The 115,343-nt window shown below is 53.3% G+C and carries 117 protein-coding genes (1 of these 117 running past the window's edge); 83 read left to right on the forward strand and 34 right to left on the reverse strand.

Annotated elements, in window-relative coordinates:
- Positions 1–126: 126 nt before the first annotated feature.
- Positions 127–921: an SDR family NAD(P)-dependent oxidoreductase gene (locus tag KNP67_RS10170; protein WP_242678910.1), complete on the reverse strand. Its 795-nt coding sequence runs from the start codon at positions 919–921 to the stop codon at positions 127–129.
- 150 nt (positions 922–1,071) lie between these two features.
- On the opposite strand from KNP67_RS10170, the gene KNP67_RS10175 reads away from it, so the two are divergent.
- The 3 genes from KNP67_RS10175 (at position 1,072) to KNP67_RS10185 (ending at position 4,701) form a co-directional block, all read left to right on the forward strand.
- The gene (locus KNP67_RS10175) at positions 1,072–1,974 is read left to right on the forward strand and encodes a peptidase U32 family protein (RefSeq protein ID WP_082665705.1); all 903 of its coding nucleotides are present in this window, start codon (positions 1,072–1,074) and stop codon (positions 1,972–1,974) included.
- Between the two features lie 9 nt (positions 1,975–1,983).
- Entirely contained in the window at positions 1,984–3,237 is a 1,254-nt protein-coding gene (locus KNP67_RS10180) for a peptidase U32 family protein (protein WP_131471239.1), read from the forward strand.
- A gap of 81 nt (positions 3,238–3,318) precedes the next feature.
- Positions 3,319–4,701: an MATE family efflux transporter gene (locus KNP67_RS10185; RefSeq protein ID WP_131471238.1), complete on the forward strand. Its 1,383-nt coding sequence runs from the start codon at positions 3,319–3,321 to the stop codon at positions 4,699–4,701.
- Here the strand turns inward: KNP67_RS10185 and KNP67_RS10190 are convergent.
- Positions 4,696–5,565 (reverse strand): DMT family transporter, encoded by an 870-nt coding sequence (locus tag KNP67_RS10190; protein ID WP_029595301.1) that lies wholly within the window; start codon positions 5,563–5,565, stop codon positions 4,696–4,698. The two genes, KNP67_RS10185 and KNP67_RS10190, sit on opposite strands and share 6 nt — an antisense overlap.
- Before the next feature lie 124 nt (positions 5,566–5,689).
- On the opposite strand from KNP67_RS10190, the gene KNP67_RS10195 reads away from it, so the two are divergent.
- Positions 5,690–7,816 (forward strand): DNA topoisomerase III, encoded by a 2,127-nt coding sequence (locus KNP67_RS10195; protein ID WP_131471237.1) that lies wholly within the window; start codon positions 5,690–5,692, stop codon positions 7,814–7,816.
- Between the two features lie 25 nt (positions 7,817–7,841).
- Here KNP67_RS10195 and ytzI read toward each other — a convergent pair whose 3' ends face one another.
- A complete protein-coding gene (gene ytzI / locus KNP67_RS10200; RefSeq protein WP_021067657.1) occupies positions 7,842–8,009 on the reverse strand; it encodes a YtzI protein in 168 nt (55 codons plus the stop codon).
- Positions 8,010–8,170: 161 nt separating this feature from the next.
- On the opposite strand from ytzI, the gene KNP67_RS10205 reads away from it, so the two are divergent.
- A complete protein-coding gene (locus tag KNP67_RS10205) occupies positions 8,171–9,283 on the forward strand; it encodes a PP2C family protein-serine/threonine phosphatase (protein WP_021067656.1) in 1,113 nt (370 codons plus the stop codon).
- A gap of 38 nt (positions 9,284–9,321) precedes the next feature.
- On the opposite strand, the gene KNP67_RS10210 is transcribed toward KNP67_RS10205, so the two are convergent.
- Positions 9,322–10,257 (reverse strand): magnesium transporter CorA family protein, encoded by a 936-nt coding sequence (locus KNP67_RS10210; RefSeq protein ID WP_021067655.1) that lies wholly within the window; start codon positions 10,255–10,257, stop codon positions 9,322–9,324.
- 141 nt (positions 10,258–10,398) lie between these two features.
- On the opposite strand from KNP67_RS10210, the gene KNP67_RS10215 reads away from it, so the two are divergent.
- Positions 10,399–10,776, forward strand: a complete 378-nt coding sequence (locus tag KNP67_RS10215) for an Hpt domain-containing protein (RefSeq protein ID WP_058763867.1) — start codon at positions 10,399–10,401, stop codon at positions 10,774–10,776.
- 43 nt (positions 10,777–10,819) lie between these two features.
- Here KNP67_RS10215 and KNP67_RS10220 read toward each other — a convergent pair whose 3' ends face one another.
- Positions 10,820–11,695: a chemotaxis protein CheV gene (locus tag KNP67_RS10220; RefSeq protein ID WP_021067653.1), complete on the reverse strand. Its 876-nt coding sequence runs from the start codon at positions 11,693–11,695 to the stop codon at positions 10,820–10,822.
- 227 nt (positions 11,696–11,922) lie between these two features.
- Between KNP67_RS10220 and KNP67_RS10225 the strand changes: the two genes are divergently transcribed.
- From KNP67_RS10225 to KNP67_RS10265, 9 genes are all read left to right on the forward strand, one after another.
- Complete coding sequence (locus tag KNP67_RS10225) at positions 11,923–13,359, forward strand: NADP-dependent glyceraldehyde-3-phosphate dehydrogenase (protein ID WP_131471325.1); 1,437 nt, start codon at positions 11,923–11,925, stop codon at positions 13,357–13,359.
- Positions 13,360–13,460: 101 nt separating this feature from the next.
- Positions 13,461–14,438, forward strand: coding sequence for an MBL fold metallo-hydrolase (locus tag KNP67_RS10230; RefSeq protein WP_131471236.1), 978 nt, complete (start codon positions 13,461–13,463; stop codon positions 14,436–14,438).
- Positions 14,435–15,181 carry an SDR family NAD(P)-dependent oxidoreductase gene (locus KNP67_RS10235; RefSeq protein ID WP_131471235.1) on the forward strand — a complete coding sequence of 249 codons (747 nt, stop codon included), beginning with the start codon at positions 14,435–14,437 and terminating at the stop codon, positions 15,179–15,181. The genes KNP67_RS10230 and KNP67_RS10235 overlap by 4 nt, the downstream gene beginning before the upstream one ends.
- Before the next feature lie 34 nt (positions 15,182–15,215).
- A complete protein-coding gene (locus KNP67_RS10240) occupies positions 15,216–16,385 on the forward strand; it encodes an ABC transporter substrate-binding protein (protein ID WP_131471234.1) in 1,170 nt (389 codons plus the stop codon).
- A complete protein-coding gene (locus KNP67_RS10245) occupies positions 16,372–17,145 on the forward strand; it encodes an ABC transporter permease subunit (protein WP_214756563.1) in 774 nt (257 codons plus the stop codon). The genes KNP67_RS10240 and KNP67_RS10245 overlap by 14 nt, the downstream gene beginning before the upstream one ends.
- Positions 17,142–17,843, forward strand: a complete 702-nt coding sequence (locus tag KNP67_RS10250; protein WP_021067647.1) for an ABC transporter permease — start codon at positions 17,142–17,144, stop codon at positions 17,841–17,843. Before KNP67_RS10245 ends, KNP67_RS10250 begins: the two co-directional genes overlap by 4 nt.
- A complete protein-coding gene (locus KNP67_RS10255) occupies positions 17,840–18,727 on the forward strand; it encodes an ABC transporter ATP-binding protein (RefSeq protein WP_131471232.1) in 888 nt (295 codons plus the stop codon). The genes KNP67_RS10250 and KNP67_RS10255 overlap by 4 nt, the downstream gene beginning before the upstream one ends.
- Complete coding sequence (locus tag KNP67_RS10260) at positions 18,727–19,308, forward strand: CDP-alcohol phosphatidyltransferase family protein (protein WP_131471231.1); 582 nt, start codon at positions 18,727–18,729, stop codon at positions 19,306–19,308. The genes KNP67_RS10255 and KNP67_RS10260 overlap by 1 nt, the downstream gene beginning before the upstream one ends.
- Positions 19,305–20,234 carry an NAD(P)/FAD-dependent oxidoreductase gene (locus KNP67_RS10265; protein ID WP_131471230.1) on the forward strand — a complete coding sequence of 310 codons (930 nt, stop codon included), beginning with the start codon at positions 19,305–19,307 and terminating at the stop codon, positions 20,232–20,234. The genes KNP67_RS10260 and KNP67_RS10265 overlap by 4 nt, the downstream gene beginning before the upstream one ends.
- Before the next feature lie 39 nt (positions 20,235–20,273).
- Here KNP67_RS10265 and KNP67_RS10270 read toward each other — a convergent pair whose 3' ends face one another.
- Positions 20,274–20,588 (reverse strand): thioredoxin family protein, encoded by a 315-nt coding sequence (locus KNP67_RS10270; protein ID WP_029595313.1) that lies wholly within the window; start codon positions 20,586–20,588, stop codon positions 20,274–20,276.
- A 128-nt stretch (positions 20,589–20,716) separates the two neighbouring features.
- Here KNP67_RS10270 and KNP67_RS10275 point away from each other — a divergent pair, with 128 nt between their 5' ends.
- Complete coding sequence (locus tag KNP67_RS10275) at positions 20,717–21,256, forward strand: PadR family transcriptional regulator (protein ID WP_021067642.1); 540 nt, start codon at positions 20,717–20,719, stop codon at positions 21,254–21,256.
- 3 nt (positions 21,257–21,259) lie between these two features.
- Here KNP67_RS10275 and KNP67_RS10280 read toward each other — a convergent pair whose 3' ends face one another.
- On the reverse strand, positions 21,260–22,090 hold the full coding sequence (locus tag KNP67_RS10280; RefSeq protein WP_131471229.1) for an aldo/keto reductase: 831 nt from the start codon (positions 22,088–22,090) through the stop codon (positions 21,260–21,262).
- A gap of 76 nt (positions 22,091–22,166) precedes the next feature.
- On the opposite strand from KNP67_RS10280, the gene KNP67_RS10285 reads away from it, so the two are divergent.
- Both KNP67_RS10285 and fur read left to right on the forward strand, forming a co-directional pair.
- Positions 22,167–22,697: an NUDIX domain-containing protein gene (locus tag KNP67_RS10285; protein WP_021067640.1), complete on the forward strand. Its 531-nt coding sequence runs from the start codon at positions 22,167–22,169 to the stop codon at positions 22,695–22,697.
- 112 nt (positions 22,698–22,809) lie between these two features.
- Positions 22,810–23,289 carry a ferric iron uptake transcriptional regulator gene (gene fur, locus KNP67_RS10290; protein WP_016509373.1) on the forward strand — a complete coding sequence of 160 codons (480 nt, stop codon included), beginning with the start codon at positions 22,810–22,812 and terminating at the stop codon, positions 23,287–23,289.
- A gap of 46 nt (positions 23,290–23,335) precedes the next feature.
- On the opposite strand, the gene KNP67_RS10295 is transcribed toward fur, so the two are convergent.
- Genes KNP67_RS10295 through KNP67_RS10310 form a run of 4 tightly spaced genes read right to left on the reverse strand, consistent with a single transcriptional unit; the run spans position 23,336 to position 26,753 of the window.
- Entirely contained in the window at positions 23,336–24,172 is an 837-nt protein-coding gene (locus tag KNP67_RS10295) for a Cof-type HAD-IIB family hydrolase (RefSeq protein ID WP_214756564.1), read from the reverse strand.
- Positions 24,173–24,184: 12 nt separating this feature from the next.
- Positions 24,185–24,565, reverse strand: coding sequence for a VOC family protein (locus KNP67_RS10300; protein WP_021067638.1), 381 nt, complete (start codon positions 24,563–24,565; stop codon positions 24,185–24,187).
- On the reverse strand, positions 24,562–25,743 hold the full coding sequence (locus KNP67_RS10305) for an MFS transporter (protein ID WP_214756565.1): 1,182 nt from the start codon (positions 25,741–25,743) through the stop codon (positions 24,562–24,564). The genes KNP67_RS10300 and KNP67_RS10305 overlap by 4 nt, the downstream gene beginning before the upstream one ends.
- Positions 25,744–25,754: 11 nt before the next feature.
- Positions 25,755–26,753, reverse strand: a complete 999-nt coding sequence (locus tag KNP67_RS10310) for an ROK family transcriptional regulator (RefSeq protein ID WP_021067636.1) — start codon at positions 26,751–26,753, stop codon at positions 25,755–25,757.
- Positions 26,754–26,977: 224 nt separating this feature from the next.
- Between KNP67_RS10310 and xerD the strand changes: the two genes are divergently transcribed.
- The 6 genes from xerD (at position 26,978) to KNP67_RS10340 (ending at position 32,206) form a co-directional block, all read left to right on the forward strand.
- On the forward strand, positions 26,978–27,862 hold the full coding sequence (xerD, locus tag KNP67_RS10315) for a site-specific tyrosine recombinase XerD (protein WP_021067635.1): 885 nt from the start codon (positions 26,978–26,980) through the stop codon (positions 27,860–27,862).
- Positions 27,863–27,885: 23 nt separating this feature from the next.
- Entirely contained in the window at positions 27,886–29,052 is a 1,167-nt protein-coding gene (deoB, locus tag KNP67_RS10320) for a phosphopentomutase (protein WP_214756566.1), read from the forward strand.
- A gap of 13 nt (positions 29,053–29,065) precedes the next feature.
- Positions 29,066–29,875: a purine-nucleoside phosphorylase gene (locus KNP67_RS10325; protein ID WP_021067633.1), complete on the forward strand. Its 810-nt coding sequence runs from the start codon at positions 29,066–29,068 to the stop codon at positions 29,873–29,875.
- Between the two features lie 28 nt (positions 29,876–29,903).
- Positions 29,904–31,205: a pyrimidine-nucleoside phosphorylase gene (locus KNP67_RS10330; RefSeq protein WP_214756568.1), complete on the forward strand. Its 1,302-nt coding sequence runs from the start codon at positions 29,904–29,906 to the stop codon at positions 31,203–31,205.
- A 114-nt stretch (positions 31,206–31,319) separates the two neighbouring features.
- Positions 31,320–31,760 (forward strand): peptidylprolyl isomerase, encoded by a 441-nt coding sequence (locus KNP67_RS10335; protein ID WP_021067631.1) that lies wholly within the window; start codon positions 31,320–31,322, stop codon positions 31,758–31,760.
- 89 nt (positions 31,761–31,849) lie between these two features.
- Positions 31,850–32,206: a GNAT family N-acetyltransferase gene (locus KNP67_RS10340; protein WP_021067630.1), complete on the forward strand. Its 357-nt coding sequence runs from the start codon at positions 31,850–31,852 to the stop codon at positions 32,204–32,206.
- Between the two features lie 11 nt (positions 32,207–32,217).
- Here the strand turns inward: KNP67_RS10340 and KNP67_RS10345 are convergent, their stop codons facing one another.
- Positions 32,218–32,688: a DUF309 domain-containing protein gene (locus KNP67_RS10345; protein ID WP_021067629.1), complete on the reverse strand. Its 471-nt coding sequence runs from the start codon at positions 32,686–32,688 to the stop codon at positions 32,218–32,220.
- A 78-nt stretch (positions 32,689–32,766) separates the two neighbouring features.
- Between KNP67_RS10345 and KNP67_RS10350 the strand changes: the two genes are divergently transcribed.
- The 24 genes from KNP67_RS10350 to KNP67_RS10465 all read left to right on the forward strand — a co-directional run bounded on the left by KNP67_RS10350 (position 32,767) and on the right by KNP67_RS10465 (position 55,783).
- Positions 32,767–33,534 carry a segregation and condensation protein A gene (locus KNP67_RS10350; protein ID WP_058763846.1) on the forward strand — a complete coding sequence of 256 codons (768 nt, stop codon included), beginning with the start codon at positions 32,767–32,769 and terminating at the stop codon, positions 33,532–33,534.
- Positions 33,512–34,105, forward strand: a complete 594-nt coding sequence (gene scpB / locus KNP67_RS10355) for an SMC-Scp complex subunit ScpB (protein ID WP_021067627.1) — start codon at positions 33,512–33,514, stop codon at positions 34,103–34,105. Before KNP67_RS10350 ends, scpB begins: the two co-directional genes overlap by 23 nt.
- Positions 34,106–34,864, forward strand: coding sequence for a pseudouridine synthase (locus KNP67_RS10360; RefSeq protein ID WP_021067626.1), 759 nt, complete (start codon positions 34,106–34,108; stop codon positions 34,862–34,864).
- 136 nt (positions 34,865–35,000) lie between these two features.
- Entirely contained in the window at positions 35,001–35,582 is a 582-nt protein-coding gene (locus KNP67_RS10365; RefSeq protein ID WP_021067625.1) for a redoxin domain-containing protein, read from the forward strand.
- Between the two features lie 19 nt (positions 35,583–35,601).
- Complete coding sequence (resB, locus tag KNP67_RS10370; RefSeq protein WP_021067624.1) at positions 35,602–37,149, forward strand: cytochrome c biogenesis protein ResB; 1,548 nt, start codon at positions 35,602–35,604, stop codon at positions 37,147–37,149.
- Positions 37,149–38,333 (forward strand): c-type cytochrome biogenesis protein CcsB, encoded by a 1,185-nt coding sequence (gene ccsB / locus KNP67_RS10375; protein ID WP_214756570.1) that lies wholly within the window; start codon positions 37,149–37,151, stop codon positions 38,331–38,333. The genes resB and ccsB overlap by 1 nt, the downstream gene beginning before the upstream one ends.
- A 159-nt stretch (positions 38,334–38,492) precedes the next feature.
- Complete coding sequence (locus KNP67_RS10380; RefSeq protein ID WP_021067622.1) at positions 38,493–39,209, forward strand: response regulator transcription factor; 717 nt, start codon at positions 38,493–38,495, stop codon at positions 39,207–39,209.
- Positions 39,209–40,912, forward strand: coding sequence for a sensor histidine kinase (locus KNP67_RS10385; RefSeq protein ID WP_058763840.1), 1,704 nt, complete (start codon positions 39,209–39,211; stop codon positions 40,910–40,912). The genes KNP67_RS10380 and KNP67_RS10385 overlap by 1 nt, the downstream gene beginning before the upstream one ends.
- Positions 40,913–40,965: 53 nt before the next feature.
- On the forward strand, positions 40,966–41,517 hold the full coding sequence (locus KNP67_RS10390) for a cob(I)yrinic acid a,c-diamide adenosyltransferase (protein ID WP_021067620.1): 552 nt from the start codon (positions 40,966–40,968) through the stop codon (positions 41,515–41,517).
- Between the two features lie 8 nt (positions 41,518–41,525).
- Complete coding sequence (gene yfmF, locus KNP67_RS10395) at positions 41,526–42,764, forward strand: EF-P 5-aminopentanol modification-associated protein YfmF (protein WP_021067619.1); 1,239 nt, start codon at positions 41,526–41,528, stop codon at positions 42,762–42,764.
- Positions 42,761–44,020 (forward strand): EF-P 5-aminopentanol modification-associated protein YfmH, encoded by a 1,260-nt coding sequence (gene yfmH, locus KNP67_RS10400; protein WP_021067618.1) that lies wholly within the window; start codon positions 42,761–42,763, stop codon positions 44,018–44,020. The genes yfmF and yfmH overlap by 4 nt, the downstream gene beginning before the upstream one ends.
- Entirely contained in the window at positions 44,017–44,712 is a 696-nt protein-coding gene (ymfI, locus tag KNP67_RS10405) for an elongation factor P 5-aminopentanone reductase (protein ID WP_131471223.1), read from the forward strand. Before yfmH ends, ymfI begins: the two co-directional genes overlap by 4 nt.
- Before the next feature lie 97 nt (positions 44,713–44,809).
- Positions 44,810–45,586 carry a YmfK family protein gene (locus KNP67_RS10410; RefSeq protein ID WP_021067616.1) on the forward strand — a complete coding sequence of 259 codons (777 nt, stop codon included), beginning with the start codon at positions 44,810–44,812 and terminating at the stop codon, positions 45,584–45,586.
- A 48-nt stretch (positions 45,587–45,634) separates the two neighbouring features.
- The gene (locus KNP67_RS10415) at positions 45,635–46,486 is read left to right on the forward strand and encodes a helix-turn-helix domain-containing protein (protein ID WP_241764584.1); all 852 of its coding nucleotides are present in this window, start codon (positions 45,635–45,637) and stop codon (positions 46,484–46,486) included.
- A 31-nt stretch (positions 46,487–46,517) separates the two neighbouring features.
- Positions 46,518–47,096, forward strand: a complete 579-nt coding sequence (gene pgsA, locus KNP67_RS10420) for a CDP-diacylglycerol--glycerol-3-phosphate 3-phosphatidyltransferase (protein WP_021067614.1) — start codon at positions 46,518–46,520, stop codon at positions 47,094–47,096.
- A 68-nt stretch (positions 47,097–47,164) separates the two neighbouring features.
- Complete coding sequence (locus tag KNP67_RS10425; protein WP_131471222.1) at positions 47,165–48,391, forward strand: competence/damage-inducible protein A; 1,227 nt, start codon at positions 47,165–47,167, stop codon at positions 48,389–48,391.
- Positions 48,392–48,467: 76 nt separating this feature from the next.
- Complete coding sequence (gene recA / locus KNP67_RS10430; RefSeq protein ID WP_021067612.1) at positions 48,468–49,517, forward strand: recombinase RecA; 1,050 nt, start codon at positions 48,468–48,470, stop codon at positions 49,515–49,517.
- A 187-nt stretch (positions 49,518–49,704) separates the two neighbouring features.
- Positions 49,705–51,267, forward strand: a complete 1,563-nt coding sequence (rny, locus tag KNP67_RS10435) for a ribonuclease Y (RefSeq protein ID WP_029595337.1) — start codon at positions 49,705–49,707, stop codon at positions 51,265–51,267.
- Positions 51,268–51,315: 48 nt separating this feature from the next.
- Positions 51,316–52,110, forward strand: coding sequence for a TIGR00282 family metallophosphoesterase (locus KNP67_RS10440; RefSeq protein WP_131471221.1), 795 nt, complete (start codon positions 51,316–51,318; stop codon positions 52,108–52,110).
- Positions 52,111–52,136: 26 nt separating this feature from the next.
- Positions 52,137–52,397, forward strand: a complete 261-nt coding sequence (locus KNP67_RS10445) for a stage V sporulation protein S (protein ID WP_012726477.1) — start codon at positions 52,137–52,139, stop codon at positions 52,395–52,397.
- A 169-nt stretch (positions 52,398–52,566) separates the two neighbouring features.
- Positions 52,567–53,643, forward strand: a complete 1,077-nt coding sequence (gene tdh / locus KNP67_RS10450) for an L-threonine 3-dehydrogenase (protein ID WP_131471220.1) — start codon at positions 52,567–52,569, stop codon at positions 53,641–53,643.
- A 14-nt stretch (positions 53,644–53,657) separates the two neighbouring features.
- Complete coding sequence (locus KNP67_RS10455; RefSeq protein WP_131471219.1) at positions 53,658–54,839, forward strand: glycine C-acetyltransferase; 1,182 nt, start codon at positions 53,658–53,660, stop codon at positions 54,837–54,839.
- A 183-nt stretch (positions 54,840–55,022) separates the two neighbouring features.
- Positions 55,023–55,301, forward strand: coding sequence for a hypothetical protein (locus KNP67_RS10460; RefSeq protein WP_131471218.1), 279 nt, complete (start codon positions 55,023–55,025; stop codon positions 55,299–55,301).
- On the forward strand, positions 55,298–55,783 hold the full coding sequence (locus KNP67_RS10465; protein WP_214756571.1) for a hypothetical protein: 486 nt from the start codon (positions 55,298–55,300) through the stop codon (positions 55,781–55,783). Before KNP67_RS10460 ends, KNP67_RS10465 begins: the two co-directional genes overlap by 4 nt.
- A 23-nt stretch (positions 55,784–55,806) precedes the next feature.
- Here the strand turns inward: KNP67_RS10465 and KNP67_RS10470 are convergent, their stop codons facing one another.
- Entirely contained in the window at positions 55,807–56,355 is a 549-nt protein-coding gene (locus tag KNP67_RS10470; RefSeq protein WP_131471324.1) for a DUF4256 domain-containing protein, read from the reverse strand.
- Between the two features lie 89 nt (positions 56,356–56,444).
- On the opposite strand from KNP67_RS10470, the gene KNP67_RS10475 reads away from it, so the two are divergent.
- The gene (locus KNP67_RS10475; RefSeq protein ID WP_214756572.1) at positions 56,445–57,260 is read left to right on the forward strand and encodes a hypothetical protein; all 816 of its coding nucleotides are present in this window, start codon (positions 56,445–56,447) and stop codon (positions 57,258–57,260) included.
- 217 nt (positions 57,261–57,477) lie between these two features.
- On the opposite strand, the gene KNP67_RS10480 is transcribed toward KNP67_RS10475, so the two are convergent.
- Positions 57,478–58,638 carry an MFS transporter gene (locus tag KNP67_RS10480; RefSeq protein WP_131471216.1) on the reverse strand — a complete coding sequence of 387 codons (1,161 nt, stop codon included), beginning with the start codon at positions 58,636–58,638 and terminating at the stop codon, positions 57,478–57,480.
- 142 nt (positions 58,639–58,780) lie between these two features.
- On the opposite strand from KNP67_RS10480, the gene KNP67_RS10485 reads away from it, so the two are divergent.
- The gene (locus KNP67_RS10485; RefSeq protein ID WP_131471215.1) at positions 58,781–59,329 is read left to right on the forward strand and encodes a GNAT family N-acetyltransferase; all 549 of its coding nucleotides are present in this window, start codon (positions 58,781–58,783) and stop codon (positions 59,327–59,329) included.
- Here the strand turns inward: KNP67_RS10485 and KNP67_RS10490 are convergent, their stop codons facing one another.
- Both KNP67_RS10490 and KNP67_RS10495 read right to left on the reverse strand, forming a co-directional pair.
- A complete protein-coding gene (locus KNP67_RS10490) occupies positions 59,330–59,725 on the reverse strand; it encodes a hypothetical protein (protein WP_131471214.1) in 396 nt (131 codons plus the stop codon).
- Positions 59,726–59,787: 62 nt separating this feature from the next.
- Positions 59,788–60,786 carry a site-specific integrase gene (locus KNP67_RS10495; protein ID WP_131471213.1) on the reverse strand — a complete coding sequence of 333 codons (999 nt, stop codon included), beginning with the start codon at positions 60,784–60,786 and terminating at the stop codon, positions 59,788–59,790.
- Positions 60,787–60,888: 102 nt separating this feature from the next.
- Here KNP67_RS10495 and hflX point away from each other — a divergent pair, with 102 nt between their 5' ends.
- The 5 genes from hflX to KNP67_RS10520 all read left to right on the forward strand — a co-directional run bounded on the left by hflX (position 60,889) and on the right by KNP67_RS10520 (position 66,572).
- Positions 60,889–62,133 carry a GTPase HflX gene (gene hflX / locus KNP67_RS10500; RefSeq protein ID WP_131471212.1) on the forward strand — a complete coding sequence of 415 codons (1,245 nt, stop codon included), beginning with the start codon at positions 60,889–60,891 and terminating at the stop codon, positions 62,131–62,133.
- Positions 62,134–62,140: 7 nt separating this feature from the next.
- Entirely contained in the window at positions 62,141–63,436 is a 1,296-nt protein-coding gene (locus KNP67_RS10505) for a methionine gamma-lyase family protein (protein WP_058764531.1), read from the forward strand.
- 93 nt (positions 63,437–63,529) lie between these two features.
- Positions 63,530–63,928, forward strand: a complete 399-nt coding sequence (locus tag KNP67_RS10510; protein WP_029595347.1) for a MerR family transcriptional regulator — start codon at positions 63,530–63,532, stop codon at positions 63,926–63,928.
- Between the two features lie 46 nt (positions 63,929–63,974).
- On the forward strand, positions 63,975–65,315 hold the full coding sequence (glnA, locus tag KNP67_RS10515; RefSeq protein ID WP_021067592.1) for a type I glutamate--ammonia ligase: 1,341 nt from the start codon (positions 63,975–63,977) through the stop codon (positions 65,313–65,315).
- A gap of 156 nt (positions 65,316–65,471) precedes the next feature.
- A complete protein-coding gene (locus KNP67_RS10520; RefSeq protein WP_131471211.1) occupies positions 65,472–66,572 on the forward strand; it encodes a DNA alkylation repair protein in 1,101 nt (366 codons plus the stop codon).
- Between the two features lie 87 nt (positions 66,573–66,659).
- On the opposite strand, the gene KNP67_RS10525 is transcribed toward KNP67_RS10520, so the two are convergent.
- Positions 66,660–67,100 (reverse strand): metal-binding protein, encoded by a 441-nt coding sequence (locus tag KNP67_RS10525; protein ID WP_214714758.1) that lies wholly within the window; start codon positions 67,098–67,100, stop codon positions 66,660–66,662.
- Positions 67,100–67,720 carry a transcriptional repressor LexA gene (gene lexA / locus KNP67_RS10530; RefSeq protein WP_021067589.1) on the reverse strand — a complete coding sequence of 207 codons (621 nt, stop codon included), beginning with the start codon at positions 67,718–67,720 and terminating at the stop codon, positions 67,100–67,102. The genes KNP67_RS10525 and lexA overlap by 1 nt, the downstream gene beginning before the upstream one ends.
- A 205-nt stretch (positions 67,721–67,925) precedes the next feature.
- Here lexA and KNP67_RS10535 point away from each other — a divergent pair, with 205 nt between their 5' ends.
- From KNP67_RS10535 to KNP67_RS10565, 7 genes are all read left to right on the forward strand, one after another.
- The gene (locus tag KNP67_RS10535; RefSeq protein ID WP_214756573.1) at positions 67,926–68,162 is read left to right on the forward strand and encodes a hypothetical protein; all 237 of its coding nucleotides are present in this window, start codon (positions 67,926–67,928) and stop codon (positions 68,160–68,162) included.
- Between the two features lie 72 nt (positions 68,163–68,234).
- Positions 68,235–68,879 (forward strand): YneB family resolvase-like protein, encoded by a 645-nt coding sequence (locus KNP67_RS10540; protein WP_021067587.1) that lies wholly within the window; start codon positions 68,235–68,237, stop codon positions 68,877–68,879.
- A gap of 60 nt (positions 68,880–68,939) precedes the next feature.
- The gene (locus KNP67_RS10545; protein WP_021067586.1) at positions 68,940–69,173 is read left to right on the forward strand and encodes a DUF896 domain-containing protein; all 234 of its coding nucleotides are present in this window, start codon (positions 68,940–68,942) and stop codon (positions 69,171–69,173) included.
- 198 nt (positions 69,174–69,371) lie between these two features.
- Entirely contained in the window at positions 69,372–71,363 is a 1,992-nt protein-coding gene (gene tkt, locus KNP67_RS10550; RefSeq protein WP_029595351.1) for a transketolase, read from the forward strand.
- A 123-nt stretch (positions 71,364–71,486) separates the two neighbouring features.
- Positions 71,487–71,717 (forward strand): YneF family protein, encoded by a 231-nt coding sequence (locus tag KNP67_RS10555; RefSeq protein WP_021067584.1) that lies wholly within the window; start codon positions 71,487–71,489, stop codon positions 71,715–71,717.
- 129 nt (positions 71,718–71,846) lie between these two features.
- On the forward strand, positions 71,847–73,601 hold the full coding sequence (locus KNP67_RS10560) for an ABC transporter transmembrane domain-containing protein (protein ID WP_214756657.1): 1,755 nt from the start codon (positions 71,847–71,849) through the stop codon (positions 73,599–73,601).
- Entirely contained in the window at positions 73,591–75,354 is a 1,764-nt protein-coding gene (locus KNP67_RS10565) for an ABC transporter ATP-binding protein (protein ID WP_214756574.1), read from the forward strand. Before KNP67_RS10560 ends, KNP67_RS10565 begins: the two co-directional genes overlap by 11 nt.
- 81 nt (positions 75,355–75,435) lie before the next feature.
- Here the strand turns inward: KNP67_RS10565 and KNP67_RS10570 are convergent, their stop codons facing one another.
- The gene (locus tag KNP67_RS10570; RefSeq protein WP_214756575.1) at positions 75,436–75,618 is read right to left on the reverse strand and encodes an aspartyl-phosphate phosphatase Spo0E family protein; all 183 of its coding nucleotides are present in this window, start codon (positions 75,616–75,618) and stop codon (positions 75,436–75,438) included.
- A 192-nt stretch (positions 75,619–75,810) separates the two neighbouring features.
- On the opposite strand from KNP67_RS10570, the gene KNP67_RS10575 reads away from it, so the two are divergent.
- Positions 75,811–76,509: a cytochrome c biogenesis CcdA family protein gene (locus KNP67_RS10575; RefSeq protein WP_021067580.1), complete on the forward strand. Its 699-nt coding sequence runs from the start codon at positions 75,811–75,813 to the stop codon at positions 76,507–76,509.
- Between the two features lie 19 nt (positions 76,510–76,528).
- Positions 76,529–76,981, forward strand: a complete 453-nt coding sequence (locus KNP67_RS10580; protein WP_034797347.1) for a CcdC family protein — start codon at positions 76,529–76,531, stop codon at positions 76,979–76,981.
- 34 nt (positions 76,982–77,015) lie between these two features.
- Here KNP67_RS10580 and KNP67_RS10585 read toward each other — a convergent pair whose 3' ends face one another.
- The 3 genes from KNP67_RS10585 to KNP67_RS10595 form a co-directional block, all read right to left on the reverse strand.
- Positions 77,016–78,578 carry a solute symporter family protein gene (locus tag KNP67_RS10585; RefSeq protein WP_131471210.1) on the reverse strand — a complete coding sequence of 521 codons (1,563 nt, stop codon included), beginning with the start codon at positions 78,576–78,578 and terminating at the stop codon, positions 77,016–77,018.
- Positions 78,575–78,907, reverse strand: coding sequence for a DUF485 domain-containing protein (locus KNP67_RS10590; RefSeq protein WP_021067577.1), 333 nt, complete (start codon positions 78,905–78,907; stop codon positions 78,575–78,577). Before KNP67_RS10590 ends, KNP67_RS10585 begins: the two co-directional genes overlap by 4 nt.
- 311 nt (positions 78,908–79,218) lie before the next feature.
- On the reverse strand, positions 79,219–79,650 hold the full coding sequence (locus KNP67_RS10595; RefSeq protein WP_021067576.1) for a DUF2621 domain-containing protein: 432 nt from the start codon (positions 79,648–79,650) through the stop codon (positions 79,219–79,221).
- Between the two features lie 193 nt (positions 79,651–79,843).
- On the opposite strand from KNP67_RS10595, the gene KNP67_RS10600 reads away from it, so the two are divergent.
- The 12 genes from KNP67_RS10600 (at position 79,844) to KNP67_RS10655 (ending at position 94,211) form a co-directional block, all read left to right on the forward strand.
- Positions 79,844–81,439 (forward strand): peptide chain release factor 3, encoded by a 1,596-nt coding sequence (locus tag KNP67_RS10600; RefSeq protein ID WP_058763801.1) that lies wholly within the window; start codon positions 79,844–79,846, stop codon positions 81,437–81,439.
- 197 nt (positions 81,440–81,636) lie between these two features.
- Positions 81,637–84,351 (forward strand): aconitate hydratase AcnA, encoded by a 2,715-nt coding sequence (acnA, locus tag KNP67_RS10605; protein WP_214756576.1) that lies wholly within the window; start codon positions 81,637–81,639, stop codon positions 84,349–84,351.
- A gap of 106 nt (positions 84,352–84,457) precedes the next feature.
- Positions 84,458–84,946: a DUF3939 domain-containing protein gene (locus tag KNP67_RS10610; protein ID WP_214756578.1), complete on the forward strand. Its 489-nt coding sequence runs from the start codon at positions 84,458–84,460 to the stop codon at positions 84,944–84,946.
- A 126-nt stretch (positions 84,947–85,072) separates the two neighbouring features.
- Positions 85,073–86,641 (forward strand): BCCT family transporter, encoded by a 1,569-nt coding sequence (locus KNP67_RS10615; RefSeq protein WP_131471207.1) that lies wholly within the window; start codon positions 85,073–85,075, stop codon positions 86,639–86,641.
- Positions 86,642–86,743: 102 nt separating this feature from the next.
- Positions 86,744–87,427: a hypothetical protein gene (locus KNP67_RS10620; protein ID WP_029595361.1), complete on the forward strand. Its 684-nt coding sequence runs from the start codon at positions 86,744–86,746 to the stop codon at positions 87,425–87,427.
- Between the two features lie 57 nt (positions 87,428–87,484).
- Entirely contained in the window at positions 87,485–89,746 is a 2,262-nt protein-coding gene (locus KNP67_RS10625; RefSeq protein ID WP_214756579.1) for an AAA family ATPase, read from the forward strand.
- Positions 89,747–89,776: 30 nt separating this feature from the next.
- Positions 89,777–90,196 carry an acyl-CoA thioesterase gene (locus tag KNP67_RS10630; protein WP_021067569.1) on the forward strand — a complete coding sequence of 140 codons (420 nt, stop codon included), beginning with the start codon at positions 89,777–89,779 and terminating at the stop codon, positions 90,194–90,196.
- 75 nt (positions 90,197–90,271) lie between these two features.
- Positions 90,272–91,186: a M15 family metallopeptidase gene (locus KNP67_RS10635; RefSeq protein WP_131471204.1), complete on the forward strand. Its 915-nt coding sequence runs from the start codon at positions 90,272–90,274 to the stop codon at positions 91,184–91,186.
- An 11-nt stretch (positions 91,187–91,197) separates the two neighbouring features.
- Positions 91,198–91,812, forward strand: a complete 615-nt coding sequence (gene plsY, locus KNP67_RS10640; protein WP_021067567.1) for a glycerol-3-phosphate 1-O-acyltransferase PlsY — start codon at positions 91,198–91,200, stop codon at positions 91,810–91,812.
- A gap of 241 nt (positions 91,813–92,053) precedes the next feature.
- Positions 92,054–92,824 (forward strand): DeoR/GlpR family DNA-binding transcription regulator, encoded by a 771-nt coding sequence (locus KNP67_RS10645; protein WP_058763795.1) that lies wholly within the window; start codon positions 92,054–92,056, stop codon positions 92,822–92,824.
- A 14-nt stretch (positions 92,825–92,838) separates the two neighbouring features.
- The gene (locus KNP67_RS10650; protein WP_021067565.1) at positions 92,839–93,501 is read left to right on the forward strand and encodes a copper homeostasis protein CutC; all 663 of its coding nucleotides are present in this window, start codon (positions 92,839–92,841) and stop codon (positions 93,499–93,501) included.
- Between the two features lie 59 nt (positions 93,502–93,560).
- Positions 93,561–94,211, forward strand: coding sequence for a DUF975 family protein (locus KNP67_RS10655; RefSeq protein ID WP_021067564.1), 651 nt, complete (start codon positions 93,561–93,563; stop codon positions 94,209–94,211).
- 15 nt (positions 94,212–94,226) lie between these two features.
- Here KNP67_RS10655 and KNP67_RS10660 read toward each other — a convergent pair whose 3' ends face one another.
- From KNP67_RS10660 to KNP67_RS10670, 3 genes are read right to left on the reverse strand one after another with little or no spacing between them, the layout of a single operon-like run.
- Complete coding sequence (locus KNP67_RS10660; protein ID WP_021067563.1) at positions 94,227–94,460, reverse strand: DUF2188 domain-containing protein; 234 nt, start codon at positions 94,458–94,460, stop codon at positions 94,227–94,229.
- Between the two features lie 46 nt (positions 94,461–94,506).
- A complete protein-coding gene (locus tag KNP67_RS10665; protein ID WP_029595365.1) occupies positions 94,507–95,379 on the reverse strand; it encodes an NAD(P)-dependent oxidoreductase in 873 nt (290 codons plus the stop codon).
- Positions 95,376–97,109, reverse strand: coding sequence for an ABC transporter ATP-binding protein (locus tag KNP67_RS10670; RefSeq protein WP_131471203.1), 1,734 nt, complete (start codon positions 97,107–97,109; stop codon positions 95,376–95,378). The genes KNP67_RS10665 and KNP67_RS10670 overlap by 4 nt, the downstream gene beginning before the upstream one ends.
- A gap of 105 nt (positions 97,110–97,214) precedes the next feature.
- On the opposite strand from KNP67_RS10670, the gene KNP67_RS10675 reads away from it, so the two are divergent.
- The 5 genes from KNP67_RS10675 (at position 97,215) to KNP67_RS10695 (ending at position 103,964) form a co-directional block, all read left to right on the forward strand.
- On the forward strand, positions 97,215–98,321 hold the full coding sequence (locus KNP67_RS10675) for an exonuclease SbcCD subunit D (protein WP_131471202.1): 1,107 nt from the start codon (positions 97,215–97,217) through the stop codon (positions 98,319–98,321).
- Entirely contained in the window at positions 98,318–101,329 is a 3,012-nt protein-coding gene (locus KNP67_RS10680) for an AAA family ATPase (RefSeq protein WP_214756580.1), read from the forward strand. Before KNP67_RS10675 ends, KNP67_RS10680 begins: the two co-directional genes overlap by 4 nt.
- 5 nt (positions 101,330–101,334) lie before the next feature.
- Positions 101,335–102,117 carry an AAC(3) family N-acetyltransferase gene (locus tag KNP67_RS10685; RefSeq protein ID WP_035385663.1) on the forward strand — a complete coding sequence of 261 codons (783 nt, stop codon included), beginning with the start codon at positions 101,335–101,337 and terminating at the stop codon, positions 102,115–102,117.
- 40 nt (positions 102,118–102,157) lie between these two features.
- A complete protein-coding gene (locus tag KNP67_RS10690) occupies positions 102,158–103,045 on the forward strand; it encodes an alpha/beta hydrolase (RefSeq protein WP_021067557.1) in 888 nt (295 codons plus the stop codon).
- A 70-nt stretch (positions 103,046–103,115) separates the two neighbouring features.
- Positions 103,116–103,964: a sulfite exporter TauE/SafE family protein gene (locus KNP67_RS10695; RefSeq protein ID WP_214756581.1), complete on the forward strand. Its 849-nt coding sequence runs from the start codon at positions 103,116–103,118 to the stop codon at positions 103,962–103,964.
- Positions 103,965–104,091: 127 nt separating this feature from the next.
- Here the strand turns inward: KNP67_RS10695 and KNP67_RS10700 are convergent, their stop codons facing one another.
- The 3 genes from KNP67_RS10700 to KNP67_RS10710 all read right to left on the reverse strand — a co-directional run bounded on the left by KNP67_RS10700 (position 104,092) and on the right by KNP67_RS10710 (position 106,310).
- Positions 104,092–104,280 (reverse strand): hypothetical protein, encoded by a 189-nt coding sequence (locus KNP67_RS10700; protein ID WP_021067555.1) that lies wholly within the window; start codon positions 104,278–104,280, stop codon positions 104,092–104,094.
- Between the two features lie 63 nt (positions 104,281–104,343).
- Complete coding sequence (locus KNP67_RS10705) at positions 104,344–104,874, reverse strand: biotin transporter BioY (protein WP_214756582.1); 531 nt, start codon at positions 104,872–104,874, stop codon at positions 104,344–104,346.
- A 239-nt stretch (positions 104,875–105,113) separates the two neighbouring features.
- Positions 105,114–106,310, reverse strand: coding sequence for a helix-turn-helix domain-containing protein (locus KNP67_RS10710; protein ID WP_214756583.1), 1,197 nt, complete (start codon positions 106,308–106,310; stop codon positions 105,114–105,116).
- 195 nt (positions 106,311–106,505) lie between these two features.
- On the opposite strand from KNP67_RS10710, the gene KNP67_RS10715 reads away from it, so the two are divergent.
- On the forward strand, positions 106,506–107,960 hold the full coding sequence (locus tag KNP67_RS10715) for a glycoside hydrolase family 1 protein (protein ID WP_131471200.1): 1,455 nt from the start codon (positions 106,506–106,508) through the stop codon (positions 107,958–107,960).
- A gap of 68 nt (positions 107,961–108,028) precedes the next feature.
- Here KNP67_RS10715 and argH read toward each other — a convergent pair whose 3' ends face one another.
- The 5 genes from argH to KNP67_RS10740 form a co-directional block, all read right to left on the reverse strand.
- Positions 108,029–109,411, reverse strand: a complete 1,383-nt coding sequence (gene argH, locus KNP67_RS10720) for an argininosuccinate lyase (RefSeq protein ID WP_131471199.1) — start codon at positions 109,409–109,411, stop codon at positions 108,029–108,031.
- Entirely contained in the window at positions 109,404–110,615 is a 1,212-nt protein-coding gene (locus KNP67_RS10725; protein WP_029595378.1) for an argininosuccinate synthase, read from the reverse strand. Before KNP67_RS10725 ends, argH begins: the two co-directional genes overlap by 8 nt.
- Before the next feature lie 126 nt (positions 110,616–110,741).
- A complete protein-coding gene (locus KNP67_RS10730; protein ID WP_242678905.1) occupies positions 110,742–111,890 on the reverse strand; it encodes a CapA family protein in 1,149 nt (382 codons plus the stop codon).
- Between the two features lie 126 nt (positions 111,891–112,016).
- The gene (gene putP / locus KNP67_RS10735; RefSeq protein WP_131471198.1) at positions 112,017–113,504 is read right to left on the reverse strand and encodes a sodium/proline symporter PutP; all 1,488 of its coding nucleotides are present in this window, start codon (positions 113,502–113,504) and stop codon (positions 112,017–112,019) included.
- Between the two features lie 123 nt (positions 113,505–113,627).
- Complete coding sequence (locus KNP67_RS10740) at positions 113,628–114,185, reverse strand: DNA-3-methyladenine glycosylase I (RefSeq protein WP_198922696.1); 558 nt, start codon at positions 114,183–114,185, stop codon at positions 113,628–113,630.
- 101 nt (positions 114,186–114,286) lie between these two features.
- Here KNP67_RS10740 and KNP67_RS10745 point away from each other — a divergent pair, with 101 nt between their 5' ends.
- Positions 114,287–114,916: a DedA family protein gene (locus KNP67_RS10745; RefSeq protein WP_029595382.1), complete on the forward strand. Its 630-nt coding sequence runs from the start codon at positions 114,287–114,289 to the stop codon at positions 114,914–114,916.
- Between the two features lie 48 nt (positions 114,917–114,964).
- Here the strand turns inward: KNP67_RS10745 and KNP67_RS10750 are convergent, their stop codons facing one another.
- Positions 114,965–115,343, reverse strand: partial view of a cation:proton antiporter gene (locus KNP67_RS10750; protein ID WP_214756585.1) — the 3' end only. It continues 797 nt past the right edge of the window; only the last 379 of its 1,176 coding nucleotides appear in the window; its start codon lies off the right edge, out of view — the gene reads right to left on this strand; the stop codon is at positions 114,965–114,967.

Below are 115,343 nucleotides of genomic sequence, written 5' to 3' on the forward strand. Positions count from 1 at the left end.
AAAAAGATGACTCCCGTACAGTACAGGAATCATCTCCTTGAAGCAGCATAAGTTTTTTTATTAATGTCCTTTACATGGGGTACAGATTACGGGGGACCTCCTCCTTTTTTAACGTGCATACATGGGTTAAATCGTCGAGACGTCTTCCGATCCAGCATCTGATGGTTTTTGGAAGCGGCGCAAAATCTCAAGGCTGACTGCGCGTGGCATGAGCTTGGCCGCGGCGACAAGCAGTTGGTTCGACACACCCGGCACGATGACGCGTTTGTTGGTCATGACGCCTTTATAGCCGAAGAAAGCGACGAGATGAGACGGCATTTTTGACACCATCATCTCGCTGCCGGCCCGATTGAAGAATCCGGTATCGGTTGGACCTGGACAGAGGACACTCACGTGCACGCCTGTTCCTTTCACTTCGGCATGGAGCGCCTCGGTGAGCGATAACACGTAGGCCTTCGTCGCGTAGTAGACCGCCATATACGGACCAGGTTGGAAGGCGGCGACCGATGCGACGTTCAACACATAGCCATGATTCCGTTCCACCATGCCCGGCAAATAAGCTTTCGTCAATTCGGTCAAGGCGTTGACGTTCAAACGGACCTCTTCGGCCTCGGTCTCGGCATCGAGCTCGATAAACTCGCCGGCCGTTCCGAAACCGGCATTGTTGATTAAAAAGTCGACCGTCAGTCTGGCATCGGCGATTGCACTCGTCAATCGTTTTACGGCTTGGTGTTCAGACAAGTCGAGGGCGAAGACGTGTACGCTGACACGGTAACGTTTCTCGAGTACTTTTTTTAATTCGTGCAACCGCGGCTCGTTGCGAGACACGAGGATACAATCAAATCCATCCCGGGCCGCTAACACGGCAAGATCGAGTCCGATTCCTGTCGAGGCTCCAGTAATTAAGGCTGTTTTTGTCAAAATCGTCCACTCCTTCGATATAAAAAGTCATACATTGTTACTGATTTCTTCACGAGTTGTTAAATTCCTGCTCGGCCGCGACGTCAAAACGTATGCTAGAGTATAGCAAGAATATGTGATTAGACTCACAAAGTGAGGAGAAGAAACCAAATGATGATACAGCTAGTGACTACAGCACAGGGCGTCGAGCAAGCAGAAGCGCTGATTATGGCGGGCTCTGACCGCATCTATATCGGAGAAGCAACATACGGGTTACGCCATAAGGGAGACTGGTCGTTGGAGGCTGTGCGAGAAGTCACAGCGATTGCCCACCGTTATGGCAAAGAAGTGACCGTCGCCGTCAATAATTTGATGCACAATCATCAGATTGAGACGCTGCCTGACTATTTATCGGCTTTAAAAACAATCGGGGTTGACAGTGTGACGGCCGGTGACCCGGGCGCCATCCGCTTAATCCGTAATGCAAATATCCCCTATTGGTATGATGCTCAAACGCTCGTCACGTCGGCCCGACACATTCAATTTTGGGGCAAACGCGATGCAATCGGGGCAATCGCGGCCCGTGAAGTGACGTTGACTGAACTCGGGCTGATTCAACAGCAAATCGGATTGCCGGTCGAAGTCCAAGTGTACGGACCGACGTGTATCCATCATTCGAAACGTCCGCTCTTGACGAACTACTTCAATGAGATTGGCCGATCGAACACGTTGGCAAAAGCACGCGAATACTATGTGAGCGAACCATCGGATGCGGACAGCCGCTATCCGGTGTATGAAGACGAAAACGGGACGCATGTGTTCTCTGAGGATTTGACGCTTATGGGACAACTGCCCACTTTAATAACAGGCGGCCTACACACGTGGAAGCTCGAGGGTTGGCACGCGGGTGATGCATTCGTTGATATCGTCCGCTTGTTCGATAAGGCCCGCTCAGATTTATTGAACGGTCGATTCGACCGTCTCGTCATGGAACGGCGTCTCGCCGAACTGCAGCCGGAACAATTCCGGCTCGGGACGGGACTATTGTTACGAAATCCAGAAGAGATCAAGTGAGGGATTGAGATGAAAAAACGTCCAGAATTATTAGCACCGGCCGGCAACTTAGAAAAATTGAAGATGGCGATTTTGTATGGGGCCGATGCGGTCTTTATCGGGGGACAACAGTTCGGACTCCGCTCTCGGGCCGGCAATTTTGGGTATGACGAGATGGCCGAAGGCGTCGCGTTCGCCCATGCGCGCGGGGCAAAAGTGTATGTCGCCGCGAATATGGTGACCCATGAAGGCGATATCGATGGCGCGGGCGAGTTCTTTTGCAAGCTTCGCGATATCGGCATTGATGCCGTCATCGTGTCCGACCCGGCCATGATTGAGGTATGCCTCAAGGATGCGCCGGGACTTCCGGTCCATTTGTCGACGCAGGCGTCAGCGACGAACTATGAGACGCTCCGCTTTTGGCAAGAGGAAGGATTGGAGCGAATCGTTCTCGCCCGCGAAGTATCGATGGAAGAAATCAAAGAGATGAAACGGCAAGTCGATGTCGAAATCGAGACGTTCGTCCATGGGGCGATGTGCATCTCGTACTCGGGTCGTTGCACCTTATCGAACCATATGGCCCTCCGCGATGCGAACCGGGGTGGCTGTGCCCAGTCGTGCCGTTGGAAATACGGATTCTTTGAGGCGGACGAACTGTTGACTGACGAGATGGCAGCACGCGACGAGGAACCGTTCTCGATGAGCTCGGTCGACTTGGCGATGGTACGTCACATTCCGGACTTGGTCGACGCTGGCGTCGACAGCTTGAAAATTGAGGGACGGATGAAATCGATTCACTATGTGGCGACCGTTTGTAACGTCTATCGTCAAGTCATCGACGCGTACTGTGACGACCCTGAGGGCTTCGAGTTTAATCCGGCGTGGGAAGAAGAAATCTGGAAAGCGGCACAACGAGAACTCGCGACCGGATTCTATTACGGCGTCCCGACTGAGAACGAGCAACTATTCGGTAAGCCGCGCGCCATCCCGCAATATGCATTCGCGGCACGCGTCATCGCGTATGAACCGACGACAAAAATAGCGACACTCGAGCAACGAAACCATTTTCGGCGCGGGGAAGAAGTCGAGTTCTTCGGTCCCGGCTTCGTCCGTTTCTCGCAGCGCATCGATGAGCTGTACGATGAGTCGGGAGAAAGCCTCGAGACGGCGAACCAGGCGATGATGACGGTACGTGTCAAGGTCGAGCAACCGGTCGCGACCGATTTCATCATGCGCAAGCGAAAAGCCGGCGTCGTGAACACACCTGTGCCGAGCCCGGTCTGACACATCCGGCAAGACAACATAGTCGACCGTTCCATCCAATCTTGCTAACCTGTTAACATAGACGACAAAGGGGATGGAAGCATGAATCAGAATACGGAGCAGCTCCGGACCGATCCAATCGGACGCCTGCTGTTCAAACTGTCGCTACCGGCAATGATCGGGATGCTGGTGACGGCACTGTACAACATCATTGATACAATCTTCGTCGCCCGTGGCATCGGGTCGACTGCCGTGGCTGCCATCGGGATCGCCTTTCCGATTCAAATGATTCTTATGGCCGTCTCGAGCGCTGTCGGGTTGGGCGGGGCATCCATCAGTTCAAGGAAACTCGGCAAAGGCGACGATGCCGGTGCCGCCGTCACGTTTTTGAACGTGCTCGTCCTCGTCGGTGTGTTCGCCGCTTTTGCGGTCAGTTCCGCCTTTTTCATGTTGGACGACATCTTGAAAGTGTTCGGAGCGACGTCGGCGATCATGGAACTGAGCCGACAATACTTATCGGTCGTGCTCATTAGCTCTCCGTTCTTCATGTTCACACTCGCGGCGAGCGCGATGGTACGGGCTGAAGGACAGGCGCCTTATCAGATGAAAGTGATGCTCACGACCGTTGTCGTCAACTTGGTGACGACGCCGCTATTCATCTTCACGTTCGGCTGGGGCATTTACGGGGCGGCTTGGTCGACGGCGCTCGCTCAAGTCGTCGGGTCTGTGCTCATGCTCCGTTTCTTCTTCTCAAAAAATCGCCGCACCGATCTCGATTTCCAATGGCGGAAGTTTCGATTACGGTTCGGCGAATTGAAGGAGATTATGGCGATCGGCTCATCTTCGTTCATCATGATGGTCTCCCAGTCGATTTTATTCGTCGGGGTCAACGTCATGCTCGGAACGTACGGCGGGACCGAGGAACTTGCCATTTTTGCGATTATCAATAAATTCATGGCGCTCGTCGGGATGCCGATTATGGGTATCGTCCAAGGCATGCAGCCGATTGTCGGTTACAATTTCGGCGCCAAACAATTCGACCGGATGAGGGAAACGATTTGGACGGCAATGCGGGCTGGAATTGCCATCGCCGTCATCATCTGGTTGACGCTCCAGTTGATTCCGGAACAACTGATGCGCATGTTCACGACCGACGCCAACTTGATTGCCGGCGGCGTGACGGCGATTCATGTGTTGTTCGCCGTCTCATTCCTCCCGAGCGTCCAAATGCTCGTCAACGGCATCTATCAATCGCTCGGGAAGGCCCGGGTCGCGATGTTCTTGTCGCTGTCGCGGCAGACGCTCTATACGATTCCACTCGTCTTCATCCTGCCGAACTTCTTCGGCGTATTCGGTGTCTGGCTCGCATTCCCAATCGCTGATGCGATGACCTTCCTGACAGCGGTCGGGATGGCTGTTTGGGATCGCAAGCTCTTATTCCGCCCGTCAGAAGACGAAATCGAAGCGAAAGCAACCAATTTATGAAGCGACGTCCGTTCTTGTGGAACGGGCGTCTTCTTTTAGGAACAAGTAAATTCCGCCGAGCAGGACGGCCGCACCGACCCATTGCATCACGCCGAGACGCTCGTCGAAGAAGACGAACCCGAACAGCATGCCCCACAATGCCTCGCCAAGGATGGTGATGCTGACAACGGTCGCACTGACACGGGCGAGCGCATAGTTGAACAAGTTATGTCCTAAAATCGTCGGGAAGAAGGCGAGGGCGAGGAAATACCACCAGTTGACCGATTCGAACGCGGTGAACGTCGTCCCCCGGACGAGAAGCATGAAACAGAGGACGACCGCTGCGACGAGATAGACGCTGAACGAGTATGTATTCGTGTTCATCTCGGTCCGGACGTGTTGGCCGACGAGCCAATAGCCCGCGATGAGCAGAGCGGCGATTAAAGCGAGCAAGTCCCCGAACAGCGCTTCACGTCCGAGTTGAATGTCGCCTGCCGCGACAAGCATACCTCCGAAGACAGCGATGAGCGCGAAGGCTAACCCTTTCCGGGTCGGATTCTTTTTAAAAATCAAGGCGTTCCCGATTAAGACAAAAATCGGGCTCGAAGTGACGAACAGCGTCGAGCTGGCGACGGTTGTATAATCGAGCGATAAAAACCAGAGCCAAAAATGGAACGCGAGCAACGTCCCGCTGAGGAGCAAGGCATATCGCGTCATGAGTCGTGTCCCGAGGAGCGACTTGAAATCGACGAAGGGCAACAACATCAGGCACGTGATCAGCATACGGTAAAACGCGGCCGTCTCGGCCGGTGCGGACGTCCATTTGACGAACAAGACGCTCGTCGATAAGAAGAAGACGGCGGCGAATAAGATAAGATAAGACAAGAGACATCCCCCTTTATGTTGTACATACTCTTCTAATGATATTATAGAATAGATAAGAAAATACATTCTTTCTCGAAAGTGTCGTTCCGACGAGATTTCGGATGACTGTGAAAGTAGGGATCCTATGAGATTAATTATTGCGGAGAAACCGTCGCAGGCCCAAAAACTGGCTGCGCCGTATCCATCAAAAAAGAAAAAAGACGAGATTGAGATCGCTTCATGTGCCCGGTTCCCAGAAGGCGCCATCGTCGTCTGGGCGGTCGGTCACTTATGCGAGCTGCAAGAACCGTCCCATTATAAGCCGGAATGGAAGTCGTGGAAATATGAGTCGCTCCCAATCGTGCCGGACCGATTCGACTATCGCATCTCGAAAGGCAAGTCGAAACCGTTCCAGACGATTAAGAAATGGCTGCACGACCGGTCCATCACCGACGTCATCATCGCATCCGATGCCGAGCGGGAAGGAGAAGCCATCGTCCGTCTCATTTTACGGCTCGCCGGCAATCAAAAACCTTTGTCGCGCCTATGGATCTCGAGTTTGACCGAGCAGGCGGTCGACCGTGGATTCGCCGCACTGCTACCAGGCGACCAGACGGTCCCGTACTATCACGAAGCAATGAGTCGCGCCTGTGCCGACTGGCTCGTCGGCATGAACGCATCAAGAGCGTATACAACGCTGTTGAAGACGATCGGCGTCGAGGACGTGTTTTCGCTAGGCCGTGTCCAGACTCCGACGCTCGCTTTGATTGTCAATCGCGAACGTGAGATTAAACAGTTCGTCCCAGAGCCGTATTTTGAGGTCGAGGCGACGCTTCAAAAAGGACGCGGCACGTTCAAAGCGAAATACACGCTCGGTAAGACGACGAAACTAAAGACTCGCGAACAAGCCGACGCGGTCGTCAGCCGAGCGACCGGAACAGCGGTCGTTCAATCGATCGATAAGGAAGAGAAGACGGAGCACCCACCGTTCTGGTTCAGTTTATCGGGTTTGCAGGCCGAAGCCGGCAAGCGGTTCGGCTTCGGGGCGAAGAAGACGCTCGACATCGCTCAAAAGCTATATACGAAAGGATGGATCAGTTATCCGCGGACTGACTCAAGTTTCGTCACACCTGACGAGGCGACGTTGTTCCCACAGACGAAAGCAAGGCTATTGAAGTCGGCGGCCTATGCCGAGTTGAAAGACGTGTTGACCGAGAACCCGTCCCGGAACAGCCGCTACGTCAACGCGAAAAAGGTCAGTGATCACTATGCGATCATCCCGACCGAGGCGTGTGGCGATGTGGCCCGACTTAGCGGGGATGAGGCGAAACTATATGATTTAATCAATCGACGTTTTCTCGCTGCTTTCGCTCCACCGGCCAAGCTTGAGAAAACGACGGTCGACCTTATGGACGGCGACGACCTGTACCGGGCAAAAGGGACGGTCGTCGTCAGTGCCGGCTATCGTCAAGTCGTCGAGATGAAGTCCAAAGACGTCGAACTCCCGGCGCTCACACTCGGGGAGCCGTTGACGGAAAAGAAAGTCGAAGTATTATCGAAACAAACGGAGCCACCGAAACGGTATACAGAAGGCGCGCTCATCATGGCGATGAAGGTGGCCGGTAAGCAGCTCGATGATGAAGAACTGATTCACATCATGAAAGAAGTCGAAGGGCTTGGAACCGAGGCGACGCGGGCCAATATTATCGACGGACTGAAGAAGCGGGGCTATGTCGACCTGCAAAAGAAAGAGCTCGTCCCGACCGATAAAGGACGCTTGTTGATTGACGTGCTCGGTGACAGTATCCTTGCTTCACCGGCCATGACGGCCAAATGGGAGAAACGTCTCAACGAAATCGGGCAGGCATCGGCTTCGGCCGCCGAATTTATCGACCAGGCGAAAAAGATGTCGATTCATCTCGTCGAAGAGGCGAAAGCGCGAGTCGAGACGGCGAACCCGGAAGGCTATACGATTGAAGCACGACGTTTCGGGAAGAAGTCGGCGGCGCGGCCGAAAGCATCGTTCGGCGTCTGCCCGAGCTGTGGCAAGGGACTCGTCGAGCATGCGAAATTCATCGGTTGTAGCGGCTATCGCGAAGGTTGCAAGTTTACGATGTCGAAACAAGTACTCGGCGTCGGAATTGCCAAAGATGAACTGAAACAGATGATTAACGGCGGGCAATCGAACGTGCACACGTTCAAAAAAGGGGATAAGACGTTCGATGCCGCGCTCTACCTTGAAAAAGGGGCACTTCGATTCGAATTTAAATAAAAAATAGAGCCATCCGCCGATGGCTCTATTTTTTCTGCTGTTCTTCTTCAGTGATGCGGCGATTGATTTCATCGTAATCGAGCACGATGTCGTCCTTGTTGTCTTTATAGGCATATCCTTTTTGAATGACAACGATTGACGCGATTAAGACGAGCAAAATAATCAAACCGCTCACAGCGAATATCCATCCCATGCGGCATTCCTCGCTTTCGTACTTCCAGTATGCCAAAAACGAACGAGATTCTCCATCTTTGAACCACTTCGAACTGTCACAGCATTGAAATACCTAATGAAGCGATTAGATATGATACAATAATATGCAGAAGAACACTGACAGAGAAAGTAGGGATGACTATGGCGATTTTGATTGTGGACGACGAACCGGTCAATACGATGGTTCTCGAACAATTATTGCATCAACATGATTATGAGACGATTTCAGTCTCGAGTGGTGAAGATGCGCTCGCGCTCCTGATGGACCCGCAAGCCCCGTCGCTATACGACCTTGTCCTGCTTGATGTCGAGATGCCAGGAATCTCTGGAATCGAGACGTGCAAACGGATTCGACAGATGAGCGGCTATGAGGAACTTCCCGTGATTATGGTCTCGGGTCGCACCGAGGAAAAGCAAATCGCGGAAGGTCTCGACGCTGAAGCGTCCGACTATACGACGAAACCGATTAAAATCACGGAACTGCTCGCGCGCATCCGCTCCGCACTCCGTTACAAAGCGGCCGTCGATGAACGCAAAAAATATGAGGCGCGGCTCCAATATGACCTCGATCTCGCGCAAAAGATTCAACAGAGCGCGTTGACCCCGCCCATCAGCAACGATGAGATTGACGTCCGGGCCCTCTATTTGCCGTCTAAAAAACTGGCCGGGGATATGTATGCCTGGTTCCAGGTCGCACCGGATCGCTATGGGGTCATCATCTTCGACGTGATGGGGCATGGTGTCTCGTCGGCGTTGATTACGATGGGGATTCGGTCGATTTTGCCCGGTCTCGTCAGCAACGTCCAATACCCGGTCGATGTGATGAGTGAGTTGAACCGTCAGATGACGTTCTTGTTCTCGGGAGAGGACATGCAGAGCTATTTCACGGCCGTCTATTGTTATATCGACACGACGAAGCGTCAAATCGAGTACGTCAACGCCGGTCATCCGCCGGTCATCGTGACGTCGGACTCGGGTGTGACCCGTCTCGAGACGACCGGTGTCCCGGTCGGCATGTTCGAGGAGCCGAATTTTGAGTCGAAGGTCATCGACATCGAACCGGGGATGACGATGCATATGTATACAGATGGATTGATGGAATGTTACAGCAAAGACATTGACGACGGCATCCGCTGGCTCGAGAAGGACGTCGCGTCATACGGGCTTGACTACGCGCGTCACGTCGCCGAACAACTCGTCCCTAAAATCGAGATTGACGATGACTTGTGTCTCGTCACGGTCAAATTGATGTAAAAAGATGGTGTCGCCGCAACGGGCAACACCATCTTTTTTTAGAAATATCGCTTGCGCCACAAAATGTAAAAGGCGAGGCTTGAGAAACCGATCATCATCGTAATGGCGAACACAAAGCCGATCGGTTGTCCTTCCCACGGCACTTGGACGTTCATCCCGAATATTCCAGAAATCATCGTCGGAATACTAAGTACGATTGTGATCGAGGCCAAGAACTTCATGACGAAGTTGACGTTGTTCGAGATGATCGAACCGAAGGCGTCCATCTTGATGCTGATGATATCGTTATAAATCGACGCCATCTCCATCGCCTGACGGTGCTCGACGAACACGTCTTCGAGCAACTCCTCGTCTTCCTCGTGCTTCTCGAGACTCGGTGTCTTGACGATGCGATCGAGGACGCTGTCGTTCGCTTTGAGCGACGTCATGAAGTAGACGAGCGACTTCTGTAAGTTCATCAATTGAAAGATTTCCTGATTTCGCATCGAACGTTGCAACTCTTGCTCGAGCTCGTCCATGCGCCGATCGATTTGGCGAAGGAAGCGCAAGTACGTCATGCTGACTCGGTGCAAAATCTGAAAGACGAACCGGCTCCGGTAGTTCGTCCGGAACAAACGGGCTTTTCCGTTGGCGAACAAATTGAGCACGTCGAGGTCACGCGAACAGACGGTGATGAAGTGTCGTCCCGTGACGATAATCCCAAGTGGAATCGTATTATAGGCGCGTCCTGTGTCGTCTTCTTCCACATATGGGACGTCAATGATCATGAGGAGGCCCTCATCATCTTTTTCAAATCGTGGTTTTTCTTCAATATCAAGCGGGTCGTAGACGAAATCTTCAGGAATGCCGGAGGCGGCGATGACTTGATCGGCCTCATCTTTCGTCGGATTGACGAGTTGAATCCAGCTCCCTTTGTCAAAGTCTTCGATTTCGTCGACACGCCCAGATGCGTCGGTACGGTAAATCGTTAGCATAATGTTCCTCCTACCTTAGCTCAACCTAATTATAGGTAGGCGAATGGGAGAGTGCAATCGGAAAAGGAGGAGTTTTTTTGTTTTTTCTCGAAAACATGCTACAGTGGTTAGGAATGTTAGTAGGATTGAAGCAAAGGAGGGATGGAGTTGTCACAAACGCCCCATAATGCTCTGTTTAACGAAGAAAAGTTGGCGGAGCTCCATCAAATCGCTAGCGGAAATAAAGATTTCTTAAAAAAGATTGCCGAGACATATATCCGCCAATTCGAGGCGAAATTCCCGGAATTGAGACGCATGGTGCTGGAACGAAACCATGAACAAATCGAACAGCTCGCCCACTTGTTGAAAGGGGCCTCCTATTCTGTCGGCCTCGACGAGACGGCCGCCCGGTTCCAACAGCTCGAAGTGGCTGGAGAGACGAACGAGACCGAAAACCTCGAACCGATTCTCGACGACATCGAAGCCGATATGCGCCGCTTCGACCAAGAATGGGAAGCGCGCTTGAATGCATTATCATAAATAAAACGGGATTTCGCCGCAAGGCGAAGTCCCGTTTTTCGGATTAGGCTAAAAATTCGTCGAGTGTGGCAATCAACATGCCAATCTCTGGCTTCGTGATTTGGGCGTTCGCTCCGACCGCGTCGCCTTTATGTTTCAAGTCGTCCGAGATGAGCGAAGAGAAGATGATAATCGGCAGGTCGGCGAAACGATCCATCTCACGGAGTCGTTTTGTCAAATGCAAGCCGTCCATTTGCGGCATCTCGATATCGGTGATCAGCAAGTCACAATGGACGTCGCTCTGTTCGAACGCATCGAGCGCTTCCTTCCCGTTATTGAAAATCGTCGTGTTGAAATAGCCGGCGTCATCGAGCGTATCGATGATGAGCGTCCGCAACATCTCCGAGTCTTCCGCGATCCAGACGTGTTTGTTCGAGCGCTCCCGGGCACCGAGTCGTTTGACCGATTCACGGGCCATGATGTCTTTACGGGACAGTTCGAGGGCGATGCGCTCGTAGTCAAGAAGGATGATCATCTGGTCGCCTGTCTTGACGACCCCGTTCGTGATTCCTTGCATGCCGCGTGCGAGATCAGACGGCGTGTCGATCTGTTCCCAAGAGATACGCTTAATCTCTGTCACTTGATCGACGCGGAGCACCGATTTCTCTCCGTTAAACTCACAGACGATCAAGCGATCGTTGTCTCCGACGTCACGCGGATGTCCGATGACCATCGGTAAATCGATGACCGTCATGACCTCACCGCGGAGCTCGATCAACCCCATGATTGCTTCCGGAGTGCCCGGGAGCGGAGTGAGGGGAAGCATCGTGATGATCTCACGTACCTTCATGACGTTAATCCCGAAAATGAACGGGCCTGACTGGAAAATGACGATCTCTAATTCGTTCGTGCCTGCCTCAAGTAAAATATTATGATCCATGCTCACTGATGGTCCCTCCTAGTTCACGTACTCTCATCTCTTCTATCGGTCGATTTGATGAACATCTTCAGTTGAAAGTGGCAAAGTCGAGGCGGAATTGACAAAAAATTGACGAGTAACCGTTTACATTACATAAACTGAATCTTTATAGTTGTTCAACCGATTTGATTTTGCATACAATGGGGGTGGCAACGAGATATCAAAGCTTACTCAGGAGGCAGATAGAGATTATGAGTATGAACACGTATCCATATTTAATTAATGGACAATGGCAGGAATCGACAACGAACGAAACAATCGAACTCGTTTCACCTTATACAGATGAAGTCGTCGGGCACGTCCAGGCGATGTCTCGCGACGAAGTCGACGAGGCGATTCACGGCGCGAAAAGCGCACAACAGGAATGGGCGGCGCTTCCGGTCAACAAGCGTGCCGAACTGTTGTACGCTTGGGCGGACAAACTCGAAGAACGCGTTGATGAGATCGGTCAAATCATCATGCGCGAAGTCGGGAAGAACTTGAGCGACGCGAAGAAAGAAGTCGTTCGGACGGCGGAAATCATCCGCTATACGGCTGAAGAAGGTCTTCGCTTCACGGGCGGGTTCATGCAAGGGGACTCATTCCCTGGCGGTTCGAAGAACAAGATGGCAATCATCAAGAAAGAAGCACTCGGTGTCGTCCTCGCGATTTCACCGTTCAACTACCCGGTGAACTTGGCAGCAGCCAAAATCGCACCGGCGCTCATCACAGGTAACGCGGTCGTCTTCAAACCGGCGACACAAGGTGCCATCAGTGGTGTGAAGATGATCGAGGCACTCCAAGACGCAGGTCTTCCGAGCGGTCTATTGAACCTCGTCACAGGGCGCGGGTCGATCATCGGTGACTACTTGACGTCACACCCTGGCATCGACATGATCACGTTCACGGGCGGTACCGGGACAGGTCAACACTTGTCGCAACAAGCATCGATGGTACCTGTCGTGCTCGAACTTGGCGGGAAAGATCCGGCGCTCGTCCTCGAAGACGCAGACCTCACGCTCGCGGCTGATCAAATCGTCAGCGGGGCGTTCTCGTATTCAGGACAACGCTGTACGGCGATTAAGCGCGTATTCGTGCTCGAGCACCAAGCAGACGAACTCGTCGGCATGTTGAAAGATCGTGTCGAGAAGCTCACGGTCGGGTCACCGGTCGATAACAGCTTCATCGTCCCACTCATCGACAAGAAGTCGGCGGATTACGTCCAAGGCTTGATTGACGATGCCGTCAACAAGCAAGCGACGGTCGTCCACGGAAACGAGCGCGACGGCAACCTCTTGCACCCGACGCTCCTCGACCACGTCACACGTGAAATGCGTGTCGCTTGGGAAGAGCCGTTCGGACCAGTTTTGCCGATTATCCGCGTCAACTCGCTTGACGAGATGATTGAACTCACGAACGAGTCTGAGTTCGGTCTTCAAGCGAGTGTGTTCACGCAAAACGTGAACAGCGCCTTCACGGTCGCCGACAAGCTTGACGTCGGTACGGTCCAAGTGAACGGCCGCACGGAACGTGGCCCAGACCACTTCCCGTTCATCGGCGTGAAACAGTCAGGCCTCGGTGTTCAAGGGATTGGACGCAGCCTCGAGACGATGACACGAGATAAAGTCACAGTCATCAACCTATAAGACATCGGAGAGGAGAAATCCTCTCCTTTTTTTGTGTGATTGAAATCCATTCTTTCGGACAGGTATAATGAGTGAAGATAGGTGGAAGGGGTTGTGGGGACGTGGCGAACTGGATTTCAAGCCAACTGGCAAGACTCGATATACCGACGCCGTTCGAGGTCGGCAACGTAAACGTTTATGTCGTCGAACACATGAACCGTTTCTTTATGGTCGATTGCGGACCGGATACGGAAGAGGCGTGGACCTCATTGACGACACAACTGGCCGAGCTCGAGTTGACGCTCGCGGATATTGATTTTTTATTTTTGACGCACCATCATGCCGACCATGCGGGTCAGGCGTGGCGTCTGCGTGACGCCTCGATTCCCGTCTACGGACATGAGAAGCTCGTTCGCTATTTAGAACAGACACCGAACTTCATCAAACGGGGCAACCAGTTTTTGCACGATCTGGCGCACTGGTTCGGGACCCCGGAGACGATTGTGAACAAATTGCCCGATTATCGGGAGGCGCTGCGCTGGATCGGTCCGACGACTGTGACGATGACATTCGAGGATGGACAGGACGTGACGAGCGACGGGGCGTGGAAGACGATCCATCTGCCTGGGCATGCGAGTGACCAGCTCGGACTGCTCGGTCCGGGTGGCGTGTTAATCGCGGGCGACCATTTAATCGATGCGGTCGAACCGAACCCGCTCATCGAGCAGCCGTACGAAGAGGAAGGGTTCGCTTCGCCGGTCGTCCTGTATCTCGATTCACTGCGGAAATTGCAGTCGGTCGACTTGAAGCTCGTCGTGAGCGGGCATGGGGAACCGATTCACAAACCGCGTCCATTGATTGAGGCCCGCATCGCTCAGCGCTATGAGCGAAGTGAACTGCTCCTGAACGACTGGGTGGACGGCTTGAGCGTGTTCGATTGGTCGATGCGCCTGTATGGACGCAAGATGCGGCGGGCGATGCCGCTCGTCTTCAGTGAGGTGTTCGCCCGGTTGACGTTGCTCGAGGAACGTGGGCGCGTCGTTAAACAGTTGACGGATGGAAAATGGATTTATGTGAGAGTGGAGGACATCGTAGAATGAGACATATTGTCATCACGGGTGCGTCGAGCGGCTTTGGGGCCGCGCTGGCGCATTCTTTTTATGAGTCGGGTGCCCGATTGACGTTGATTGCACGGAACGAGGAGCGGTTGCGCGAACTCGGACAGAAGTTATCGGCCGATTGGATGGTAGCCGACGTCTGTACCGACTATGACACGCTCGTGGCCCAAGTCGAACGTACATATGGAGCAATCGACGTCTGGGTGAACAATGCCGGAATCGGCGAGTTCGACCGGGTCGTCGATCAAACGACCGACGTCATCGAGGAGACGATGCGCTTGAACGCGATCGCACCGATGTTGCTCGCGCGTGATTGTGCGCGAACGATGCGCCGTGGCAGTACGATCATCAACGTCTGCTCGCAAGCGGCAAAAGTCCCGACCCCAAAATCGGCCGTCTATGCCGGATCGAAAGCGGCGCTGCTCCAGTTCTCGAACGCGCTCCGGTTGGAACTGAAGCCGGTTGGAATTCATGTATTGACCGTCAACCCGGGACCGATTGCGACGCCGTTTTTTCTCCGGGCCGACAAGAGTGGACGTTACGAAGCGAGTGTGAAATCGATTATGCTCGATCCCAATCGTCTCGCGAAACGCGTCGTCGCGGCATGTGAGGCGTCGAAACGTGAAGTGAACGCCCCGTGGTGGATGGAACTTGGCGCGAAACTGTACGCAATGTGCCCGGTCATGTTCGAACGGCTCGCAAAACGGGGATTTGACAAAAAGTAAATGCGTCAACATAGAGAAAAAAGGGGGAGACACGATGCGCCGATTGAAACAGTTTGGCTTGATGCTGTCACTCATCTTCCTCGCTGCCTGCGGGACGACGCGCGCCGAAATCGCACCGACGTTCGAACAGGCGGCCGAAGAAGCGAAACAGTCGACGGTCAATTTTTATATGTGGGGAGGCGATGATGGCATCAATCGCTATATCGATGAGTATGTCGCGCCCCGCCTGAAAGAGACGTATGATGTCGAGTTGAACCGCGTCCCGATGGACACGGCCGAATTCGTGCGTCAATTGTCGCTCGACAAGCGGGCGAATCGAGAAGAAGGAACGATCGACCTCATGTGGATCAATGGAGACAATTTCCGTAACGCTGCCGAGGCGGATTTGTTGCAGGGTGACCTGCTCGGCAAAATCCCGAACGCCAAGTTATTGAACGAGGAAGCGCAAGCGACCGATGCGGGAACTCCGACTAACGGGCTCGAAGTCGCTTGGGGGAACGTGCAGTTCGTCATGCACTATGATGCGGACAAAGTCAAAAATCCGCCGACGACGTTCGACGAATTACATCGTTGGACCGAAGAAAATCCTGGCCGTTTCACGTATCCTGAAGTGACAGACTTCACAGGAAACGCGTTCGTCCGCCATCTGCTCTACGCCGAGTATGGGACTGCGGCCGGTGACGGTGAGATTCCAGACGAGTTCTGGGAGAAGCTTGCGACGTGGTCGCCGACCCTATGGAAACAAGGGACGACGTATCCGAAATCGCTGGCCCAGCTCGACCAGTTGTACGCCGCGGGTGACGTCTGGATGACGATGGGCTTCAATGAACGACGCGCCGAGGCCGAGCGTGAAAATGACGTGTTTCCTAGTGGTACACGGGCACTCGTGCTCGAACATTCGATTGCCTCGACGCATTTTCTCGCCGTTCCATTTAACGCCAAAAATCCGAACGGTGCGCTCGTGGTCATCAATGAGTTGTTGTCGCCCGAAGCCCAGCTCGCCAAACAAGACTCGACGTACTGGGGAGACGGGACGTCGCTCGATTTGACCAAACTCGATACGGCAGACCGTGACGCATTCTTAAAGCTCGATGAAGGTGTCACTTATCCTGACCCGGAACGTCTCGCCGAACGCTCGATCCCTGACTATGGGCCAGCCGTGATCGATGCGATTCGTGAGGAGTGGGACCGTGTCGCGAAGTAGTCTATGGCTTAGTCTGTTCGTTCTGGCATTACCGTTCACCGGTGTTGCTTTTCTGATTTACGAGACCATAGGGTTCGACTGGTCTGAATTGAACGACGCGGCGTGGCGTGCCAGTCTCGCCGTGTCGCTGTATGTGACAGTCGTTTCGACGGTCCTCTCACTTGTCATCGGGACGTGGCTCGCCCGTTCGGTGTATCGACATCGGTCGACGTGGCTCGCGTCACTTCTCAGGTGGCCGATGTTCATACCGCACGTCGCAGCCGCGTATTTATTTTATCTGTTGTTCTCAGGCGTCTTCCCATTCTATGGATTGATTGAGGCGAATGAACGCCACCATCTCGTCGTCATCTTCACGTATGTTTGGAAAGAAGTGCCGTTCGTGTTTTTGATGGTGATTGGGACGTATGCCCAATTGAATCGGGGTTATTTGGATATGGCGAAAACACTTCAACTCACGCCGTTTAAACAATTTAAATTGGCGGAATGGCCATTCCTCGTTAAACCGCTCCTCGATTCGTTTTGGGTGCTCGTCGCTTTTATCTCGTTTGCCTATGAAGTGCCGGCCTTGTTAGGGGTCACCTTCCCTGAACTGCTCGGGGTACTCGCCTACGAACGATTAACGACCGGGTTGTTTTTAAATGCGTACGAGTCGTATGCGGTCGCCCTCATCTGGACGCTATTCATCTTTATTGGTGTCATTAGCTCCTATGCGGTGACGGCGAAACGACGACGACGTATCGAACGGGGGGTGAGACGATGAGTCGGATTCTCACCGCTGGCTTGATCCTGTTCCCATTCATCGGGCTGTTTTTGGCGTTCCCGGCCGCGTTCAGTTGGGATGAGGCGTTCGGAAACACGGTCATCTATGTCATCATCCTCGGCTTCATCAACGTATGGCTCGGTATCGGTACGGCTTGGTGGCTTATGTTCACCGAGTCGAGATGGAAAACTTCAGTCGAATGGTTCACGTTCCTTCCACTGTTCATCCCGGTCATGGCCAGCATGTTCGGCATGTATATCGCTTTGGCGCAACTCGGCCTTGTCGGCACGCACATTGGAGTTGGCCTCGTCCTGCTCGTCACGACGTTGCCGTATTCCATCCGGCTGGCATATAACGCCATGTATGTGATTGGCCGAACGCTTCTTGAACAGACGTTGATGCTCGCCCCGTGGACCCGGTTCGGTCTCGTGCTATTCCCGCTCTTGAAAGAGACGATTCGAACGATCGTCTTGTTCTCGACGGTTATCGTCTTGAGTCAATTCGTGCTCGTTCAATTAATCGGGGCAGGGCTCGTCCCGACGGTCACAACGCGGCTTTATCAGTCCTATGCAGGCAATGACGTCTCGCTGGCGTTACAGAATACATGGGTGCTCATCCTCGTTCCGGTCCTCCTCTATCTTGGGCTCGGCGGACTGTTCGGCATCTGGATTAGATTGGTGAAAGGACGGTTGCAATGAGCTTAGTATTATCAGGCGTTCATAAACGCTTTAAAGACCGTGACGTGTTACGCGGCATTGATTTAGAAATTCCGAACGGCGAGATTCATGCTCTCGTTGGCGTGAGCGGGTCCGGGAAGTCGACGTTGCTCCGCATCATCGCAGGATTAGAGACACACGATTCCGGGACAGTGACGTGGGAGGAGACGCCGCTTGACGGAGTGCCACCTCACTTGCGCCGGATCACGATGTTGTCACAATCCCCGCTCTTGTTCCCACATTTGACGGTCGGGGAGAACGTGACACTCGCCACACCGAACCGATCGCGCCAAGAAGCAGAGGCGTGGCTCGCCCGCGTCCGGCTGCCTGGTCGCTATGACGCTGAGATTCACGAGCTTTCCGGCGGAGAACAACAACGCGTAAGCTTTTCCCGGGCACTCGCGGCTTCACCGCGGCTCATTCTGCTCGATGAGCCGTTCACGAACCTCGATCCCGAGCTCAAATACGAGTTGCAACGTTTGATTCGCGACCTCGTTCGTGAACTTGGATTGACGGCGCTCCTCGTGACGCATGACCGGGAAGAAGCGATGCTCGTCGCTGACCGGGTGACCCTGGTCGAAGCGGGGCTCGTCCGCGCGAGCGGCACCCCACAAGCGTTATCCGAGACGGAATCGACGTTCGGCGACTTTATCGAACTGGGTGGCAGTCTGTATCCCTCGCTTCATATCGAGGTGACGGACTCCCCGACGGACGAGACGGTCGTGCTGATCCGGTCGTTCACGCGATTCGGGCATCGTCTCGGCGAATATCGCCGCGGCCAGGGGGACTACGTCATCTTGCCACGGGATGAATCGTTCCGAGACGGTGAGACGTATTATTTACGTAAGAGACAAGGAGGAATATGATGTTAGACACATACGGTAGCCGGTTCGTTCGTCCCGTCATCGAACGTGGGGCCGATCGGTTCTTGAAATGGAAGTTCACCCCGAATGAGGTGACCGTCCTCGGGGGAATCATCGGCGTTTCGGTCGGTCTCTTCATTTACAACGACATGCTGTGGACGGCCGTCTTGCTATTATGGGTGTCCGGTCTGTTCGACGTCCTCGATGGGACGATGGCGCGTCGCTCGCAAAAAACTAGCTTCGGGACGGTACTCGATCTCGTGTTCGACCGCATCGTCGAGATTGCCGTCGTCATCGCGCTCGCCTTACGCCATCCGGAGCATATGCCGGTCTTTCTGCTGTTGCTCGGGTCGTTCGTCGTGGCGATGACATTGTTCCTCGCCGTTGGGGCGAGCAGCTCCCGTCGGTCGGAGAAGTCGTTTTATTACCAACCTGGTATTTTAGAACGGACGGAATGCTTCATCTTGTTCACGCTCATGATTTTATTCCCGACATGGATTGGCGTCATCGCGACGATTTTCCTCGTCCTTGAAGTGTCGACCATTTTACAGCGGTTGTTAGAAGCGCGGCGGATTTTACGATGAAGCCGCGTCTCGTCCTCGTCGGACTCGGTCACGGGCAACTTGAGATTCTCGCTCGGCTCGACGCGCTCCATGAACGGTATGACGTCCAGTATATCGGGGGACGCGAAACGATATACACGGGCGCGTTCCCGCAAGTGATCGCCGGGGAGATGGAATCGGCGACGACACGGTTGCGCCCTGATGTCACGCCGGTCGCCAATCGCCTCATCGGGCTCGATCCGGATGCCCGAATCGTCGAGACCGAACACGGGCAAGTCGGATATGATCTCCTCGTGCTCGCGACCGGTGCGAAAAGTCGTGGACTCGGGACGGGCCTCAAACCGATGACGTCATATGTGTTGGACGACATTGTCAACAGTGAGGCGGTCACCGTCGTCGGCGGTGGCAAGGCCGGGGTCGAGCTCGCCTTCGCATGCATCCGACAAAAGCGACGCGTGACATTGTATGCGCGTCGCCTGTTGCCTGAACTTCCACGGCGCGTCGCTCAGCGTATGGCACGTCGTCTCGTCCGGAGCGGCGTGACGATCATCCTGGGCCCGTTCCAACCCGGACAAGGGGACGGACTCGTCTTGGATGCGACCGGTGTCGTCGCCGACGACTGGTGGTCAGCGGCCGGACTGGCGGAAGAAGCGGCGTTCATCGAGACCGAAGACGATTTACGGCACCCGGTCTATCGCGATATCTTTGTTACGGGCGATATGGCAGCCCGATTGAACGGCGGCGTCGATGCCGTCCGCTCGGGCCGACACGTCGCACGTCTGCTGCTGGGCACAAAGCGGCCGTTCAAATCACGGACATCGCTCAACATCTTGCTGACGACTCCGGGACAAGCACTCTTGACGTACGGGAAGTTGACGTGGCACGGGCGGTTACCGTTTTGGTTGAAACGGACAATCGACCGACGCTACGTCGAACGATTTACTTGAAAGAACGAAAAAAGACGACCATGACGGTCGTCTTTTTGTTTAGTCGTTCAACGTATCGAGGAACGAGCGGATTTGCATCTCTGTCTTGGCGTTCGCCGAGTGGAGATGCTCTTGTTTGACGCCTTCTTTATAGAAGAGAAGCGAGGGAATGCCCCGTACTTCTTGCGCGTCCGACAGTTCCGGCAATTCGTCGCGGTCGACGACGTACCAGTTGAACTGTGGGTAGTCTTTGACGAGCTCGTCGACGTACATGTCGAGTCGACGGCAGTCAGGGCACCATGACGTCGTGAAGACGACCATGCCTTTATCTTGAATGGCTTCTTGGAATTGCTGATCGGATTGAATCGGTTTCATAAAAAATCTCTCCCTTCACGTATATTGTCTGTGTAATCGCAATGGGCGTCAACCGATTGGCATTCTCGGTCGCGCTGCAATATGTGATACACTAATAAAAATAGAACCGCAAGGGATAGGTGATGGTTATGGCGTTACGTCATGCACTACTCGGGTTATTGACCCATCAACCCGCTACCGGCTATGCCTTGAACGCGACGTTCAAAGCGCAAATGATTCATTTTTGGCACGCCCATCATACACAGATTTACCGTGAACTGTTAAAAATGGAAGACGAAGCACTCGTCTCCTCTGAGCATGTGGCCCAACATGATTTACCGGACAAAAAGATTTACTCGATCACCGACACGGGACGTCAAGAGTTGATCGACTGGTTGCGGCAACCGACCTCGTACCAACCGAAAATGAAAGACGAGAACTTGCTCCGGGTCAGCCTGTTGCAGTTGCTCCCGCTCGACGAGGCGATTCGCTACGTCGAAGAGACGAAAGCGCATCACGAGCAAGTCGCCCATCAAATCCGGGCGTTTCAAGCGGCCCATCAGTCTGAGGCCGATACGCTCGGCTATTTACTGACGAGCGAGTATGCGATTCGGATGATGGAAAACTACGCCGGTTGGGCCGATTGGGCCATCGAACAAATGAAACAACGTGACACCGATGCGACCTGACGTTCAGGTCGCATGTTTTGTGTAGGGGTGAATAGGCAGCCGTGCCAACAGCTCATCAAGTTTGTCCGAATCGACGTCGGCTTGATTGGCGGCAATCAATTCGTTCAATTGATCGACCGAAGAGGCACCCGGCAGGACGACGGCACACGTTCGTTTCGCGGCGGCAAGGGCGTAAGCTTGAATCGGCGTCGGGATTGTCGGCAACACGTCGCGTAACTCTGATGCAGTCCATGCTTCGAAGCCTTTGTCCGTCAAGCGCTCGGACCACTCGGCGGTCAATAGTCCTTTGGCGAGCGGTCCGCGCCCGACAATCGGGATATCGAGGTCGAGTGATTCGACGCGACGATCGAGCAACGAATATGGTGTCATCAAGACGTCGAGTTCACCGTGCTCGAGCCAATAGCGAATGACGTTCGGACGAATCGAGGACAGTCCGATTTGTCGGACGACCCCGGCTTGTTTTTGCCGGCGCATGAAGGCGATTGTCTCATCGAGGTCGTCCTCGATCGTGCCGCCATGGACGTAATATAAATCCAAATAGTCAGTCTGGAGACGTTCGAGCGAATCGGCGAGCGCCTGCTCCAAATACGCGGCGCTCGGATCCCAGCGCATCCCATCCTCCGTTCGCACGTTCCCGCCCTTGCTCGTCAAGAACAGTTCGTCCCGGCGTCCGGCAAACGTCGAACCGACTAGACGTTCCACCTCGAAGTGATTGTAGACGTCGGCCGTATCGAAATGCCGAATCCCAGCGTCGTAGGCGGCCTCTAGAATCCGACGACCTTCTGCTTCCCCGTGTTTTAAAATCGACATGGTTCCTAATCCTAACTCTGCCATTGATAATTCCTCCTTGTTCCGTCTGACGATATGAATCATAATCACAGTATATAGGAAAAGTGAGGGGTACATACAAATGGAAGAGAAAACGATTGAACGGGAAGTCATTTACGAAGGAAAGATCTTTAACGTTGAGAAACACGTCGTCTCGCTCCCGAACGGAGGGACTTCGGTCCGCGAGCTCGTCTATCATAACGGGGCCGTCGCCGTCCTCGTCGTCGATGAAGACGATCGCATCGTCCTCGTCGAGCAGTACCGGAAAGCGTTTGAATCGATGTCACTCGAGATTCCGGCCGGTAAATTAGAAGTCGGTGAGGAACCGCTCGCGAGCGCGAAGCGCGAACTCGAAGAAGAGACCGGTTATACGGCCGAGACGCTCGAAAAAATCTTCTCATTTTACGGGGCACCCGGTTTTTGTAGTGAACGGGTCGATGTCTATGTCGCCCATGGCTTGACGGCCGGTACGATGAACCTTGATGAGGACGAGTTTTTACAAGTCCAACGCTTCACGTTCGACGAGGCGGTCGACTTGCTGGCGAGTGGACGCATCACTGACGCGAAGACGATTATGGCGATTCAGTGGTGGCAATTATCTAAATTGAAATGATTCTAAACTAGAGTGAGTTATGTTACACTTACATAGGAATCATTTTAATTTGAAAAACCGGACGAACTTCGGTATGCTTTGAATAGTGAATTATGCTAAGAGGGGGCGCCTTATGGAAACGCGAATTGAACGGATCAAACAGCAATTGAGCGCCAAAGGATATAAATTGACACCGCAACGAGAATCAACTGTCCGGATTCTACTTGAGAATGAGACGGACCATTTGAGCGCAGAGAACGTGTTCATGCTCGTCAAAAGCATCGCACCGGAAATCGGGCTCGCGACCGTCTATCGGACGCTGGAGCTATTGACGGAGCTCGGTGTCGTCGACAAAGTCAACTTCGGTGACGGCGTCGCCCGTTTCGACCTCAGACCAGAAGGCGCGAACCATTCGCACCATCATCTCGTCTGTGTCGAGTGCGGTTCGGTCGAGGAGATCATGGAAGACTTGCTCGTCGACGTCGAGAAGAAAGTCGAAAGCAAATACGAATTTTTAATCAAAGATCATCGCTTGACGTTTCACGGCATCTGTAAAGTTTGCCAAGCCAAAGGCGTCACGCTCGAGGGTCATAAAGCAGTCATCAACGGATAAAGCAAGACAGGCAGCCCCTCAAAGGCTGCCTGTCTTTTATATGTCGTCACGTCGTCAAGTAACGGGACAAGACGGTGGCAATCCCGTCTTCATTGTTCGATGTCGTCACTTCCGTGGCGATGGTCAAGATGTCCTCGACGGCGTTGCCCATGGCGACGCCGATGCCGGCATACTCGATGATCGACCGGTCGTTATGCCCGTCACCGAACGCGATGACACGGTCGCGGCTGATCCCGATGTTTTGGAACACATGGTCGAGCGCCCGGGCCTTGTCGATGCCGAGATCTGTGAACTCGTAGTACATGGCGGCCGTGAACATGCCGGTGACGCGGTCCGTGAACGGTCCGGCGAGAGAAGCGGCATGCGCCTGCAGATAGTCAGGTTGTCCCGCGACGAGAATCTTATAGACGGGGAAATGGATGGCGTCGGCGAGACGGGGTGCTTCCCGTAATCGGAACCGACCGCCGCGCGACTCATACTCAATAATATTGAACGGCTCACCGTTCAACTCGAGCATGCCGTTGAAGACGTCATTGACATACATATACGTCTCGTCATTGATCATCGGAATGACGTCGAAGCCGGTCAAATGATCCAAAATGGCACGAGCGTCGTTCGGATGAATCGCCTGTTCGAACAATGTTTCATTCGTCGCAGCATCCGTGACGCACGCCCCGTTCGAGGAGACGATGAGTCCCCCGTATTCATGCAGTCTGAGCTCTTCGGCGAACGGTTCGATGCTCCGTTTCGGCCGGCCGGAGGCGAGTACGACTTTTTTGCCTTCCGCCTGGAGGTCGAGCAATATCTGTTTCGTGCGCGGTGAAATCATCTTCTGGTCGGTCAATAACGTTCCGTCAAGGTCGAGTAAAATCGCCTGAATCATCGTCTCATCTCCTTAAATCGTCAATTCAAGTTTATTTTGTTCGGGGTCGAGCAGGACACTTTCATAATAACCGTCTCCCGTCGTCCGCGGTCCGTCGATGAGCGGATACCCGTCGACTTCGAGTCGTCGTGTCAACGCATCGACCGCCTCTTTGCTACCGAGCGCGAACGCGATATGCGCGTAGCCAATCGTTTCGCGTGGTGTGCCTTGGACGTCCGGGCGTCGCATCAACTCGAGCCGGCATGTCGAATCAGGGAACGTCAAAAAATAGGATTCGAACTGTTTTTGTTCGTTCGTATACTTGTCGTTCGCAGTTGCCCCGAGGTACGTCTCGTAGAAGCGGCGCATCGGTTCGAGGTCGTTCACCCATATGGCGATGTGTTCGATTTTCATGTGAGTTCCTCCTTTGATGGTTGGTGCATGATCAAGTTCAAGCGTTCCGTGTTCAAGAGCATCCCGAGCATGATCAAGACGGTCACGAGCGGGAATAGGCCGAGCGACGTCTGAGACACGATGAGTCCGAATAGCGGTGGCAGGAACGTGCTGCCCGTGTAGGCGAACGCCATCTGGAAGCCCATCAACCGTTTTGCCCGTTCCTTCCCGAACCGCTGCGGCGTCTCATGAAGCATGCTCGGGTAAATCGGGGCCAAGCCTAGCCCGATACAAATCAATCCGATCATCATCGCTCCGGTCGCCGGAATGAGAAACACGAGGCTACCGATTAAAGCGAAGGTTTGCCCGAGCCGAATCATTTGTCGATTCGTGAAGCGGAACGAGAGGAACCCGCTCAGGAAGCGACCGAGCGTGATGCTGCCGTAATAGATTGAAACCCACGTCGCGGCCGTCGCGACAGAGAACTGTTTCATCTGGACGAGATAACTGCTGGCCCACAGGCCGATGAGCGCCTCAATCCCACAATAGAGCAGGAACGTGGCCAGCGCATACGAGAGGCCTTTCGGCATCTTTCGTTCGAGCGCGGCCGCAGCCGTCTCTTGTCGTTCGAGCGTGGAGGGCTCCGTTTTGATTTCGCGCTTCCAAAGCGGGAACGACAGGAGCAGGAGGAAGGCGAGCGCGAACTGAATCAACGCGACGATTAAATAGCCGTCACGCCAACCGCTCTCCGTCAAGACACCGGCCATGACGAGCGGTCCGCCCGTCGCTCCGACGCCCCAGAAACAATGGAGCCAGTTCATATGGTGCGCCTGATAGTTTTCTGCGACGTAATGGTTGAGCGCGGCATCGACCGCCCCGGCACCAAGTCCGAGTGGAATCGATAGGACGAACAGCCAAATCAAGGACGGGGCCGCGTAAAAGCCGAGCAGGCACATTGCCGTCACGAGTCCGGAGCCGAACGTGACTTGCTTCGTATCGAAACGTTCGAGCAACCTACCGCTGAGTAGGCTCGATAAAATCGTGCCTGCAGCAATGGTCATAAAAATCCATCCGGCCATCGAGATCGGGGCGTTGAACTCGACGTGCATCAACGGCCAACTGACACCGAGCAAGGCGTCGGGCAGGCCAAGACTGATAAAGGCAATGTAAATCACGGTCAATAATAAAAATCCTGTCATAATTCACCTCTTCAAATCGATTCAAGGATCAACCCGACGCAACGTCGAGCTAAGCCTGCGAAATAATCTTCCTCCCATATGCCGATCAATAAATCTGGGGTGTGAGCCGCCGGAATATGACGCTGGCAGGCGTGCCGAATCCCCTCCAACTCGGTATCGACGAGATCGACGTCCGAAAAAATGATGGCGTGCGGATTGAGCGTCGCGGTGAAGGTCGCGACGAGCCGACCGAGCGCATCGAGCGCGGCGTCCGACAATGGGGCCGGGGCCGACCGCTCACTCGCTATCCGGTCATGAAACGTCGAGTCGTCATAGAGCGGTAGAAACGAGATCTCCCCGCTGAACCCGGTCTTTCCACGGATGAGCTGTCCGTTGATGAGTATCCCGGCACCGGGTCCGTTTTTTCCCAGATAGATGTAGACGATTGACTGGTCGCCAGTGAGTTCGTGCGTGTGTCCGTATCCATAGACAGCCGCGTTCATGTCGTTCTCGATGACGGCAGGGCGAGCGGTGCGTGACTCGACCCAATGTTTCAAGTCGAGGTGTGCGAACGTCGTATAGTCCGGGGCGAAGATGACCGTCCCGTCCGCGACGGCCGCCGCGACACCGATGGAGATCGCACTCACGTCGGAGGTCTGGTCCAACTGTCGATCGAGTACCGCACCGAGCGCACCAAGGTGGTCCCCGTCTAGAATCATTTGCGTCCCGTCGTCAATCGTTGCGCCTTTGCAATCGATGAGACGATAGCGGACTACCGTCTTCTCGACGTATAGCGTCAATCCGTGCGTGAACCTCTCATTATAGATGTAACGTTTGGCAGGGCGTCCGCCGCGTGAGTCCTCAAATCCGTGTTCGAACACTTCACCGGCTTGCATCAACTGCTCTAACTGCTTCTTGACGGTCGGAAAGCTGAGCCGGGTCGCCTCCGAGATGGCGGCGACGGTCGAGCGGCCGTTCAAGACGAGTTGCCGTCTGACGGCGACCGTCAGATTAGTAGTGGTCTGGTCCATGGACGACTCCTTCCTAACTTTTTAAATTGGTTTAATAAGTCGACTTGAGTGTACCAAATCGTGACGAGATTCGTAAGCCCCCAATCGGAAGGAAAGCGTAAAAACCTCACCAAAATCCGTCACAAAAAAGCTTTAAAAAAATGAGGTCAGACGTCTTCACAACGGTTTACATAAGTGATATGATGTAAGCGTATTCAGGTGTAACGAGAAAGGAGGGGGATGTCATGCGTTCGCAAGTCGAGTCATTTTTGCAGTACATGACGGTAGAAAAACGAATGTCAACGAACACGAGACAAGCCTATGCGAGCGATTTGACCCAGTACTTATCGACGTTGACCCAACTCGGGGTGACCGAATGGAATGAAGTCACGCGGGCACATATCGTCAAACATATGGAAGAGTTGTCGCAAGCCGGTCGGGCCGCCTCATCATTGCGGAGGGCCGTCAGTTCGATTCGGACGTTCCATCATCATTTAAAGATGACGGGTGGGGCAACGACTGACCCGGCGCTCTATTTAGAGACGCCGAAAGCAGAGCGCCATCTGCCGGACACGTGGTCGCAAGACGAAGTCGAGCGGTTACTCGACAGCGTTCCGACGTCAGACCCGCTTGCGCTGCGCGATCGGGCCATGCTCGAACTGCTCTACGGCACGGGCATGCGCGTCAGTGAACTTCTTGGGCTCGATTTGGATGATTTACAGTTCGAATTGGGGTATCTACAGTGTGAAGGCAAAGGCGAGAGTGCCCGGATTATCCCGGTGTCATCGGTCGCCCAGAGTTTTGTCGAACGCTATATCCAGCAGGCGCGTAACGGGCTCGGTGGTCGGGAGACCGAGGCGTTGTTCTTGAACGGACGTGGCGGCCGGCTCAGTCGTCAAGGATTCTGGAAGATGATTAAACGACGGGCCAAAGAGGCTGGCATTCAAAAAGAGATCACGCCGCACGTACTCCGGCATTCGTTCGCGACACACTTGCTTGAGAACGGCGCCGACCTTCGGGCCATTCAACAGATGCTCGGGCATGCAGACCTCTCCACGACTCAAATTTACACACATGTCAATAAGGCACGACTTCATGATGTCTATCGAAAACATCACCCGCGTGCGTAACGACACCAAAGGAGGAACTTTTTGTGAAGAAATTTAAACGTATTTTCTTGGTCGTCATGGACTCGGTCGGAATCGGGGAGTCCCCGGATGCCGATCAGTTCGGTGACGTCGGTTCGGACACGCTCGGACATATCGCCCGTGAGCACGGTGGTTTAAACATGCCGCACATGGGCCGTCTCGGCTTGTCGAATATTAAACCGATTGAAGGAATCGAATCATCGGAGACGCCTAGCGCCTACGGACGCATGGAAGAGATTTCAGCAGGTAAAGACACGATGACCGGCCATTGGGAGATCATGGGCCTTCATATCGATACGCCGTTTCGCGTCTTCGAAGAGTTCCCGGATGACTTGATCAATCGTCTCAAAGAGTTCAGCGGTCGCGACATCATCGGTAATAAGCCGGCATCAGGCACAGAGATTTTGGATGAGCTCGGTGAAGAACACGTCAACACGGGCGCCTTGATCGTCTACACGTCGGCTGATTCGGTGCTTCAAATCGCGGCGCATGAAGAAGTCGTCCCGCTCGACGAGTTGTATCGCATCTGCGAATACGCCCGTGAAATCACGCGCGAAGACCCGTACATGCTCGGTCGCATCATCGCCCGCCCGTTCCTCGGAACACCTGGCGCTTGGGTCCGTACGTCGAACCGCCACGACTATGCGCTCAAACCGTTCGGCAAGACGGTCATGAACACGCTCGAGACGGCCGGGAAAGACGTGATCGCCCTCGGGAAAATCAGCGATATTTACGACGGCGAAGGCGTCACGAAAGCGATTCGGACGAAGTCGAACATGGACGGGATGGACAAGCTTGTCGAATCGCTCGATGAAGACTTCGAAGGACTCTGCTTCTTGAACCTCGTTGACTTTGACGCACTCTTCGGTCACCGCCGTGACTCAGAAGGCTATGCGATCGCGCTTGAAGAGTATGACGCCCGTCTACCAGAAGTGATGGAGAAGTTGCGTGAAGACGACTTGCTCATCATCACGGCCGACCACGGGAACGATCCGACGGCACCAGGCACGGACCATACGCGTGAATACGTGCCGCTCATCGTTCATCATCACGGCGCGACAGCAGTCGACCTCGGGATTCGAGGAACGTTCGCCGACATCGGCGCCACAGTCGCGGATAACTTCGATGTCGATGCACCAGTACACGGAAAGAGTTTCTTAAACGAAATTTGAGGAGGCACTACTCATGGTAAATTGGAACGAAACAAAGGCATTTTTACAGGAACGCATGAACGGAACACCAGAAATCGGACTCATCCTCGGCTCAGGACTCGGCGTCCTCGCTGATGAAATTGAAAACGCGGTCAAAATCCCTTACGAGGACATCCCGCACTTCCCGGTATCGACCGTCGAAGGACACGCTGGACAACTCGTCTTCGGTGACCTCGAAGGAAAACGCGTCGTCGCGATGCAAGGACGATTCCATTTCTATGAAGGTTACTCGATGGAACAAGTCACGTTCCCGGTCCGCGTCCTCAAATTGATCGGTGTCGAGACGCTTATCGTCACGAACGCGGCTGGTGCTTGCAATGAGTCATTCAACCCGGGCGATTTGATGATCATCACGGATCACATCAACTTCTTCGGCACGAGCCCGCTCATCGGCAAGAACGCGAGCGACTTCGGGACACGTTTCCCAGATATGTCAGAAGCGTACGATAAAGAGCTCGTCACGTTGACGGAAGGTGTCGCTGCGAAGCTCGGCCTCTCGATTCAAAAAGGCGTCTATTTCGGAAACACAGGTCCGACATACGAGACACCAGCTGAAGTGAAGATGGCACGCCTCCTCGGCGGCGACGTCGTCGGCATGTCGACGGTACCTGAAGTCATCGTGGCCCGTCATTCGGATATGCGTGTGCTCGGCATCTCGTGCGTGTCGAACATGGCAGCCGGGATTTTAGATCAACCGCTCAACCATGAAGAGGTCATCGAGACGACAGAACGCGTCCGCCAAGACTTCCTTTCACTCGTACGCGGCACGATTCAAAGCATGTAACCACTACCCAATTAGGAGGACGAAACTTATGCGCATGGTCGATTTGATTTTGAAAAAACGTAACGGTGGCGAATTAAACGAAGAGGAGATTCGCTTCATCATCGAAGGCTTCACGAACGAGACGATTCCTGATTATCAGATGTCGGCCCTTTCAATGGCGATTTACTTTAACGGCATGACAGAGAAAGAGACGGCAGCCTTGACGATGGAGATGGTCAAGTCTGGTGACGTCATCGATCTTTCGAACATCCAAGGTAAAAAAGTCGATAAACACTCGACCGGCGGTGTCGGTGACAAAATCAGCTTAATCGTCGCTCCGCTCGTCGCGTCAATCGGCATTCCGGTCGCGAAGATGAGCGGGCGCGGTCTCGGCCACACGGGCGGGACAATCGATAAGCTCGAATCGTTCCCTGGCTTCAACGTCGAGTTGACGGAAGAACAGTTCACGAAGCAAGTAAACGATATCAAGATGTCAATCATCGGTCAGACGGGTAACTTGACGCCTGCCGACAAACGTCTTTACGCACTCCGTGACGTGACGGCGACGGTCGATTCAATCCCGCTCATCGCGAGCTCGATCATGTCGAAGAAAATCGCGGCCGGTGCCGACAGCATCGTCCTCGACGTCAAGACGGGTTCAGGCGCGTTCATGAAGTCGTTCGATGATGCAAAAGCGCTCGCTGAAGAGATGGTCGCCATCGGGAAGAACGTCGGCCGTCAAACGGTCGCCGTCATCACGGACATGGACCAGCCGCTCGGTTTCGAAATCGGGAACGCGAATGAAGTGAAAGAAGCGATCGAAGTCCTATCGGGCAAAGACGTGAACGACTTGAAGACGATTGCCCTCACGATCGCCGGCCATATGGCTGTACTTGGCGAGTTCTATCCAACGTTCGACGAGGCGTACGCTGACCTGGAGAAACGGATGGCGGATGGTCATGCCCTCGAAGTGTTCCGTCAGTTCGTAGCGGCACAAGGTGGCGACGCGTCGCTCGTCGATGACTTGTCGAAACTTCCGCAAGCGAAGTATGAGACGACGTTCGTCGCGAAACAAGCGGGTTACGTCGAGTCGATTATCGCTGACGAAGTCGGTGTGGCAGCGATGCTCCTCGGCGCAGGTCGGGCGACAAAAGATGATCAGCTCGACTTTGCGGCCGGTATCACGCTCGAGAAGAAAGTCGGTGACAAGGTCGAAGCCGGTGACGTGATCGCCGTGCTCCGTTCGAACAAAGAAGATATGACGTCTGCGCTCGAGCGGATGGACCACGCGTATACGATCGGTGCGACAGAGCCGACGGCCCGTCCACTCGTCCACGCTGTCATCCAGTAAGTAGCAAGTCAGAACGTCTGTTTCCACAAAATAGTGGAGACAGACGGTTTTTTTTGATAGAATGGGCAATGTGTGAGTGAGAAAGACAATATGAACATAAAGGGGTAACTTGATATGAAAAAAGGATCAATGAAATTAGAGAACGGCGAAATGATCGAATTCGATTTGTTCCACGATGCGGCACCGATCACGGTTGAAAACTTCGAGAAGCTCGCGAACAGCGGTTTCTATAACGGTTTGACATTCCACCGGGTCATCCCAGGCTTCGTCAGCCAAGGCGGCTGCCCAGAAGGCACAGGCATGGGCGGCGCAGGCTACACGATCCCATGTGAGACGTCGACGTCATTCCCGTACAAGCATGAAGCCGGTTCGCTCTCAATGGCGCACGCTGGACGCAACACGGGCTCGTCACAGTTCTTTATCGTCCATGAGCCACAACCGCACCTTGATGGCGTCCACACGGTCTTCGGAAAAGTGACGTCTGGCCTCGAGCACGCGGTCAAACTTCGTCAAGGCACGAAGATGGCCGAAGTCAAAGTTTGGGACGAGAATTGATTTCTGCCTGAATGTTATGACAAAATGAGCCATGTCTCTCACGTGTTCACTTAGTGAAACATGAATGACTAAAGGTGGTGAAACCAGCGATGCTGGTGAAATATAAACAATCGTACGAAAAGACGGCGATGGGCTTGCTCGCGTTCTCATGTAGCGACAAATCTCCGCTCGCCTTGCTCGAACTCGTCCGGTCCTACGAAGAAGACCCTGCCAAATTCCTTTATCTCTGGAGAGTCGGGGAAGACTTCGTCGGGATTATCGGGATGGAGCAACAAGAGACGACGATGTTCATCCATCATATTGCGCTGTCTCCGTCGTTCCGTGGCGAGAAACGTTCCTATGAACTGCTCGATGAGACCCGGAACTTATTGCCGCTCGACTTGAAGCTCGTCGGTCAAGGCAAGACCGGGGACTTGCTCGATAAATGGAATCAAGTCGTCATCTAAAAAAGCTAGGCTCAGCGCCTAGCTTTTTTGCGTGCCTCGAGCGCCCGGAGCCGCTCGGTGACGACCGGTGTCCGGTCTCGATACATATGTTTATGGACGAGCTCGTCAAACGTGAGCGCGGTCGGTTCGAATGTCGGTTTCAAGCGCTCGATTTGTCGGCGCGTCGATTTGTCGAGCGGCAACGTCTCGGGGAGCGGCCAACACTCCAAATCCTTGGCGAACGTTTCCACATCGATGCCGTGCCCCTCGAGCTCGGTCGCGGCCAGCCCAAGTTTCTGTTGTAACGCCGCGATGCTCTTTTTCGCCCCGGCTGTATTGCCGCGGCGGGCATGGTAATGGGCGACGGCGTACTGAATCAAGGCGGCGTAACCTAAATCTTGACGGCCTCCGTCTTGCCATGCTTCCTCGAGCACTTCGTGGCATTCGAAATAATCGGCATGGCATTCAAACAAGAGCGTATACTGGATTAAAGGCGTTGACATCAAATTTCTCCTTTCGTGGTCACGGTACTACAAAACATGTTATACTAAAGCGCAAAAATGTAAATGGCAGGTGTCTCTATGGAAGCGTACAACGTCAAAATCGATACGTTCGAAGGTCCGCTCGACTTGTTGCTCCACTTGATCGGCAAGATGGAGCTCGACATCGCGGACATCTCTGTCTCCGAGGTCACGGACCAGTATGTCGCCTTTATCCGGACGATGCAAAAATTTGAGCTCGATGTGGCCAGTGAGTATTTGGTCATGGCGGCGACGTTGCTCCAATTGAAGAGCAAGCAGCTGTTGCCACCGGTACCGGTCGAAGAGGATGACATTCCTGACTTCGGCGAAGAACCGACCCGCGAAGGGTTGATTCGACAGTTGATTGAATATAAGGCCTATAAAGAAGCGGTCGTGTTCATGCGCGAGCAGGAAGAGTCTCGGCTCGAACTGTACAGCCGTCCGGGCGAAGATTTGACGCGCTATATGTCCGACCTCGTCCAACCGTACGACGGACCGCTCAACTTCTCGGACTTGTTGCACGCCTATTCGAAGATGGTCGAGCGCAAGCGGTGGAAAGAACGCCGCAAGAAGACGATCAAACGCGAAGAACGGACGCTGGAGGAGCAGATGACGCGGTTGCACGAGCATGTCTCGGCAGCAGGGACGACCTCGTTCTTTTCGTTTTTTGAAGAGCGGCCCGATGTCTCCGACCTCGTCGTCACGTTCATGGCGTTGCTTGAGCTAATCAAGTTGCGTGTCGTCACGACCAAACAAGAAGAACGGGACATTCAAATCTCGTTCGTCGAATCATCAAAGGAAAGGAATGAAGCCGTTGCTGTCTTATGAAACGATTATTGAGAGTCTACTGTTCGTCGTCGGCGAAGAAGGGATGGAAGTGCGTGCCCTCGCGGATACGCTCGACATTTCGGAAGCCGCCGCCCGAGAACAGTTGAGTAAGCTAGAAGTATCGTTTAAAGACTCCGGTCGCCCGTTCCAATTGATTGAATCGGCGGGCGTGTACAAGCTCGTGACGGTCCCCGAGGTATCCGAGTATATTCAGCGTTACGTCGGCACGATGGCCGAACAAGCGTTGTCTCGGGCCGCGATGGAGACGCTCGTCATCATCGCGTACAAGCAACCGGTCACCCGGGCCGATATCGAAGAAGTTCGGGGCGTCAAAGTCGAACGCGTCATTCATACGCTGTTATCAAAAGGTTTGATTGAGTCGGCAGGCCGGGCCAAGACGATCGGACGGGCCAAGTTGTACCGCACGACCGAGCATTTCCTGGACCATTTCGGGTTTAATTCACTTGATGAATTGCCCCCATTAACGTTTGAAGACGAGCTCTCGGACGAAGGCGATTTGTTCTTCGGCCAGCCGTCTGCGATTATGCAAGATAGATTGGAGAATGAATAAATGGAACGTTTACAAAAAGTGATTGCCCAAGCAGGTGTCGCCTCACGGCGCAAAGCCGAAGAAATGATTTTAGATGGACGGGTCCGCGTCAACGGGAAAGTCGTGCGCGAACTCGGGACGAAAGTCGGACCGAAGTCTGAAGTCGAAGTCGACGGTGTGAAAATCGAACAAGAAGAGCATGTCTACTATGTCCTCTACAAGCCGAGCGGTTACGTCTCGACGGTCGAAGACGATAAAGGTCGTAAAGTCATCACCGACCTCGTCCCACCCGGATCACGTGTCTTCCCGGTCGGACGTCTCGACTATAACACGACGGGACTCATCATCTTGACGAACGATGGAGAGTTCTCGAACATGATGACCCATCCGAAGTTCAAAATCCCGAAACGCTATGTGGCGAAAGTGAAGAACATTCCTTCGTATATCGCGATGAAACAACTCGAGTCGGGCGTCGAGCTCGATGACGGATATAAGACGGGCAGTGCCCAAGTGAAGATGAAGACGGTCGACCATAAGAAAAACTCGGCCATTCTAGAAATCGTCATCTCGGAAGGCCATAACCGTCAAATCCGCCGCATGCTCGAAGCAGTCGGTTCGGAAGTCATCAAATTGAAGCGCGAACAGTTCGGTTTCTTGACGCTCGACGGTCTCACGACGGGCGAATGGCGTGAACTGTCACGCAAAGAAGTATCCAAGTTGCGTGAACTTGCCAACCCGACCGTACCCCCTGTACAACGAGGCAAGAAAAAGAAAAAATAACAACTAAAAAATCGTCCTGAGATAGGATGATTTTTTAGTTTGTGGAGATTGTGTGACAAAAAGATGAAAAAAGTCTGTTAATGTGCGTTTTTGGTGTTTTTTCAGTACAATAACAACTGAAGGATGGTGTGAACTCATGACGAAAGAAACAAAGTCGGGTGATCGCATGAATCAGGCGATGGCCCATAAGAAAAAACGGTCATTTTGGCGGCTCATGATCATGACGATGGTCCTGTTCGCAGGAGCGGTCGTCATCATGCAATTGATTGAACAAGCCGGTAACGACGGACGGGTCGAGGCCGGCGACGATGCGCCGAACTTCAAGCTCGTCAGTTTAGACGGGACGACGATGGTCGAGCGCGAGACATACGACGGCAAAGGGCTGCTCGTGAACTTCTGGGGCACGTTCTGTGAACCGTGTGAGAAAGAGATGCCGGTCGTCCAGGACAACTATGCGGCCCTTCAAGACATGGGCGTCGATTTTTGGGCGGTCAATGTCGGTGAGACACCGCTCCGAGTCGATAACTTTGTGAACGACCTCGGCGTCAAGCTCGACTATCCGATTTTGATGGACACGCGCAGCGAAGTCGAGAAGGCGTACGGGATTTATAACTTGCCGGTCACGTTCGTCATCGATGCCGATGGCAAAGTGATTGAAAAGTACGAAGGTGAACTCACGAAAGAGAAACTGATGGAGTTGGCCGAGAAGTCATTGTAAGCGAACGGGGGGCGCACATATGCTAGATATGAAATACGACGGCGCCGATTTACGATCGAAGCGTCGTCCACGGTCATGGATTGACCGGGTGTGGAGCTTTTTTGCATCGGTCAAGGTCGGTCTATGGCTCATCGGGCTCATCATCGTCGGATCGGCGATCGGAACGATTTTCCCGCAAGAGATGTATATTCCGCAACAGTTGCCGGCGAGCCAGTATTATACGGACGAGTACGGGACACCGGGAACGATTTATTACACGTTAGGATTCCATAACCTCTATACATCGTGGTGGTACATCACGTTGATCGTCATGCTGACGTTATCGCTCATCGTCGTGTCAATCGACCGATTTTTCCCGCTATATAAAGCGTTGAAAAACCAGCCGGTCCGACGTACCGATCGCTTCATGCGTGGACAACGTCTGATTGGGGAAGGCAAAGGCTCGGACGAACAAATCGATGCGTTCGGCGACGCCTTAAAAGCGAAGCGCTATCAAGTGAAGCGTGACGGCGACGCCTTACTCGCCGAAAAATACCGTTTTGGCCGTTGGGGCCCATACGTCAACCACATCGGGCTCGTCATCTTCTTCATCGGGGCGATGCTACGCGTCTTTCCGGCATTCCATACGGACACGCTCGAATGGGTGCGCGAAGGCGATACGGTTCCGCTCGAGGCGACGGATGATGAATATTATCTCCGCAACGATCAATTTATTTTAGAGATGTATGATCCGGAAAACAACGCCGAAGATGCGAAGTTTGCCGAGGCAATCGAAAAAGCGGGTGCTGTCCCAAAAAACTATGAGACGGAATTGACGCTGTTCAAGAAGACCGGAACGAACGAGGACGGATCGCCGCAACTCGAGGAAGTCGATACCGGTTCGACGAAAGTGAACCATCCGTTCAAGTTTGAAAAATATGAAGTGTATCAAGAACAGTATTCGAGTCGTCCAGAATTCTTGTCAATGTCATTCAACGTCGCTGATAAAGAGACAGGCGACGTGTATGGACCGTTCACGGTCGATTTGACGAATCCGGAGACGACATACGATCTCGGTGACGTCACGGTCAAACTGAACGACTTATACCCGGACTTTGAAGTCAAGGACGGCCAGCCGAACACGAAATCGCCACGGGCGCTCAACCCGGCCTTCTTCATGGCGATTGACACACCGGACGGCACGACCGAATCGAACTTGATCGGGATTCGCTTGAACGTCGCCGACGAGGAGAATCGCTATGCGGTCCAATTCGCCGGGACGGAGATGGCGAGCACGAGCGGTCTTCGCGTCAAGAGTGACTCGACGTATCCAGTGTTAATCGTCGGGGGAATCATCTTCATGGTCGGGATCGTGATGGGTATGTATTGGCCGCACCGTCGCATCTGGATTCGCCGTCACGGCGAGACGGACGTGCTTGTCGCCGGTTTCACGAACAAGAACCCATCTTCACTTAACCGCGAAATCACACCGCTCCTAGAGAAACATGGCCTGCCGATCTGGGAAGATCAGGCACGGTTTGAAAAAAAGACAGACGACAACTCAACCAATGAAAGAGGGGAATCATAATGGAGTGGATTCAGTGGAGCAGTCGTTTGCTCTTCATCGCGTTCATCCTGTATGCTGTCGCGACCGTGTTGTTCACAATCGCGGTCAGCGGGATGCGCAAGGACCGCAACGTCAACCGCATCGCCTACGGTAAGTATGCGTTCGTGCTCGCGGTCATCGGTTTTATCGCCCAAATGGCATACTTTATTTTACGTTGGGTCGGGGTCGGCTATGCGCCGGTATCGAACCTTTACGAATACACGACGTTCTTCGGAATGATGATGGTGCTAGGTTTCCTCGTCGTGTACGGGATTTATAAAAATGATGTGCTTGGATTGTTCGCTATGCCGGTGGCGTTGCTCGTCATCGCGTTCGCCTCGATGTTCTCGAGCGAAGTGGCACCGCTCATCCCAGCCTTGAACAGTGTCTGGTTGAAGATTCACGTCACGACCGCAGCGCTCGGACAAGGGATTCTGGCCATCAGCTTTGCATCAGGCCTCATCTTCTTATTGAACGAGACATCGATGCGCGAGAAGTCGAAGTCTCGGACGTGGCTTGAAGTCACGATGTTCGTACTCATGTGTACGCTCGGCTTCATTCTCGTCTCGATGCTCTTCAAGGCGATTGGCGCCGGTGGCGTCGTCGAGTTCACGAACGATCGCGGAACGCAAGAGTCGTATGAGTACTTCATGCCGATGCTGTTCGTACCGGAAGGGGCGCAACTTGTCTCTGGTGCCAGCGGCTTGTCACTCGAGTTGCCGACGTTCATCAACACGTTGAAATTGAACACACTCATCTGGTCGGTCATCGCCGGCGTCGTGATTTATGTGTTGCTCCGTTTCGTCATCTTACGCAAGCGCGTCGCCGAGGCGTTACAGCCGCTCGCGAAAAAGGTCGACCTCGACCTCGCTGACGAGATCAGTTACCGTTCGATCGCCATCGGCTTGCCGGTGTTCATTCTCGGGGGCCTCATCTTCGCCATGATTTGGGCCCAAATCGCCTGGAACCGTTTCTGGGGCTGGGACCCGAAAGAAGTGTGGGCGCTCATCACGATGCTCATCTATATCTATTACTTGCATATGCGGATCCAGCGAGGCTGGACGGGAACGAAAGCGGCTTGGCTCTGTGTCGGTGGATTCGCCGTCATCATGTTCAACCTCGTCTTCGTCAACCTTGTCATCGCCGGTTTGCATTCATATGCGTAAACAAAGAAGTCACTCCGGTGGCTTCTTTTTTCATGGCGCTATCAACTGACCGTTGTGAAGCCAAATAATAGAGTGGTATAGTTATGAAAGAGAGCGAAATGTTCACAATTGTGCAACAATCGCTACATCTTGTAATGGTTCGATTAGGAGGTTTAGTGGATGGCTAATAAAACAAAAATTTTAGTGGTCGACGACGAGGAAAGAATTCGCCGACTATTAAAAATGTATTTGGAACGGGAACAGTACGTGATTGTCGAAGCGACGAATGGGGAAGAGGCGTTACAGCTCGCCCTCGAGCATAATTTCGATGTCATCTTGCTCGATTTGATGATGCCGAAAATGGACGGTGTCGAGGTGTGTACCGAACTTCGCAAATCGAAAGCGACGCCGGTCATCATGTTGACGGCGAAAGGGGAAGAAGTCGACCGTGTCCAAGGGTTCGAGGTAGGGGCCGACGATTATATCGTCAAACCGTTCAGCCCGCGTGAGGTCGTCCTGCGCGTCAAGGCGCTCCTCCGCCGTTCAGGATCGACCAAATATTTACGTACGGCTGAAAAATCAAAAGACTTAATCGTCTTCCCGCATTTGACGATCGATAACGACGCGCACCGTGTCACGGTCGACGGAGAAGAGATTGCGCTCACGCCGAAAGAATATGAACTGTTGTTCTTCTTGGCCAAGCAAGTTGACAAAGTGTTCTCACGGGAACAGCTATTAAAAGAAGTCTGGAACTATGAATTCTTTGGAGACCTTCGAACGGTCGACACACACGTGAAGCGACTCCGGGAAAAGTTGAACCGGGTCTCTCCAGAAGCCGCGCACATGATTACGACGGTATGGGGTGTCGGTTACAAGTTCGAAGTCGTCAGTGAGTGATGATTCGCCGCAATAGCATCGTCACAAAGCTGTGGTTGACGATTCTCGTGTTGGTCAGTCTTATCTTGTTCATCGTCTCCGTTCTGATGCTCGAGTTTTTCAACTCGTTTCATATTGATCAGGAACGAGGCCATTTGGCCAAACTCGGGGGACAAGTTCAATCCGTACTGCTCCAAGAAGGGGACGCATCGCGGACGGTTGATCAAATCATCGAAGTGTACGGCGCCAACTATATATTGGAGAACGGGACGGTCCGCTCGAATTTCGGGACCGAAGTCGATGGGCTCATGACCGAACTCGGACGTCAAGACTGGGAAGCGTATCAAGCCGTCGGAGAGACGTCGATCGGGAACTTCTCGTCGTTTGACGACCAGGCCGCGCTCGCATACCGGACGACGTTCTCACTCGAGACGGGCGAGTATACGCTTTATTTGATTGAACCGCTTGATGCGATCTCGAGTGCGAACGAAGGGGCCCGGACGATCATCTTTTGGACGGTCGCCTCGGCCATCATCGTCACGACCGTGTTCGCGTTCTTCTTATCGACGCGCATCACGGCACCGCTCCGGGAGATGCGCGACGCCGTCAACAAGACAGGGGAAGGGCAGTTCGACCTGCGCCTCGTTCAAAAGTCGAACGATGAGATCGGCGAACTGGCCGGCTCGTTCAACGCGATGAGCAGCCAGCTGTCGACGTATGTGAACGCGCTCGATCGGGAACGGCTACAATTGGCCTCGATTTTACGGTCGATGGCCGATGGGGTCATCACCCTCGACCGCCATGCGAACGTCATCGTGACGAATCCTCAAGCCCAACCGCTCCTCATTGACGAGCAACCGCACGAAGTCGTGTTGTCGCTCTATGAGGACGTCGTCGCCGGGGCTCCGGAGAAGACGATTGAAGTGAAACAGCACGACCATTATTACACGTTGACCGTGACACCGCTTCTTGGCGAGGACGATTTCGAAGGGGCCGTCGTCGTCATCCGTGACACGACAGAGAGCCATCGCCTCGACAAGATGCGGACCGATTTCGTCGCCAACGTCAGCCATGAACTCCGGACCCCGCTCGTGACGCTCCAAGGGTATTCCGAGGCGATTATCGACGGCATGACCGAGAGTGATGATGCGACGAAAGAATTCGCTTCCATCATCTATGATGAGTCACTCCGGCTCGCCCGTCTCGTCAACGATTTACTCGACTTGGCACGGATTGAATCAGGCAAAGAGACGATGCAATTCGCAACGTTCGACCTCGGTGAGTTTTTACCGCGCGTCATGCGCAAGTTCAACCAGATGGCGAACGAGAAAGGGATCACCCTCTCGACTGAGGCTCCGCGTCACACGATTGAGGCGGACGGGGACCGATTGGAACAAGTGTTCACGAATTTAATCGGCAATGCCATCGCACATACCGAGTCCGGTTCGATTCGACTCGAAGCGAGCGCAGAAGAGACCGGCTTCATGATCCGTCTGTCCGACACGGGCAGCGGCATCCCGAAAGAAGATTTACCGTTCGTGTTCGAACGGTTCTACAAAGCGGATAAAGCACGGACGAGCGGCGGCAAGGCAGGTACCGGAATCGGTCTCGCCATCGTCAAGAACGTCATCGATGCCCATCACGGCACGGTCGACGTCTCAAGCGCGCTCGACGAAGGGACGACGTTCACAATCCGTCTCCCGTACACGCAACCGCAGGCATAACGACAATGGTGACTCCTATGGGTCACCATTTGTGGCATAAAGGAGGAAATGACATGAAACTGTACACACGAGGCGGGGACAAGGGCGAGACGTCGCTCATCGGTGGACGCGTCTTGAAAGTCCATCCCCACATCCAGGCGATGGGACTGTTAGATGAGTTGAACAGTCAGATCGGTCTCGCGCTCGCCCATCAGACGGACGAGACGCTCCGGACCCAATTGACACGAATCCAGCACGACTTGTTCGATCTCGGCTCGGAGCTGATGTATAAACAAGACCCGCCGCAACAAGTCGATTTAGTAATCGTCACGGAGCTTGAGACGTGGATTGACGAGCTTGAGGCCAAATGTCCTGAGCTCGTCCGGTTCATTTTGCCGGGAGGCAGTGTCGGAGCGGCAAGCCTGCATGTGGCGCGCACCGTCTGTCGCCGTGTCGAACGAGAACTTGTCAATGTCGATGCAGCCGTCCGTCAACTCCCGTACTACAATCGATTGAGTGATTACTTATTTACTGCGGCCCGTTACGCCAACGTCGTGGCCGGTGTGCCTGATCAAGAGTACGCCCGCGGTGCCGATGTCTTTAAAACGAAAAAGAAGAAGGAGTAGATCCAGTTATGAAAGGAATCGAACAATTTCAACAGCGATTGCACTATTCGGTCTACCCGACCCAAAAATTCAAGACGACGACATGTCTCGTCTCGTTCGCGGCGCCATTGTCGCCTGAGACGATTGCAGCCCGCGCCTTGTTGCCGTATGTGATGGAGAAGGCGACGGAAGCCTATCCGTCGATCGAACTGTTCCACACGCCGCTCGAACAACTGTATGACGCAAGCCTGTACGCCGGGGCCTCGAAAGTCGGCAAAGAGCATATCATCCAGTTCCAGCTTGAAGTCGTGAACGATGAACTCGTCGGCGAACCGGTGCTCGCTCAAGCCATCAAACTGCTCGAGGAAGTGCTGCTTCGTCCGAACGCCTATGACGGGGCGTTCCAACCGCTCATCGTCGAGCAAGAGGCTCGTCTCCAGCGTCAACGGATCGAATCTGTATACGATGACAAGATGCGCTTTGCCCAACAACGTCTACAAGAGCTGCTCGGCGAAGAACTCGCCATCCCATCGCTTGGGACACTTGACCAGTTGGAGCACGTGACACCTCGGACGTTGTTCGAGGCGTATGAAGCGATGATCCGTCACGACCGCGTCGACGTCTATGTCGTCGGGGACGTCAGTCGTGAACAAGTGACGGACGCGTTCGCCCCGCTCGAAGGGCTCGGAGAACGTCTCGTTCGGGAGTATCCCCAGCCGGTCGACCGTGAGTTTCAACGGCTCGAGGAACATCAAGCCATCAATCAGAGCAAGTTGCACCTCGCCTATCAAGTCGACATCGACCCGAGAAGTGAGGACGCCGTCCGGATGCAAGTCGTCAACGGCTTATTCGGCGGCTTCCCGCACTCGAAACTGTTCATGAATGTCCGTGAAAAAGAGAGCTTGGCCTATTACGCGGCCTCGCAGTATAGCTCGCTCAGCCGGATGTTGTTCGTCTACGCCGGAATCGATGCCTCGAACCAGGCCAAGACCGAGGCGATTATCGCCGACCAGCTAGCCGACCTTCAAGCCGGCACGTTCGAGGATGAGACGCTCGAACAGACGAAAGCGATGTTATTCCATCAGCGTCGCCAACTCGGCGACAATCCGCGCCAACTGATCGCTTGGATGAGCGGTTCGGACATCCGTCCGTTCTCGCTCGACGAAGAGATGGCGATTATCGAACGGACGTCGCGTCAAGACGTGGCCGCGCTCGCGAACCGATTGACGCTACAGGCCGTCTATTGTTTAAAGGGGGGAACCGCATGAAACTCGATTTTCCAAACGTCGGAGAGACGCTTCATCATACCGTCCTCGAGAACGGATTGACGGTTTACTTATTGAAAAAGACCGGCTATGAGAAAACGTACGCCACGTTCACGACCAAATACGGGTCGATTGATCGTCGGTTCAAGCTAGAGGACTGGGTCGACGTACCGGACGGGATCGCCCATTTCCTCGAGCATAAGATGTTCGAGAAAGAGGACGGCGACGTGTTCCAACAATTCGGACGCCTCGGTGCGTCGGCGAACGCGTTCACGTCGTTCACCCGGACGGCATATTTGTTCGGTGCGACGTCGAACGTCAGTGAGAACTTGAAGACGTTAATCGACTTCGTCCAAGCGCCGTACTTTACAGAAGCATCGGTCGAAAAAGAGAAAGGCATCATCGGTCAAGAGATTCAGATGTATCAAGACAATCCAGGTTGGAGGCTCTACTTCGGTTTGATTGAGGCGATGTACGCCGAACACCCGGTAAAAATCGATATCGCCGGGACGATCGACTCGATCAGTGCCATTACGGCGGACGATTTGTATCGTTGCCACCAAGCGTTCTATCATCCGAGCAACATGGTGCTGTTCGTCGTCGGGAATATCGACCCGGACGCCATCCTCGCGGAAATCACCGCCAATCAGGCGGCGAAGACGTTCCCACAGCCGCTGTTGACAGCGCGGGAAGAAATCGAGGAGCCGGAGACGGTGCATCTGGCCGAACGCATTATCGAGATGGACGTATCGGTGCCGAAAGTGATGATTGGGTATAAAGACATGCCGCTTGCCGGCAAGGATGGCATGAAGCAAGAGCTCATCGTCGAGCTCCTTATGCATGCCTTGTTCGACACGACGGCACCGCTCTATGCGGAACTGTATGCCGAAGGATTGATTGATGACGCGTTCTCGTTCGACTATACGTCAGAAGAGACGTTCGCCTTCGCCGTCCTGTCGATGGAGACGCCACACGTCGAGACGTTCGTCGATCGGATTACGTCCGCCCTCGAGCGTCCGCTCGAACTCGGCGTCGAGACACTCGATCGCAAGAAGCGCATGATGAAAGGGCAGTTTTTGAAGGCGCTCAACTCACCTGAGTTCATCGCTAACCAGTTCTCACGCTATGCGCTCAGTGGCGGTAATATGTTCGACATCCCTGATCTGCTCGATGCGATTTCACTCGACGATCTGTACGCCGCGTATGACCGTCTATTCCAAGCCGATCAACGGACCGTCTGCATCGTCAAGAAGCCGTGACGACGCTCATCACGGGAGCGAGCGGGGCAATCGGTCGTGCCGTCGCCCTGTCGTTCCGGGACGATGACCTCATCTTGCAGGCGCATACGCAGGCGGAATCGCTCCGTGCATTCGTCGCGAGCGAAGGACTGACGGCTGACGTCGTCACGTGTGACCTCGATGATGAGACCGGGCTCGAGACTTGGCTCGACACACTCGGACCGGTCGACCGCATCATCCACGTCGCCGGCAATCATGCCTACGGGTTGCTCGTCGACCAGTCGCTCCTCGAACTCGATCGGCTGTACCGGATTCATGTCCGCTCGATGGTCCGGCTCGTGCAGCACGTCGTCGGGCAAAAAGCGTACGACCTCCCCCTAGATATCGTCGTCGTCTCGAGCGTCTGGGGTGAGGTCGGTGCGGCCGGGGAAGTCCTCTATTCGACGGTCAAGGCCGCCCAACTCGGATTCGTCAAAGCGTTCGCGCGTGAGGCGGGACCGTTTCATGTCCGTATCAACGCGGTCACACCGGGGTGGATTGACACTCCGATGAATGATACGGTAGAAGAGACGAAACAAACGGCCCGTGAGGAGATTCCGCTCGGCCGGTTAGGCGGACCTGAGGAAGTGGCGGAGACGATTCGTTTTCTTTGCTCCCCGGCTGCAGCCTATATGACCGGTGCCGTGCTCCGTATCGATGGCGGTTGGGTGTGAAACTTTGTCGTCACGACTGAAACGAGTTCTTTTCAATTCTTCTAAAATAATTTAGAATGAACAAGGTAGCGAGCACACATCGGAAAGGGTGGACGAGATGGATCATAAGTTCGAAGAATGGTATCTCGAATATGAACTTTGCCAAAATCGGCCCGGTATCCTGGGGGATATCGCTTCCCTGATGGGGATGCTTCAAATCTCAATCGTGACGATTAACGGCGTCGATCTCCAGCGCCGCGGCATGCTGTTAAAGGCCCCGGCCGCGGATCACGTCCATCGTCTGGAACATATTTTGCGCAAGATGGAAGCCATCGTCGTCATCAAGCTCCGGCGACCGAAGCTTCGCGACCGAATCGCGATTCGACATGGGCGCTACATCGAGCACGACAATGACGACAAGAAGACGTTCAAATTCGTCCGCGAGGACTTAGGTGTCCTCGTCGACTTCGTCGCCGAACTGATGAAAGAAGAACGGCACTTGTTGATCGGGGTGCGCGGCAATCCGCGTGTCGGGAAGACCGAGTCGATTGTTGCGGCGAGCGTCTGTGCGAACAAGCGCTGGCTGTTCCTGTCATCGACGCTCATGAAGCAAACGGTGCGGACCTCGTTGTTCGAAGAAGAACGCGAAGGGGACCACGTCTATATCATCGACGGTGCCGTCTCGACGCGGACGATGGATGAACGCCATCGTCAATTGATTCGAGAAGTCATGCGGTTGCCGTCCGTGAAAGTCATCGAGCATCCGGACCTATACGTGCGCAACACCGATTGCGTGTTCGAAGACTTTGATTACATCATCGAACTGAGGAACTCACAAGATGAGGAGATTATCATTCCTCAAGAGACACATCGTGAGGCAGAATGGTTTGAATAACTACTTGAATGGAAGGTGTGGACCCCTGTGACAGAACTAGGGACTTTTTTGAAACAAAGGCGTGAGGCGAGCGGTTTGACGCTCGACCAAATCCAGCAGACGACGAAGATTCAAAAACGCTATATCATCGCGATCGAGGAAGGTGATTACAAAAATCTCCCTGGCTCGTTCTATGCACGGGCGTTCATTAAAACGTATGCGGAATCGTTAGGACTTGATGTCGATGAACTGTACGAGACGTATGCGAAAGACTTGCCGAAAATCGAGCCGCAACCGACCGTTCAATTATCGCGAAAGCAAACCTATTCGAAAGCGTCCGAGACGTCGAGCCGTGTCTCGCGTTGGGTACCGAAAGTCATGCTCGTGCTCGTCGCGTTCCTGTTGATGACGGCCGTCTATTACGTCGTCCGAAACCTTGATTTCGGCGACCAAAACGCGTCACCGACTGAACAGACGAACTCGGGTGTAACCATTGATCAAAACAAGGACGTGCCGGAAGAAGAGCCGGTCGAAGAAGAACCGCCGGCTGAAGAACCGGTCGAAGAAGAACCGGCAGAAGAGACGGGACCGATTGCGGTCGCGTCGACGAACGGGGCAGACCTCACATATGAGATCGCGACGGCCGATAAACTGACGACGGAGATTCATGTGAAAGAGTCGCCGGCGACATATGTCGGTGTTCGGGACACCTCACTCGAGGGAGCGTTCCTCGCTCCGGAATATCCGAACCAATCGAAACAAAACCCGATTGTCATCGAGGACGCGGAGACGGATACGCTTCGCATCCGAATCGGCTTGATCGGTGGGGTCGAGAAAATTGTTGTCAATGGCCGGGAGCTTGAATTAGCCGACTCGCCGGTCACACAAAATATATTTGTAAAGAGAGTCGACGCAGAATAAGTTGACTCTCCTTCTAGAGGAGGAGTTCTCGATGAACCTACCTAACCGTTTGACGATGTTACGGGTGTTGCTCATCCCCGTGTTCGTCGTCTTACTCGCCGTAGATTTTGATTGGGGAGACATCGCTTTCCTCGGGGCGGACGTACCGCTCCATCAATTCATCGCCGCGGTCATCTTTACGATTGCCGCTATCACTGACTGGCTTGACGGGCATCTCGCCCGGAAGCACAACTTGGTCACCAACTTTGGGAAATTCATGGATCCGCTCGCTGACAAACTACTCGTCACGGCGGCACTTGTCCTGCTCGTCGAGATGGATCTCGTCGCGGCATGGGTCGTCGTCGTCATTCTCTCGCGTGAGTTCGCGGTGACGGGACTTCGTCTCGTGGCGGCCGATGAAGGAATCGTCGTCGCGGCCGGGAAGTCGGGCAAAGCGAAGACATGGGTCCAACTCTTTGCCATCATCTTCCTGCTGTTCGGCAACCCGATTTTCAGCTATGTCGGCATCCCGTTCGGCGAATGGGCCATGTGGCTCGCGCTCGTCTTGACGATTTACTCAGGGGCCGAATATTTCGCACAAAACTATAAGATCATTGTAAAGTCGATGTAACCATCGGCATAGACGAGTTGTTCAGCTTGGCCGAACAGCTCGTTTTTTTATTGGGAGGAGGAATTTGGATGAAACGCACCGAAATCATTGCGGTAGGCTCTGAACTGCTCTTAGGGGAAATCACGAACACGAACGCCCGTTACTTATCAGAACAGCTGTCGAAATATGGGTTGTCCGTGCTGTATCATGTAGTCGTCGGAGATAATCAGGAACGTTTGCGAGCGACATTCGAACAAGCGCGATCACGAAGTGAATTCGTCATCGTCACTGGCGGCCTTGGGCCGACGGCGGATGATATCACGAAGACGACACTCGCCGAGGTGCTCGGTCGTCCACTCATCCGTGACGAGGCATCGCTCGAGACGATCCATCGTTTCGTCGCCTCGCGCGGACGCGAGCCGAACGAAGGGGACGCGCGGCAAGCAGACGTCTTAACCGGGGCCGAAGTGCTCACCAACCCGGTCGGTCTCGCGCCCGGGATGTGGATCGAGGACGAACCGACATGGCTGTTGTTACCGGGTGTCCCGTGGGAGATGAAAGCGATCGTCGACGCCACGTTCCCAGAAAAATTCGGCGGGATGACCATCGTCTCTGAATCGTTGCGCTTTTATGAAATCGGTGAGTCGGCGCTCGACGCGGCCGTCGTCGATTTGATGACCGGGTCGAACCCGACGGTCGCCCCATACGCCGAGTCGGGCGAGGCACGACTGCGCATCAGCGCCCGCGCCGATACTGAGACCGTGGCGCGGGAGATGATTGAACGGGCCAAACAGGATATTTTGGCGCGGGTCGGTCACTATTACTTCGGTTCAGACGAGGATACGCTCGCCGCACGGCTGATTCACGAGTTACAAGCGCGCAAGGCGACGCTGTCGATTGCCGAGTCGCTCACGGGCGGTCAAGCCCAAGCGATGCTCACGGCCGTTCCAGGAGCATCCTCGGTGTTCAAGGGCGGGGTCGTCACGTACTCCGACGAGCTAAAAAATAGGTTTTTAGGGGTGTCCCTTGATACAATTGATTCACACTCGGTCGTCTCAAAAGAAGTCGCCTTTGAAATGATCCTCGGTCTGACGCGTCAGACCGGAACGGATTATGGGCTGGCGTTCACCGGCGAGGCCGGTCCGACGTCAAATTCGGGTCAGCCGGTCGGAAAAGTGTTCATCGGCATCCGGTCACCGGACGGGATTGACGTGATTGAACGTGATTACCCGCATCAAGAGCGGCATGTCATTCAAGCCCGGGCTACGAAAGACGGAATGTGGGCGCTCCTGCAACAAATGAAAAAAGGCGAATAAACGTTCGCAAAAAACTTGTGTATCGTCTTCGCTTCGCTTATAATGAAAGTATCAATCAAAGGAGGCTCATTAATCTATGAGTGATCGTAAACAAGCGTTAGAAATGGCATTACGCCAAATTGAGAAACAATTCGGTAAAGGCTCAATCATGCGCCTCGGTGAAAATACAGATCAGCAAGTTTCGGTGACCCCGTCAGGCTCAATCGCCCTCGACATCGCCCTCGGTGCAGGTGGTTATCCACGTGGTCGTGTCATCGAAGTGTACGGACCTGAATCGTCAGGTAAGACGACGGTGGCGCTTCATGCTATCGCTGAAGTTCAAAAGCGCGGCGGACAAGCTGCCTTCGTCGACGCCGAGCACGCGCTCGACCCGAAATACGCACAAAACTTGGGCGTCAACATCGATGAGTTGCTCTTATCACAACCGGATACAGGGGAACAAGCCCTTGAGATCGCGGAAGCCCTCGTCCGCTCTGGTGCGGTCGATATCCTCGTCGTCGACTCGGTTGCGGCACTCGTTCCGAAAGCCGAGATTGAAGGGGAGATGGGAGACTCACACGTCGGTCTTCAAGCCCGCCTCATGAGCCAAGCGCTCCGTAAATTGTCTGGTGCGACGAACAAGTCGAAGACAATCGTCATCTTCATCAACCAAATCCGTGAGAAAATCGGAATCATGTTCGGTAACCCGGAAACGACACCTGGTGGTCGTGCCCTCAAGTTCTATTCGTCGGTCCGTCTCGAAGTCCGTCGTGCTGAAACGCTCAAACAAGGCCAAGACATGGTCGGGAACCGGACGAAAATCAAAGTCGTCAAAAACAAGATCGCGCCACCGTTCAAGACGGCAGAAGTCGATATCATGTACGGCGAAGGAATCTCGCGTGAAGGCGAGCTCATCGACATCGGGGCCGACCTCGATATCGTTCAAAAGAGCGGCGCGTGGTACTCGTACAACGAGGAGCGTCTCGGTCAAGGCCGTGAGAACGCGAAGCAGTATATGAAAGAGAACCCGTCGGTGGCCGCATCGGTCGAAGAACGGATTCGCGACCACTACGGTCTCAACGGTGAAAAGACGGTCACAGTCGAAGCTGACAACGATGACGTCCTCTCACTTTTAGACGAAGAGTAAGTAACGTTTCTCGCCTGACATGGTTCAGGCGAGATTTTTTTAGTATAATTTTTTTGATGAATTGGTAGTTCTATCCTGTCCGTGCATTGCATTCTAACAGGTAAATAAGTACAATAAAGCTATACGCGGGCTAGCTCGCGTTTTCATTCATGAAAAAATAAAATAACCTTGCGAAAGGGAGGTGAACATGATGGAATGGCTATTAGAGCTTATTCTGATCCTCCTTTTGCCGATAGCTTTTGTTGCAGGTTTTTTTGTGCGTAAATCGATCGCCGAAGCGAAGATTCAAGGTGCCGAGACGGAAGCGACCAAGATTGTAGAGCAAGCGCGACAACAATCGGAAGCGATGCAAAAAGAAGCACGGCTTGAAGTAAAAGAAGAGATGATTCAACTTCGCAATGAAACCGAACAAGAATTGCGCGAACGACGTGAAGAGCAGAAAGTGAAAGAAAATCGTTTCGTCCAAAAGGAAGAGCTTCTCGACCGGAAAGCAGACATGCTTGAACGGAAAGAAGACGCCCTGGATGAACGTGAGGCTGCACTCGCGAAACGGAAGCGTGAAGCGGAAACGCTCGAGAGCAAAGTGGAGGAATTATATGAGGAGGCACGCCAAGAACTAGTACGCGTGGCAGCCTTGTCGAAAGAAGAAGCACGGACCATCATCATGGACGAAGCGAAGCAGGAAGCGCTTCACGATGCTGCTCTCCTTCAAAAAGAAATCGAGCAAAAAGCAAAATTAGAAGCTGATAAAAAAGCGAAACACCTCTTGTCTCTCACGATGCAACGTTATGCGGCCGAACACGTCGCCGAGACGACCGTGTCAGTCGTCAACTTGCCGAGTGATGAGATGAAAGGGCGGATTATCGGACGTGAAGGACGTAACATCCGCACGCTCGAGACACTCACCGGCATCGACCTCATCATCGATGACACGCCGGAAGCGGTCATCCTATCTGGATTTGACCCGGTCCGTCGTGAAATCGCCAAGATGACGCTCGAAAAACTCGTTCAAGACGGTCGGATCCATCCGGCCCGCATTGAAGAGATGGTCGAGAAATCACGTCGTGAAGTCGATGAGCGCATCCGTGAATACGGGGAAGAAGCGACATTCTCAGCCGGCATCCACGGCGTCCACCCGGACCTCGTCAAGACGCTCGGTCGAATGCGTTACCGGACGAGTTACGGTCAAAACGTGCTCGCCCACTCGGTCGAAGTGGCCCACCTCGCCGGCATGATGGCCGCCGAGCTCGGGGAAGACGTCACGCTCGCCAAACGAGCGGGTCTCCTCCACGATATCGGGAAAGCCATCGACCATGAAGTCGAAGGCAGCCACGTCGAGATTGGTGTCGAACTCGCCACGAAGTACAAAGAGCATCCAGTCGTCATCAACTCGATTGCCTCGCACCATGGGGACGTCGAAGCGACGTCGACGATTGCGGTCCTCGTCGCAGCGGCTGACGCCTTGTCAGCGGCACGTCCAGGAGCCCGTCAAGAGACGCTCGAAAGCTATATCCGACGCCTTGAGCGCCTCGAAGCGATCTGTGAGTCGTTCGAAGGAGTCGAGAAGTCATATGCCATCCAAGCGGGACGTGAAGTCCGGATCATCGTCCGCCCAGACGTCGTCGATGACGTCGTGGCGAACAAGATGGCCCGCGACATCTGTAAACGGATCGAAGATGAGCTTGACTATCCAGGCCAAATCAAAGTGACGGTCATTCGCGAAACGCGTGCCGTCGATTATGCGAAGTAACAAGAGCGGAGACATTCTCCGCTTTTTCTATTGGAGGAGGACAAGACTATGAAAATCTTATTTATCGGCGACGTGGTCGGAAAACCAGGTCGCGACATCTTGAGCGCCCAAATCGGACGCTTAAAAAGCAAATATAGCCCGACGTTCATGCTCGTCAACGGTGAAAACGCAGCCAACGGACGTGGTATCACAAAAAAAATCTATCAACAATTTCTCGAGCTTGGATTTCATGGCGTGACGATGGGGAATCATACTTGGGACAACCGTGACATCTTTGACTGGATTGATGATGCTGACCGCATCGTCCGTCCGGCCAACTATCCTGACGGCACGCCGGGTGTCGGGATGATGGTGTTGAAACAAGGCGGGAAGAAGCTCGCCGTCATCAACGCGATGGGCACGGTGTTCTTGCCGTCGCTCGACTGTCCGTTCCGTACCGTCGACGCCCTCGTCGAAGAGATTCGCGGCGAGGTCGACGCGATTTTCGTTGACATGCACGCCGAGGCGACGAGTGAGAAGATTGCGATGGGGTATCACCTTGACGGGCGCGTCCAAGCCGTCGTCGGCACCCATACGCACGTCCAGACGGCTGACAACCGCATCCTACAAAACGGCACGGCGTACATCACCGACGTCGGGATGACGGGTCCGCTCGACGGGGTGCTCGGCATGGATGCCGAGGTCGTCTTAAGAAAATTCATCACCCAGCTCCCGGTCCGGTTTGAAGTTGCCGAGGGACGGGAACAACTAAATGGAGTTTTAATCACAATCGATGACCAATCGAAACGAGCCACGAAAATCGAACGCATACACCTAGATGATCAGACCGTATGGTTTGATTGAACAACCTACCCGAGGGGGAAACAAGAATGGACGTACTCAAAGTTTCGGCAAAATCGAATCCTAACTCCGTGGCGGGTGCACTCGCTGGCGTACTTCGTGAAAAAGGAACGTGTGAGATTCAAGCAATCGGCGCTGGAGCGCTCAATCAATCCATCAAAGCGGTCGCGATCGCGCGTGGTTTCGTCGCGCCGAGCGGGCTGGATTTGATTTGCATCCCTGCGTTCACCGATATTATGATTGACGGAGAAGAACGAACGGCAATCAAGCTCATCATCGAACCAAGATGAGCTTGCGGTCGGGACATAGGTCCTATTCTTGTAAGAGAAGCCATCGGCGCGGATGGCTTCTCTTTTTTGTCTGGAAAATCGACGTTCTATCTTCTCAGGTTCGTCATTTTATGACAAGATGAAAGAGAACGTGAAGTTCGATTAAGAGATGAAGAGGGGGACGTTTTCAATGGAACAGCTCGTGTCTACGACAGAGAAGGAAGCAACGACACCTGTGATGAAAGCGATTCAAAAACATACGGCCGGATTTGGGGCCCAATTGGTCGAAGCACCAATCCCGACGCCAGGCGCCGGGGAAGTGTTAATCAAAGTGAAAGCGACATCGATTTGCGGGACCGATGTCCACATTTATGAGTGGGACGACTGGGCGAAGAGCCGGGTCAAACCGCCATACGTGTTCGGTCACGAGTTCGCGGGGGAAGTCGTGGCGCTCGGGGAAGGGACGAAACGCATCCAAATCGGACAGACCGTATCGGCCGAGACGCATATCGTCTGTCACCAATGTAAACAGTGTTTGCGCGGGCAGTATCACATCTGTAAGAACACGAAAATCATCGGTGTCGACACGCAAGGCTGTTTCGCTGAATACGTCGTCATGCCCGAAGAGAACTTGTGGGTCAATCCAGAGTCGATGCCGGCCAAGCTCGCTTCGATTCAAGAGCCGCTCGGAAACGCCGTCCATACAGTGCTCGCGAGTGACGTGTCAGCCAAGTCGGTCGCCATCGTCGGGTGTGGGCCAATCGGGCTCATGGCCGTCGGCGTCGCCAAGGCGGCGGGCGCGAGCCGCGTCTATGCGATTGACGTCAACCCGTACCGGTTGAAGCTCGCCGAAGACATGGGGGCGGACGTCGTCATCAATAGCCTCGAGCAAAATCCGCTCGAGCTGATCATGGATCAGACGGACGGGGACGGTATCGATGTCGTCTGTGAGATGAGCGGGCATCCGGTCGCCATCGACCAGGCGTTCAAGATGGTCACGGCCGGCGGGGACGTCAATGTGTTGTCACTCCCAGCCAAGCCGGTCGCCATCGACTTGACGCGTGACGTCGTCTTCAAAGGGGTGCGCGTTCAGGGCATCACCGGACGTAAGATGTATGAGACGTGGGGTCAAGTGTCGACGCTACTCGCGACAGGTCAGCTGAACGTAGAACCGATTATCACGCACGTGTTCAAGCTTGAGGAGTTCGAGCAAGGTTTCGAGCTTATGCGTGCCGGGAAATGTGGAAAGGTCGTCTTAATACCATAACAGGGGGAATCGATATGGCATTTGAACATATTACAGAAGCAGTCAATGAAATGAAACAAGCGGGCACGTTCCGCTCGCTCGTGCCGCTCGAGTCGGCGCAAGCGAACGAAGTCACGATCGACGGCAAGTCGCTCGTCCAGTTGTCTTCGAACAACTATCTCGGACTCGCCAACCATCCGCGCTTGAAACAAGCGGCGATTGAAGCGGTCGAACAGTTCGGGGCCGGCACAGGTTCGGTCCGGACAATCGCCGGGACGTTCGAGATGCACGAGGCGTTCGAACGCGAGCTCGCCGAATTCAAACATACGGAAGCGGCGCTCGTGTTCCAGTCGGGCTTCGCGACGAACCTCGGCGTCTTGTCGGCACTGCTCGGTCCGGAAGACGTCGTCATCAGTGACGCGCTCAACCACGCCTCGATTATCGACGGCATCCGGTTGACGAAAGCGGCCCGCCGCATCTATAAGCACACCGACCTCGCCGATTTAGAGGCGGCGTTGAAAGAGACGCAAGATTATCGGACGCGTCTCGTCGTCACGGACGGCGTCTTCTCGATGGACGGCAACATCGCGCCGCTCCCAGAAATCGTCGAGCTCGCCGAGAAGTATGACGCGGCGGTCATGGTCGACGATGCCCACGCCTCGGGCGTGCTGGGCAAAAACGGCCGCGGTACGGTCAACCACTTCGGGCTCGACGGCCGGGTCGCGCTACAAGTCGGGACGTTGTCGAAAGCGATTGGTGTCCTCGGCGGCTACGTCGCCTGCTCGAACGACATCCGTGACTTCTTGATTCAAAAGGGACGTCCGTTCTTGTTCTCGACGTCACACCCGCCAGCGGTCGTCGCGGCGAACCGTGAGGCGATCCGTGTCATGAAAGAGGAGGAAGAGCTGTTCGATAAGCTTTGGGCGAACACCGAGTTCTTCAAGACGGGTCTTCGTGATCTCGGCTTCGATATCGGCCATGCGACGACGCCGATCACACCGGTCATGCTCGGCGAAGAGACGCTCGCGCACACGTTCTCGGACAAATTGAAAGACCACGGCGTGTTCGCACAGAGCATCGCTTTCCCGACGGTCGAGAAAGGCAAGGCTCGGATTCGGACGATCGTGACGGCGGAACATACCCGTAACGACCTCGAACGTGCGCTCGCTGCCTTCAAGGCGGTCGCGGAAGAACTGAACGTCACGCTTCAAGCGTAAGGTTAAAACTGTAGAAATAGAGATATGAACCACAGCATGCCTGAATTGGGCATGCTGTTTTTGTTTGAAAATTTTGGTAGACATCTAGGAGGATTGAATCTAAACTTTGAACAGGAGAGTACTCGGATTTCACTATTTTTTATTTCAACTACCGAGTTTATATAAAAAGGAGTAACAAGAAAGATGTTAGTAATTGATTTATTTTCAATCAGCGGTTTAGGCATCATTTTATCTACCGCCGGCATGTATTTGTTATTTAAACCGAAACAGTCCGTCTCAGTGCAAGATGCGACCGTGGATAGTATCGTAGGAACGATTTTGCTCCATGTCATCTTAGTCTGCATGACAACGAAGCACTTAGGAGCGCTTCTGTTGCTCATTGGGATAGGGATGGGAATAGGACTTTACATAGCATTGTATGATGCTATTATTCTTTACATAAGTGAGATGAGGAAAAGATGATAGATTATAGCCGAAGTTCAGTTGCGGGATCATTTCTGACAGCAGAAGAATTCTCGATTCTGACGATTTCTCCGCTGTTTATTATTAATGTTGTAATTGGGATTGGGATTTTAATCGTCATATGTATCATCGACGTGGAGTCGTGGAAAGACTTTTTCTTATTTTTAGGGATGACGATTTGGGCATCGATTTTCGTATCAGTTTATGTCATGGCGTGGTACATCCGAATTAAGTACGATACGTCGCCAGATTTTTCGGCAACGTTTGGTCTGGATTCCTTCCCTGGATGGGGTGTTCTACTTTCTCAAATGATGGAAGAGCCGAACCTCACACAAAGTTTGATAGCAAATGCATTATTCTTGTTTTTCACACGCAAGTTGAACGACTGGTTCATGTGGCCATTCAAAGTGTTATCCATTTTATTTGTCAGTCTATTTTTCGTCAAGTATGTCCCCATCGTCTTCAATTGGCTCTTCACATAAAAAAGCAAGGCACGTGGCCCTGCTTAGAGGATGAACATTCCGCGGAATCCTCGGGCCGCATAATACGAATCGGCGCCATTATGATAGACGAAGATCTGGTTGTAGCGCCGGTCGCAGAATAAGGCTCCGCCTTTTTGACGAATCGATTCCGGGGTGACAATCCAGCTCGACGTCTTCAAGTCGAACGTACCGAGCGTCTGCAGATGGCGATACGTTGCTTCGTCGAGTAGTTCGATACCCATCTCTTCAGCCAACTCGACGGCACTCCCCACCGGTTTGTTCTTCTTTCGCGCCGCTAACGCCGCATCGTCATAGCATAGGCTACGTCGACCACTCGGACTTTCAACCGAACAGTCACAGAAGACATGCTCCCCGTTCGGAAGTCGAATCACATCGGGTTCGCCGCCGGTCCGTTCCATTTCGGAGAGCGCGGCGAGTTTACGGTCGTCCGCTTGAAGACGAGTCAAGATGTCGGGCCAGGTGAGATCTTGATGTCGTTCGGGGTTGGTGGTAAAGCGCGCTTCGAGAGTTTTCAACAACTCGGTTGTTTCTTCGTGTGAAAGGGTGGACATCATCAATCACTCCATTCCAAGGTTTCTTTCAGTATACGACATCACTTGTGATCGATTCAGCACACTGTTCATGGAAAGGGGAATGCCAATTGAATTTCGATGCCTTAGATGTTCAGCATCTACATGCGCAGACGTTCCGGACGATTGATTTGTTCTTGCTCAAATCTATTTGGTCAGACGTTTTGCCGCTCGGTTCTTATCGCGTGATTGACTATGGTGAGCTAGATTTGGAACTTACCAAACCACAATTACTTCAGCTTCGATGGATTGATTTGACGTTACCGATTGGCATCTATTCGAATGAAAAACTAGTCTTTTTGTATAATTCGTATCATCGCAAATTATATACAGAAAAAGTTGTGTCCATCGAGCTAGCCGGACACGATGTTTCTTTCCTCGATTTTTTATTGGCACACAGTCAGACGTTTCATGACCCTGATTCATACTCTCTGAAAATGGAGGATATGTACGGCGTCTCACCGGACAGCCAATGGAGAGAGTTCGGGTTACCGGAAGTGAAGGCCCCTGCGGCATTCATTGCGGACTTATTAATCGCACTCGGTGTTACGTCATTCCAAGTCGTCTTATCCAAAAATAAACTGTTATCCGATTTTGAGTCTTGGGCGAAGCGGACGGGAAGCGATCATGCAATTGAATCTAGTGGGAAATGGACGTGGTCGAAGACGTATAAGGTGAGTTGTGATGTCTCCCGACAACCAGAACAAGCTGTTCATCAACTTGTGTCACTCCTGGAACATGATGAAGAGTGGGAAGGCATTCGATTCCTCATCCCGACCGAGACAGAAACCGTCTCATTGTTCATTGGAGGCGATTTGACGCAAGGATATGGCTACGGTGTGTTTCAGTATAAACATCCGGGAGAGGTGGTTTCCAATGAGATTTGAAGATTTGTTCCTATTGCCACTATCGGATTTACGGTTTGGATACGGTCCTCGATCATCACAATGTCGGACCCGACGGTCGAGGCGGCAATCGGGTTAAAATGCATCCGTCGCGGGAGCCCGACCATCTATTTTGGTGGGAAGCATTACTACGAGCAATCGTAAGAATTACGCATCATAGCAAACAGGCGCCCTCTCTGTCCGAGAAGGCGCCTTCTTATTATGCAGACTGGACCACATCGTCCGTCAAATCGATGTGTCGACCGAGCCATACGAGCGGAACGGTCAGACCTGCGCCAATCAAATAGACGATGGCGATCGGCAATCCGTCCGCGAGCATTCCAAACGTCAGGCTGCCGATGCTGAAGGCGAGGGTATAAGCCGTCTGTTGGACGCTATAGACGTACGGAAGTTGCGAGGCAGGTGTCGTTTCTTGGAGCACCGTGTTCGTCTGGATGATGCGGAGTTGGGTGGCGTATCCTTGAATTGCGAGCGCAATGAGTGCGAACACGATATGAGACGTCACACCGAACAACAAGGCAGCCCCGACCGACAGTAGGGAGCTGACAGCAAGTGAACTGGTCCGTTGAGCGCGATACAAGTATGCACTGGCCAGAATCATGCTGATCAAGAAGCTTGCGTTCATCGAGCCCCACCATCCCGTATCGATGTTAAGGTGGCGTTCCAGATAGACGAGCAAAAGCGCCGAAATCCAGAGCGTGCTGACGAAAGACTCGAACGTGACGAATACCGTGATTAATCGAGCATGAGGTACTGTTCGCACGATGGCGAGGCTGTCTCTAAGGGAAATGTCTGATTCACCATCTTCTACCGTCACGTCGCGGTCGAGTGAACGGACGAAGCGAAGCGTGACGAGCGTCGAGAGCATGAATAACATCAACGCGACGGTCAAGGCAATCGCGCTTGAAAACGAAGCGACGACCATAGTACCGAGCGGCCACATCGCCAGCTGGATGAACTGATTCGACCCTTGGACGAGACTGTTCGCTTGTTGGCGATTCGTCGTCAGCCGGGGGATGAACGACGCTTGGACCGGACGGGCGAACCCATCCAAGAAGGCGATGAGCACGACGAGGCCGAGGACGAGAATCGACTCCGACCAAATGACGGCCCCGAGCAAGGTCGTCTTCAACAGTTGCGTGACGAGCAGCGTCTGACCGAGGGTGAACCGAGATAAGACGCGGGCAAAGAACAGACCGCTCACGGTCATGCCGATCGTGACGGCAATCGGGAAACTGGCCGCAGCCAGGGCGGAACCGGTCTGTTGATATAACAAAGCGATCAAGGCGACGATATAAAGCACGTCACCAATATTGGCCAGCCATTGACTGACCAGCAGCAGGTAAAACGACTTCATCATGACTCTCCTCCAGAACTATTCAATTTTGGGTGGATGACATGATGTCGAATTACATACTTTCACCGCTTTCAAATTATTTACAAATAGTTTACGATAAAATCATTAAGAGTACAATAATTGGAAAGTAAACGGGGGAAACGACATGTTACGCTATGACATCAACGACCAGCTTCAACTACGAATGTTCACCATTGATGACGCAGAGGCGTTGTTCCAATTGACGATGGCGTCGAAGCCATACCTTCGCGAGTGGCTCGGTTGGCTAGATTATACGGAGACGGTCGACGATTCGCGGCAAAATATCGAAGGGCGGATTAAAGGATTGATGGAGACGGGCGGCTATCCGAAGTCGTTTGCGATCGTGTATCGGGGTGAGCTCGCCGGGACGATCGGCTTCAACGACATCGACCGAGGCATCAAGTGTGGGACGGTCGGCTATTGGCTCGGCCAAGAGTTTCAAGGCAAAGGCGTTATGAGTCAAGCGCTCGAGACGGTCATCGATTACGGGTTCCGTGACTTGAAACTCGATAAAATCGAGATTCGGGTCGCAACCGGGAATGTGAAGAGCCGGGCCTTGCCGGAACGGTTCGGTTTCCTCGAAGAAGGGGTGCTTCGCAACGCGGAGTGGCTATATGACCGCTACGTCGACCACGTCGTATACGGCTTGTTGCGAAATGAGTGGGCCCACTGACTACAGCGTTTTGAAATGATGGCCAAGCAGTTGGTCGACCGCATAGAAAATGAAGGCGCTCGACACGCCAAGTAACGATGCGAGGTTGAATATACCTGTCTCGAAGATGGATGGATCGAATAACAGTCCATATGGGACCACGAACAACCAGCCAGCAATCAGATGGAACACGAAAGACGTCACCCGTTTCGAACGGAATGGCGTCTTTTGGCTTATATACTCGGACAGTATAGAGGTGAACGTCCCGTAGATGAACACGATGGGGATCGCATAGAGCAAATAGACGGCCACGCTCGGTCCATATGACAAATCGAGCGCGTAGGGAAAGAAGAGCGGCAACACGAAAGGAATAATGAATAGACTGATGAGAGCAGATTGGATTTTTTGAAAAAACACGGTACGCCCACCTTTCGGATCATCAAGTAAAAAAAGCCGTCACCTGCAAAGATGACGACGGGTTACGGGGTGACGCCCCCTGATTCATAGAGCGTTGCGCCGAACTCCGCATACGCCTGCTCATAGCGCCGGAGCGATGACTCTTTATGCATACACGTCACGTTCATCCGTTCAAGTGACGTCATGTCGGTCGCATACGTCTTCAAGACGTGGGCGTTCCGGAGCATCGACGGTGTGACCGAACGGCTGAGACCGCTGCGTTCATTCAATTGGCGCATCATCTTCGTAATCATGACGATCGTCAGCTGTTTCGGCTGGTTCTTCGCATACACCCAACGGAACGTCATCCGGGAGAAGTCGAACGAGACGAAGACGGGATCGTCCGAGTACCAACGCGGACGGACCGGCGTCGGGATGTCAGCCAAATAGTTCATAAGGAGTGTCTGGTCCTCTTGACTGAGTTTCAACGTGAACCGGTTGCCGAGCCGGTCATAGACGTCGAATTCATGGCTCGCGAGATGCAGGTCGTTCATCCGAAGACGGATGATATGATGCACCCGGAGTCCATATTTATAGAACAACGTGACGATCAGCTCGTTCCGATTGACGAGATACGGATGCGCCTGAAGCTGGTTCTCACTCAGCCCGCTTGTCGAACGGATCGTCCGGACGAGCTTGCTGAACTCGGTCGGCAAGGCAATCTGGTCGACGGTGAGCGTATGGGCTGGTTGGGCATAGGCTAGCATCTTTTTCCGGAGCGGATTCAAGAAGACGGTCAGGCTATTGATGACGGTGACGATTCGGGCGACCGTCGCCTGTTGGTATTGCTTCTCTTCGATGAGGAAGTCGTTGACGAACGTCTTCCACGATTCGAGCGGGACGGCGAGCCACGCCTCCGGGGCATCGAGCTCGACGTTATGGTCATGAAAGTATTTGTGCACATCGATCAAGTCGTATCGATAGCGTTTCAGCGTCGACGGTTGACGGCCGCTCGCGCCGAGATGGAACAAGTACGCCTCGATATATTCAGGCAATGGATACTCTTTTCTACGTTTCGTCATGGACGTTCCTCCTTCTCCTCATATCGTACCACAAACGGACGTTCTCCATTCGCCGTTTCGTGGTAAGATGGAGGATGAGACTTATAGGAATGAGGGATTTTTATGCAACGAGAGAAAGTCATTATCGTCGGATGTCAATTACCAACTGTCGACGATTGGACATATGAACAATCGATGGGGGAACTCGTCGAATTGGTCGATACGGCACGAGGTGAGGTCGTCGCCCGTCTCGATCAGAAACGGCAACAAGTCGACCGCCGCACGTTCATCGGGAAAGGGAAGGTCGAGGAGCTCGCGGTGCTCATCGAACAGTTCGAGCCGGACATCGTCATCTTCAACGCCGAGCTGTCGCCAGCCCAGTCGAAGAACATCCGCATCTCGCTGAACGACCCGGACGAGATGAAACTGATTGACCGAACGCAATTGATTCTAGACATCTTTGCCGGACGGGCCCAATCGAAAGAAGGGAAACTCCAAGTCGAACTCGCCCAAATGAACTACCTGCTCCCGCGTTTAATCGGACAAGGCACGCAACTGTCACGTCTCGGTGGCGGAATCGGGACACGGGGACCGGGTGAAACGAAACTCGAGTCGGACCGCCGGCACATCAAGCGCCGCATCGATGAGATTAAGAAAAATCTCGAAGGCACCGTCGCGCACCGTGACCGTTACCGCGAACGTCGGAAAGAGAACCGTGTGTTCCAAGTCGCGCTCGTCGGATATACGAACGCCGGAAAATCAACGATTTTCAACCGCTTGACGGACGCCGATACGTACGAACAGGACGAATTGTTCGCGACGCTCGATCCGCTCACGCGTGAGCTCGAATTGCCGCGCGGCGGAAAAGTGCTCATCACGGATACGGTCGGATTTATTCGCGACTTGCCGACGAAACTCGTCGCCGCGTTCCGCTCGACGCTCGAGGAAGTGCTCGGGGCTGACCTCGTCTTGCACGTCATTGACGCGTCAAACCCGCATTACATGAACCAAATCGACACGACCAACTCGGTCTTGACGGAACTCGGCGCGAGTGAGTTGCCGCAGCTCGAGGTATACAATAAGAAAGACCGGTTGACCGAAGACTTCGTTGGCGGACCGCTCGTCATCTCGGCGCTCGACTCGAACGATATCGAGACGCTCATCGGCGCGATCGAAGATAAGATTGCTGATGTGTTGACGAAAGTACACGTCATCTTGCCGGTCCGCTCGTTCGAGCATTACCATCCGGCCAAAGATTCGATGTATCGTCTCGAGGAGAAGTTCCTCGATGACGGTTCGGTCGAACTCGTTGGATATATGAGAGAAGACACGCGTCTATATGCGACGCTGAAACAATTTGAGGTGTGAAACAATGATGTGGCAAGAAAAGATTGCGTATTATGATGAATTGGCCCCGTTCGTGACCGAGGCGGAAGCGCGGGTAAAACCATATTTTGAAACGATCGAGGCGACAGCGGAGTTCAACCAATACCGTGTCCTCGAGTCGTTTAAGAAGCATAAAGTGTCGGACTTTCATTTCAATCCGACGACCGGGTACGGCTATGACGATATTGGACGCGACACGCTCGAGTCGATTTATGCTGACGTGTTCGGGGCGGACCTCGCCCTATGCCGCCCGCAAATCATCTCTGGGACGCACGCCATCGGGATCGCCTTGTTCGGTGTGTTGTTGCCAGGGGATGAACTGCTTTATATTACCGGCAAGCCGTACGACACGCTCGAAGAGATTGTCGGGATTCGGGGAGACGGCCGTGGGTCGCTCAAAGAACTTGGTGTCGGCTACGACACGGTCGAGTTGAAAGACGACCAGATCGATGTCGAGACCGTCATCGCACGGATTCGCCCTGAGACGAAGCTCGTTGGCATCCAGCGCTCGAAAGGTTACGCCAACCGACGCAGCATTCCGGTCCAAGAAATCGGGGAGGCAATCGCGAAAATCAAAGCGGCACACCCGCACGTCTTCGTCTTCGTCGACAACTGTTACGGTGAGTTCGTCGAGACGATTGAACCGACCCACGTCGGGGCTGATCTCATGGCCGGCTCACTCATCAAAAACCCGGGTGGCGGCTTGGCGAAGACGGGTGGCTATATCGCCGGGACGAAAGAACTCGTCGAACGCTGCTCGTTCCGCATGACGACACCTGGCATCGGAAGCGAGGCCGGTCCGTCACTCTATTCGCTCCAAGAGATGTATCAAGGGTTTTATATGGCGCCGCACACAGTCGCCCAAGCCTTGAAAGGGGCGCACTTGACGGCGAGCCTGCTCGGATTGCTCGGTTTCGAGACCGACCCGCATTATACGACGCCTCGGACCGATTTGATTCAATCGGTGACGTTCCGCGACCGCGACAAGATGATTGCGTTCTGTCAGAGCATCCAGATGGCGTCGCCGGTCAATGCGCATGCGTTGCCGGTACCGGCCTATATGCCGGGGTATGAGGATGACGTTATCATGGCAGCCGGGACGTTCATTCAAGGCTCGTCGATTGAATTGTCGGCCGACGGTCCGCTCCGCGCGCCTTACACGGCCTACGTTCAAGGCGGATTAACTTACGCCCACGTCAAGGTCGCGCTCATGCTTGCCTTGAGCCAATTGCGGACGAAAGAGCTCGTCACATTTGACCGTGACAATATCTCACAGAAGTTGTAACCGAAATGTCATGTTAACTTTCTTAACATCTATTGACAGGTAAGTTGTCATGTATTATTCTCACAGTGTGAGACAGAAAAGGAGGGGTAAGAGATGGCCGATCAATTTCGTCGCTCCAACCCGTTGTTTCCGATTGGAATCGTTCAAGATTTGACCCAGCTGACAGGTAGGCAGATTCGGTACTATGAAGAACAGGGTCTGATTTCGCCTAGTCGGACGGAATCGAAACGACGGCTCTATTCCTTTAATGATGTCGAACGTCTACTCACGATCAAGGATTTTATCGATCAAGGCTTCAATTTGGCGGCGATTCGTCATATGCTCGATAACAGCGACGCTAAAGACGCGGAATCACTAAAGGCGCCGGTCGATGAAGCACCGAAGATCTCTGAACAAGAGTTACACAAATTATTGAAAACACAGCTTCAAGAAGCTGGCCGTTTCAATAAGACGTCGCTCATTCAAGGTGAGCTGTCACGTTTTTATCGATGACGCCAGTACACTAACCATTACACAATGTGAGAGGGGACATTTCACCATGGCCAGAAAAACGTTCACGAAAGAAGACATCAAACGCATCGCACAAGAAGAGGACGTACGCTTTATTCGTCTTCAATTCACGGATATCCTCGGTACGATTAAAAACGTCGAGGTTCCGATCAGCCAATTGGACAAAGCACTTGATAACAAGATGATGTTCGATGGTTCTTCAATCGAAGGGTTCGTACGCATCGAGGAATCAGACATGAACCTCTATCCAGACCTTGACACATGGGTTGTCTTCCCGTGGACAGACGGCAGCGGTAAAGTCGCTCGCTTGATTTGTGATATTTATACTCCGGACGGAAAACCGTTCAGCGGTGACCCGCGCGGCAATTTGAAGCGTAACCTCGAGCGCATGCAGAAGCTCGGTTTCACAGCATTCAACGTCGGACCAGAGCCTGAGTTCTTCCTCTTCAAGAAAGACTTGAACGGCCAACCGACACTCGAACTTAACGACCAAGGCGGTTACTTCGACTTGGCACCGGTCGACCTCGGCGAGAACTGCCGTAAAGAGATCGTCATCGAGCTCGAAAACATGGGCTTCGAAATCGAAGCATCACACCACGAAGTCGCACCAGGTCAGCACGAGATCGACTTCAAATACGCAGATGCGGTCACGACGGCTGATAACATCCAAACGTTCAAACTCGTCGTCAAGACGATTGCAGCGAAATATGGTCTTCACGCGACGTTCATGCCGAAGCCGCTCTTCGGTGTCAACGGTTCAGGGATGCACGCCAACATGTCGCTCTTCAAAGGTGACACGAACGTCTTCTACGATCCGAACGGCGAAATGGAACTCTCTGACACGGCTCGCGCCTTCACGGCAGGGATTCTCGAGCATGCCCGTGCATTCACGGCTGTTTGTAACCCGACTGTTAACTCGTACAAGCGTCTCGTTCCTGGTTATGAAGCACCTTGCTACGTAGCATGGAGCGCGCGCAACCGTTCACCACTCGTTCGTGTACCAGCGGCCCGTGGTCTCTCGACTCGAATCGAAGTACGTTCGGTCGACCCGGCAGCAAACCCGTACCTCGCTTTGGCCACACTATTGGCTGCAGGTCTCGATGGAATTGAGAAAGACATGACAGCACCGAAGCCAATCGACAGCAACATCTACGTCATGGACAAGCCAGAACGTGTTGCTAACGGGATTGACGATCTTCCGGCTACGCTCTTCGACGCGCTCGAAGTACTCCGTACTGACAAAGTCGTCATGGAATCGCTTGGCGAGCATATCGGTGAGCACTTCCTCGAGTTGAAAGAAATCGAGTGGGATATGTTCCGCACGCAAGTGACGGAGTGGGAACGCGATCAGTACATGACGCTCTACTAAGTAGATGAACTGGGGACGTTAACCCTACCAATCAGAGTCCTGAAGGAGTCTTCGCAAGAAGAACTCCTTCAGGACTCTTTTTCTATCGTTCTATATAATGAGGAAGAATGTATGGCTGGATGAGCGGACTAGACGAAACTGAAGGAGATGGAAGACGTGGCCACACCGTTGAAAGAGGTATATCATGAGGATTTTTTGCTAGGATTTGGACGACGTATTCAATCCGTTTACCCATCGTTTGATATACAAGCATTTGTCGCATCGATTGTAGATGAGTCATGGGAAGCGTTAGCGCTGAAAGGGCGTATGCGCCGTATTTCGACAAAGCTCGGGGAGTACTTACCTCAAAACTACGAGTCAGCTATAGATGTATTGGTTGAAATTGCAGACGATTGTGTCGGCTTTCCATATTTATTTTTTCCCGACTTCGTAGAAGTGTATGGACAGGCGGAAGAACATTGGGAACGCTCGATGTCAGCACTCGAACTCTTCACGCAGAAATCGTCTTCTGAATTCGCAATCAGACCTTTTCTGCTTCGTGATTCGACGCGAGTAATGGATCGCATGATGGCATGGGCCAAGCATCCGAATGAGCATGTGCGAAGATTGGCAAGTGAAGGCTGTCGTCCTCGTCTTCCGTGGGCGGAGTCATTACCGATGTTCAGAGAAAATCCGGCTCCCGTGTTTGCGGTTTTAGAGTTATTGAAAGAAGACCCATCATTATATGTAAGGAAAAGTGTCGCCAACAATCTCAACGATATCTCGAAAGATCACCCGGAAGCCGTGCTCGAAGTCTCGCGTCGATGGCAAGGCGAACATCCTCATACCGACTGGGTCATCAGACATGCGTGCCGAACGTTAATTAAATCCGCACACCCGGACGCGTTAACTTTGTTTGGTTATACGCAAGAAACGGATTTGACCGTCAACTCATCGATTACTATACATCCGAATGTGCTCAGCATAGGTGAGGCGTGCGAGATTCAGTATGATTTGTCGATTCGTCCAGGAGATGCCGCCTATATTCGGGTCGAATACGCCATCGATTTCATAAAAGCGAACGGGAAAGCGAGTCGTAAAGCATTTCTGCTAGCGAACAAACTCGTCCCCGGGGGTGCGCGACTTGTAGCGAACAGGATGCACAGTTGGGCAGATTTGACGACTCGTCGGCATTATTCAGGGGAGCATCGTGTCGTTTTGCTGGTCAATGGACGAGAAGTGGCAGAACATCATGTCATGTTGCATAAAAGTTATTGAGCTTCTATATAATAAACAGTTCAAAAAGGGCAACCCAGTCTCTACTAGACGGGTTGCCCTTTTAGGTGTATGGCATAAATGTTTGGCTTAAAAGGCACGTTTGAAGAACGTGGACGCATAATCGAGCGTCGTATGTAACGTCGTCGCGAAGACGAGTCCGAAGAAACATGCGGCCCCGTTTAGGTCGAGCCATGATCTGGCAGCTTCCTCATACGGCGTGAACGTGAGCACGAGCGTGAGCGGGAAGCCAAGATAGATGACCCGGATCAGATCGCTCAAGAGCGGCAAATGCGAGAATAACGACCGATGGGGCATAATCTTCACGTAAGGGAGCCAAAAGCCTCGGAGTGGTCCCCATCGATAATAGGCGTCCGACTTTAAGTCAAGGTCCGGGGAGAGCCAGAACGTCCCGATTAGGGCGCCGAATAGGAACATGGTCGGAACATCGATGTCAATAAAAGGCGTGGCAATCGCAAGAGCACCGATTGCCACGAGATTCGTACGGGTATGTGTCTTGCCACTAGCCATTAGTGAATCGTGCGGTATACACCGATGACCTTCCCTAAAATCGACACGTTATCGAAATACATCGCTTCGAGCTCGTCGTTCTCTGGTTGAAGACGGACTTTCGAAGCTTCTTTATAAATCCGCTTCACCGTCGCTTCGCCTTCATCCGTCATGGCGACGACAATCTCTCCATTGTCGGCCGTGTTCTGTTGGCGGACGAGGACACGGTCCCCGTCCAAGATGCCGGCGTTAATCATAGAGTCTCCCGATACCGAGAGCATGTAGACGTTGTCGGAACCGACGACGTGGGCCGGGAGCGGGAAGTGCTCTTCCACATTCTCGATCGCCGTGATCGGCGTACCGGCCGTGACTTTTCCGATGACCGGCACGTACATGACGGCATCATGGTCTTCCACGACTGACATCTCTTCATCTAAAATTTCGATGGCACGTGGCTTCGTCTTGTCACGTCGAATCAATCCACGCTTCTCTAGACGGTCCAAGTGGCCGTGGACGGTCGAGCTCGATGCGAGTCCGACTGCCTCTCCGATTTCACGAACGGAAGGTGGATACCCTTTCGCCCGGACCTCGGCTTTTATAAAATCAAGAATCTGTTGTTGTCTTGCTGACATTTTTTTCAATGGATTTCACCTCGATTATGTCGAATAACCTGCGAACGCATCCTATTCTTTATGGGTTTAGTTTAACACAAGAACACATGAGCGCACAAACATTCGTTCGTTTTTTTCTACTTGACCGAACAGAAGTTCTTGTTTTATGATGAGAACAGATAAACGAACAGACGTTCTCGAGAACGTGTATTCTTATTCCCAGGAGGTAATCGTTATGAGAGACACAATCAATGGAATCATTTTAGTCGGCATGTTGGCACTTGGAATGTTCGCGTTTTATATGGTCGGGGAAATGCGCCACGATGTCGAAGTCGTCGCGACCGAACCAGTAATCGAGCATAGCATCGAAGAAGAAGTCGCCTTGACGGAGGCCGAGTCGCTCGAGGCACAGCTTCTCGCTGAACGCGCTGAGAAAGAAGACGACAAGACGACGTGGTTCGCCGCCGAATAATCTTTTCTGATTGCGAACAGCCCCCGAACCTGTGTATCGTAGAGGGCGAATGGAAAGAAAGGAAGTGACGGGATGCGAGTCGTCATTTATTGTCGCGTGTCGACGAACAAGTCCACGCAAGAGACGTCACTCGGTCGCCAAGCGGACGAACTGACGCGGATGGCGAAACGTCTTGACGCTGAAATCGTCGATGTGATCAGTGAGCAAGAGAGTGGGTATGAGGTCAATCGGACGGGGTTGCTCGATTTGTTGGAGCACGTCTCGACATCTAATCTCGATGCCGTGCTCGTGAGCGATGACAGCCGCCTCGGACGAGGGAACGCGAAAATCGCCATCTTGCATACGCTCATGAAACATAACGTCCGCTTGTTGACGATGCAATCGTCCGATGAATACGTCGTCTCGGATGCCGAGAAGATGGTGCTTGAAATCGTCAGTGTCGTCGAGGAATACCAGCGTAAAATCCATAATGCGAAAATCTCACGCGGCATGCGTCGGGCGGTCGCGAACGGGTTCAACCCGCACCGCAACATCCAACATCACGATCAAGGCGGTCGGAGCCGAATCGAAGTGCCGATCGAAGAAATTGTCCAACTGCGCGAGCGCGGACTGACGTTCGCTGAAATTGCCGCCACGCTACGTGGTTTTGGCTATGAGGTGTCGAAAGCGACCGTGAACCGTCGTTATTTGGAGCACGTATCAGTGCCAGAAACTTGATTCCTGCTCGCTGATTTTGTACAGTAGAAGAACAAATTCAGTAGAGAGGGGGCGAGCCTGATGCTAGCACCTGAACAGTTGGAGCGAATCAATTTTCTCGCCAACAAAGCCAAGACAGATGGACTGTCATCAGAAGAGATGGACGAGCAGCAAGCGCTGCGCCAACAATATTTGCAAGCGTTCCGCCAATCATTCAAATCGCAAATGATGGGGATGAAGGTCGTCGATCCGGACGGGAACGACGTAACGCCTGAAAAATTGAAAGACGAGCAGAAACGACATCGCTCGGAGTGACCACGAATGCACATCCTATTTCATATAGGGTGTGCATGTTTGTTATACGCGAACGGCGATCAGGAGGACTTAATGGACTGATTTTGGACGAAAGGAAGTAAACGATTCCATCTAATGTGTTATACTAATTAATTAGTTGTGACACACGAATGAGTATGCTAAAATATGACGGGTAGAAACTTTGTAACAACAGAGAGGATGAAATTAGTGGAAACAACTACTAAAGAATTATTAGCGATTAACTCGATTCGGACGCTCTCGATTGATGCGGTCCAAAAAGCGAACTCTGGTCACCCGGGGATGCCGATGGGTGCGGCTCCGATGGCGTTCACACTTTGGACGGATAAGATGCGTCACAACCCGAAAAACCCGAACTGGTTCAACCGCGATCGGTTCGTTCTTTCAGCGGGACACGGTTCGATGCTCTTGTACTCGCTTCTTCACTTATCTGGTTACGACCTTTCACTCGACGATCTCAAATCGTTCCGTCAAATGGATTCGAAGACGCCTGGACACCCAGAGTACCGTCACACGGCTGGTGTCGACGCGACGACTGGACCGCTCGGCCAAGGGATTGCCATGGCAGTCGGTATGGCGATGGCTGAAAAACATTTGGAAGCGACTTACAACCGTGATGAGTTCAAAGTGGTTGACCACTTCACATACGGGATTTGCGGAGACGGTGACTTGATGGAAGGCGTGTCGGCAGAAGCTGCCTCACTCGCTGGTCACTTGAAACTCGGAAAGCTCGTCGTCCTTTATGATTCAAACGACATCTCACTCGATGGCGACCTTCACAAGTCGTTCTCAGAAAGCGTCGAAGATCGTTTCAACGCTTACGGCTGGCAAGTGATTCGCGTTGAAGATGGCACGGACATCGATACAATCGCGAAAGCAATCGACGAAGCGAAGGCGGAAACGTCGAAACCGACCCTCATCGAAGTGAAGACGGTCATCGGTTTCGGTTCACCGAACAAGTCAGGGAAATCGGCCTCACACGGCGCGCCGCTCGGCGAAGCTGAAATCGAACTCACGAAGCAGTTCTATAAGTGGGAAGGCGAAAACTTCTACGTACCGACCGAAGTGTACGACTTGTTCAACGAGAAAGTCGTTGAGCCAGGTGCCAAAGCGGAAGCGGACTGGAACGAACTCGTCGCGGCTTACAAGTCGTCACACCCTGAACTCGGTGCACAGTTCGAGCGTGCAGTGAACAATGAGCTCCCAGAAGGTTGGGACAGCGAGTTGCCGACGTTCGAAATCGGTTCGAAGAAAGCGACACGTCAAACGAGCGGTGAAGTATTGAACGCAATCGCTAAAGCGGTGCCGACACTCTTCGGTGGTTCGGCTGACCTCGCAGGCTCGAACAACACGATGATTAAAGGTGCTGCAGACTTCGATGAAGATCCAGCAGGCCGCAACATCTGGTTCGGCGTCCGTGAATTCGCAATGGCAGCTGCCGTCAACGGTATGGCACTCCACGGTGGTGTCCTTCCTTACGGCGCGACATTCTTCGTCTTCTCAGACTATTTGCGTCCAGCGGTACGACTCGCGGCCCTCATGGGAATCCCATCGACGTTCGTCTTGACACACGATTCAATCGCGGTCGGCGAAGACGGCCCGACACACGAACCGGTCGAGCACTTGATGAGCTTCCGTGCGATGCCAAACTTGTCTGTTCTCCGTCCGGCTGACGGAAAAGAGACGATTGCGGCTTGGAAGCAAGCAATCACAACGAAATCATCACCATCACTTCTCGTCTTGACGCGTCAAGCGTTGCCAGAACTCGAAGGCACGTCGATTGAAGAAGCGGCTAAAGGTGGCTACGTCGTCGCCGGTAACTCGAGCGAGGCGGACGTCCTCCTTCTCGGTACAGGTTCTGAAGTACACGTCCTCGTCGAAGCTCGCGAAGCACTCGCGGCTGACGGCGTGAACGCGGCTGTCGTCTCGATGCCTTCGTGGGAATTGTTCGAAGCACAGTCAGCAGAATACAAAGAATCGGTCCTTCCTTCGTCAATCACGAAGCGTGTCTCGCTTGAAGCGGGCGCGACACTCGGCTGGTACAAATACGTCGGATTCGGCGGTAAAGTACTCGGAATCGACAAGTTCGGTGCCTCTGCCCCTGGGGATCTCCTCATGAAAGAATATGGCATGTCGGTCGACAACGTCGTCGCTGCTGTCAAATCACTTTAATCGCTTACTATCAGTGGTGGCCCGGAGTTTTGGGTCACCACTTTTTTTACAGACGACTAGCGAATTAGCGTAATATAGTGTATAGTAAAAAACGATGTTTCATATGGTAGAGGAGGTTAAGCCTTGAGTACATTATTCTGGATTCTTCTGATCGTGGCAGCACTAATCGGGGGTATTGCGATCGGTTTCTTTATCGCTCGTAAATACATGATGAACTACCTCGAACAGAACCCACCGATCAACGAAGATATGATTCGTACATTGATGATGCAAATGGGTCAAAAGCCGTCACAGAAGAAAGTCAACCAAGTGATGCGCGCCATGAACGTTCAAATGAAGAACGAAAAGAAATAAACTGGATCGACCGAAGCACTTTGCGCCCGCAAAGTGCTTTTTGTATCCATTTTTTGTTAGACAATCGAACAAACTTTCGCTAATCTAAAAGAATAGTCTGAATTCAAGACAACATAGGGGGTGTTTCAGATTCGTGTATTCAAACAATTGGCTTGGTTCTTCAAGCTCGAATGGCGGACGTATGCGCTCGGTATCGTCCTACTCATGTTCGTTGCGGCGCTCGAACTCGTGCCGCCACGCATCATCGGCCGAATCGTCGATGAGATCAACCGAGAATCGCTCGAAACAGATTTATTGTGGATGTTGCTCGGCGGGCTCGCGGCCGTCGGCATCGGAAACTATGTGGCCCGCTTCTTCTGGCGGTACTTCATCTTTGGGGCTTCAATTCGGCTCGGTCGGATGTTGCGGAGTCAGCTCTATCGCCATTTCACCGATTTAGATCAACGTTTTTATAAGAAGTCGCGGGTCGGGGATTTGATGGCCCATGCGACGAACGATGTCCAAGCCGTCTCGACGACGGCGGGTGCGGGGATTTTGACGCTCGTCGACAGCATTACCATGGGGACGTTCGTCATCATCACGATGGTGACGACGATTAGTTGGAAGTTGACGGTCGTAGCGCTGTTGCCGCTGCCAATCATGGTCGCGTTAACGACACGATACGGCAAACTATTACATAATCGGTTCGGGGTCGCTCAGGCGGCGTTCTCCGAACTGAATGACAAAGTCCAAGAGAGCGTCAGCGGTGTCCGGGTATTGAAATCGGCCGGGGAAGTCGGCCGCGACGTCGACTCGTTCGAGAAGTTATCCGACGAGGTCATGGCGAAGAACGTCCGCGTCGCCAAAATCGATGCACTATACGACCCGACCATCTTCGGAATCGTCGGCCTCTCGTATATCCTATCGATTGGCTATGGTGCCTATTTGATTGAACAAGGCGAGCTGACAATCGGTCAAATCGTCAGTTTCACGGCGTATCTCAGTTTGCTCACTTGGCCGATGCTTGCGTTCGGCTGGCTGTTCAATATCGTCGAACGCGGTCGTGCGTCTTATGACCGAATCGAGCGAATGCTCGCCGTCAAACCTGAGATTCAAGATGACCCGATGGCGGCGACGAAACTTGCCTATTCGGAGATTGAGGCGGACATTCATGCCTTCCGCTATGACGAGACACCCGTCTTACAAGACGTGTCGTTCCGAATCGAACGCGGTCGCACGCTCGGAATTGTCGGACGGACAGGCTCCGGTAAAACGACAATCGTTCGGTTATTGACGCGGGAGTATGACGTCCATGACGGCACGATTAAAATCGGGGGCATCAATATCCGACAGGTGAAAAAGTCACTTCTGCTCGACAAGGTCGCCGTCGTCCCGCAAGACCACTTCTTGTTCAGCGACTCGATTGCAAACAATATCGCGTTCGGTAAACCGGAAGCAAAACTTGACGAGATTATGGAAGCAGCTAAAATCGCCGAAGTGCATGATGACATCATGCGGTTACCAGAAGGTTATGCCACGCTTGTAGGCGAACGGGGCGTGACGCTATCGGGCGGCCAAAAACAACGCATCTCGATTGCACGTGCCCTCATGATCGAGGCAGACGTATTGATTCTAGACGATGCTCTCTCCGCCGTCGATGCGAAGACGGAAGAAGCGATCATCGAGCATTTCCGGGCCGGGAATCCCGATCAATCTCGGTTGATTGTCGCGCACCGACTGTCTGCGGTCGAGCACGCCGACGAGATTCTCGTTCTCGAAGACGGTCGTATCATCCAACGAGGCCGGCATCAGGACTTGATTCGCGAACCGGGATGGTACAAAGATACGTATGATCGTCAACAGCTCGAAGCAATCGTAGAAGGGGGTGGCCACCATGAAGCATGACGTTCAGGAATGGGCGGTCATCAAACGTCTATTGGCGTATACGAATCGTTACTCACGCCCACTCAGTCTCGCTTTCGTCTTTTTGTTGCTCGCCACCGGTGCGAAGCTCGCGGGACCGTTTTTAATCAAGGTCTTTATTGATGAGTTCGTGACGCCAGGCGTCTATCCGACGAACTGGGTCGTCACATTGCTCGTCGTTTATTTGGTCTTGCATGTGTCGGCGATCATCTTCGACTATTTACAGTCGATTTCATTCCAAAAAATCGCCTTAAAAATCGTTCAAAACATTCGGATGGATATTTTCCGTCACGTCATGGGCATGCGGCTCGCCTATTTCGACCGGACGCCAGCAGGCGTACTCGTCTCGCGGATTACGAACGACACCGAGGCGGTCAAGGAGCTGTACGTCGGAGTGATGAGCACGTTCGTCCAATCGGCCGTGCAGCTGCTCGGGACATACGTGTTCCTTTACATCCTCGAACCGACGCTCGCAACGATGGGGCTCGTGCTCGTGCCGTTGTTCTGGCTCATCATCTGGGTGTATCGTCGCTACTCGACGAAGTACTTCGCGCAAGTGCGTGATCTGCTGTCACAATTGAACGGACAGTTGAATGAGTCGATTAACGGGATGGGAATCGTTCAACAGTTTCGTCAAGAAGAGCGGCTTGTCCGCCAATTCGAAGAGACGAACGAGGCCCACCAAGAAGCACGTTATCGGAACTTGAAGCTCGACAGTATGTTGTTGCGACCGATTATCGAATTGTTGCTCGCCTTCTCCATCATCGGGCTGCTCGGCTATTACGGCGTCTTGTCAACGACCGAGCAAGTACAAGTTGGGGTCGTCTACGCCTTTATCAGCTATATCGAACGAATCTTCCGTCCCGTGCTCGATATCATGCAACGATTGAGTGAATTTCAACAGGCGGTCGTTTCGGCGGACCGAGTCTTCAAAGTCTTGGACACGGATGAACCGGCCCCAGGTAAGAGCTTAGAGGGAACGGCTGAAATTGGCTCCGGGGAAGTACGCTTCGAAAACGTCACGTTCAGCTATGACGGAGAAGTCGACGTATTGAAACACATCTCGTTCGTCGCCAAGCCGGGAGAGACAGTCGCACTCGTCGGTCATACCGGGAGCGGGAAGAGTTCAATTATCAACTTGTTGACTCGGTTCTATCCGTATCAATCAGGAAAAATCACGATTGATGGGCATCCGATCGAGCAGTTCGAGGAAGCCGAGCTTCGAGCCAAAGTCGGCCTTGTGCTCCAAGACCCGTTCTTGTTCACGGGGACGATCGAGGACAACTTAAAACTATTTAACCCGACGATCGACTCGGACAAAGTTCGGGAAGCAGCTGAGTTCGTCCAAGCCCATACGTTCGTCGAGAAACTCGAGGCCGGCTACGGGCATACGGTCGGTGAACGGGGGGCGACGTTCTCGAGCGGGGAACGGCAATTGCTCGCGTTCGCCCGGACGGTCGCCCGGGATCCGAAAATCTTGATTTTGGATGAGGCGACGAGTTCGATTGATACCGAGACCGAGGAGCGCGTTCAACTCGCCCTCGAGCGGATGAGACGTGGTCGGACGACGATTGCCATCGCACACCGGCTCTCGACAATTCAAGATGCCGACTTGATACTCGTCCTCCATCGAGGTGAAATCGTCGAACGAGGTAATCATCAATCGTTATTGAAACAAGACGGGCTCTACAAAAAGATGTATGAACTTCAATCAGGCCAACGTCTGATGTCATAAATTACAAAAAAAGACGCCGATATCGGCGTCTTTTTTCCATGGAAAAGGCTCTCCGCAAATGAGATGCGGAGAGCCGTTCATTTAAAAAGTTAGGTGTTCTGAAGCATGTATAGCCAGGACGTGACGTGTGATCAGCTTGTCTAACTCTTGGCTGACGTGAATCACTTCAGGAGACGTCCAACTGTGCTGCGAAGCGATTTCGTACAGTTCATCGCGTTTCTGTTCAATGGCAAAATGTAAGTTTTCAGCTGTGATGACCGCCACGGTGTTTCCCCCATCATTATAAAGTCAAAAGTGTTACTTAGGAATATCCAAATCTTAGCATCTAACACTACTGTTTACAAGTTTCATTTCCATTTCAAAGATTACAATTTCTATCAAACAATCGTTGCAGAAAAAGATGCGAGCATTTTGAAAAGGTTTTCGCTATAATGGGGCTGAAAGGTGGAAGATCGCATGGAAGTTACCCTTTGGCTCGCATTTGGGGCGGGCGTCTTGTCATTTTTGTCTCCGTGCACGCTACCGTTGTATCCAGTCTTTTTATCGTATATCACTGGGGTCTCTGTCTCTGATTTGAAGAGCGAAGGACTGCGGCAGCGCACGGCATGGTTTCATACGTTCTCATTCCTCTTCGGTTTCTCTATCGTCTTTCTCGTGCTCGGTTTGTCGACCTCGCTGATTGCCGACGTGTTCATTCAATACAAAGATAGTTTGCGCATGTTCGGTGCCATCCTTATCTTCGTATTTGGTGTCTTCTTGGCAGGTCTCTGGCAACCACGTTTTATGATGCGCGAGAAAAAACTCGCATTAGGAGAGCGCAAGAGCGGCTATTTTGGGACGGCACTCATCGGAATCGGATTCGCAGCAGGGTGGACACCTTGTACCGGACCGATTCTTGCTGGCGTCATCGCCCTCGCGGCGTCGAACCCGAGTCAGGGAATGGGCTATATGTTGGCGTACGTCATCGGCTTTGCCATCCCATTCCTCGTTATGGCCGGTTTTGTCGGCAAAATCAAGTACTTGGCACGCAATAGCGCCAAGGTAGCAAGATTCGGAGGCTATTTGATGATGGCTTTCGGCGTCGTATTATATTTTGATGGAATGAACCGCTTCGCTGCTTGGATGAGCGAATTAGTAGGATTCACCGGATTTTAAAGGGGTTGACCGAATGTCGATATTTTGGGGATCGACCCTCGTCGCACTGATGATGGGCTTGATTGCGAGCTTCGTTCGCGTCAAAGCGTCAGCACGTCCGACGAATGCGAAAAAGATTTTGATTCCGCCGCTGGCGATGTCGACGGGCATGTTACAATTTCTCGTCCCGGCGTTTCGGCTGACTTGGCTCGAGGTCGGAGAGGCGCTGATCGTGGGATTGATTTTCAGCGTGTTCCTCATCAAGACGTCGAATTTCGAGAAACGTGACGGAGAGGTGTACTTGTCCCGTTCGAAAGCGTTCTTTATCGTCGTGTTTGTCTTATTGGCCATCCGGACGGTTATGAAGGCGTTTCTCGGGGACGAGGTAAACATATTCGCGACGGGCGGCCTGTTCTATTTGATCGCCTGGGGCATGATTGTCCCGTGGCGCATCGCCATGTATCAAAAGTACAAACAAATCGTAGCATCATAAACGGCGTCCCTTGCGAGGGACGCCGTTTTGTCGATTAAGAAGATTTTTTGGTCAGGGCTGCCTCGGTCTCGGCATCGATTCCGGTGTTGGCCTTGACGAGAATCCGTTCGAAGTTTCCGGCGACTTCATCTGACTTCGTCACGTACGTCCCGACGATAGCGGCGAGGAAACCGAGCGGGATCGACACGATGCCCGGATTCGTGAGCGGGAACAGAGCCTCACCGATAAAGATGGCGGAACCGTCCGGCGCCCATACGTTCGGGCTGATGGCGACGAGGAAGAGTGACGAGAACAAGCCGACAATCATGCCGAACACGGCTCCTCCGGTGTTAAACCGTCTCCAGTAAATCGTGAACAAGATGACCGGCAAGTTCGCACTGGCGGCCACGGCGAAAGCGAGCGAGACGAGGAAAGCGACGTTCATCGACTGTGCGAAAAACGCGAGTCCCATCGAGACGAGGGCGACAGCAATCGAAGCGATGCGGGCAGCCGTGACTTGTTCTTTCTCAGTCGCTTCCCCCTTACGGACGATATGTCCATAGAAGTCGTGGGCGAATGCCGAGGCGGCCGAAAGGACGAGGCCGGCGACGACGGCAAGGATCGTGGCAAATGCAATCGCCGCGACAAAGGCGAACAACAAGTCGCCGCCGAGCACTTGGGCCAGGAGCGGTGCGGCCATGTTGCCGGCCGGGTTGGCGGCGATAATGGCATCCGAGCCGACGAATGCGGCAGCCCCGAATCCGAGGAAGATTGTCAATATGTAGAACGCACCGATGATCCATGTCGCATAGACGACCGATTGGCGTGCTGTCGGTGCATCTTTGACCGTGAAGAAACGGATAAGGATGTGGGGCAGCCCCGCCGTCCCGAGGACGAGTGCCAAGTTGAGCGAGATCGTGTCGAGCGGGAGCTTGAACTTGTTGCCCGGGTTCAAGAAACTGTCGCCGAGCGGCGTCGCCTTGCTCACTTCCGAGAACATGGTGAAGACAGAGAAGTCAAAGCGAGCGAACACGAGAAACGAGATGATGGCGGTCCCGATCATCAATAGCACAGCTTTCGTGATCTGTACCCATGACGTCGCGGTCATCCCTCCGAAGACGACGTACACCGTCATCAAAATCCCGACGACGACGACACTCGTCGTGTATGGGATGCCGAGCAATAACTCGATGAGCGCGCCGGCCCCGACGAGCTGGGCGATCATATAGAAAATCGAGATGACGATGGCGTTCATGGCGGCGACACCGCGCACGCGCGGTTTGTTGAATCGAGCCGCAATCATATCGGCCATCGTATACTTGCCAAGGTTACGGAGCGGCTCGGCCACGAGGTAGAGCACAACGAGATAAGCCACCAAGAAGCCGATTGAATAGAAGAAACCGTCAAATCCGGCGAGGGCAATCATCCCGGCAATCCCGAGGAAAGAAGCTGCCGACATATAGTCCCCGGCGATGGCGAGCCCATTTTGGAAACCGGTCAACCCTCCATCGGCCGTATAAAAGTCGCTCGCGGTCTTCGTTTTACGAGCGGCGAAGAACGTGATGACGAGCGTGAGCCCGACAATCGCGAGGAATAATAAAATAGCGGTCCAGTTCATCGGTCGTCCTCCTCTTGTTTGATGGCGGTGACGAGTTCGTCAAACCGACGGGCCCGGCGGCTGTACATCACACAGAACGTCCAGGTCATAAAGAATTGGGCGAAGGCGAGCACCCAGGCCCATGTGATGTCTCCGGCGACCGGGATATTCAAAAAGGTGAAGTAACTTGTCGAGATTGGCAACGTGAAGTAGAAGATAAGGGAGAAGATGATGGATGGAACAATGAACCGATTCTTTTCTCGCATCAGTTTGTGAAACGTCTGGCTCTCGACAATCGCTTCGGCGGAGCGGGTACTGTCGGTTTGCGTGACATGTGTGACATCATGCATATAAAAACCTCCTTCGGCATCAAGATACGTACATTATAGAAATGTAAATAAAGGAAAAGCTATCCATTTTTTATTGCAGAAAACGAAATTGTTATACTAATATTGGTCATACCACTTTAATGTAAGCGTTTCCAATATTGTCTATATTATGAACATTATCTTTAGATAGTTATCACTCGTGAAAAGGGTACTTTTGACCTATTAGTCGTATGGCACAATTTCGTAAGCAGGAGACATAATCAGTCGGCTACGATGAGTCGACATCAAGGGGTGAACAAAAAGACGCCAGGCACATGTCCTGACGTCTCGTCTCATTGTTGGAAGTAATGTTGATACACTTTCCAGTCGATTTGCTCTTCTTCAAGTGCCTTCTTTAAGAACTTATGGTCCCGCTTCGGAGTTGCGGCGATATAGCCTTTGACGACGAGCTCGGTCGTCATTTCACGTGCCCGGGTCTCGAGGGCGAATTGTCCGATCTTACCGGCGATCTTGCGGATGGCGACGTCGCGGAACAGCTCTGGTACCGGCGTGACGAGGCGGTCGAGCAACGTTCGCGTCTCCGGCGTCCATAAGTGGCGTGTCTTGTCGATGTAGTCATCCTCGATGTCGAGGAGTGAGCGTCCGTCTTCTTTTGGCATTCGTTTCAAAAATTTACGGAACATAAAGTAACCGCCGATCGACATTAACCCGATCATCACGAATCCCCAGAAGACAATGAAATACATCATCAAGTTTTCTGGCATCGTCTTTCCCCCGTTCTGTCATTTCACGATCATTCAAGCTAAGTATACAAAAAAGGGGCGCGATACAAAAGCTACAGCTATCCGTTCCCTACTATAAAGATGGACGAAACGGGCCGGTTTCGTTAGAATAGATAGCGTTGCAGTGAGCAAGACATCGTATAAATCGTATTGTCCAGAAAGGAAAGAGCCATACATGAATCAATTAAAACAAGAAGTTGAGAAGCGTCGTATTTTCGGCATCATCTCGCACCCGGATGCAGGTAAGACGACGCTGACGGAGAAGTTGCTCCTCCACGGAGGCGCCATCCGGGAGGCGGGGACGGTCAAAGCCCGCAAAAATTCCAAGCATGCCAAGTCGGACTGGATGGAAATCGAGAAACAACGTGGGATCTCGGTCACCTCGTCGGTCATGCAGTTCGTCTATCAAGATAAGGTCGTCTCAATCATGGACACGCCCGGACACAACGATTTCGGGGAAGACACGTACCGTGTGTTGACGTCGGTCGATAGCGCCGTCATGGTCATCGATGCGGCCAAAGGGATTGAGACGCAGACGAAGAAATTGTTCCAAGTCTGTCGGATGCGGGGGATTCCAATTTTCACGTTCATGAACAAATTGGACCGCCAAGCGAAAGACCCGCTCGAACTCATGGAAGAGCTCGAAGAAGTGCTCGGCATGCCTTCGGTCGCCGTCACGTGGCCGATCGGGAGCGGGATGCAGTTCGAAGGGGTGTACGACCGCCTGAAGAACGAAGTCCACTTGTTCCGGGGTGAGAAAGGGACGCTCACGTTGAACGAGGACGGCGTCAATGACCCGATTCTCGCCGATTATTTAACGGAAGAGAACTTGACGAACCTTCGAGATGAAATCGATCTTCTCGACGGTGCCGGCAATGAAATCGAAGTCGATGCGATTCAGCACGGGAAATTGACTCCGGTCTTTTTCGGGACGGCCCTCGTCGACTTCGGCGTGACATCGTTCTTGAACCACTATCTCGCCATGTCACCGGCCCCTGAGGCCCGTAAGTCGAATGTCGGTCCAATCGACCCGACGTCAGAAGACTTCAGCGGCTTCGTCTTCAAGATTCAAGCGAACATGAACCCGGCCCACCGTGACCGCATCGCCTTCGTCCGCATCTGTTCGGGCGTGTTCGAGCGCGGCATGGACGTCACACTCACGCGGACAGGGAAGAAAATCAAATTGAGTCAATCGACGCAGCTCATGGCCAACGACCGGGAAACGGTCGATCAGGCGTTCGCTGGAGACGTGATCGGGATTTACGATTCGGGGACATACCAAATCGGCGACACGATCACGACGTCGAAACAGAAAATCGCGTTTGAGGCGTTGCCGACGTTCCCGCCTGAACTGTTCATGCGCGTCTCGCCAATCAACTCGCTCAAGTCGAAGCATTTCCACAAAGGTGTGGAGCAGCTCGCCCAAGAGGGAGCAATTCAAGTGTATCGCAACGAATACAACGAGATTTATCTCGGTGCGGTCGGTCAACTCCAATTCGAAGTGTTCGAGTATCGCTTGAACAACGAATACGGCGTCGACATCCGTATGGAGCCGGTCTCGTACAGCGTCGCACGTTGGGTGAAGGACAAGGAATTGAAGGCGCTCAAGCCCTTCCAGGACTCACGCAACATGCTCGTGACGGATCGTTGGGAGCGTCCTGTGTTCTTGTTCGCCAACGAGTTCACGTTCGATCGCTTCAAAGAACGGTATGAAGATGAGCTCACGCTCGTCGACGCCCTCGACGTCAACGTCGAGATTGGCGCAGAATAATGATTGAAGACGGCTCTTGTCCAAGGGCCGTCTTTTCTTGTTTCAGTGAGTCCGACGCTATTGATAAGTTTTACTTATGACTAATTTGTGACGGAATGTATTTTACGTCACGCTATAGTTGTATTATGATAAACATGTGATAAGTAAGCGATTATGGCACGTGCCGGCATCGCCGCTTTCAAAAAGGGGGATATCGTATGGAACAGACGAACGTATTAGACGCTTTCAAATCTCGGACGCAGTTCGAGGTCAATGGACAAGCGTACGATTATTACCGGCTTAAAAAGCTTGAAGAAGAAGGGGTGACGGAACTTAGTCGACTTCCGTACTCGATTCGCGTATTGCTCGAATCTGTGCTTCGTCAACAGGATGGCCGTGCCATCACGAAAGAACATGTCGAGAACTTGGCTAAATGGGGTACTGCCGAAGTTTCGAAAGACATCGATGTTCCGTTCAAACCGGCTCGTGTCGTCCTTCAGGACTTTACGGGTGTACCGACGGTCGTTGACCTCGCCTCACTTCGCAAGGCGATGGCTGACCTTGGTGGAGACCCGAACAAAATCAATCCTGAAATCCCGGTTGACCTCGTCGTCGACCACTCGGTCCAAGTCGATGCGTACGGTTTTGCCGGCGCACTCATGAAAAACATGGACATCGAGTTCGAGCGTAACGAAGAGCGCTACAAGTTCTTGCGTTGGGCCCAGACGGCGTTCGACAACTATCGCGCCGTTCCGCCTGCGACAGGAATCGTTCACCAAGTCAACTTGGAGTACTTGGCGTCGGTCGTCCTCGAGAAGAATGACGGAACGGGCAATGTCGCCTATCCAGACTCGCTCGTCGGAACGGACTCGCACACGACGATGATCAACGGTCTCGGCGTCCTCGGTTGGGGTGTCGGTGGAATCGAAGCCGAGGCGAGCATGCTCGGACAACCGTCTTATTTCCCGGTACCAGACGTCGTCGGCGTCAAAATCATCGGTGAAGTCAATCCGGGTGTCACGGCGACAGACGTCGCGCTCGTCGTCACAGAAATGCTCCGTAACGAGAAAGTCGTCGGCAAGTTCGTCGAGTTCTTCGGTCCATCGCTTCACACGATGCCGCTCTCAGACCGGGCAACGATTGCCAACATGGCGCCTGAGTATGGTGCGACTTGTGGCTTCTTCCCAGTCGATACAGAGACGCTCAACTATATGCGCACGACAGGTCGCCCAGAAGAATTGATCGACCTCGTCGAAGCCTACTCGAAAGCGAATGACTTGTTCTACACACCAGATCAAGCGGACCCGTCGTTCACGAAGACGCTCACGCTCGACTTGTCGAAAGTACAACCGTCGCTTGCTGGACCGAAACGTCCACAAGACCGAATCAACTTATCAGACCTTCAGACAGCGTTCGTCGATAGCGTGACGGCACCAGCCGGACACAGCGGCTTCGGTCTTGAAAAATCCGAGCTTGAGAAGAAAGCAGCTATCAACTATGCAGACGGCTCTGTCGACATGCGCACGGGTGACGTGGCGATCGCAGCGATCACAAGCTGTACGAACACATCAAACCCATACGTCATGGTCGGAGCAGGTCTCGTCGCGAAGAAAGCTGTCGAACGCGGTCTCACGGTTCCAAAATTCGTGAAGACGTCGCTCGCACCGGGCTCGAAAGTGGTTACCGACTACCTCGACAAAGCCGGTCTCACGCCATACCTCGACCAACTCGGTTTCAACACCGTTGGGTACGGATGTACGACATGTATCGGAAACTCGGGTCCACTCGACCGCGAAGTCGAAGAAGCGATCACATCGAACGATTTGCTCGTCTCATCGGTCCTCTCGGGGAACCGTAACTTCGAAGGCCGAGTCCATCCGCTCGTCAAAGCGAACTTCTTGGCGTCACCGCCACTCGTCGTCGCTTACGCACTCGCTGGATCGGTCAACTTCGACATCATGAACGAGTCGTTCGGAACGGACAAAGATGGCAACGAGGTCTTCTTCAAAGACATCTGGCCATCAAATGATGAAATTAAGATGGTCGTTCAAGATGTCGTCTCACCAGAAGCGTTCCGGAAAGAGTACGACACGGTGTTCACAGGGAATGAGCGTTGGAATGCCCTCGACGTGCCAGAAGGCAACTTGTATGACTTCTCGGACGATTCGACGTATATCCAAAACCCACCGTTCTTCGAAAACCTCGAGCCAGAAGCGGGAGAAGTACATGCGTTGAACGGACTCCGCGTCATCGGGAAGTTTGCTGATTCGGTCACGACCGATCACATCTCACCAGCTGGAGCATTCTCGAAAACGACACCAGCCGGCCAATACCTTCAATCGAAAGGTGTCGCACCGCTCGACTTCAACTCGTATGGCTCACGCCGCGGGAACCACGAAGTCATGATGCGCGGTACGTTCGCGAACATCCGTATCCGTAACCAAGTCGCACCTGGCACTGAAGGCGGCTTCACGACGTACTGGCCGACTGGCGAAATCATGCCGATGTACGATGCAGCCATGAAGTACAAAGAGCAAGGCACAGGCCTTGTCGTCTTCGCTGGAAACGACTACGGTATGGGCTCGTCACGTGACTGGGCAGCCAAAGGGACGAATTTGCTCGGCATCCGTGCTGTCATCGCGCAAAGCTTCGAACGGATTCACCGCTCGAACCTCGTCATGATGGGCGTATTGCCACTTCAGTTCATGGACGGGGAGTCAGCTGACTCACTCGGACTCACAGGCGAAGAAGCGATCGACATCCAAGTCGACGAGTCAGTCCGCCCACGTGATATCCTGAACGTCAAAGCAACACACGAGAACGGCACAGTGACCGAGTTCAAAGTCATCGCGCGCTTCGATTCAGAAGTCGAGATCGATTATTACCGTCACGGTGGCATCTTGCAGATGGTTCTCCGCAACAAATTGAAATAAGCAACATAGCCTTCCTTTGCAAAAAGGAAGGTTTTTTTGTGAATATGCGAATAAAAGGTGAGAGGATGACTCATATCGGGAAGAGAATGGGGAGAGGGGGGAGTGTATGGAACGACAGACGAAATCAGGTAAAAACTGGTGGCAACGGCTGACGCAAAAAGAGGAAGTGCCGGAGGAAGAGTTCGACCTCACGCTTCCGCAGTTGCGAGAAGCCATCCATAAATATGAACAGACGTTACCGAAAGGCGTCAATCGCACGGTCTTGCTCGACGAAACGCAAGAAATCGATTTGGCTCGACTGAAAAAACACTTGCCCGGTAAACCGAGACAGCGGTTCTATATGTCAAAAGAGACGTTTCATATCGTCCCTGAGGACGAACGGGAATTGGTCTATGAGATGGATCAAGTACAACGGGCGCTCGATTTATACTTTGAACAAGAAAAAAAAATACCGTTTCGAAAATTTCAACAGACACTGCAATTGGATTTGACTCGATTACGTGAAGGCGGCTACTTGAAAGTACTGCCGAAACGGCCCTATTACGTCGTTGACGAGACGTTAATCGTGTCCTTGGAACCGAAACCGCCAGAGTGACGACACGCCATCGTCACTTTTTTTGACATGGTCGTCCGAGCACGTCGCGGGGTTGAGTCTGGTTTACAAACTATGTTACGGTGGAAAACGTATATGAAAATAAGAAAATTGAATAGGAGTGAGATTATGGAAAGGAAAAGCCAAGTGACGACCGTTTTTCTCGTTTCAGCCATCATTACGGTCTTATTCACGATCTGGGGTGTCATCCCAGAGAGCGTCCTCGGTAACGGCAGTCTCTTGAACGTGACGACGAAACTGCAGGGCTGGCTCTCGAACGGCTTTGGCTGGTTTTATTTACTCAGTGCGACCGGAATTCTACTCGTCGCCATCTTTTTAATCTTCTCGAGGTTCGGGTCAATTCGACTCGGGAAAGATACGGATCGTCCGGAATTCGGGTATCTGTCATGGTTCGCCATGTTGTTCAGTGCCGGGATGGGGATCGGACTCGTCTTCTGGGGGGCAGCCGAACCGCTTTCACATTTTCACGCGCCGCCATTCGATTCGGGCACACCTGAGGGCGATGCCCGAACGGCGATGCAATATTCGTTTTTCCACTGGGGCTTGCACCCATGGGCGATTTACGCGATGATCGCGCTCGCCATTGCTTACTCAACGTTCCGGAAAGGGCGTCCGGCGACGATCGGGGAGACCATCGGCTCACTCGTCAAAGACCGCTACGAAATACCGGTCAAACGGACGGTCGATGTGTTGGCCATCATCGCGACCGCGTTTGGTGTGGCGACTTCGCTCGGCTTCGGGGCCCAGCAAATTGCTGGCGGGATTCACTTCTTGATTCCGAACGTACCGAACGCGTTCTCGACCCAATTGATTATCATTGCCGTCGTGACGGTACTCTATATGATCAGTGCCTCGACGGGGCTTGAGAAAGGGATTCGTATCTTAAGTAATACGAACATCTTTCTCGCCATCGTCCTCTTGATCGCAACGCTCATGGTCGGACCGAGTGCATTCATCCTCGATCTGTTCACACAGACGATCGGGACATATTTGCAACAGTTACCGTCGATGAGTTTCCGGACGGCCGCGTTTGAGCCGGTGGAACGCGAATGGATCAACGGATGGACGATTTTCTATTGGGCTTGGTGGATTTCATGGTCCCCGTTCGTAGGGACGTTCATCGCTCGTGTCTCAAAAGGACGTACGATTCGTGAATTCATCATCGGAATTCTACTCGTGCCGACCTCGTTCGGTCTGCTCTGGTTCTCCGTCTTTGGCGGTGCGGCCATCTGGGCTGATTTGAACGGTGGGGCAAACTTGATTGCAACGGTCAACGAAATCGGCACGGAAGTCGGTCTGTTCGCCTTGTTCGAGACGTTTGGTGGCTTTGGCACGATCCTTAGTGTCGTCGCCATTTTCTTAGTCTCTGTCTTCTTCATCACGTCAGCGGACTCGGCGACATACGTGCTCGGCATGTTGTCGACGAACGGAAAACTTGTGCCGCCGATGCGGATCAAGCTCATCTGGGGTCTCATTCAGTCATCGATTGCCGCTGTGCTCTTATACGTCGGTGGACTCGGAGCGCTACAAGCGGTCGCCATCCTGGTCGCTTTCCCGTTCATCTTCGTGTTAATTTTGATGATTGTCGCCTTGTTCAAAGATTTGTCTGATGAACCGGACGAACGGGACAAGTATATCGAAGCGTATAAGCAGGAAGAAGAAGATAAGCTCGGATAAAAGGAAAGGGTCTCGGTCGAGGCCCTTTTTTGGTTGTAAATGTTTTGCAGGACCCTCTCGCTAGTGTAGGATAGTAAGTGAAGAAGATTGGGAGGGCATTCTATGAAACAACATGTTAAAAAGCGATTGAGTTGGGTGATTTTTGCGGGAATCCTCATTGTCGGCGCCCTGCTCGCCTATAACTTTTACTCGATCATGAACTTGAATGACGACGAGGGCCGTGTCAACCGGGCCGAACCGTTTTATACATCCGTCGTAATCGGCTATGAAGAGAAAAAATTGCCTGAAAACGGCGAGACGTTGGAAGTTCGTGAATATGAAGTGACATACGATGAGGACGGTCACTTCGTGTCCGAGGTCGTGGAGGGCCCTAACGTTGGTGCCCGGGCCGAGTGGGACGGAACCGTTTATCGTGAGTTCAACCCGGACGGCGAGGAGACAAACAGTCAAGAGACGAGCTCCGGTGCCGTGGCTCCGCACCCATTCTTGTCGCGCGCGACGAATGAACAGATTCGTAAATGGCTCGACGATGGGACGCTCGGTTCGAGCGAAGGTGATGTCGATATCATCGGACGGACCGCGCAAGCGTTCGTCAAGAAAGAGTCACCTGAAGCTGTCCCGGCAGAATGGGTCGAAAAGTACCCATCGATATTCAGTGAAGACGACAATGAAGAAGCGGTCACGTATTACGTCGACGCGAACGAGCGAATCTTGCTCGCTGCCGAATCACGAAACAACGGGAAGTTGTTCCATTCGATTCGGATGACTTCTTTTGAATCACGATAATCCGGCGAGGAGCAGACTAAAACGTCGGCTCCTTTGTCGTCTAAAAAGGAGAATACTATGAAACAGATCACCTTGGATCAAGTGCAATCGGACTTGACAGCGTGGGAAGCGGGTGGACGCATCGAGGAAGCGGCGCTATTGTCTTACGCCCATTGGTCGCGCGCGACCGGCCACCGTCAAGAGTTGATTCGCACCTTGACGCTCCTCGCAACGAAACGGTTCGAAGCGCGCCAGACCATCGACCCGTTATTACATCGTTGGGTCAAGGAATTGGAGTCGCTCAACGCATTACCGCCAGCTCTCCGCGTCAGTCAATTATACGAAGTGTTGCGACGTCATAAACAACATTTGCACGTCGAATGGCCGAAATTACGTGAGGCGGATTACGCGTCGATGAAAGTCCAAATTTTAACCGAATACGAAGCGAAGACGTCGGAACTGCTCGAGCAACTTGAACAGCTTCACGACGAGATTGACCGTGCCAAATCCGACCTTCGGGACTCGGAATTCAAAGGACAGCTCGAGCGGTTATTCCTTGTCGTCATCGAGGCGATGCAAGAAGTGGCCGCACTCGAAGATGACACGGCCTCGCTCTTGGCATCGATGCAAGGCAATTACTTCAGCCGTGAGGCGTTCCACCGTTTCGGTGAGCGGGTCGGGCTCGTCAAACAGCGACTCGCCATGATCGTCGAACATTTGCCGGAACAGACGGAACAAGTTCGGTCGAGCGCGATTGAATCACTCGAGGCGATGATCGGGCTCACGGACGTGAAGCAACGTGTCAAAGCGTGGTACCGCTTCCTCTTGTTCCAAAAAGAACGGGAGAAGGCAGGCTTCTCGTCCAAACACCAACCTTCGCTCCATCTCGTGTTCACGGGAAACCCAGGCACCGGTAAGACGACGCTCGCGCGTCTCATGGCCGATATATATTTTGAGCTCGGTCTACTCGCTCGTCCCGACGTCGTCGAGGCGGATCGGTCGAGTCTCGTCGGCGCGTTCGTCGGACAGACGGAAGAGCAAGTCATGAACAAAGTGAAAGAAGCCGAGGGCGGAGTCCTGTTCATCGACGAGGCGTATGCGCTCAAACGTCAGGATGCGAGCGGGAGTGACTATGGACAGGCAGCCATCGATACGCTCGTCGCCGCGATGACGAGTGGTGAGTACGCTGGAAAATTCGTTGTCATCCTCGCCGGTTATCCGGAAGAGATGCGTCACTTTCTATTGGCCAATCCGGGACTACGTTCGCGTTTCCCGGAATCAAACCATTACGAGTTGCCGAACTACAGTGATGACGAACTCGTCGCCATCGGCGAGAAAGTGGCCGCGGAGAACAATTACGTCCTGACGGTCGAGGCGAAGCGCGCCTTGATTGCGCGGATTGACCGGGAACGGGTCGACGCCACGTTCGGGAACGCGCGCACGGTGCATAACATTTTGCTCGACGCCATGTTCAAAAAAGGGTCCCGCTTCGGTGCCGATGCTCCGCTCGACGAGATGGCCTTGTTGACGGAGCTCGATTTCGAGATGGATGCGACCGAGGACACGTCAGCCCCGACGCTCGACGACTTGGTCGGGATGGAAGAGGCGAAACGGCAACTGCGTGAAATCGAGGCGCTCGTCACGATTCAAAAACGGCGCCGCGAACTTGGATTGAAGACGGCTCCGGTCCAACTTCATGCCGCACTCGTCGGCAACAGCGGAACAGGGAAGACGACGTTCGCTCACCTTTATGCCCAACTGTTGAAGAAGACCGGTTACTTGAAACGCGGACACTTAAAAGTCGTCAGCCGAGCCGATCTCGTCAGCGGTTATGTCGGTCAGACGGCACAGAAGACGAAGGCTGCCATCCGCGATGCACTCGGCGGTGTGTTGTTGATTGACGAGGCTTATAGTTTGAACGGCGGACCGAACGATTACGGTCGTGAAGCAATCGATACGCTCGTCGACGAGATGCCGAAGCACGGGGACAACCTCGTCGTCGTCATGGCGGGATACGAAGCGCCGATGCGGCGATTGATCGAGTCGAATCCTGGACTGAGTAGTCGGATTAAGCGCACCATCCAGTTCGAGGATTACTCGACCGACCAACTCGTCGAGATTGCCAAGACATATGCCGGGAAATTTGGCTATACGTATGACGAGACGGTGGAGCAAGCGCTTAAAGAGCGACTGACTGGTATCGACCGGCCGAACGCGCGGACGGCGCTGTCGTTGATTGATGAAGCCATCGCGAGACAGTCATACCGTTTGATTGAAGGACAGGCTGAAACTGACGACTTGAATCAGATTTTAGTAGTAGATATTAAGACCAAGTTATAATATAATGACCTTGAAAGCGAGGACGATTTAATGCATACGATTCAGATTCCGGTCCGCTACCAAGAGACCGACATGATGGGCATCGTCTATCATGCGAACTATTTAGTGTATCTCGAAATCGCTCGTACTGAATTATTGCGCGAGCTCGGGGTCGAATATAAAGACATGGAACAGGCGGGCTTCGTCTCTCCGGTGACGAACGTCTCGGTCGACTATAAGAAGAGCGTCACGTTCGGCGATACGGTCCACGTCCGGGTATGGGTCGACAGCTATTCCAAAATCCGGACCGTCTATGGCTATGAGTTGACCGATCAAGACGGACATCTCGTCGGTTCGGCGAAGACGACCCACGTCGTCGTCAAACAGGGCGACTTCAAGCCGGTCCGTCTCGACCGCGAGTTTCCAGAATGGCATGACATGTATATGCGTGTCATGAGTCCCGTCACATAACAGTGGTTCTTTTGTACCGTCAGTATGGTATCATATCTTGACGGTATTTTTTGTACAAAGAAAGGGGAAGATCGCATGCGAAAACCATCTCTGTTGATGGTATGCTGCGCCTTGACGCTCACATTGGTGGGCTGTACCACAAGCGACCAAAGCAAAACGGAAGAAGCCGAGAACAAACCGGCCGACACCGAACAACAATCAGAAACTCCGGCCGATACGCCGAAGGATACAGAAGACGAAGTGGTTGCAGAAGCTCCGGCACCTGAAGCCGAGCCCCCGGCAGAAGACGAGCCTGCGGAAGAACCGGCAGCAGACGAACCTGAGGCCGAAGAAGTACCTGTTGTGGAAGCACCGCCTGTAGAAGAACCGGTCCAAACGCCGAGCCAGCCGCTCGAACAAAACGGGACGGCGAACGTGAAACTCGATACGCTCATCCTCGTCAATAAACAAATCGCCTTGCCGGCCGGTTACAAACCGACCGACCTCGTGACGGCGAATATCGATTTTGTCGACACGGCGTCCGGGGAGCGGAGAATGCTCCGTAAAGAAGCGGCACAGGCAATCGAAAAATTGATGGCCGGTGCGAAAGCGGCCGGAATCGATTTGAAAGGGACGAGCGCGTTCCGTTCATACGACTATCAAGTGCAATTGTTCAACGCCTATGTCGCCAAAGACGGAAAAGAACAAGCGATGAAGTATTCGGCGCCGCCGGGTCATTCAGAACATCAGACGGGACTCGCCATCGACGTCTCGAGCGCCTCGGTCGGGTATCAATTGACACAGAGCCTTGAGCAGACGAAAGAAGGCAAGTGGTTGGCCGACAATGCCCATACGTATGGGTTCATCGTCCGCTATCAACGCGCCTATGAGGCGGAGACGGGTTATATGTTTGAACCGTGGCACTTACGCTACATCGGGGTGGAGCATGCGACGAACGTTCATAAGACGAACGTCCCGTTTGAACGCTATCTCGAGCAATCCATGAATTAAGGGGAATCGCGATGCCTTATTTGACAGAAATCATCATTATCATCATCAGCTATCTACTTGGTTCAATCCCGTTCGCCCTCCTCGTCGGTAAGCTCGGCTATAAAGTCGATGTCCGCGAGCACGGGAGCGGGAACTTGGGCACGACGAACACGTTTCGCGTGCTTGGGAAGAAAGCGGGTACGATCGTCCTACTAGGGGATATGGGGAAAGGCTTGGTCGCGGCTTTATTGCCGCTCCTATTCGGGAGCGAAATGAGTCTGCTCCTCGCCGGGATTCCGGCCATCATCGGCCACTCTTATCCCATCTTCGCCAAATTCAAGGGCGGAAAATCGGTGGCGACGAGCGCGGGGATCCTGCTTGCTGCGTTCCCATGGTTTTTCGTCGTCGTCGTCGGCACGTTCATCGTGACGTTGCTTATTTCAAAGATGGTGTCGCTCTCGTCGATGGCCGCCTCTGTCGTCGGACTCGTGACCGTCGTCGCCTATGGCATCATCGCCAAAGACTGGTTGCCGCTCATCGTCATCGTCCCGCTCGCCTTGTTCATCATTATCAAGCACCGCTCGAACTGGCAACGAATCCGTGCCGGCACGGAACCGAAAGTGCCGCTGTTCCAAAAGCGAAAGTAACGATCGATGACCATCCTGCTCGATATACAGAGAAGGATGGTCATTTTTTTCATGTAAAAAACGAGAAGTTGAAACCTCAACCCTCATGATGAGGCTGTCTTTTTGTGGATTTCCGTTGATTTTTGCCGAAAAGTTCGAAAAAAGTGTTGGATTTGCCCGTTCTTTACTTTCTGTTTACGTTAAATTTACATCCGTTCGCTACACTGAAAAAGGAAGCGATATTTGCGGAGGAGGCAGGGAAGTGTCTTTAATTGGAGAAGAACGTAAACAAAAGATTGTTGAATGGATTGAGCGGGAAGGAAAAGTGAAGACGAGCGAGTTGATCGAACGGTTGAACGTCTCGGGGGAGTCGATTCGCCGCTACTTAGAAGAGCTTGAGAAAGAGCATCGCATCAAGCGGGTGTATGGCGGGGCGGTGCTCCATCAGAGCGTCTCGTTCCAACCGATGATGATCTCGAACATGGACGGGATTCGTCGCATCGCCTATACGGCGTTTCAGCTCGTCGAGGATGACATGTTGCTGTATATCGGACACGGCGTCGCCCCAGAACAAGTCGCGGCCAGACTTCGCGGACGAAATTTGACCGTCGTCACTCCGTCGCTCATGGTCGCCAAGGCGCTCTTTGAGCAACGCGCCAAGGGCGTGTTTACTGGCGATATCCAATTGCTCGGTGGGACGATTGATCCGAAACATCTCGTCACCGTCGGCGAGCACGTCCTGCAGCAACTGAAGGCGTATGTGTTCGATATGGCCTTCCTGTCCGTCGAGGGCGTCGATGCCTCACTCGGATTGACGTGTGATGCCCATGGTCTCTCGACCGTGACGCAGGCGGTCCTCGATCAATCGCGTCAATGTTATTTGCTCGCCGACCATACCCAGTTCAATCAACAAAAACGCTATCGGGTCTCCGACTTTTCAAAGGTGACGACCATCATCTCTGATTTTCCGGAACCGACGGATTGGAAGCGCGCCTTGGCGGAGCATGAGGTCGAGTGGCGCTTCGCACCATAAGGAGGAGGGATTTCATGATTGAAGTGATTGTGACGACATTGACCGAAGCCAAAACGGCGGAGCGGTTCGGGGCGGATCGGCTCGAATTGATTGCCGATTTGCCGGCCGGCGGGACGACACCGAGTTTCGGGACGATTCGTAACGTGCTCGAACAGGCTACCATTCCTGTCCACGTCATGATTCGGCCCCATGCGGACTCGTTCGTCTATAACGAGGAAGATGCAGAGACGATTTTGGCGGATATCGGTCTTTGCCGTGAACTCGGGGCCGATGGCATCGTCTTCGGAGCCTTGACGAGCGAAGGGCGTATCGATGAGGCGCTGCTCGGAGAAGTGATTAAACATAAAGGCGAGATGGTGCTCACGTTCCATCGGGCCATCGATGACGCGGTCGACTTGATGGACGCGATCACGGTGCTAAACGACTTCCCAGAAGTTGACCACGTCTTGACGTCCGGAGGACAAGCGACGGCACTTGAAGGCATAGACCGATTAAGTGCGATGCATGAGGTGGCGGAGATGAACATCCTCCCGGGTGCCGGCATCACGGCCGACAATGTGGCGCAACTGATCGACCGGCTAGGCGTTGATTTCGTCCATGTCGGAAGCGGGGTACGGACCGAGGGCCGCTTGGATGAGCACAAGTTCAAGGCAATCAAACAACAGATGGCACGCTAAAAACAGTCGGCTGACTGTTTTTTTGCTATAATGAAGAAAACGATACTGTAGGTGAAGTCATGCAATCATCAGTCTATAAACAATTTGCCCTTCGGATGTTGTCCGGCAACTGGGGCATCTCGCTGCTTGCGGTCGTGGCGACGATGCTCGTTCAGGCGGTCATCACGACGCAGCTCGATTTGGAATCGACCGACCCGAGCATCCTGTTCGTGTCAATCGGTCTGCTGTACGGTGCGACCGTCTTGCTCGCCCCGCTCGAACTTGGCCGCAACTGGGTGTTCCTCGATATCGCCAAAGCCGAGAAACCTTCATTCGGGCTCTTGTTCGATGCATTTGGTTCGCTCAAAGATTACGTCCGGGCGGTCACGTATTATGCCGTCTTTTATCTCGGGTTGAACGTGCTCATGTTGTTCTTGATCGTCCCGGGCGTCTGGTTCTATTTGACGTATCGGATTGTCCCGTTCGTGCTACGAGACCAACCGGAACTGTCTGCGTTTCAGGCGATGCGAGAAAGTCGGCGTCTCATGCGCGGCCATAAACGGACGATGCTGCGCTTGTATGCGAGTTTCATCGGCTGGTATGTCCTCGTCTTGTTCACGGGCGGATTGGCCTATATCTTCGTACAGCCTTATATCAACACGGCGCTCGCCGGGTTATATGTTGAAATCAAGGCAGCGACAGACGCAAACGAACAACCGGTCGGCTCATGAGCCGACCGGTTGTTTTTATGTTCCGTGCCGATCCGACTTTTGTGGGTCAGGAGCGTCACGAAACTCAGATTTCTCTTCTTTTGAGGCATGTTCATGCCATTTCTTCGCTTGTTCCGTGGCGATTGGAATCGCCTTTTGATCGGAGTAACCTTGGGCGAGCAAGGCGTTGGCGATATCGATGGCTTTCTTTTTGACGAGCGGGTCGAAGTTCTTCAGTGATTCCGGATAGTCTTTCATATTCCATGGCATCTGTAATCGCTCCCTTCTGTACTACTAATTCCACGAGCGGGACGATTCAAACGTCCTGATGCATGTAGTATTCGATGAGCGCCTGCGTCCCGTTCTCGCCGTAGCCGTTCTCTTCGAGGATGGAGTACAGTTTATACGCCAACTCGAGGCTCGGTAGTTTGATGTTCAACTGTTCGGCGCTCTCGAGGGCGAGTTTCATGTCCTTCAGGAAATGCTTGATGAAGAAACCAGGAGCATAGTCCTCGACAATCATCCGGGGAACAAGGTTCTCGAGCGTCCAGCTGCCCGCGGCACCGCCCCGAATCGTCTGGCGCAATTGATCGGGATTGAGCCCGGCCCGTTTCGTGAAGGCGAGCATTTCGGCGTTGCCCATCATGATGCCGGCGATTGCGATTTGATTGGCGAGTTTCCCATATTGGCCGCTTCCGGCATACCCCATCCGTTCAATCGATTGGCCCATCGCCTCGAACAGCGGTCGCGCCTTCGTGAAGGCGTATTCGCCGCCGCCGACGAGAATCGACAACGTGCCGTTCTTGGCACCGACGTCACCGCCCGTGACCGGTGCGTCGAGCGGGAGCAAGCTGCGATCGATTGCGGCATCAGCGATCCGTTCGGCCAGGAGTGGCGAAGACGTCGTCATATCAATGACGAGCGTTCCTGGCTCAGCCGATTGCAAAATCATACCGTCCCCGAAATAAAGACTCTCGACGTCAGACGGATAGCCGACGATGGTGATGACGGCATCGGCGTTTTGACAGACGGCTTCGACCGAATCACACCAACGGACACCTTCCGCCAATAAATCAGCCGCTTTCTCTTTCGTCCGCGTATACGCTTGGACTTCGAATCCCGCCTTCATTAAGTTTCTGACCATCGATTGACCCATCACACCGAGTCCGATAAATCCGACTGTCTTCATAGTTGATTGCCTCCTAAAAGTTGTTGTTTCACGAGTCGTTCATAGAGCACGTTTTCCCGAAGCAAATCTTGATGTGTCCCAAGCCCGCTGATGCCACCGTCCTCGAGCACGACGATTTGATCGGCATGTTGGACGGTCGAGAGCCGATGGGCGATGACGAGTGTCGTCCGTCCTGTCATGAGACGGTCGAGTGCTTCTTGGACGACACGCTCGGATTCCGAGTCAAGGCTTGATGTCGCCTCGTCGAGCAATAAGATTTGCGGGTCACGTAACAGCGCCCGAGCGATGGCGAGCCGTTGGCGCTGTCCACCAGATAGCCGGACGCCGCGCTCGCCGATTTCCGTATCGAGCCCGTCCGGCATCGCCTCGATGAACGACCAGGCGTTGGCCATATCACAGGCGTGACGAATCTCATCCTCGGTCGCGGTCCGGGTCAAGCCGTATAAGATATTTTGCCGCACCGTCCCGGATAAGACGGGCGAATCTTGGGCGACGTAGCCGATGACTTGCCGCCATTCGTTGCGGCCGTAGGTTGAGATGTCCCGGTCCCCGTAATGGATGTGTCCGCTCGACGGAAGGTAGAACTGCTCGACGAGGGCGAACAGTGTCGTCTTGCCGGCACCGCTGCGTCCGACGATGGCTGTCGTGGCACCGAACGGGACAGTGAGGGACACGTCGTCAATGACAGGTTGCTCGCCATAGCGGAACGTCAGGCCCTCGAACGAGAGCGACGACTGTCGAATCGTCGACGGCTCATCCGTGTACGGTTCCGGCTCGATGGCGAGCAGTTCCGAGATTCGTTCGGTGGCCCCGCGTGCTTTTTGGAGCCGAGTGATAAACTCCGTCATCGTGATGAGCGGCGTGATGATTTGGAACAAGTACAGCATGAACGCGAGCAACGAACCGGTCGATAAGGCACCGGTCGAGACGCGATAAGCCCCGAAGCCGAGAATGGCGATCAGCATCGCCGTCAACGTGACGTTCAGGAGCGGAATCAAAATCGCTTGAATCCGTCCCTCGCGCACACCGAGGCCGAAGAGACGCTCAATGCGTCGTTTTCCTTCTGCGACCTCGACGGATTCGGTCGCCTGTGATTTGACGAGCCGGATCTCTCCGAGCAGTTCAGCGAAAAACCCGGACAAGTCACCGAGCTCATGTTGCGTCGCCTTGGCGATTTTCCGAAGTTTACGCCCGAGCGGGATGACGATAAGAAGTGTCGTCGGCACGGAGAACAAGATGACGAGCGTCATCTGCCAATCGAGCGTGAACAAGATACCGACGGCGCCGATGACCGAGACGAACGACGTCAAGAGACGGACGCTCTGTTCGGACAAGAGCTGCTGCAACGTCGTCGTGTCGTTATTTAACCGTGAGACGAGATCCCCTGATTTGACGCCGTCATAGAACGGGATTGGGAGGGCGACGAGATGCTCCCATAACGTCGTCCGCAAATTGGCGACGACCCGTTGTCCGACGATATGTAGCCAATAAATCGAAATCGCACTCGAGACGACTTGGATGAGAAACGCCGTCACGAAGATGGCGACGAGGCGGGCGTCGAGCGCGGCCTCGCTCCAATTGTCGACGACGCGTTGCAAGATGAGCGGAATGGCGAGTGAAGCCATCGCTTGAAGCAATGAAATCAATACGGCACCGATAAACAGACCTTTCGGTGGTTGAGCGACACGGAACAAGCGCAGAAAGGCTTGCCATGTAGATGTGGACTCCATGATACGTCCCCCTTTCCTATTAACTTTCGCTGTTTCGAAAACAAGTGTCAAGACGTCGAATCGTACACCGGAATAATGCTAGAATGGAATCAGAGGTGAAGTCGCATGAAATGGATACATACGGCCGATTGGCATTTAGGTAAAATCGTCCACGGCCGCCATATGACAGAAGAACAACAAATCATTTTATTTGAGTCTTTCTTACACATCGTCGACGAGGAGAAGCCTGACGCCATCGTCGTCGCCGGTGATTTATATGATCGGGCCGTGCCGCCCGTTGAGGCCGTCGATCTGCTCGATGAGATTTGGCGCGCGCTCGTCCTCGAGCGGGGCATCCCCGTGCTCGCCATCGCCGGCAATCATGATTCGGCCGAGCGGCTCCAATACAGCTCCAAACTATTGACGAAAGTCGGTCTCCATATCGTCGGGAAGGTTGACCCGGGCACAGGGCCGATTGTCGTGAACGACATCCCATTTTATTTGATGCCGTTCCTTGAGCCGGCGCGCATCCGTTATGCGTTCGGCGACGAGTCGATTCGGACCCATCATGACGCACTCGCCGCAGTCATCGACTCATACGGGGCGATTGAGGCACGTGCGGTCGCCGTCGGCCACAGTTTCGTCGCCGGTGGACTCGAGACCGATTCCGAACGGCAGCTGTCCGTCGGGACGGCAGGGCAAGTCGCCAAAGGACTATACGCGCCGTTCGGCTATACGGCACTCGGACACTTGCATAACCGTGACGCCATCCGCGACGACCGGGTTGCGTACAGCGGCTCGCTCATGAAATATTCGTTCTCCGAGGCGTCCCATGTGAAATCGGTCGACGTCATCGAATGGGACGGGACATGGACACGCCGTCGGCGCCCGCTAAAAGCGCGACGAGATTTGCGCATTTTGACCGGGACGCTGAACGAGCTACTCGACCCGTCGTTTTATCAAGATGAGGCCGTCGACGACTATTTGAAAATCGTCTTGACCGATGAACGTGCGTTATTCGACCCGATGGCGAAATTACGGACCGTCTATCCGAACATCTTACACCTCGAACTCGAGTTGTTGCGTCGCCAAGACCAGACGTCCCGCTTCGAACGTGAGAAGCTCGAGCGGCAATCGGTCGAGGATGTATATATGGACTTCTTTAAAGCCGTCCACGGCCGCGATGCCGATGCGACGGTGCAACGCTTCTTAGAAGGGGAGGAATCGATTTGAGACCGGAACAATTAACCATCACCGCCTTTGGTCCTTACGCCGAGACGGAACAAATCGATTTTACGCAGCTTGAAGGACGTTCGATGTTCGTCATCAGCGGCCGGACCGGTGCCGGAAAGACGACCATTTTTGACGCGATGACGTTCGCACTCTATGGCCGGGCCAGCGGGGCACTCCGGAACGCCAGCGATTTCCGAAGCCAATATGCGGACCCGGAACGGAAGACTGAAATCGACTTCACGTTCACGATTCGTGATGAACGGTATCGTATCGTCCGTCAGCCGCAACAACCGCATCCGAAAAACAAGACGCCGATTCCGCACGAGGCGGTGCTCTATGAATGGAAAGAAACATGGAAACCGTTGGCGACGAAAGTGAACGACGTCGAGCAGACGATTGAATCGTTGTTGCAGCTGAGCTATGAGCAGTTCAGTCAAATCTTGCTGTTGCCGCAGAACCAGTTCCGTCAGCTCCTCGATTCCGATTCGACGAAGAAGCAACAGATTCTGCAATCAATCTTCAAGACGGAGGCGTACCGCGCCTTTCAGGAGGATTGGATCGAACGTTACGGCAAGTACCGCAAACGAGTCGAATGGGCGGTCGAGACGACGCGTTTAAAACTGTTGGAACTCGAAGACGAGTCCGTCGAGGACATGTCGACCCGCAACTTGCCTGAAATCGTGACGTGGCTCGACGCCCGGGAGGAGCGACTCTTGGCGGCGCGGGACACGTTACAGACTCAGCGCCGGACTGGTGAGGATCGGCTCGAGGCGCTGCGCCGAGAAGTGAATCAGGCGACCGCGCTCGCCGAGTTGATGGATGAGCGGGACGTGCGCGCGACCGCGCTCCAAGCATTCCGCCAAGCGGCACAAGCACGCGAAGAACGCCAGGCGCTCATCTTGCGACTTGAACAAGTGGCGAGCGTCAGCCCGCTCTATCAACGTACCGAAACGGTGCGTCATGATATCGAACGGTTGACCCGTGAACGCGATGTATCCCGTCAACGAGACGAAGGCTACACGAGACAGTTGGAGGAGTTGAAGTCAGAAGCAGAGGCCATCACGACCATGCGCCAGGAGGCAGACCAAGCCACAAGTCGCGTCAATGCGATTGACGAGATGTTGCCCTATGTCGATGAATGGCACCGGGCCACTAGACGTCGGGATGACTTGAAACGCCGGTTGGAGCCGCTCAGTCTGTTCTCAGAAGAAGCGCGTCTCCAGGAGCTCCAAGCGACCGAAGGCGAACTTGCGGCTAAACTGGAACACGCACCGGCCCCAGACCAACTCGTCGAGGCCGAACGACTGTATAGTCAGCTCCAACATCAGGTTCGACTCGAGTCGAAAGTGGCAGAGGTCACGGAACGACTCGGTGCCTGTGAACGCAACGGGAAGGAAGTCCAACGACAATTCACCGCCCAGACGAAACAGGTCGACCAATTCGTCGAGGCCGAGCATGCGCTCATGGCCGACACGCTACGCGAGCATCTCGAAGCGGGGGAACCTTGTCCGGTCTGCGGTTCATTGACCCACGGACACGTCGAGCGAACGGGGACGTCCATCGACCAAGCCGGTCATCGCTCAGCCATCGAGACACTGAAACGGATTGAGGCCGACCTCCATGAAGCTCGGGCGGATTATCGGGCGCTCAAACGCCAACTCGATGAACTGATCCGTGAACGCGATCTGGCTCGACTTGAGTTGAAGCTCGATGGTGCGGCTGACACTGCGATGCAACACCAAGACGCCCGCATCCGTCAGTTGCGTCAAGAAGCCGAAGAACGACAACGGATGGAGCGTCTCCTGCGGTCGACCACAACCGAATTGAAGCAACTCGAGACGGCGAAGCGTGTGCAGGCTGAAGAACGACAGAAGTTGTTCGAACAGCTCCAAACCGTCCAAGAGAAGCTTCAGTCGATGCGTCAACCGGATGGGACGACGTTAGAGATGTTGCAGACCGAGCGGAATCAGCTCGCGACGCGACTCGCTCACATCGAACGAAACGTGGAGACGTATGAACGTCGGCTTGAAGAATTGAATCGATTGAAGTGGGGGGAAGCGGAGCGACTCCGTCTCCTTGGCGAACAACTCGAATTCGAACATGCTCGTCTTTCCGACGCGACGGCTGAACTGGAGGCCGCTCTCGAGAAGCTTGAGTTGACTGAAGCTGTGTTCAAGGAGTATCGCTTGCGCGTCGAGCAGCTGCCCGAACTACGCGAGCGCCAAGCGACTGAGCTTGAGGAAGGTGTCCGGCTCGAACACGCCGTCAAGGCGCTGAACGAGAAAATCGGGGACCGCCCGCGACCAGACCTTGAACGGCTCCAGGAGAAGTTGCACGAAGAGGGCCGTTCGTTCGAAACGCTGTCCGAACAACTCGTGACGGCGGACGGGCAATTGAAACGCCATCGTCACATCGTCGCCGAATGGAACGCGTTACGGGAGAAGACGGATGAGGATCAACGGAATCTGGAGACGGTCAAATTGATCGCCGACACCGGACGTGGCCTGAATCCGCAAAAATTGACGTTCGAGACGTACGTGCAGACGGCGTTCTTCGATCAAATTCTCCATGCGGCCAACGTCCACCTCGATCAAATGACGAGCGGACAGTTCCAATTAGAGCGAAAAATTGAGACGGCGAAAGGAAATGCCAAGTCCGGTCTCGAATTATTAGTCTTTGACGCCTATACCGGCCAGTCACGCCGGGTCCAAAACTTATCGGGCGGCGAAGGGTTCAAGGCATCGCTCTCGCTCGCCCTCGGATTGGCCGAGGTCGTCCAACAGTTGAGTGGCGGGGTCAGTCTCGAGACGATGCTGATCGATGAAGGCTTCGGGACGCTCGACGCCGAATCGCTCGATCAAGCGATTGAATTGCTCATGTCGCTGCAATCGAGCGGCCGGCTCGTCGGGGTCATCAGCCACGTCCAGGAATTGAAAGACCGGGTCGATGCCCGGATTGAAGTCAAGAAATCAAGGAGCGGGTCAACGATCCAGCTCATCGTGGAGTGAGACCGATGAAACATATGGAAACGAAAACAACGTTAGTGGCCCATCTGCAAGAGGCGGGCATTCGACGAGGGGACGCACTATTCGTCCACACGTCGCTATCAAAACTTGGCTGGGTGTGCGGCGGGCCCCAGACGGTCATCGAGGCGCTCCAAGAAGCGGTCGGACCAGACGGGCTCATCATGATGGCGACCCAGAGCGGGGATAATTCAAACCCCGCTGAATGGGAAGCCCCACCGGTCCCGGTCGAATGGTGGCAGACCATCCGTGATGAGATGCCAGCGTATGACCCGGCGAAAACAACGACCCGAGGGATGGGTCGTGTCCCAGAGCTGTTCCGCTCGTATCCGGAAGTGTTCCGGAGCGATCACCCGATGTGGTCGGTCGCCGCGTGGGGACGGGACGCCGAACACATCGTGGCCGGACATACGCTCGACGTCGGCTTCGGGCCAGGATCGCCGATTGAACGGATGATTGACCGCGATGCGAAAATATTACATCTCGGTTCGCCGCTCGATGCGACAACGTTATGGCATTATGCCGAATACGGGATTGAGGGTCCGGTGAAGCCGTTCGAATGTGCGTTAGTGGAGAACGGTCAACGGGTGTGGAAGACGTTCGAGCATACCGACGTCAACAGTGCCCCGTTCGGTGCCATTGGCGAGAATATCGTCAAACGTGCGGACGTCAAGACGTTCACGATTCACGAAGCGACATGTTACGTCATCCCGTCTGAGACGTGGGAGCCGGTACAACATGCGCTCGTCGCCTTACGGAGCTGGCTCCGGTGAGACGGCTGATGCGAACTATACTTAGGAGAGGGGCACTGCGATGAATCGCTGGGTCAAATATATGGGAATCGCCGTCGGGGTGTTGGTTCTCGTCGCGTTTCTTGCCGTCGTGGGCATCTCGGCCCACATTGGAGATCAATTGACGTCACCTGAACGGGAGACGTTGACGTTCACCCCGAAGACGCTAGGCGTCAAGTATGAGAACATCACGATCGAATCAGAGGATCAACAGGATTTATACGGCTGGTGGATCCCGCACCCGACGCCGCGTGCGACGATTGTCTTTGCGCATGGCTACGGGAAGAACCGTGAACAATCCGATTTGCCGCTCAAAGAATTGATTCCGGAATTCCATGAGCAAGGGTATCAGTTTTTGACGTTCGACTTTCGCGGCTCCGGAATTTCAGAAGGGGATCGCGTGACGGTCGGGGCGAAGGAGCAATCTGACCTTGCTGCCGCCATCGCGTACGCGAAAGAGCGCTCGGACGGGCCCATCGTCTTATATGGGGTTTCGATGGGTGCCGCGACGGCACTCGCGACGGCTGACGAGACCGATGTCGCCGCCGTCATCGCCGATAGCCCGTTCAGTGACCTCCGCGGCTATCTCGAGACGAATCTGCCGGTATGGAGCGATTTACCGAACTTCCCGTTCACACCGGTCATCATGACGGTGACGCCTTGGTTCACGGGGCTCGACGCGGATGTGGTCAAACCGATTGACGATATGGCTCAAATCGAGGCACCGGTGTTATTGATTCATAGTCAAGGTGACGATGCCATTCCCGTAAGCGAGAGCGAGCAATTGGCCAAAGCCGGCGAGGATGTCGAACTGTGGGTGACCGAGAATGATGGGCACGTGCAGTCGCATCGCTCGTTCCAAACCGAATATCGCCGGACGGTATTCGAATTTTTAGAGCGTGTGTTGTAAGTGAGGGGCGCAACATGCGCTCCTTTTTTGTTATGATTAGTTATGAAAAGGAAAGAAAGAAGGTTTGTTCATGGACGTCACAGCATTACTATCGTTTCTTTTGCTCGGAACGCTCATCGGAATTTTGAGCGGATTCTTCGGCATCGGGGGCGGGATTTTACTCACACCGCTCTTGCTCGTCTTCGGATACGAGGCGAGCGCGGCCATCGCCCTCAGTCTCATGCTCACGCTCGGGTCAACGACGGCCGGTACGATCTCCCACATCAAATTAAAGAACGTCAATCCGAAACACGCCCTCTTGATTGGCGCGTTCGGGGTCGTCGGGACGTGGGTGGCGACGCCGCTCGTATTTTATCTAGAGACACTCGACGGCGCGAAGCCGGTCATCTCGCTCGCCTATATCGCACTGTTGACGTATTTCGCCGTCTCGTTCTTCCGGTCGAAACAGCACGAAGAGGGTAGCGTCGGTTCGGAGTCGGTCCCACGCCTCGGGTTCATCGGGTTGTTCGGTGGATTCATCTCGTCACTTATGGGTGTTAGCGGTGGGTTCGTATTGACGCCACTTCAAGTTAAGTTACTCAACACCGAGATGAAACGGGCCGTCGGGACGAGTATCGCCGCGGCGTTCCTCATCGTCGTCTCGGGCGTGATCAACTATGCCGTCGCCGGAGCCGATGCGAACTATTGGCACGGCTTGGCGCTCATCGCCGGTGCGATGATTGGTTCACCGATTGGGGCGAAACAGTTGCAGCGGTTCAGTTCGCAACTCGTCAAAAAGGCGCTCGGTGGCTTCTATGTCGCCGTCGCCATCAGTGTCGCCCTCAATTTGCTCGGTTATAACGATCTCTCGCTCGGACTGCTCGTCGTGCTCGCGCTCTCGTTCATCGTCGCGCTGTTCATCCGACCGCGTTCGAAGTGATCCCAAACCCTCGTCTACGGACGGGGGTTTGTTTGTGGGGATATACTAAGGCTATTCGATCGATGCGACGTACCAAGCATTCTTAACCAGTTCAGCACAGTAAAAAACCCCATCCGAGGACGAGGTTTTAACGTCTGGCAATATGGTCAATGTTTTCTTGAATCTCTCCGACTTTACTTTTCGCTTCCCGCAGACGTCGTTCGAACGCCTCGATATCGCGCTTCTCGTGCCGCGTCTCGTCTTTCCCGCGTCGTTGTCCTTTCGGAAAGCGATGGGTCGCTTTAGCCAAACGTTTTTTAAACGTCGAATCGCTCATAAGGACACCCCCTTCCATACTATATACGTTCCACCTATACTTTCCGCTGAAACGTTTGAACCTTCAAGAGGCGAGGGTTTTGCGCATTTGAGGGTTGGTGGACACTTTATAAGCGATAGCTGCCGCCAACACTGCTTTGATTAAGTCGCCGATGATGAACGGAATGTTCACTTTGAGCGCATCGATGAACGTCATGCCAAACACGGCTTGCAACCCAAGACTGCCGAGCAAATAGACAAGACCGAGTCCAAATAAGACGTTGTAGCCGATGAGGGCAGGGAACGAACGATGCCGTTCCGATGACCAGCCAATCAAAAAGGCCGCGATTGGGAAGGCGAGCAAGTATCCGACCGTCGGACCGACGAACGGGGCAAGTCCGCCCGAACCGCTGAGTACTGGAAGGCCGATTAAGCCGAGCAAGAGATAGACGACGACGGCGAGCCCGCCTTTTTTGGCACCTAGGACGGAAGCGACCGTCATGATACCGAGCATTTGTAGGGTAATTGGAACCGGACCGATTGGGATGGCAATCGAACCGATGCTAGCGAGCAGCGCGGCACCGATAGCAATTTGTGTCATATCATGAATTTTCACTATGTAAACTCCTTTTCTGTTAACGTTGACTAAAGTTAGGTTAACATCATCGTGAGAAGTTGGCAAGTACTAAACTAAGTACCTGGTCGTATACAGCTTGAGGCTACAAATTCAGCTTGAGGCTACAAATTCAGCTTTAGGCAGACACTCCAAACCTCGGCGTATTGAGGATGTTTTTACGCCTACGGACACTTTTAACGTTGAGCGTGAAACTAATTCCATATGTTGGAGATTCAAATTCACATCGTTGGCATGTGCTCGTGTTGCTTGAATTGTTTGGGAGTCGTGCCCGTGTAGGTTTTAAAGACTTTTGTGAAATGGCTCTGGTCGTGGAAATTAAGCCATGTGTAAATTTCAGAAAGAGAGGAATCGGTGTACTTTAACAGTTTTTTGGCTTCCGCTATTTTTTCTCGCAACACATACTCTGTGAACGAAAGCCCGACTTCTTTCTTAAACAGGGACGACAAATAGTTGGGATGAAGATTCACGAATCGAGCAACGTCTTGTAAGGTGATGGCGTCATACAGATGTTTAAAGACGTACGACTGGCATTTGATGATTGGGGCGCTATGTCGAAGCTGTTTTGATTTGTTGACTTGATCCGTGAATTCACATAACGCCTCCTTGGTGTAACGTTGTACAGCTTCAATCGTTCGAAGTTCTTCGGCCCCTTGGATATAGTGATCGCTCATCGTATATGCCGTTTCCGGATGAAGTCCTCCTTCAATCGCATAACGTGTCGCTAACGTGATGGTAGAAATATGGAGGTTTTTTTCATTTCGCAAAGTGCTCTGTTTGGAGAGCACCCCGATTCGTCCATCTCGGTCGGGTGATGCCAGTCGCTGAAGTAACTCTTCCTTCTGACCTTCCTTGACACACCGTAACGTCATCCGTTCCGATTGATACGTCGCGTGGAATGCAATGTCTTGTCTGTTTTTAAACAGCTCTCGTTCATAGGTTTTCGTATCCTCGGTTGTCGTGCGACGCTTGGACGAATCCTCGTCTAGGACGACATCGGACGTAGAGAGTCGTCTCGTAGTCAAAATCGAGGTCGCGAGCACGGCTACATGCAGTAGGTCTTGTCGCGAAAAAACAGGCAAGCCATTCGTAAAACTGTTCGGTTCCACTTCTGCCGAATCCAGACACGGACCGAGAATGAAAAGGCCAATCGGCTGCTCGTTGTCGGTGATGACCAACGTCACGACCTGTTCGTTCGAATTGAGACGACGCCAAACCGGTATGTTAGAAGGCTCATTTAAGAGAGTTAACCGCTCTAGAAGTTGACGTAAAGAAGGGGGAATGAATGATGTTTCTGGATACGCCATCTGTAACGATAATCGGTCATTGTAAAATAACACGGACAAATGGGTAGTCTGATGCAACAACCGGCACCAATACGTGTAATCCTGATTCGTGTCTCTCTGATTCACATCCATCAAATCATCTCTCCTATCGATTAGGTGTATCTGCAAATTGTATTATAAATCTACTAAAAATGATAAATAAGTACAAAAAAATCCGAATGGGAATGAGTACACTACAAGCAAGCAGAAATGCAAACGGTTACAGGTTCGAACATGGACTGCTAGACCGTATTTAAAAAGTGTTCAATGAAGAGAGGAGTATTACATATGAGTACACATCGATTTCCAGAAGGCTTTTTATGGGGTGGCGCAACGGCGGCCAATCAATTAGAAGGAGCTTACAAAGAAGGAGGGAAAGGTCTATCCATTTTCGATATGGTGACATTCGTCCCTAAAGAAGCGCGTACAGCTGAAATCGAGATGGACGTGAAGAGTGAAGCCGAACTCGAGCGACTGTTAGCGGCTGACGATGGGGCGAATTTCCCAAAACGTCGCGGAATCGATTTTTATCATCGCTATGAAGAAGACATCGCTCTCTTCGCCGAGATGGGTTTTAAGACGTTCCGGATGTCGATTTCATGGCCTCGGATTTTCCCGAACGGGGATGAGCTCGAACCAAACGAAGAAGGGCTAGCGTTTTATGATCGTGTCTTTGATGAACTGCTCAAGTACGGGATCGAGCCGCTTGTGACATTGTCGCATTATGAATTGCCGCTCACACTCGTCAAAAAATATAACGGCTGGGCGGACCGTCGGCTCGTTGACTTGTTTGTCCATTACGCAGAGACCGTCTTCACTCGTTACAAGGATAAAGTAAAGTATTGGCTGACGTTCAATGAGATTAACGTCTCGACGATGTCAGCATACATCGGGAGTGGGATTTTAGTCGATCGCGTTGAGAATGTGGAGGCGACTGTGTACCAAGCGCTTCATCATCAATTCGTGGCGAGTGCTCGTGCCGTGCGCGCATGTCATGAGATCATTCCAAATTCTCAAATCGGCTGTATGCTCGCCCGAATGGAAGTGTACCCGGAAACGAGTAATCCAGACGATGTGTTAGCTGCGCTCGAAGAAGATCAAAAGAACTTGTTCTTTACCGACGTGCAAGCGCGCGGATATTATCCGAGCTTCATGTTAAGCTATTTCGACAAACATGATATCTCGATTGAAGTGCTGCCAGGAGATGAAGAGATTTTGTCACAGCACACCGTCGACTTCATCTCCTTCAGCTATTATATGTCGATGGTCGCCAGCGGTGCCCCTGAGAAGGCGAAACAAAAAGGAAACTTCTTCAGTGGCATCAAGAATCCTTATTTGGAGGCGTCCGATTGGGGATGGCAGATTGATCCGAAAGGGTTACGCATCACCTTGAAGAAGATGTATGACCGTTATCAGATGCCGTTGTTCATCGTCGAGAATGGATTGGGCGCATACGATGTCGTCGAAGCAGACGGTACAATCAACGATGACTACCGGATCGAATATTTGCGGGCCCATATCGAGCAAATGGGACAAGCGATTGAAGAAGGTGTCGACTTGATCGGGTATACGAGCTGGGGATGCATCGATCTCATCAGCGCAAGTACGTCGGAGATGTCAAAACGTTACGGCTTTATCTATGTCGATCAAGACGACTATGGCAACGGCACGCTCGAGCGAAAGAAGAAAAAGTCATTTGATTGGTATAAGCAAGTGATTGCATCGAATGGTGAACAATTGTAATCAACGGAGTCATCAACATGAACAAGCGTCCATTCCTCGCGGAACGGACGCTTGTTTTGATTTATTCGTTACACGTTGGTCGGTAACTTGGCTTTTGCTTCGCTCAATTGCGTACGGACGGAGTCGAACCCTGTTCCGCCGTAGCTGTTGCGACGTTTGACGGCCGTCACCGGTGAGAGTGCCTCGTACACGTCCTGTTCAATCAATCCAGAGTGGGCATGATACGTCTCAATCGGCAGCTCCGCCAAATACAGACGATGATCGATACAGTAGCGGACGAGTGTCCCCGTCACTTCATGCGCCTCCCGGAACGGCATACCTTTTGCCGTCAAATAGTCGGCGAGCTCGGTTGCGTTCGAAAAATCGCGCTCGGTCGCTTGTTTCATCGTGTCCGTGTGGAACGTCATGTCTTGAATCATGCCGGCCATGATGCTGAGGCTCCCTTGAAGCGTCTTGACGGTGTCAAACATGCCTTCCTTGTCTTCTTGCAGGTCTTTGTTATAGGCGAGCGGCAAGCCTTTCATGATGGTTAGCAGCCCCATCAGATTGCCGACGACCCGTCCCGACTTCCCGCGGACGAGTTCGGCCATGTCCGGGTTCTTCTTCTGAGGCATCATGCTAGATCCCGTTGAGAATACGTCAGAGATCGTGATGAACCGATACTCTTCACTGCTCCAAAGAATCAACTCCTCGCAGAACCGTGACAAGTGCATCATGAGGAGCGACGCGTTCGATAAAAATTCCAAGATGAAATCACGGTCGCTGACGGCGTCCAGGCTGTTCGGATACACGTTGACGAAGCCAAGCAACTCGGCCGAACGATGGCGGTCGATCGGGAACGTCGTCCCGGCGAGAGCCCCGGCACCGAGCGGGCTCATGTCGATCCGTTTCAAGCTGTCACTGAAACGTTCCTTGTCGCGCTCGAGCATCCAGAAGTAAGCGAGCAAGTGATGGGCGAGCGACACCGGCTGGGCCCGTTGCAAGTGCGTATAGCCCGGCATAATCGACTCAACGTTTTGAGCGGCGTGGTCATAGAGTGCCGTCTGCACGGCTTCAATCCCTTCGATTGTCTCGAGGACGCGGCGCTTCAAATAGAGGTGCATATCGGTCGCGACCTGGTCGTTCCGGCTACGGGCCGTGTGCATCTTTCCAGCGACGGGCCCGATCTCTTCATGCAACAACGCCTCGAGGTTCATATGAATATCTTCATGGAAGACGTTGAACGTCAATTCGCTCGCTTGTGCCTTCTTGGCTAGCGTCTTCAGACCAGCGACGATTTGCGCGACTTCATCTGCTGTCAAAATATGTTGCTCCCCGAGCATCGTCACGTGGGCGATGCTCCCTTCGATATCTTCTAACACGAGCTGGGCGTCGAAATGAATCGAGGCACCGAACTCGTCGACCCATTCACTGGCCGTCTGTTCGAACCGGCCGCCCCATAGTTTACTCATGCACCATCGTTCCTTTCTCTGCGAGCACTTCCGCTTGCACTTTCGTCGGCAGCCCCCAAAGTTTGATGAAGCCGACGGCCGCTTGCTGGTCGAACGTGTCGGCTGACGTGTATGTTGCGAGGTGCTCGTCATAGAGCGAGATCGGTGACTTCCGTCCGTCGACGATGGCCTGTCCTTTGAATAGTTTCATCCGGACCGTACCGGTCACCGTCTGTTGCGTCTCATCGATGAAGGCGAGGAGTGCTTTCGTCAATGGTGAGTACCAGAGACCGTTATAAATCGTCTCTGTCAACTTCTGTTCGACGATCGGTTTAAAATGGGCGACTTCCCGGACGAGTGTGAGCGCCTCGAGCGCCTGGTGTGCGGTGATGAGCGTCATCGCGCCCGGTGCCTCGTACACTTCCCGCGATTTGATGCCGACGACCCGGTTCTCGATATGGTCGATTTTCCCGATGCCGTGGGCCCCGGCGACGATGTTCAACTGCTCAAGAATGGCTGTGAACGTCGCCGCTTGTCCATTGATGGCGACCGGTACACCGGCGTTGAATTCGATTTCGACATAGGTCGGTTCGTTCGGTGTGTCTTCGAGTTGCGCCGTCAATTCATAGGCGCTCGCTGGTGGAGCGGCCCAAGGGTCTTCGAGGATGCCGCATTCGACAGCCCGGCCCCAAATGTTTTGGTCGATCGAGAACGGTTCTTCTTGGACGATCGGGATTGGGATACCGTGCTCGGCCGCATAGGCGATTTCTTCTTCCCGCGACCATTTCCACTCCCGGACCGGGGCGATGATTTCAAGCGACGGGTCGAGCGCATGGATCGACACTTCGAACCGGACTTGGTCGTTCCCTTTCCCCGTGCATCCGTGAGCGACGGCGATGGCACCTTCGGCTTGTGCGACCTCGACTAGCTTCTTCGAGATGAGCGGGCGCGATAGGGCAGAGACGAGCGGATAGACGCCTTCATACATCGTATGTGCCTGCATCGAGTAACGGGCGAAATCGTTGACGAATTCATCGACCGCATCGATGACGACCGATTTGACGGCCCCGACTTTAAGTGCCTTCTGTTGAATGCGTTCCAAGTCTTTTCCTTCGCCGACGTTCAAACAGCAGGCGATGACGTCATACCCTTGTTCATCCAACCATTTGATTGCGACCGAAGTATCAAGTCCACCTGAATAAGCTAATACGAGTTTTTGTTTCATTTCCTTACACCCCTTATACATAATTATTCATCTGTATTTATAAATATACGAATTACTCTAACGTATGCTTCGCCGTAAAGCAACCTTTTTGGCGAAAAAAAAAGAATCACTTGTGAAAGTGATCCTTCATTGGACGATTTCGAGCTCTGGCATCCACTGCGACATATGTTGGCTCGTGGCCTCGAACAGCTCCGGCTTGGCCGACTGTAACGGGACGACCTCGAACGGACCGTCGGCACTTGTGCGGCGGGTGAACGTCGGATAGAACATCGGGTTGGCGAGTTCGAACGTCGTCTCATCCGCCTCGACCGTCTTGACGACATCGATGCCGACGATGCCACCTGTATTCCGGTCGTCCCCTTGTTGGCCGGACAGGAAGTTGCCGAGCGAGTAGGCGACGAACGTCCGATTGCCTTCGGCGCCATCCACCCAGGCGACCGGTTGGAGGACGTGTGGATGGTGGCCGATGATGAGATCGACCCCGAGGTCGGACAGTTGTTGGACGAGCGTCTGTTGCGCCTCGTTCGGGACCGTCTCGTATTCGTTCCCGAAATGAAGCGAGACGACCGTGATATCGGCCGCTTGCTCGGCCGCTTCGATTTCAGGGGTCATCGCCTCGAGATCAATGTAATTGACGTGATACGGTTGTTTCGGAACGACTCCATTCGTCCCGTACGTATAGGCGAGAAAGGCAAATGAGATGTCATTCTCGGTCAGCGTCCGAAGCTCGGACTTGTCCGCCTCCGATAAGAATGAACCGGTGTACGGCATGCCGATCTCGTTCCAGTGCGCGATTGAATTCTCGATGGCCGTGACACCCCGGTCGAGCGTATGGTTGTTCGCCGTCGTTACCAAGTCGACGCCAGCGTCTTGGAGCGCATCGCCGACCTCATACGGACTGTTGAAGGCGGGATAACTCGATAAACCGATTTCACTGCCCCCAATCATGCTCTCTTGGTTGGCGATGGCGATGTCGGCCTCGGTCAAAATCGGAGCGATTGGTTCGAAGGCGGCGGTGAAATCATAGCCGTCTCCGCGCTTGGCGGCATTATACACGCTGTCGTGCAACAAGATATCGCCAATCGCATAGAGCGACGTCGTCGTCACGACGGGTTCTGGCTCTTCAGGAACAGGAGCCGGGGCTTCCGCCTCCGCCTCTGGTGCCGGTGTCTCCGTTTGCTCCGTAGACGTCTCGACGTCAGCGGTCGCACAGCCGAACAGAAAGAGGAGGGGCAAGGTCAACATGGCTTGTTTATACGGGATTACTCGTTTCAACGGACGAGTCACTTCCTTTCGTGTGATCCAAACTGGTCTACTCAAGTCATTCGCCATGGAAGAAGAATGTCCTTGTCAGGGCACAAGAAAAAAGTGCCAGGCTATAGTAGCATGGCACTCCGAGTGTTAAATCCGTTCTGACTTCAAGATGTGTTCCATTTCCTCGAACTCGTTCGTGATCGTCGTGCTCGGTGGCGGTGTCAGCAAACTGACGACATAAATGGCGAGGCTCGACAAGAAGAACGCTGGAATCATCTCATATAGCTCGCCGAAGGTCCCGAACCAATCGGCAGCAACGTTTTTCCAGACGATGACGACGAACGCACCGGTCAACATCCCGGCCAGCGCGCCTTGACGCGTCGTCCGTTTCCAGAACAGGCTGAACAGGATGAGTGGACCGAACGATGAGCCGAATCCGGCCCAGGCATATCCGACCAAGTTCAAAATCGTGTCATCCGCCCCGAACGCGAGCCAAATCGAAATGAGCGAGACGAGGATGACGGTAATCCGTCCGACCATGACGAGTTCGCGGTCGCCGGCGTCTTTGCGGAAGAACTTCTGATAGAAATCGGTCGTCGCCGCACTCGATGAGACGAGGAGCTGTGACGAGATCGTCGACATGATGGCTGCAAGCAAGGCTGCGAGCAACACACCGGTGATGAGATCGACGAACAACAAATCAGATAGATTGATGAATATATTTTCCGGGTTGTCGATTTCTAGCCCGCGCTGAGTATAGTAGGCGAGTCCGAACAATCCGGTCGCCATGGCCCCGACGACGGTGAACAACATCCACGAGATGCCGATGCGTCGTGCCTTCTTGATGTCTTGCAACTTCTCGATGGCCATAAAACGGACGATGATGTGTGGTTGCCCGAAATAACCGAGACCCCAAGCGAAGAGCGAGACGATGCCGATAAGCGACTGTCCTGTCAATGGATCAAGTAGCGCCTCATCGATATCACCGATTGTTTGGAACGCGGCGCTCACCCCGTCAGTCGCCGTGATGGCGATAGCCGGTACAAGGATGAGGGCGAACAACATGATGAGTCCTTGGACAAAGTCGGTCCAACTGACGGCTAAGAAGCCGCCAATGAACGTATACAAAATGATAATCGAAGCCAAAATCAAGACACCGGTCCCGAAATTGATATCAAAGACCGCTTCAAACAAGCGACCGCCGGCCACGAACCCGCTCGTGGCGTAGAGCGTGAAGAAGACGAGTGTGACGGCCGCAGAGAATGTCCGCAGCGTCCCACGCGAATCCTTAAAACGTTTCTCAAAGAAATCTGGTATCGTGATGGCATCCTCTGACAAATAAGAATAAGTCCGTAAACGAGGTGCGACGAGCAACCAGTTCAAGTAAGCACCGATCGTCAACCCGATGACGATCCATCCGCTCGAGAGTCCGGTCGCGAACATCGCCCCCGGCAAGCCCATCAATAGCCAACCACTCATATCGGAAGCACCGGCCGACAAAGCCGCTACGGCCGGACCAAGGCCGCGTCCTCCGAGCATATAGTCGCCGATGCTCTCAGTCCGCCGATAGGCGATGACACCGAGTAACACCATGAGCGCCATATACACTGTAATCGAAATCAATACACCGTTCATACAACATCCCCCTCGTTCATAATGAAAACGCTTTCAAAATCTATGGATTGCACCATGACAAAATTTTGTCACAAAAATGAATGAAGTGCACGATTTTGTTTAGGGATTGACCAAATAATCAAATTATTTGGCGAAGCAAGAGGTGAGATGGTCGTTGATGAGGCCCGTCGCTTGCAGGTGGGCATAGACGGTCGTCGGTCCCAAAAATTTGAAACCGCGGCGCTTCAGGTCTTTGCTCACTTGGTGGGACAGTTCGGTCGTGGCTGGGATGTCGTCGGTCGATGCCCACTCGTTGTGAATCACCGTGTTGTCGACGAATGACCAAATGTAGGCATCGAACGACCCGAACTCTTGTTGAATCTCGATGAATCGCTTGGCGTTGTTGATGGATGCCTCGATTTTACGACGGTTTCGGACGAGACCAGGATTGGTCATCAATCGTTCCACATCCGTCTCGTCGAACGAGGCGACGGTCACGACATCAAAATTGGCATAGGCGTCCCGATAATTTTCGCGTTTCCGTAAGATGGTGATCCAGCTGAGTCCAGCCTGGGCGCTCTCGAGCGTCAAACATTCGAAATGCTTTACATCATCATGGACGGGCTTGCCCCATTCTTCATCGTGATAACGAACGTACAACGGGTCGGTGCCGCACCATGGGCAACGCGTTATTTCAGTCATGTCATGTCCTCACTTTCCTTCTAATGCTTCATTTTAACATGTTGCGACGGTTTTTGACCGGACGTGACGGGTATAGTAGGAACTATTGGAGGGTGAAGCAAATGAGAGACTGGATGATCCAGGTCATTGAACAGTTCGGTTATTTTGGCATCGCGTTCATGATTTTCATTGAGAACGTGTTCCCGCCGATTCCTTCGGAGGTCGTGCTCTTATTCGGCGGTTTTTTCGCCGTGAAGACCGATTTGATCGTCCCGCTCGTCATCTTCGCAGCGACGGCAGGCGCCATCCTAGGAGCGGTCCTATTGTACGGCATCGGACTGTATCTAGACGTCGAGCAGATTGAGAAGTGGACGAAACGGTACGGAAAATGGATTCGACTCGACATCGCCGACGTGCACCGTGCCGACGCCTGGTTCGATAAATACGGGGGATGGATGGTGTTCTTCGGCCGCTTGATGCCCGTCGTCAGGAGTTTGATTTCCATCCCGGCCGGTATGTCGAATATGCCGTTCTTGAAATTTTTGTTGCTCAGTACAGCGGGGACGGTGATTTGGAATACGATCCTCATCTATATCGGCATCCGCGTCGGCGAGAATTGGGAGTCGATTTTGAGCTATTTAGATGTATATTCGTATGTCATTTACGGTATTTTGCTAATCGGAGTCATCGCCTTTTTCATCTGGCGCAAAAAGCGGAAGAAGAAACAAGCCAAACAAGCCTCTTCATTTTAAACGGCAAGGACCGATCTTCGTGTGAAGATCGGTCCTGTGTATCTTATATTATTTGTTTGAATCATCCTTCTTCTCATCAGGTAAAACTTTTTCCAGTTTTTCTTCCGTCTTAGCGGCTAAAATTTCAGAGAAGCGGAACAAGACGATTCCGATGATGGCCGAGACGAAAATATATAGTCCGACGAACAAGTTGATCGCCCCGTTTGATAAGGCGGTGAAGAGAATCGAGAACTCCCCGCGTGGAGCTAGCGAGAAGCCGGCCTCGTTGGCCTGAACTCTTGTCAGGCCGTACATGCGGCCGCCGACGCGGCCGACAATCCATTTCGATAATACGCCCCAGACGATCAATACGAAGAAGAGCGTGTTGACGATGACGCCTTGTTCCAGGTTGATCGAAATCCCGAACGAGATGAAGAAGATTGGCAAA

Origin of the sequence: Exiguobacterium sp. s157, from assembly GCF_018618205.1 — a bacterium.
GTDB classification, from domain to species: Bacteria; Bacillota; Bacilli; order Exiguobacteriales; family Exiguobacteriaceae; genus Exiguobacterium; species Exiguobacterium chiriqhucha.

What these genes read in the sequence shown, in the direction of transcription:
- KNP67_RS10175 (WP_082665705.1), top strand. Translation starts at nt 1,072, where the DNA reads ATGATGATACAGCTAGTGACTACAGCACAGGGCGTCGAGCAAGCAGAA.
- KNP67_RS10180 (WP_131471239.1), top strand. Translation starts at nt 1,984, where the DNA reads ATGAAAAAACGTCCAGAATTATTAGCACCGGCCGGCAACTTAGAAAAA.
- KNP67_RS10185 (WP_131471238.1), top strand. Translation starts at nt 3,319, where the DNA reads ATGAATCAGAATACGGAGCAGCTCCGGACCGATCCAATCGGACGCCTG.
- KNP67_RS10195 (WP_131471237.1), top strand. Translation starts at nt 5,690, where the DNA reads ATGAGATTAATTATTGCGGAGAAACCGTCGCAGGCCCAAAAACTGGCT.
- ytzI (WP_021067657.1), bottom strand. Translation starts at nt 8,009, where the DNA reads ATGGGATGGATATTCGCTGTGAGCGGTTTGATTATTTTGCTCGTCTTA.
- KNP67_RS10205 (WP_021067656.1), top strand. Translation starts at nt 8,171, where the DNA reads ATGGCGATTTTGATTGTGGACGACGAACCGGTCAATACGATGGTTCTC.
- KNP67_RS10210 (WP_021067655.1), bottom strand. Translation starts at nt 10,257, where the DNA reads ATGCTAACGATTTACCGTACCGACGCATCTGGGCGTGTCGACGAAATC.
- KNP67_RS10215 (WP_058763867.1), top strand. Translation starts at nt 10,399, where the DNA reads ATGGAGTTGTCACAAACGCCCCATAATGCTCTGTTTAACGAAGAAAAG.
- KNP67_RS10220 (WP_021067653.1), bottom strand. Translation starts at nt 11,695, where the DNA reads ATGGATCATAATATTTTACTTGAGGCAGGCACGAACGAATTAGAGATC.
- KNP67_RS10235 (WP_131471235.1), top strand. Translation starts at nt 14,435, where the DNA reads ATGAGACATATTGTCATCACGGGTGCGTCGAGCGGCTTTGGGGCCGCG.
- KNP67_RS10240 (WP_131471234.1), top strand. Translation starts at nt 15,216, where the DNA reads ATGCGCCGATTGAAACAGTTTGGCTTGATGCTGTCACTCATCTTCCTC.
- KNP67_RS10250 (WP_021067647.1), top strand. Translation starts at nt 17,142, where the DNA reads ATGAGTCGGATTCTCACCGCTGGCTTGATCCTGTTCCCATTCATCGGG.
- KNP67_RS10255 (WP_131471232.1), top strand. Translation starts at nt 17,840, where the DNA reads ATGAGCTTAGTATTATCAGGCGTTCATAAACGCTTTAAAGACCGTGAC.
- KNP67_RS10260 (WP_131471231.1), top strand. Translation starts at nt 18,727, where the DNA reads ATGTTAGACACATACGGTAGCCGGTTCGTTCGTCCCGTCATCGAACGT.
- KNP67_RS10265 (WP_131471230.1), top strand. Translation starts at nt 19,305, where the DNA reads ATGAAGCCGCGTCTCGTCCTCGTCGGACTCGGTCACGGGCAACTTGAG.
- KNP67_RS10270 (WP_029595313.1), bottom strand. Translation starts at nt 20,588, where the DNA reads ATGAAACCGATTCAATCCGATCAGCAATTCCAAGAAGCCATTCAAGAT.
- KNP67_RS10275 (WP_021067642.1), top strand. Translation starts at nt 20,717, where the DNA reads ATGGCGTTACGTCATGCACTACTCGGGTTATTGACCCATCAACCCGCT.
- KNP67_RS10280 (WP_131471229.1), bottom strand. Translation starts at nt 22,090, where the DNA reads ATGGCAGAGTTAGGATTAGGAACCATGTCGATTTTAAAACACGGGGAA.
- KNP67_RS10285 (WP_021067640.1), top strand. Translation starts at nt 22,167, where the DNA reads ATGGAAGAGAAAACGATTGAACGGGAAGTCATTTACGAAGGAAAGATC.
- fur (WP_016509373.1), top strand. Translation starts at nt 22,810, where the DNA reads ATGGAAACGCGAATTGAACGGATCAAACAGCAATTGAGCGCCAAAGGA.
- KNP67_RS10295 (WP_214756564.1), bottom strand. Translation starts at nt 24,172, where the DNA reads ATGATTCAGGCGATTTTACTCGACCTTGACGGAACGTTATTGACCGAC.
- KNP67_RS10300 (WP_021067638.1), bottom strand. Translation starts at nt 24,565, where the DNA reads ATGAAAATCGAACACATCGCCATATGGGTGAACGACCTCGAACCGATG.
- KNP67_RS10305 (WP_214756565.1), bottom strand. Translation starts at nt 25,743, where the DNA reads ATGACAGGATTTTTATTATTGACCGTGATTTACATTGCCTTTATCAGT.
- KNP67_RS10310 (WP_021067636.1), bottom strand. Translation starts at nt 26,753, where the DNA reads ATGGACCAGACCACTACTAATCTGACGGTCGCCGTCAGACGGCAACTC.
- xerD (WP_021067635.1), top strand. Translation starts at nt 26,978, where the DNA reads ATGCGTTCGCAAGTCGAGTCATTTTTGCAGTACATGACGGTAGAAAAA.
- KNP67_RS10325 (WP_021067633.1), top strand. Translation starts at nt 29,066, where the DNA reads ATGGTAAATTGGAACGAAACAAAGGCATTTTTACAGGAACGCATGAAC.
- KNP67_RS10330 (WP_214756568.1), top strand. Translation starts at nt 29,904, where the DNA reads ATGCGCATGGTCGATTTGATTTTGAAAAAACGTAACGGTGGCGAATTA.
- KNP67_RS10335 (WP_021067631.1), top strand. Translation starts at nt 31,320, where the DNA reads ATGAAAAAAGGATCAATGAAATTAGAGAACGGCGAAATGATCGAATTC.
- KNP67_RS10340 (WP_021067630.1), top strand. Translation starts at nt 31,850, where the DNA reads ATGCTGGTGAAATATAAACAATCGTACGAAAAGACGGCGATGGGCTTG.
- KNP67_RS10345 (WP_021067629.1), bottom strand. Translation starts at nt 32,688, where the DNA reads ATGTCAACGCCTTTAATCCAGTATACGCTCTTGTTTGAATGCCATGCC.
- KNP67_RS10350 (WP_058763846.1), top strand. Translation starts at nt 32,767, where the DNA reads ATGGAAGCGTACAACGTCAAAATCGATACGTTCGAAGGTCCGCTCGAC.
- scpB (WP_021067627.1), top strand. Translation starts at nt 33,512, where the DNA reads ATGAAGCCGTTGCTGTCTTATGAAACGATTATTGAGAGTCTACTGTTC.
- KNP67_RS10360 (WP_021067626.1), top strand. Translation starts at nt 34,106, where the DNA reads ATGGAACGTTTACAAAAAGTGATTGCCCAAGCAGGTGTCGCCTCACGG.
- KNP67_RS10365 (WP_021067625.1), top strand. Translation starts at nt 35,001, where the DNA reads ATGACGAAAGAAACAAAGTCGGGTGATCGCATGAATCAGGCGATGGCC.
- resB (WP_021067624.1), top strand. Translation starts at nt 35,602, where the DNA reads ATGCTAGATATGAAATACGACGGCGCCGATTTACGATCGAAGCGTCGT.
- ccsB (WP_214756570.1), top strand. Translation starts at nt 37,149, where the DNA reads ATGGAGTGGATTCAGTGGAGCAGTCGTTTGCTCTTCATCGCGTTCATC.
- KNP67_RS10380 (WP_021067622.1), top strand. Translation starts at nt 38,493, where the DNA reads ATGGCTAATAAAACAAAAATTTTAGTGGTCGACGACGAGGAAAGAATT.
- KNP67_RS10385 (WP_058763840.1), top strand. Translation starts at nt 39,209, where the DNA reads ATGATTCGCCGCAATAGCATCGTCACAAAGCTGTGGTTGACGATTCTC.
- KNP67_RS10390 (WP_021067620.1), top strand. Translation starts at nt 40,966, where the DNA reads ATGAAACTGTACACACGAGGCGGGGACAAGGGCGAGACGTCGCTCATC.
- yfmF (WP_021067619.1), top strand. Translation starts at nt 41,526, where the DNA reads ATGAAAGGAATCGAACAATTTCAACAGCGATTGCACTATTCGGTCTAC.
- yfmH (WP_021067618.1), top strand. Translation starts at nt 42,761, where the DNA reads ATGAAACTCGATTTTCCAAACGTCGGAGAGACGCTTCATCATACCGTC.
- KNP67_RS10410 (WP_021067616.1), top strand. Translation starts at nt 44,810, where the DNA reads ATGGATCATAAGTTCGAAGAATGGTATCTCGAATATGAACTTTGCCAA.
- pgsA (WP_021067614.1), top strand. Translation starts at nt 46,518, where the DNA reads ATGAACCTACCTAACCGTTTGACGATGTTACGGGTGTTGCTCATCCCC.
- KNP67_RS10425 (WP_131471222.1), top strand. Translation starts at nt 47,165, where the DNA reads ATGAAACGCACCGAAATCATTGCGGTAGGCTCTGAACTGCTCTTAGGG.
- recA (WP_021067612.1), top strand. Translation starts at nt 48,468, where the DNA reads ATGAGTGATCGTAAACAAGCGTTAGAAATGGCATTACGCCAAATTGAG.
- rny (WP_029595337.1), top strand. Translation starts at nt 49,705, where the DNA reads ATGATGGAATGGCTATTAGAGCTTATTCTGATCCTCCTTTTGCCGATA.
- KNP67_RS10440 (WP_131471221.1), top strand. Translation starts at nt 51,316, where the DNA reads ATGAAAATCTTATTTATCGGCGACGTGGTCGGAAAACCAGGTCGCGAC.
- KNP67_RS10445 (WP_012726477.1), top strand. Translation starts at nt 52,137, where the DNA reads ATGGACGTACTCAAAGTTTCGGCAAAATCGAATCCTAACTCCGTGGCG.
- tdh (WP_131471220.1), top strand. Translation starts at nt 52,567, where the DNA reads ATGGAACAGCTCGTGTCTACGACAGAGAAGGAAGCAACGACACCTGTG.
- KNP67_RS10455 (WP_131471219.1), top strand. Translation starts at nt 53,658, where the DNA reads ATGGCATTTGAACATATTACAGAAGCAGTCAATGAAATGAAACAAGCG.
- KNP67_RS10460 (WP_131471218.1), top strand. Translation starts at nt 55,023, where the DNA reads ATGTTAGTAATTGATTTATTTTCAATCAGCGGTTTAGGCATCATTTTA.
- KNP67_RS10465 (WP_214756571.1), top strand. Translation starts at nt 55,298, where the DNA reads ATGATAGATTATAGCCGAAGTTCAGTTGCGGGATCATTTCTGACAGCA.
- KNP67_RS10470 (WP_131471324.1), bottom strand. Translation starts at nt 56,355, where the DNA reads ATGTCCACCCTTTCACACGAAGAAACAACCGAGTTGTTGAAAACTCTC.
- KNP67_RS10480 (WP_131471216.1), bottom strand. Translation starts at nt 58,638, where the DNA reads ATGATGAAGTCGTTTTACCTGCTGCTGGTCAGTCAATGGCTGGCCAAT.
- KNP67_RS10485 (WP_131471215.1), top strand. Translation starts at nt 58,781, where the DNA reads ATGTTACGCTATGACATCAACGACCAGCTTCAACTACGAATGTTCACC.
- KNP67_RS10495 (WP_131471213.1), bottom strand. Translation starts at nt 60,786, where the DNA reads ATGACGAAACGTAGAAAAGAGTATCCATTGCCTGAATATATCGAGGCG.
- hflX (WP_131471212.1), top strand. Translation starts at nt 60,889, where the DNA reads ATGCAACGAGAGAAAGTCATTATCGTCGGATGTCAATTACCAACTGTC.
- KNP67_RS10505 (WP_058764531.1), top strand. Translation starts at nt 62,141, where the DNA reads ATGTGGCAAGAAAAGATTGCGTATTATGATGAATTGGCCCCGTTCGTG.
- KNP67_RS10510 (WP_029595347.1), top strand. Translation starts at nt 63,530, where the DNA reads ATGGCCGATCAATTTCGTCGCTCCAACCCGTTGTTTCCGATTGGAATC.
- glnA (WP_021067592.1), top strand. Translation starts at nt 63,975, where the DNA reads ATGGCCAGAAAAACGTTCACGAAAGAAGACATCAAACGCATCGCACAA.
- KNP67_RS10525 (WP_214714758.1), bottom strand. Translation starts at nt 67,100, where the DNA reads ATGGCTAGTGGCAAGACACATACCCGTACGAATCTCGTGGCAATCGGT.
- KNP67_RS10535 (WP_214756573.1), top strand. Translation starts at nt 67,926, where the DNA reads ATGAGAGACACAATCAATGGAATCATTTTAGTCGGCATGTTGGCACTT.
- KNP67_RS10540 (WP_021067587.1), top strand. Translation starts at nt 68,235, where the DNA reads ATGCGAGTCGTCATTTATTGTCGCGTGTCGACGAACAAGTCCACGCAA.
- KNP67_RS10545 (WP_021067586.1), top strand. Translation starts at nt 68,940, where the DNA reads ATGCTAGCACCTGAACAGTTGGAGCGAATCAATTTTCTCGCCAACAAA.
- tkt (WP_029595351.1), top strand. Translation starts at nt 69,372, where the DNA reads ATGAAATTAGTGGAAACAACTACTAAAGAATTATTAGCGATTAACTCG.
- KNP67_RS10565 (WP_214756574.1), top strand. Translation starts at nt 73,591, where the DNA reads ATGAAGCATGACGTTCAGGAATGGGCGGTCATCAAACGTCTATTGGCG.
- KNP67_RS10575 (WP_021067580.1), top strand. Translation starts at nt 75,811, where the DNA reads ATGGAAGTTACCCTTTGGCTCGCATTTGGGGCGGGCGTCTTGTCATTT.
- KNP67_RS10585 (WP_131471210.1), bottom strand. Translation starts at nt 78,578, where the DNA reads ATGAACTGGACCGCTATTTTATTATTCCTCGCGATTGTCGGGCTCACG.
- KNP67_RS10590 (WP_021067577.1), bottom strand. Translation starts at nt 78,907, where the DNA reads ATGCATGATGTCACACATGTCACGCAAACCGACAGTACCCGCTCCGCC.
- KNP67_RS10595 (WP_021067576.1), bottom strand. Translation starts at nt 79,650, where the DNA reads ATGCCAGAAAACTTGATGATGTATTTCATTGTCTTCTGGGGATTCGTG.
- KNP67_RS10600 (WP_058763801.1), top strand. Translation starts at nt 79,844, where the DNA reads ATGAATCAATTAAAACAAGAAGTTGAGAAGCGTCGTATTTTCGGCATC.
- acnA (WP_214756576.1), top strand. Translation starts at nt 81,637, where the DNA reads ATGGAACAGACGAACGTATTAGACGCTTTCAAATCTCGGACGCAGTTC.
- KNP67_RS10610 (WP_214756578.1), top strand. Translation starts at nt 84,458, where the DNA reads ATGGAACGACAGACGAAATCAGGTAAAAACTGGTGGCAACGGCTGACG.
- KNP67_RS10615 (WP_131471207.1), top strand. Translation starts at nt 85,073, where the DNA reads ATGGAAAGGAAAAGCCAAGTGACGACCGTTTTTCTCGTTTCAGCCATC.
- KNP67_RS10620 (WP_029595361.1), top strand. Translation starts at nt 86,744, where the DNA reads ATGAAACAACATGTTAAAAAGCGATTGAGTTGGGTGATTTTTGCGGGA.
- KNP67_RS10625 (WP_214756579.1), top strand. Translation starts at nt 87,485, where the DNA reads ATGAAACAGATCACCTTGGATCAAGTGCAATCGGACTTGACAGCGTGG.
- KNP67_RS10630 (WP_021067569.1), top strand. Translation starts at nt 89,777, where the DNA reads ATGCATACGATTCAGATTCCGGTCCGCTACCAAGAGACCGACATGATG.
- KNP67_RS10635 (WP_131471204.1), top strand. Translation starts at nt 90,272, where the DNA reads ATGCGAAAACCATCTCTGTTGATGGTATGCTGCGCCTTGACGCTCACA.
- plsY (WP_021067567.1), top strand. Translation starts at nt 91,198, where the DNA reads ATGCCTTATTTGACAGAAATCATCATTATCATCATCAGCTATCTACTT.
- KNP67_RS10650 (WP_021067565.1), top strand. Translation starts at nt 92,839, where the DNA reads ATGATTGAAGTGATTGTGACGACATTGACCGAAGCCAAAACGGCGGAG.
- KNP67_RS10655 (WP_021067564.1), top strand. Translation starts at nt 93,561, where the DNA reads ATGCAATCATCAGTCTATAAACAATTTGCCCTTCGGATGTTGTCCGGC.
- KNP67_RS10660 (WP_021067563.1), bottom strand. Translation starts at nt 94,460, where the DNA reads ATGCCATGGAATATGAAAGACTATCCGGAATCACTGAAGAACTTCGAC.
- KNP67_RS10665 (WP_029595365.1), bottom strand. Translation starts at nt 95,379, where the DNA reads ATGAAGACAGTCGGATTTATCGGACTCGGTGTGATGGGTCAATCGATG.
- KNP67_RS10670 (WP_131471203.1), bottom strand. Translation starts at nt 97,109, where the DNA reads ATGGAGTCCACATCTACATGGCAAGCCTTTCTGCGCTTGTTCCGTGTC.
- KNP67_RS10675 (WP_131471202.1), top strand. Translation starts at nt 97,215, where the DNA reads ATGAAATGGATACATACGGCCGATTGGCATTTAGGTAAAATCGTCCAC.
- KNP67_RS10685 (WP_035385663.1), top strand. Translation starts at nt 101,335, where the DNA reads ATGAAACATATGGAAACGAAAACAACGTTAGTGGCCCATCTGCAAGAG.
- KNP67_RS10690 (WP_021067557.1), top strand. Translation starts at nt 102,158, where the DNA reads ATGAATCGCTGGGTCAAATATATGGGAATCGCCGTCGGGGTGTTGGTT.
- KNP67_RS10695 (WP_214756581.1), top strand. Translation starts at nt 103,116, where the DNA reads ATGGACGTCACAGCATTACTATCGTTTCTTTTGCTCGGAACGCTCATC.
- KNP67_RS10700 (WP_021067555.1), bottom strand. Translation starts at nt 104,280, where the DNA reads ATGAGCGATTCGACGTTTAAAAAACGTTTGGCTAAAGCGACCCATCGC.
- KNP67_RS10710 (WP_214756583.1), bottom strand. Translation starts at nt 106,310, where the DNA reads ATGGATGTGAATCAGAGAGACACGAATCAGGATTACACGTATTGGTGC.
- KNP67_RS10715 (WP_131471200.1), top strand. Translation starts at nt 106,506, where the DNA reads ATGAGTACACATCGATTTCCAGAAGGCTTTTTATGGGGTGGCGCAACG.
- argH (WP_131471199.1), bottom strand. Translation starts at nt 109,411, where the DNA reads ATGAGTAAACTATGGGGCGGCCGGTTCGAACAGACGGCCAGTGAATGG.
- KNP67_RS10725 (WP_029595378.1), bottom strand. Translation starts at nt 110,615, where the DNA reads ATGAAACAAAAACTCGTATTAGCTTATTCAGGTGGACTTGATACTTCG.
- putP (WP_131471198.1), bottom strand. Translation starts at nt 113,504, where the DNA reads ATGAACGGTGTATTGATTTCGATTACAGTGTATATGGCGCTCATGGTG.
- KNP67_RS10740 (WP_198922696.1), bottom strand. Translation starts at nt 114,185, where the DNA reads ATGACTGAAATAACGCGTTGCCCATGGTGCGGCACCGACCCGTTGTAC.
- KNP67_RS10745 (WP_029595382.1), top strand. Translation starts at nt 114,287, where the DNA reads ATGAGAGACTGGATGATCCAGGTCATTGAACAGTTCGGTTATTTTGGC.